This is a genomic window from Paenibacillus phyllosphaerae (assembly GCF_014192105.1).
Lineage (GTDB): Bacteria > Bacillota > Bacilli > Paenibacillales > Paenibacillaceae > Paenibacillus_Z > Paenibacillus_Z phyllosphaerae.
The window spans coordinates 230,687-346,029 of sequence record NZ_JACHXK010000003.1 but is presented as its reverse complement, the minus strand read 5'-3'; the positions used below and the strand labels follow the sequence as shown (position 1 = coordinate 346,029).

General features: G+C 54.8%; 101 protein-coding genes and 2 riboswitches (2 of these 103 running past the window's edge). Of the genes, 31 read left to right on the top strand and 70 right to left on the bottom strand.

The genetic code is table 11. The features are described 5' to 3' along the window. Positions 1–428 carry the 5' portion of an endospore germination permease gene (locus FHS18_RS09215; RefSeq protein WP_183599272.1) on the bottom strand. It extends 694 nt beyond the left edge of the window, so only the first 428 of its 1,122 coding nucleotides appear in the window; its start codon is at positions 426–428; its stop codon lies off the left edge, out of view. 148 nt (positions 429–576) lie between these two features. On the opposite strand from FHS18_RS09215, the gene FHS18_RS09210 reads away from it, so the two are divergent. From FHS18_RS09210 to FHS18_RS09195, 4 genes are read left to right on the top strand one after another with little or no spacing between them, the layout of a single operon-like run. Next, complete coding sequence (locus FHS18_RS09210; protein ID WP_183599270.1) at positions 577–2,064, top strand: spore germination protein; 1,488 nt, start codon at positions 577–579, stop codon at positions 2,062–2,064. A gap of 13 nt (positions 2,065–2,077) precedes the next feature. Beyond that, entirely contained in the window at positions 2,078–3,283 is a 1,206-nt protein-coding gene (locus FHS18_RS09205; RefSeq protein WP_183599268.1) for a Ger(x)C family spore germination protein, read from the top strand. A 31-nt stretch (positions 3,284–3,314) separates the two neighbouring features. Beyond that, on the top strand, positions 3,315–3,560 hold the full coding sequence (locus tag FHS18_RS09200) for a hypothetical protein (RefSeq protein WP_183599258.1): 246 nt from the start codon (positions 3,315–3,317) through the stop codon (positions 3,558–3,560). Between the two features lie 6 nt (positions 3,561–3,566). Further along, positions 3,567–4,682, top strand: coding sequence for a GerAB/ArcD/ProY family transporter (locus FHS18_RS09195; protein WP_183599257.1), 1,116 nt, complete (start codon positions 3,567–3,569; stop codon positions 4,680–4,682). Between the two features lie 27 nt (positions 4,683–4,709). Here the strand turns inward: FHS18_RS09195 and FHS18_RS09190 are convergent, their stop codons facing one another. Next, positions 4,710–5,507: an SDR family NAD(P)-dependent oxidoreductase gene (locus FHS18_RS09190; protein ID WP_183599254.1), complete on the bottom strand. Its 798-nt coding sequence runs from the start codon at positions 5,505–5,507 to the stop codon at positions 4,710–4,712. A 154-nt stretch (positions 5,508–5,661) separates the two neighbouring features. Here FHS18_RS09190 and FHS18_RS09185 point away from each other — a divergent pair, with 154 nt between their 5' ends. After that, positions 5,662–6,675, top strand: coding sequence for a LacI family DNA-binding transcriptional regulator (locus FHS18_RS09185; protein WP_183599252.1), 1,014 nt, complete (start codon positions 5,662–5,664; stop codon positions 6,673–6,675). Between the two features lie 497 nt (positions 6,676–7,172). Here the strand turns inward: FHS18_RS09185 and FHS18_RS09180 are convergent, their stop codons facing one another. The 7 genes from FHS18_RS09180 to FHS18_RS09150 form a co-directional block, all read right to left on the bottom strand. Then, on the bottom strand, positions 7,173–8,207 hold the full coding sequence (locus FHS18_RS09180) for a protein-glutamate methylesterase/protein-glutamine glutaminase (protein ID WP_343060476.1): 1,035 nt from the start codon (positions 8,205–8,207) through the stop codon (positions 7,173–7,175). Between the two features lie 28 nt (positions 8,208–8,235). Continuing rightward, positions 8,236–9,054 carry a CheR family methyltransferase gene (locus tag FHS18_RS09175; protein WP_183599248.1) on the bottom strand — a complete coding sequence of 273 codons (819 nt, stop codon included), beginning with the start codon at positions 9,052–9,054 and terminating at the stop codon, positions 8,236–8,238. A 13-nt stretch (positions 9,055–9,067) separates the two neighbouring features. Beyond that, a complete protein-coding gene (locus FHS18_RS09170) occupies positions 9,068–10,885 on the bottom strand; it encodes a methyl-accepting chemotaxis protein (protein WP_221401253.1) in 1,818 nt (605 codons plus the stop codon). Positions 10,886–10,937: 52 nt separating this feature from the next. Further along, positions 10,938–11,432: a chemotaxis protein CheW gene (locus tag FHS18_RS09165; protein ID WP_183599246.1), complete on the bottom strand. Its 495-nt coding sequence runs from the start codon at positions 11,430–11,432 to the stop codon at positions 10,938–10,940. Positions 11,433–11,470: 38 nt separating this feature from the next. Next, on the bottom strand, positions 11,471–13,915 hold the full coding sequence (locus FHS18_RS09160; RefSeq protein ID WP_183599244.1) for a chemotaxis protein CheA: 2,445 nt from the start codon (positions 13,913–13,915) through the stop codon (positions 11,471–11,473). Positions 13,916–14,522: 607 nt separating this feature from the next. Further along, entirely contained in the window at positions 14,523–16,811 is a 2,289-nt protein-coding gene (locus tag FHS18_RS09155; RefSeq protein WP_183599242.1) for an alpha/beta hydrolase family protein, read from the bottom strand. A gap of 142 nt (positions 16,812–16,953) precedes the next feature. Then, positions 16,954–18,057: a rhamnogalacturonan acetylesterase gene (locus FHS18_RS09150; RefSeq protein ID WP_183599240.1), complete on the bottom strand. Its 1,104-nt coding sequence runs from the start codon at positions 18,055–18,057 to the stop codon at positions 16,954–16,956. A gap of 202 nt (positions 18,058–18,259) precedes the next feature. Here FHS18_RS09150 and FHS18_RS09145 point away from each other — a divergent pair, with 202 nt between their 5' ends. Next, complete coding sequence (locus tag FHS18_RS09145) at positions 18,260–19,132, top strand: AraC family transcriptional regulator (RefSeq protein WP_183599238.1); 873 nt, start codon at positions 18,260–18,262, stop codon at positions 19,130–19,132. A gap of 116 nt (positions 19,133–19,248) precedes the next feature. Next, positions 19,249–20,535 carry a glycoside hydrolase family 27 protein gene (locus tag FHS18_RS09140; protein WP_183599236.1) on the top strand — a complete coding sequence of 429 codons (1,287 nt, stop codon included), beginning with the start codon at positions 19,249–19,251 and terminating at the stop codon, positions 20,533–20,535. 78 nt (positions 20,536–20,613) lie between these two features. Here the strand turns inward: FHS18_RS09140 and FHS18_RS09135 are convergent, their stop codons facing one another. The 4 genes from FHS18_RS09135 to FHS18_RS09120 all read right to left on the bottom strand — a co-directional run bounded on the left by FHS18_RS09135 (position 20,614) and on the right by FHS18_RS09120 (position 26,069). After that, positions 20,614–21,198 carry an HD-GYP domain-containing protein gene (locus FHS18_RS09135; RefSeq protein ID WP_183599234.1) on the bottom strand — a complete coding sequence of 195 codons (585 nt, stop codon included), beginning with the start codon at positions 21,196–21,198 and terminating at the stop codon, positions 20,614–20,616. An 88-nt stretch (positions 21,199–21,286) separates the two neighbouring features. Next, a riboswitch (cyclic di-GMP riboswitch) is annotated at positions 21,287–21,369 on the bottom strand. Between the two features lie 165 nt (positions 21,370–21,534). Next, positions 21,535–23,061 (bottom strand): glucose-6-phosphate dehydrogenase, encoded by a 1,527-nt coding sequence (zwf, locus tag FHS18_RS09130; RefSeq protein ID WP_183599232.1) that lies wholly within the window; start codon positions 23,059–23,061, stop codon positions 21,535–21,537. Positions 23,062–23,404: 343 nt separating this feature from the next. Continuing rightward, a complete protein-coding gene (locus FHS18_RS09125; RefSeq protein ID WP_183599680.1) occupies positions 23,405–24,973 on the bottom strand; it encodes a catalase in 1,569 nt (522 codons plus the stop codon). 100 nt (positions 24,974–25,073) lie between these two features. After that, a complete protein-coding gene (locus FHS18_RS09120) occupies positions 25,074–26,069 on the bottom strand; it encodes a glycosyltransferase family 2 protein (protein WP_183599230.1) in 996 nt (331 codons plus the stop codon). 250 nt (positions 26,070–26,319) lie between these two features. Here FHS18_RS09120 and FHS18_RS09115 point away from each other — a divergent pair, with 250 nt between their 5' ends. Together FHS18_RS09115 and FHS18_RS09110 are read left to right on the top strand one after the other, a co-directional pair. After that, positions 26,320–27,006 (top strand): response regulator transcription factor, encoded by a 687-nt coding sequence (locus tag FHS18_RS09115; RefSeq protein ID WP_183599678.1) that lies wholly within the window; start codon positions 26,320–26,322, stop codon positions 27,004–27,006. Next, positions 27,003–28,601 carry a sensor histidine kinase gene (locus tag FHS18_RS09110; protein ID WP_246427544.1) on the top strand — a complete coding sequence of 533 codons (1,599 nt, stop codon included), beginning with the start codon at positions 27,003–27,005 and terminating at the stop codon, positions 28,599–28,601. Before FHS18_RS09115 ends, FHS18_RS09110 begins: the two co-directional genes overlap by 4 nt. Before the next feature lie 182 nt (positions 28,602–28,783). Here the strand turns inward: FHS18_RS09110 and FHS18_RS09105 are convergent, their stop codons facing one another. From FHS18_RS09105 to FHS18_RS09070, 8 genes are all read right to left on the bottom strand, one after another. Next, positions 28,784–30,259: a methyl-accepting chemotaxis protein gene (locus FHS18_RS09105; RefSeq protein ID WP_183599228.1), complete on the bottom strand. Its 1,476-nt coding sequence runs from the start codon at positions 30,257–30,259 to the stop codon at positions 28,784–28,786. A gap of 212 nt (positions 30,260–30,471) precedes the next feature. Beyond that, positions 30,472–31,545, bottom strand: coding sequence for a polysaccharide pyruvyl transferase family protein (locus FHS18_RS09100; RefSeq protein WP_183599226.1), 1,074 nt, complete (start codon positions 31,543–31,545; stop codon positions 30,472–30,474). Between the two features lie 3 nt (positions 31,546–31,548). After that, entirely contained in the window at positions 31,549–32,712 is a 1,164-nt protein-coding gene (locus FHS18_RS09095) for a glycosyltransferase (protein WP_183599224.1), read from the bottom strand. Beyond that, the gene (locus FHS18_RS09090; RefSeq protein ID WP_183599222.1) at positions 32,702–33,427 is read right to left on the bottom strand and encodes a glycosyltransferase; all 726 of its coding nucleotides are present in this window, start codon (positions 33,425–33,427) and stop codon (positions 32,702–32,704) included. The genes FHS18_RS09095 and FHS18_RS09090 overlap by 11 nt, the downstream gene beginning before the upstream one ends. Positions 33,428–33,448: 21 nt before the next feature. Further along, entirely contained in the window at positions 33,449–33,643 is a 195-nt protein-coding gene (locus tag FHS18_RS09085; protein WP_183599220.1) for a hypothetical protein, read from the bottom strand. Then, on the bottom strand, positions 33,640–34,035 hold the full coding sequence (locus tag FHS18_RS09080; protein WP_183599218.1) for a DUF2642 domain-containing protein: 396 nt from the start codon (positions 34,033–34,035) through the stop codon (positions 33,640–33,642). The genes FHS18_RS09085 and FHS18_RS09080 overlap by 4 nt, the downstream gene beginning before the upstream one ends. 215 nt (positions 34,036–34,250) lie before the next feature. Then, on the bottom strand, positions 34,251–34,634 hold the full coding sequence (gloA2, locus tag FHS18_RS09075) for an SMU1112c/YaeR family gloxylase I-like metalloprotein (protein WP_183599216.1): 384 nt from the start codon (positions 34,632–34,634) through the stop codon (positions 34,251–34,253). A gap of 27 nt (positions 34,635–34,661) precedes the next feature. Further along, positions 34,662–35,525, bottom strand: coding sequence for an AraC family transcriptional regulator (locus FHS18_RS09070; protein WP_183599214.1), 864 nt, complete (start codon positions 35,523–35,525; stop codon positions 34,662–34,664). 207 nt (positions 35,526–35,732) lie between these two features. Here FHS18_RS09070 and FHS18_RS09065 point away from each other — a divergent pair, with 207 nt between their 5' ends. Then, entirely contained in the window at positions 35,733–36,863 is a 1,131-nt protein-coding gene (locus tag FHS18_RS09065) for a glycoside hydrolase family 88 protein (protein ID WP_183599212.1), read from the top strand. A 51-nt stretch (positions 36,864–36,914) separates the two neighbouring features. Here the strand turns inward: FHS18_RS09065 and FHS18_RS09060 are convergent, their stop codons facing one another. Together FHS18_RS09060 and FHS18_RS09055 are read right to left on the bottom strand one after the other, a co-directional pair. Further along, positions 36,915–37,100 carry a hypothetical protein gene (locus FHS18_RS09060; protein WP_183599210.1) on the bottom strand — a complete coding sequence of 62 codons (186 nt, stop codon included), beginning with the start codon at positions 37,098–37,100 and terminating at the stop codon, positions 36,915–36,917. 81 nt (positions 37,101–37,181) lie between these two features. Then, positions 37,182–37,355 (bottom strand): hypothetical protein, encoded by a 174-nt coding sequence (locus FHS18_RS09055; protein WP_183599208.1) that lies wholly within the window; start codon positions 37,353–37,355, stop codon positions 37,182–37,184. 76 nt (positions 37,356–37,431) lie between these two features. Beyond that, positions 37,432–37,526: riboswitch (cyclic di-GMP riboswitch) on the bottom strand. 390 nt (positions 37,527–37,916) lie between these two features. Here FHS18_RS09055 and FHS18_RS09050 point away from each other — a divergent pair. The 4 genes from FHS18_RS09050 to fabV all read left to right on the top strand — a co-directional run bounded on the left by FHS18_RS09050 (position 37,917) and on the right by fabV (position 42,960). Further along, the gene (locus FHS18_RS09050; RefSeq protein ID WP_183599205.1) at positions 37,917–38,642 is read left to right on the top strand and encodes an MBL fold metallo-hydrolase; all 726 of its coding nucleotides are present in this window, start codon (positions 37,917–37,919) and stop codon (positions 38,640–38,642) included. A gap of 3 nt (positions 38,643–38,645) precedes the next feature. Beyond that, on the top strand, positions 38,646–39,755 hold the full coding sequence (locus tag FHS18_RS09045; protein ID WP_183599203.1) for an AbrB family transcriptional regulator: 1,110 nt from the start codon (positions 38,646–38,648) through the stop codon (positions 39,753–39,755). Positions 39,756–40,057: 302 nt separating this feature from the next. Next, positions 40,058–41,578, top strand: coding sequence for a glycosyl hydrolase family 18 protein (locus FHS18_RS09040; RefSeq protein ID WP_183599202.1), 1,521 nt, complete (start codon positions 40,058–40,060; stop codon positions 41,576–41,578). 191 nt (positions 41,579–41,769) lie between these two features. Further along, complete coding sequence (gene fabV / locus FHS18_RS09035; RefSeq protein ID WP_183599200.1) at positions 41,770–42,960, top strand: enoyl-ACP reductase FabV; 1,191 nt, start codon at positions 41,770–41,772, stop codon at positions 42,958–42,960. An 84-nt stretch (positions 42,961–43,044) separates the two neighbouring features. Here the strand turns inward: fabV and FHS18_RS09030 are convergent, their stop codons facing one another. Further along, positions 43,045–43,206, bottom strand: coding sequence for a hypothetical protein (locus tag FHS18_RS09030; RefSeq protein WP_183599198.1), 162 nt, complete (start codon positions 43,204–43,206; stop codon positions 43,045–43,047). A 186-nt stretch (positions 43,207–43,392) separates the two neighbouring features. Here FHS18_RS09030 and FHS18_RS09025 point away from each other — a divergent pair, with 186 nt between their 5' ends. Continuing rightward, positions 43,393–45,078, top strand: coding sequence for a ribonuclease J (locus FHS18_RS09025; protein WP_183599195.1), 1,686 nt, complete (start codon positions 43,393–43,395; stop codon positions 45,076–45,078). A 445-nt stretch (positions 45,079–45,523) separates the two neighbouring features. On the opposite strand, the gene FHS18_RS09020 is transcribed toward FHS18_RS09025, so the two are convergent. Further along, the gene (locus FHS18_RS09020) at positions 45,524–46,201 is read right to left on the bottom strand and encodes a TIGR00266 family protein (RefSeq protein WP_183599193.1); all 678 of its coding nucleotides are present in this window, start codon (positions 46,199–46,201) and stop codon (positions 45,524–45,526) included. 88 nt (positions 46,202–46,289) lie between these two features. After that, a complete protein-coding gene (locus FHS18_RS09015; RefSeq protein ID WP_183599191.1) occupies positions 46,290–49,544 on the bottom strand; it encodes a DEAD/DEAH box helicase in 3,255 nt (1,084 codons plus the stop codon). 222 nt (positions 49,545–49,766) lie between these two features. Between FHS18_RS09015 and FHS18_RS09010 the strand changes: the two genes are divergently transcribed. From FHS18_RS09010 to FHS18_RS09000, 3 genes are read left to right on the top strand one after another with little or no spacing between them, the layout of a single operon-like run. Then, the gene (locus tag FHS18_RS09010) at positions 49,767–50,870 is read left to right on the top strand and encodes a hypothetical protein (RefSeq protein ID WP_183599189.1); all 1,104 of its coding nucleotides are present in this window, start codon (positions 49,767–49,769) and stop codon (positions 50,868–50,870) included. 40 nt (positions 50,871–50,910) lie between these two features. Continuing rightward, on the top strand, positions 50,911–51,903 hold the full coding sequence (locus FHS18_RS09005; protein WP_183599187.1) for an SMI1/KNR4 family protein: 993 nt from the start codon (positions 50,911–50,913) through the stop codon (positions 51,901–51,903). Between the two features lie 4 nt (positions 51,904–51,907). Continuing rightward, a complete protein-coding gene (locus FHS18_RS09000) occupies positions 51,908–52,465 on the top strand; it encodes a DEAD/DEAH box helicase family protein (RefSeq protein WP_183599185.1) in 558 nt (185 codons plus the stop codon). Between the two features lie 115 nt (positions 52,466–52,580). Here the strand turns inward: FHS18_RS09000 and FHS18_RS08995 are convergent, their stop codons facing one another. The 4 genes from FHS18_RS08995 to FHS18_RS08980 all read right to left on the bottom strand — a co-directional run bounded on the left by FHS18_RS08995 (position 52,581) and on the right by FHS18_RS08980 (position 57,513). Then, the gene (locus FHS18_RS08995; RefSeq protein ID WP_183599183.1) at positions 52,581–53,576 is read right to left on the bottom strand and encodes an ABC transporter permease; all 996 of its coding nucleotides are present in this window, start codon (positions 53,574–53,576) and stop codon (positions 52,581–52,583) included. After that, on the bottom strand, positions 53,573–55,063 hold the full coding sequence (locus tag FHS18_RS08990) for a sugar ABC transporter ATP-binding protein (protein ID WP_183599674.1): 1,491 nt from the start codon (positions 55,061–55,063) through the stop codon (positions 53,573–53,575). The genes FHS18_RS08995 and FHS18_RS08990 overlap by 4 nt, the downstream gene beginning before the upstream one ends. 111 nt (positions 55,064–55,174) lie before the next feature. Then, entirely contained in the window at positions 55,175–56,293 is a 1,119-nt protein-coding gene (locus FHS18_RS08985) for a sugar ABC transporter substrate-binding protein (protein WP_183599181.1), read from the bottom strand. A 455-nt stretch (positions 56,294–56,748) separates the two neighbouring features. Then, a complete protein-coding gene (locus FHS18_RS08980) occupies positions 56,749–57,513 on the bottom strand; it encodes a DUF817 domain-containing protein (protein ID WP_183599179.1) in 765 nt (254 codons plus the stop codon). A 214-nt stretch (positions 57,514–57,727) separates the two neighbouring features. Between FHS18_RS08980 and FHS18_RS08975 the strand changes: the two genes are divergently transcribed. Beyond that, positions 57,728–58,642 (top strand): TIM barrel protein, encoded by a 915-nt coding sequence (locus FHS18_RS08975; protein ID WP_183599177.1) that lies wholly within the window; start codon positions 57,728–57,730, stop codon positions 58,640–58,642. Positions 58,643–58,804: 162 nt separating this feature from the next. On the opposite strand, the gene FHS18_RS08970 is transcribed toward FHS18_RS08975, so the two are convergent. The 5 genes from FHS18_RS08970 to FHS18_RS08950 all read right to left on the bottom strand — a co-directional run bounded on the left by FHS18_RS08970 (position 58,805) and on the right by FHS18_RS08950 (position 65,971). Continuing rightward, positions 58,805–60,361 (bottom strand): response regulator, encoded by a 1,557-nt coding sequence (locus FHS18_RS08970; protein WP_183599176.1) that lies wholly within the window; start codon positions 60,359–60,361, stop codon positions 58,805–58,807. Then, the gene (locus FHS18_RS08965) at positions 60,339–62,252 is read right to left on the bottom strand and encodes a sensor histidine kinase (RefSeq protein ID WP_183599174.1); all 1,914 of its coding nucleotides are present in this window, start codon (positions 62,250–62,252) and stop codon (positions 60,339–60,341) included. Before FHS18_RS08965 ends, FHS18_RS08970 begins: the two co-directional genes overlap by 23 nt. Positions 62,253–62,343: 91 nt before the next feature. Further along, on the bottom strand, positions 62,344–64,074 hold the full coding sequence (locus FHS18_RS08960) for a type 2 periplasmic-binding domain-containing protein (protein WP_183599172.1): 1,731 nt from the start codon (positions 64,072–64,074) through the stop codon (positions 62,344–62,346). A gap of 92 nt (positions 64,075–64,166) precedes the next feature. Continuing rightward, positions 64,167–65,054, bottom strand: a complete 888-nt coding sequence (locus FHS18_RS08955; RefSeq protein WP_183599170.1) for a carbohydrate ABC transporter permease — start codon at positions 65,052–65,054, stop codon at positions 64,167–64,169. Positions 65,055–65,074: 20 nt separating this feature from the next. Next, the gene (locus FHS18_RS08950; protein WP_246427566.1) at positions 65,075–65,971 is read right to left on the bottom strand and encodes an ABC transporter permease; all 897 of its coding nucleotides are present in this window, start codon (positions 65,969–65,971) and stop codon (positions 65,075–65,077) included. A 372-nt stretch (positions 65,972–66,343) separates the two neighbouring features. Here FHS18_RS08950 and FHS18_RS08945 point away from each other — a divergent pair, with 372 nt between their 5' ends. Beyond that, positions 66,344–67,336 (top strand): Gfo/Idh/MocA family protein, encoded by a 993-nt coding sequence (locus tag FHS18_RS08945; protein WP_183599166.1) that lies wholly within the window; start codon positions 66,344–66,346, stop codon positions 67,334–67,336. A gap of 43 nt (positions 67,337–67,379) precedes the next feature. Continuing rightward, positions 67,380–68,309 (top strand): AraC family transcriptional regulator, encoded by a 930-nt coding sequence (locus tag FHS18_RS08940; RefSeq protein ID WP_183599164.1) that lies wholly within the window; start codon positions 67,380–67,382, stop codon positions 68,307–68,309. Positions 68,310–68,468: 159 nt separating this feature from the next. Here the strand turns inward: FHS18_RS08940 and FHS18_RS08935 are convergent, their stop codons facing one another. The 5 genes from FHS18_RS08935 to FHS18_RS08915 form a co-directional block, all read right to left on the bottom strand. Next, entirely contained in the window at positions 68,469–69,692 is a 1,224-nt protein-coding gene (locus FHS18_RS08935; RefSeq protein ID WP_281378693.1) for a GTP-binding protein, read from the bottom strand. Positions 69,693–69,796: 104 nt separating this feature from the next. Beyond that, complete coding sequence (locus FHS18_RS08930; RefSeq protein ID WP_343060472.1) at positions 69,797–70,819, bottom strand: metal ABC transporter substrate-binding protein; 1,023 nt, start codon at positions 70,817–70,819, stop codon at positions 69,797–69,799. A 43-nt stretch (positions 70,820–70,862) separates the two neighbouring features. Continuing rightward, positions 70,863–71,756 (bottom strand): metal ABC transporter permease, encoded by an 894-nt coding sequence (locus FHS18_RS08925; RefSeq protein WP_183599162.1) that lies wholly within the window; start codon positions 71,754–71,756, stop codon positions 70,863–70,865. Then, positions 71,702–72,409, bottom strand: coding sequence for a metal ABC transporter ATP-binding protein (locus tag FHS18_RS08920; protein ID WP_183599160.1), 708 nt, complete (start codon positions 72,407–72,409; stop codon positions 71,702–71,704). The genes FHS18_RS08925 and FHS18_RS08920 overlap by 55 nt, the downstream gene beginning before the upstream one ends. A 454-nt stretch (positions 72,410–72,863) precedes the next feature. Next, on the bottom strand, positions 72,864–73,337 hold the full coding sequence (locus tag FHS18_RS08915) for a MerR family transcriptional regulator (protein WP_183599158.1): 474 nt from the start codon (positions 73,335–73,337) through the stop codon (positions 72,864–72,866). 176 nt (positions 73,338–73,513) lie between these two features. On the opposite strand from FHS18_RS08915, the gene FHS18_RS08910 reads away from it, so the two are divergent. After that, positions 73,514–74,371 carry an SDR family NAD(P)-dependent oxidoreductase gene (locus tag FHS18_RS08910; RefSeq protein WP_183599156.1) on the top strand — a complete coding sequence of 286 codons (858 nt, stop codon included), beginning with the start codon at positions 73,514–73,516 and terminating at the stop codon, positions 74,369–74,371. Positions 74,372–74,548: 177 nt separating this feature from the next. On the opposite strand, the gene FHS18_RS08905 is transcribed toward FHS18_RS08910, so the two are convergent. The 5 genes from FHS18_RS08905 to FHS18_RS08885 all read right to left on the bottom strand — a co-directional run bounded on the left by FHS18_RS08905 (position 74,549) and on the right by FHS18_RS08885 (position 79,246). Next, the gene (locus tag FHS18_RS08905; protein ID WP_183599154.1) at positions 74,549–75,295 is read right to left on the bottom strand and encodes an amino acid ABC transporter ATP-binding protein; all 747 of its coding nucleotides are present in this window, start codon (positions 75,293–75,295) and stop codon (positions 74,549–74,551) included. An 11-nt stretch (positions 75,296–75,306) separates the two neighbouring features. Then, positions 75,307–75,984 (bottom strand): amino acid ABC transporter permease, encoded by a 678-nt coding sequence (locus tag FHS18_RS08900; RefSeq protein ID WP_183599152.1) that lies wholly within the window; start codon positions 75,982–75,984, stop codon positions 75,307–75,309. Positions 75,985–75,995: 11 nt separating this feature from the next. Then, positions 75,996–76,838 carry an amino acid ABC transporter substrate-binding protein gene (locus FHS18_RS08895; protein ID WP_183599150.1) on the bottom strand — a complete coding sequence of 281 codons (843 nt, stop codon included), beginning with the start codon at positions 76,836–76,838 and terminating at the stop codon, positions 75,996–75,998. Between the two features lie 439 nt (positions 76,839–77,277). Beyond that, complete coding sequence (locus FHS18_RS08890) at positions 77,278–78,327, bottom strand: Gfo/Idh/MocA family protein (RefSeq protein WP_183599148.1); 1,050 nt, start codon at positions 78,325–78,327, stop codon at positions 77,278–77,280. 28 nt (positions 78,328–78,355) lie between these two features. Then, positions 78,356–79,246, bottom strand: coding sequence for a sugar phosphate isomerase/epimerase family protein (locus FHS18_RS08885; RefSeq protein ID WP_183599146.1), 891 nt, complete (start codon positions 79,244–79,246; stop codon positions 78,356–78,358). 123 nt (positions 79,247–79,369) lie between these two features. Here FHS18_RS08885 and FHS18_RS08880 point away from each other — a divergent pair, with 123 nt between their 5' ends. Continuing rightward, a complete protein-coding gene (locus FHS18_RS08880) occupies positions 79,370–80,254 on the top strand; it encodes a helix-turn-helix transcriptional regulator (protein WP_183599144.1) in 885 nt (294 codons plus the stop codon). A 394-nt stretch (positions 80,255–80,648) separates the two neighbouring features. On the opposite strand, the gene FHS18_RS08875 is transcribed toward FHS18_RS08880, so the two are convergent. The 14 genes from FHS18_RS08875 to FHS18_RS08810 all read right to left on the bottom strand — a co-directional run bounded on the left by FHS18_RS08875 (position 80,649) and on the right by FHS18_RS08810 (position 94,604). After that, the gene (locus tag FHS18_RS08875) at positions 80,649–81,356 is read right to left on the bottom strand and encodes a methyltransferase domain-containing protein (RefSeq protein WP_183599142.1); all 708 of its coding nucleotides are present in this window, start codon (positions 81,354–81,356) and stop codon (positions 80,649–80,651) included. Between the two features lie 269 nt (positions 81,357–81,625). Then, positions 81,626–82,402, bottom strand: coding sequence for an enoyl-ACP reductase FabI (gene fabI / locus FHS18_RS08870; RefSeq protein WP_183599140.1), 777 nt, complete (start codon positions 82,400–82,402; stop codon positions 81,626–81,628). 174 nt (positions 82,403–82,576) lie between these two features. Continuing rightward, positions 82,577–83,092, bottom strand: coding sequence for a GNAT family N-acetyltransferase (locus FHS18_RS08865; protein WP_183599138.1), 516 nt, complete (start codon positions 83,090–83,092; stop codon positions 82,577–82,579). 141 nt (positions 83,093–83,233) lie between these two features. Continuing rightward, the gene (locus tag FHS18_RS08860) at positions 83,234–84,328 is read right to left on the bottom strand and encodes a toxic anion resistance protein (protein WP_183599136.1); all 1,095 of its coding nucleotides are present in this window, start codon (positions 84,326–84,328) and stop codon (positions 83,234–83,236) included. A gap of 25 nt (positions 84,329–84,353) precedes the next feature. Continuing rightward, entirely contained in the window at positions 84,354–85,154 is an 801-nt protein-coding gene (locus tag FHS18_RS08855) for a hypothetical protein (RefSeq protein ID WP_183599134.1), read from the bottom strand. A gap of 300 nt (positions 85,155–85,454) precedes the next feature. Continuing rightward, complete coding sequence (locus FHS18_RS08850; protein WP_183599132.1) at positions 85,455–86,504, bottom strand: ATP-grasp domain-containing protein; 1,050 nt, start codon at positions 86,502–86,504, stop codon at positions 85,455–85,457. 2 nt (positions 86,505–86,506) lie between these two features. Beyond that, the gene (locus FHS18_RS08845) at positions 86,507–87,352 is read right to left on the bottom strand and encodes an HAD family hydrolase (RefSeq protein ID WP_183599130.1); all 846 of its coding nucleotides are present in this window, start codon (positions 87,350–87,352) and stop codon (positions 86,507–86,509) included. Then, complete coding sequence (locus tag FHS18_RS08840; RefSeq protein ID WP_183599128.1) at positions 87,349–88,497, bottom strand: cysteine protease StiP family protein; 1,149 nt, start codon at positions 88,495–88,497, stop codon at positions 87,349–87,351. The genes FHS18_RS08845 and FHS18_RS08840 overlap by 4 nt, the downstream gene beginning before the upstream one ends. After that, the gene (locus FHS18_RS08835; protein ID WP_183599126.1) at positions 88,484–89,920 is read right to left on the bottom strand and encodes a phosphoribosyltransferase family protein; all 1,437 of its coding nucleotides are present in this window, start codon (positions 89,918–89,920) and stop codon (positions 88,484–88,486) included. The genes FHS18_RS08840 and FHS18_RS08835 overlap by 14 nt, the downstream gene beginning before the upstream one ends. Continuing rightward, positions 89,865–91,070 (bottom strand): HpcH/HpaI aldolase/citrate lyase family protein, encoded by a 1,206-nt coding sequence (locus FHS18_RS08830; protein WP_183599124.1) that lies wholly within the window; start codon positions 91,068–91,070, stop codon positions 89,865–89,867. Before FHS18_RS08830 ends, FHS18_RS08835 begins: the two co-directional genes overlap by 56 nt. Before the next feature lie 147 nt (positions 91,071–91,217). After that, a complete protein-coding gene (locus FHS18_RS08825) occupies positions 91,218–91,799 on the bottom strand; it encodes a TerD family protein (RefSeq protein WP_183599122.1) in 582 nt (193 codons plus the stop codon). A gap of 74 nt (positions 91,800–91,873) precedes the next feature. After that, positions 91,874–92,449, bottom strand: coding sequence for a TerD family protein (locus FHS18_RS08820; RefSeq protein WP_183599120.1), 576 nt, complete (start codon positions 92,447–92,449; stop codon positions 91,874–91,876). 45 nt (positions 92,450–92,494) lie between these two features. Then, on the bottom strand, positions 92,495–93,094 hold the full coding sequence (locus FHS18_RS08815) for a TerD family protein (RefSeq protein WP_183599118.1): 600 nt from the start codon (positions 93,092–93,094) through the stop codon (positions 92,495–92,497). Between the two features lie 274 nt (positions 93,095–93,368). Beyond that, a complete protein-coding gene (locus tag FHS18_RS08810; protein ID WP_183599116.1) occupies positions 93,369–94,604 on the bottom strand; it encodes an MFS transporter in 1,236 nt (411 codons plus the stop codon). A gap of 281 nt (positions 94,605–94,885) precedes the next feature. Here FHS18_RS08810 and corA point away from each other — a divergent pair, with 281 nt between their 5' ends. Beyond that, a complete protein-coding gene (gene corA, locus FHS18_RS08805; RefSeq protein ID WP_183599114.1) occupies positions 94,886–95,836 on the top strand; it encodes a magnesium/cobalt transporter CorA in 951 nt (316 codons plus the stop codon). Positions 95,837–95,888: 52 nt separating this feature from the next. Here the strand turns inward: corA and FHS18_RS08800 are convergent, their stop codons facing one another. Continuing rightward, positions 95,889–96,803 (bottom strand): cation diffusion facilitator family transporter, encoded by a 915-nt coding sequence (locus FHS18_RS08800; RefSeq protein WP_246427543.1) that lies wholly within the window; start codon positions 96,801–96,803, stop codon positions 95,889–95,891. Between the two features lie 382 nt (positions 96,804–97,185). On the opposite strand from FHS18_RS08800, the gene FHS18_RS08795 reads away from it, so the two are divergent. Continuing rightward, the gene (locus tag FHS18_RS08795) at positions 97,186–97,980 is read left to right on the top strand and encodes a Cof-type HAD-IIB family hydrolase (protein ID WP_183599112.1); all 795 of its coding nucleotides are present in this window, start codon (positions 97,186–97,188) and stop codon (positions 97,978–97,980) included. 76 nt (positions 97,981–98,056) lie between these two features. On the opposite strand, the gene htpG is transcribed toward FHS18_RS08795, so the two are convergent. After that, positions 98,057–99,943 (bottom strand): molecular chaperone HtpG, encoded by a 1,887-nt coding sequence (gene htpG / locus FHS18_RS08790; RefSeq protein WP_183599110.1) that lies wholly within the window; start codon positions 99,941–99,943, stop codon positions 98,057–98,059. 230 nt (positions 99,944–100,173) lie between these two features. Here htpG and FHS18_RS08785 point away from each other — a divergent pair, with 230 nt between their 5' ends. After that, positions 100,174–100,932 carry a cupin domain-containing protein gene (locus FHS18_RS08785; protein ID WP_183599108.1) on the top strand — a complete coding sequence of 253 codons (759 nt, stop codon included), beginning with the start codon at positions 100,174–100,176 and terminating at the stop codon, positions 100,930–100,932. Positions 100,933–101,056: 124 nt separating this feature from the next. On the opposite strand, the gene FHS18_RS08780 is transcribed toward FHS18_RS08785, so the two are convergent. Continuing rightward, positions 101,057–102,070: a dioxygenase family protein gene (locus FHS18_RS08780; RefSeq protein WP_183599106.1), complete on the bottom strand. Its 1,014-nt coding sequence runs from the start codon at positions 102,068–102,070 to the stop codon at positions 101,057–101,059. 271 nt (positions 102,071–102,341) lie between these two features. Between FHS18_RS08780 and FHS18_RS08775 the strand changes: the two genes are divergently transcribed. Beyond that, on the top strand, positions 102,342–103,241 hold the full coding sequence (locus FHS18_RS08775) for an ATP-binding cassette domain-containing protein (RefSeq protein ID WP_343060467.1): 900 nt from the start codon (positions 102,342–102,344) through the stop codon (positions 103,239–103,241). After that, positions 103,238–104,026, top strand: coding sequence for an ABC transporter permease (locus FHS18_RS08770; RefSeq protein WP_183599104.1), 789 nt, complete (start codon positions 103,238–103,240; stop codon positions 104,024–104,026). Before FHS18_RS08775 ends, FHS18_RS08770 begins: the two co-directional genes overlap by 4 nt. A gap of 6 nt (positions 104,027–104,032) precedes the next feature. Here the strand turns inward: FHS18_RS08770 and FHS18_RS08765 are convergent, their stop codons facing one another. Continuing rightward, positions 104,033–104,830 carry a TetR/AcrR family transcriptional regulator gene (locus FHS18_RS08765; RefSeq protein WP_183599102.1) on the bottom strand — a complete coding sequence of 266 codons (798 nt, stop codon included), beginning with the start codon at positions 104,828–104,830 and terminating at the stop codon, positions 104,033–104,035. A 163-nt stretch (positions 104,831–104,993) separates the two neighbouring features. Here FHS18_RS08765 and FHS18_RS08760 point away from each other — a divergent pair, with 163 nt between their 5' ends. After that, on the top strand, positions 104,994–105,509 hold the full coding sequence (locus FHS18_RS08760) for a hypothetical protein (RefSeq protein ID WP_183599100.1): 516 nt from the start codon (positions 104,994–104,996) through the stop codon (positions 105,507–105,509). A gap of 76 nt (positions 105,510–105,585) precedes the next feature. Here FHS18_RS08760 and FHS18_RS08755 read toward each other — a convergent pair whose 3' ends face one another. The 4 genes from FHS18_RS08755 to FHS18_RS08740 all read right to left on the bottom strand — a co-directional run bounded on the left by FHS18_RS08755 (position 105,586) and on the right by FHS18_RS08740 (position 109,439). After that, a complete protein-coding gene (locus FHS18_RS08755; protein WP_183599098.1) occupies positions 105,586–105,996 on the bottom strand; it encodes a VOC family protein in 411 nt (136 codons plus the stop codon). A 143-nt stretch (positions 105,997–106,139) separates the two neighbouring features. After that, a complete protein-coding gene (locus FHS18_RS08750; RefSeq protein ID WP_183599096.1) occupies positions 106,140–106,973 on the bottom strand; it encodes a carbohydrate ABC transporter permease in 834 nt (277 codons plus the stop codon). 21 nt (positions 106,974–106,994) lie between these two features. Continuing rightward, positions 106,995–107,885 carry a carbohydrate ABC transporter permease gene (locus tag FHS18_RS08745; RefSeq protein WP_183599095.1) on the bottom strand — a complete coding sequence of 297 codons (891 nt, stop codon included), beginning with the start codon at positions 107,883–107,885 and terminating at the stop codon, positions 106,995–106,997. 90 nt (positions 107,886–107,975) lie between these two features. After that, positions 107,976–109,439 carry an ABC transporter substrate-binding protein gene (locus FHS18_RS08740; RefSeq protein ID WP_246427542.1) on the bottom strand — a complete coding sequence of 488 codons (1,464 nt, stop codon included), beginning with the start codon at positions 109,437–109,439 and terminating at the stop codon, positions 107,976–107,978. A 296-nt stretch (positions 109,440–109,735) separates the two neighbouring features. Between FHS18_RS08740 and FHS18_RS08735 the strand changes: the two genes are divergently transcribed. Both FHS18_RS08735 and FHS18_RS08730 read left to right on the top strand, forming a co-directional pair. Next, positions 109,736–110,182, top strand: a complete 447-nt coding sequence (locus tag FHS18_RS08735; RefSeq protein WP_183599093.1) for a MarR family winged helix-turn-helix transcriptional regulator — start codon at positions 109,736–109,738, stop codon at positions 110,180–110,182. Positions 110,183–110,206: 24 nt separating this feature from the next. Further along, positions 110,207–111,292, top strand: coding sequence for an ABC transporter permease (locus FHS18_RS08730; protein WP_246427541.1), 1,086 nt, complete (start codon positions 110,207–110,209; stop codon positions 111,290–111,292). Positions 111,293–111,363: 71 nt separating this feature from the next. Here the strand turns inward: FHS18_RS08730 and FHS18_RS08725 are convergent, their stop codons facing one another. The 3 genes in view from FHS18_RS08725 to FHS18_RS08715 are tightly spaced (at most 35 nt apart) and all read right to left on the bottom strand, a layout consistent with a single transcriptional unit that may run on beyond the window. Next, positions 111,364–112,536 carry a cyclic nucleotide-binding domain-containing protein gene (locus FHS18_RS08725; RefSeq protein WP_183599091.1) on the bottom strand — a complete coding sequence of 391 codons (1,173 nt, stop codon included), beginning with the start codon at positions 112,534–112,536 and terminating at the stop codon, positions 111,364–111,366. Positions 112,537–112,553: 17 nt separating this feature from the next. Next, positions 112,554–113,804 carry a glycosyltransferase family 2 protein gene (locus FHS18_RS08720; RefSeq protein ID WP_183599089.1) on the bottom strand — a complete coding sequence of 417 codons (1,251 nt, stop codon included), beginning with the start codon at positions 113,802–113,804 and terminating at the stop codon, positions 112,554–112,556. Between the two features lie 35 nt (positions 113,805–113,839). Further along, positions 113,840–115,343, bottom strand: partial view of a DUF2334 domain-containing protein gene (locus FHS18_RS08715; protein WP_183599087.1) — the 3' portion only. It continues 416 nt past the right edge of the window; only the last 1,504 of its 1,920 coding nucleotides appear in the window; its start codon lies off the right edge, out of view; it ends in the stop codon at positions 113,840–113,842.

Here is a 115,343-nt window from a genome sequence, read left to right as displayed (position 1 = left end):
AGCACCAGCGCCTGCAGACCGCTCCATGCCCCGTATGCGACCAAACCAATTAAACAGAGCTGCAGCACCAAAGGCGGCGTAGCAGGCAAATACGTGGTCGACGTCCAGTCGACCGTCTCCGTAAAGGTCTGGAAGCTCAGCATGAGGAGCAACAGCAGCATGGGGAGCAATAGTATCCATGCAACCGGCTTGGAGAGCTTGCTGGAGATAAGATCGGTCAGACGACTATATTTCGTCCGTTTCATCGTGCCATGAATGATGAACAGCAGCCACGGCATAATGATGACGAATGATAGCGGCGAGCTCAGCCACGCGTCGCGTCCGGCTTCATCCAGAATGACAGGCAGCAAGATCACGTGATTGGACAGCCCAACCGAGAGCCCCAGCATCATAAATAAGGGCCACTTCCCAACCGCCGCTGATTTCATGCTTGCTCGCCCTCCCCAGATTCATTTCCCAAAGGTTTCCCTCTCACCGTCCAACTCATGCATCTTCTTCCATGCATAAAATTGGCCTCCGCTTGGAACGATGTGAATCAGAGCTTTGATTGACAAATTCCGTAAAGGCAGGCGCGCTATGGCAAATCCGATATCGACCTCCATCGAGGTGAACGCCCGCATCATGCAGCATACGTTCAACGCATGCAGCGATCTGCGCATCGTTCCTTGGCAATTCGGTCCTCGGATGAAATCCAGAGCTTTCTCCATCTACTTCGATACCATCGTTCTGGATAAAAAGGCGAGCTACTTCCGCCAGACCTTGCAGGACTTGCTGCCAACCCAGCTTGGTTCCGGCGAAGAAGTGACGCCGAGCATGATTGCCACTTACTTCAGCAATCACGTCAGCACGGAGCATTCCGCTACTTTAGTCGCCGATCTCGAGCATGCGACCAGCCTGATCCTAAGCGGCAGCCTCGTCATCTTCATCGACGGATGGGACCGGGCGATCAGCTACAAGGCGGGCGATCTTCCGACCAGACAAGTCGGAGAACCGGTGTCCGAACCAGTCGTTCAAGGCCCGCGTGAAGCCACCGTCGAGCAGATGAAGATCAATATCGGCATGATCCGAGGACGCGTGCAAAGCCCCCAGTTCAAAATCCATTACATGCGCGGGGGCGGATTATCGCGGACCATGCTGGCTTACGGGTATGTGGAAGGCACCGTCGATCCGAATGTGTTAAGCGAGTTCCAGACCCGGATGAAGGCCGTCAAGGAAGGTGACGTGTTAGAGACGTCCTATGTCGAGAGCCTCATCGAGGACAGCACTTGGTCGCCCTTTCCGCAATTTCGGTATACCGAACGAACCGACGTGGCCGCTGCCGCAGTTTTAGGCGGTAAAATTGCCGTCTTCGTGGAAGGAACCGGCAGCATTCTCATCTGTCCAGGCTTGTTCTTCGAGCTGCTGCAATCCAGCGAGGATTATTATCAACGCACCTTGGTGGCGAATATGATCCGTTGGATGCGAATGATCGCGTTCTTCCTGGCGCTCGTCCTGCCCAGCCTGTATATTGCGCTCTCGACCTTCCATACCGAACTGATCCCTACGGTACTGCTGCTTGCCGTGCTGGATTCCAGAGAAGGCATTCCATTCCCGGCCTTCGTCGAAGCCGTTATCATGGTGTTCTTCTTCGAGTTGCTCCGGGAAGCCGGGATCCGGCTGCCTAGACCCGTCGGCTCCGCGGTCAGCATCGTCGGAGCGCTCGTCGTGGGCGAAGCGGCGATCAATGCCGGCATCGCTTCCCCGATCATGGTCGTCGTCATTGCACTGACCGGGATTGCCTCCTTCTCGCTGCCGCAATACAACATGGCTATCTCGCTGCGACTTCTTCAACTGCCGCTGATGGGCTTCGCCGCCCTGCTCGGCGGCTTCGGGCTGATGATTGGCTATCTGCTGATCTGGAATCATCTCATCCGGCTCAAATCGCTCGGCGTCCCTTACCTGCAGCCGGTCGCACCGTGGATCGGCAAACAGAATCGAGATACGCTGCTGCGCAAGCCGCTGAAGACCATGTTCAAGCAAACCAAGTATCCATCAGCCAACAATCAATCTTCATCAGACGGATAAGGAAGTGGATGCTATGCCTGCTAGGGGAGCCGGCCAGCATTGTGCCGCGCCTAGAACTTCAGCTCGGATAACCGCGCTTGCACTGGTCTTCGCTGCCTTCTTGTTGATGACCGGATGCGGCGATCAGGCGGAGCTGACGGAACGCGCCTTCGTCGTCGGCGCGGCGCTCGATGCAACCGATGACGGTAAGCTGCTGCTGACGCTGCAGGTGTATAAACCTTCCCAATCCGTCGCGGCCAAAGGCAAGAACGGCAAGCCTTACGTGAATGTGAAGACGAGCGGCCGTACCGTAATCGAAGCGATTCGCGATATCACGATTCACTTGGGACGCAAAGCGCAGTTCAGCCATATGCGGGCGATTCTCGTGAGCGACAAGCTTGCGCGACAGGGCAATCTGGACAAAATTCTGGATGTTTTCTATCGGGATAACGAGCCGCGGCTCACCTGCAGCGTCATTATTACCCGCGGCGAGGCAGGGCGTTATTTGGACGTGGCGCCCTTAATCGAAAGCACGATCAGCCAGCAATATTATTTGACGGAACGGACGACGACGCGCTTCAGCGGCAAGTCGGTCCATATGAGTCTGCTGAAGCTTGCGATTCAATTGCGCAAAGCCGCCGGGACTGCTACCTTGCCCTACCTGAATTTCAGTACCGGCGATCAGACGACGACAAAGCCGAGCATGGCTGGTGTGGCGATTATTCAAGGCGGTAAAATGGTCGACAAGATGCTTGGTTTTGATAGCGAAGGGTTGTTGCTGCTCAAGAATGCTTATCGGGGCGGCATGATCGAGGTGGCCTGCCCATCGGGCGATGGCCAGGAATCGGTGGAAATTCTAGACGTGGATACGTCCAAAAAAATATCGGTGACGGATGAGAACGTGAATGTCGAATATCGAATGCGGGTCGATGTCGCCGCGATGGAACTAACCTGCAGCAGCATCATGGGGAGCTCGGACGAGAAAGCGCTCGGCGAGAGCATTGCCAAGCAGGTGGAGAGCCATGCCATGAGCGCGTTCACTCATCTTCAGCGCTCCAAATCCGATGCGGTCGATATCGGCAATACGATTTACAAGTACCACCCATCGGTTTGGCGCCGTTTGAAGGCCGATTGGCCAGAGCGATTCGCCCAGGCTGACGTCCGTTTTAACGTTGAAGTCGTGTTTGTCTCCCATGGCACTTCGGGCGGCAAGCCATTCTTATCTGGACCGCAGGAATAAGCTTACACGATGCAAGGGGAAGGAGCAGGCTATGCCAATTGCCATTGCGGCCGTCTGGCTTATCGTCATGATCATGCTCGATCTGTGGGATGGCTTGCGGGAAGGACCCCGTCCGACCCGGGTGAAAGCCGTCTACGTCATCTTGCTTACCATGATCCTCTATCAGGCGGTCATCACTTTCGGCCGCTTGCATTGGCCGGGTTTCTATGAACTTGCATATGCCATTTTCGGACCAATAGGAGGCGCCATCGTGCGTGCATTAGGCGGGAAGGGGTGAGGAAAAATGCGCGGATATATGACATCGAATCAGGCTGCATGGCTGCTGTTCGTCTTTTTGACGAGCTCCTCGATCATTAATATTCCCGCGCCGCTGATCAGCTACGCCGGCAACATCGCCTGGCTGTCGCTGCCGATTGCGGCGACCTTCGGTCTGGCGCTGCTGTTGCTCCTTCTAAAGTTAGCCCGGCAGTACGCAGGCAAGAACCTGATTGAATACAGTCAAGCAACCATAGGATTCACGGCAACGATGGTGCTTGGTTTGGCTTTTCTGTACTATCAGGTGCATATGGCCTCGACGATCGTGCTCGATGTCGCGATGTTCATGCGCAGCTCCATGATGCGGAACACGCCCTCGTACTGGTTTATCTTCCTTCTCTTAACCGTGGCTGCGATCACCGTCCGCGCCGGGATCGACAAGTTCGCCGGGATGTTCCCGGTAATCATGGTCAGTGTCGTCGGATTTACGTCCCTCATCGTGTTGATGTCGATCAACAACTATGATGTCGGCAATCTGCTTCCGTTGATGCCGGACGGGGTCAAGCCGCTGCTGCACGGCGTTTATTTCACGATGGGAGTTCCTTACATCGAACTCACGTTATTCGGGATGCTGCTCCCGTTCATCGGCAACCCGGACGGCAAGCTTGGACGGAAGATGACGTTAAGTCTGATCTGCAATATGCTTGTCCTCATGCTCGTCACCATCGTCTCCTTGCTCGTATTCGGTCCTATCGCCGGCGACCGCAAATATTCGATGTTCGAGGTTGCCCGAACGGTCGAGGTTGCCGACGTGTTCCAGCGCATCGAGGCATTGATGGGGTATGCGGTCATCGCCGCAGCGTTCATGAAGACGACCATCGTGCTGTTCTCCGCCCACCAGACGCTGATCCATTTGCTCGTGCGCAAGGAAGATAAAATGCTCATCTATCCGCTTGCCGCACTCATGGCGATCGTCTCTTATTCCTCCCTTAGGGACGGCGAAGCTCATTGGATTCAGCTCATTACATCGGTCCACCCGCTGTGGGGCCTGACAAGCGCCGCGGCACCGCTGCTGCTCGTCGGTCTGATCGCTTGGCTTCGCGGCAAAAAAAAGCCTCCCTCAGCTGATCAGCAGGGAGGCTAAAGCGCTCGCGGCATATGTGCGATTCGGCTAGTTCCGGTCCATATGGTCTTCCGGCTGCGCGGCCTTAACCGTCAAGCCGCCGTCGACCATAAGGAGATGGCCGTTGATCTGCATGGCTTCATCGGAGGCCAGGAACACGACCGCATCGCCGATCTGGCGGGCGGTGCCGAGCCGTTTCATCGGGTTGGCTTCGATCTCCATCGCGCGGATTCGGTCATCGGCAAGGAAGTCGGTGCACATATCCGTGTCCACCGTGCTTGGGCCGACCGCGTTCACGTTGATGCCGAACTTACCTAGCTCAATCGCCATGCCTTTGGTCAGCATATGCGCAGCTGCCTTGGACGACTGATAATGCGGGATGACCGGGCTCGTCACCACTAGACTTGCGGTGGACAACACATTGACGATCTTGCCGGAGCTGCGTTCGATCATCGATGCCGCAGCCCGCTGCGAACACATGAAGACCGACTTGACATTCGTATTATACGTGCGGTCCCACGTCTCTTCCGTCACCTTCATGAACGGCTCGAACGGCGCTATGCCCGCATTGTTCACGAGAATTTCAACGCTTCCCAGCTGCTCCTCTACGGCGGCGAACATCCGCTCTACCTGCTCCTTGTTCCCTACGTCCGCTTGTACGACGATGGCATTCACGCCCGACTGCCGCGCTTGTTGTGCAACCGCTTCCGCTTTATCCCGGCTTGAATTCGAGGTGAAGTTAATCGCGACATGCGCGCCTTCCTCCGCCAACCGAATGACGATCGCCTCGCCAATCCCTCTGCTGCCGCCCGTAACGAGGGCAATCTTCCCTTTCAATCGATCCATTCCGCTCCATCCCTTCTGTTATTCGCACCTATAGTTATTATTTATGAGTTATCGGTAACTCCAAATTAACAGCCCTGTTCCTTGCTGTCAAGCCACAGGCACGTTATAGTGGAATGAGCTATTTCTCTATGGAATCGAGGTTATCGAATCATTCATGGTTACCATTTATGATATTGCACAAAAAGCGGGATGTTCGGCCATGACCGTTTCCCGCGTTATCAATAACACGGGCCGGATCAGTGAAGCGACCCGGCAGCGCATCCTTGCGATCATGAAGGAAATGAATTACGTCCCCAATGCGATGGCGCGCAGTCTCGTGAAACAAGAATCCCGGTTGTTGTCGCTGCTCATCCCCGATCTAACCAATCCTTTCTATACTTCGCTCGCCCGCGGCGCTGAAGATGCGGCCCGGGATCTGGGCTATCGGCTTCTGCTCGGCAATGGTGATGAGGATCTTGCCAAGGAGAAGGAATATATCGAGACCGTGCTGTCGGCACGCGTGGACGGCGTGCTGCTCACCCCAACCGGCGATCAGTCGCTCGCCCACTTGAAGAAGCTGGCGAAGCAGCGCATTCCGTTCGTCCTGCTCGACCGCGAGGTACCCGGCATGGGCAGCGATCAAATTCTAGGGGACAGCAGAGAAGGAACACGGATGTTGACCGATCATCTCGTGACGCTCGGCCACCGCCGCATTGCATTCCTCGGCGGCTCCCGTCTGGTGTCCACCGCACGTCTGCGGCTTGCCAGCTTCGAAGAGACGATGGCTGCGCATGGTCTCGCGCTGCCAGAGGGTTATCTTATCGAAGCAGACTATCGCATGAAGGAAATCGACCGGCAGATTACTGCCTTGCTAGCGATGCCCGAACCTCCTACCGCCTTGCTCGCCGCGAACAATTTCCTCGCGCTGCGCGCAATCCGAGCGCTTCGCTCGCTGGGCAAGCGTGTCCCGGATGATCTGTCGGTCGTCTGCTTCGACGAGTTGGAGGCCGGCTTTGTCGTCGACCCGTTCATGACCGTCGCCGCCCAGCCTTCCTACGATTTCGGCGTAATGGGCATCCGCATGCTCGTGGACCGGATTCAACAGAAGGCGCCGGAGAGCTGGCGCAAGGTCGTGTTGCCGCCAGTGCTGCATGTGCGAAAGTCGAGCGGGCCACCCGCTTCCCTGTGAGTGGACCAAGGGCTGCGCCCTTTGGAATCCCGCCTTGGGGAGGGCTAGGGGCTTCGCCCCTTGAAAACCCCTTGGGGAGAGCATTGGGCTGTGCCCCTTGAAACCCCTTGTTTATCCTCGCCCCTTCCCCCTCCATTGGAGGGGAACCAGAGGGCCCCGTCCCTCTGGACACCCTGAATTGGCGTGGTTTGTTACGCGGCCGTCTTCGATGTGTCCTTTCGCGCGGGGCCCGCTTTGGTCGGCTTGACGGATTGCTTGATGCAAACCGTCAAGCCGACCAAGCTCTGGGTTTGAGCTTCGTTCATTACGTTGTTGCCTTGGGGTGGGGACCTGCCGCTTGGTGCGGCATGATGCTATTGCGAGCTGATCCTCGCTTGACGTCCACTTTGTGGACACGCTTACCTTTTTGCTGCGTGCGGTTGTTTCCCCCTCTCCTTCACCTGATCGATACTTCCATGCGAATAGCCCCGTCCGCCTTATCGGCAGCGGGGCTAGTTTTATAACATTTTGAGGATCGCTTGGGGAATGAACTCCAGCGATGCTTGTTTTTCGACCGCTCCTAATTCGAAGGCGACTTTCGGCATGCCGTATACGACCGACGACTGCTCGTTCTGACCGATTGTTCGAGCGCCTTTGCGTCGCATGTTGAGCAAGCCTTTGGCGCCGTCATAGCCCATTCCCGTCATAATGACGCCCACGCAGTCGTTGCCGGCCGTCTTCGCGGCCGATTCGAAGAGGACATCGACGGACGGGCAATGACCGTTCACCTTTTCGCCCTCGAAGCAATCCACCCGGTAGACGCCGCCGACCTTCTTCACCCGCATATGGCGGTCGCCTGGCGCAATCAGTACCCGTCCTGGCCTGACCTCGTCATTGGTCGCCGCTTCCTTCACTTCGAAGGCCGTCATCTGGTTGAGCCGTTCCGCGAACATACGCGAGAATCCGGGAGGAATATGCTGCACGACCACGATCCCGGGCACCGACGCCGGCAGATGCTTAAGCACGTGATGGATGGCCTCCGTGCCGCCAGTCGACGCGCCGATGGCGATGAGCTGCCGGGTTGCGGCTCCCACTGGAATAGTTGGCGCAGCAGTCTCTATGGGCTCTACTGTCCTGCGCTGCGCCGGGGGAGGCACGACCTTGGCTGCGGCTGCCGCCTTGATCGCCGCGATGAGCGCGTGAATGAATGTCTCTACGCTGCGGGTCGATTGCGGATCCGGCTTCTTGACGAATTCGACCGCGCCGGCCATCATCGCCTCGCTCACTGCTTGATTCGCGCTGCTGACGATGACGACCGGCAGCTGGACTTGCGGCAGCAGCCTGCGGATAAACTCGATGCCGTTCATCCGCGGCATCTCCACATCGCATGTCATGACATCAGGCCTCAGCGCGATCAGCTTGTCCCTGGCTTCGAATGGATCGCCGGCCGTCCCGACAACCTCGATCTGGTCGTCCGCAGCGATCGCGCGCGCAATGACCTCCCGAAAAATCATGGAATCGTCAACGACCAATACTCGGATGGCTCGTTTCACGCTGAATACGGCTCCTTCCTCTTGCGTACTAGAACGGCTTGCGATAAATCGCCGGCCGTACATATTGAAACGGGGATTCGTTCCGGTCGATGGATTCCGAGTGGCCGATGAACAGATAACCGCCGGGTTCCATCATTTCGTAATATTTGTTCACCAAATTATTCTTGGTCGGTCCGTCGAAATAAATCATCACATTCCGGCAAAAGATCGTGTGAAATTTCCGTTTGAACGGGAAAACGGGGTCCATCAGATTAAACTTCCTGAAGACGACTTCCCGCTGCAGCTTCGAATCGACAACCGCCTGCTCCGCATTGAGCTTACGGAAATAGCCGCTCTTCCACCCCGCCGGGATGGTCTGGATCGATTCCAGGCTGTAAATCCCCTTCTGCGCGGTCTCGAGCACGCGGCTGGAGATATCGGTGGCCAGCACCTTCGTATCCCATTGCGGTTTCTGTGCGCCGAAGAACTCGTCGATAATCATCGCCAGCGTATAGGGCTCTTCGCCGGAAGAGCAGCCTGCGCTCCAGATCCGAAGGTCCTTCTCTTTCACCGTCTTCACCAAGTACGGCAGCACCTGGCTTTTGAAAAAATGAAAATGCTCCGTCTCCCGCATGAAGAATGTATGGTTGGTCGTAATTTTATCCACCAAGCCTCTGGCTGCGGCACCGGTCCGATCCGAAGTGACATATTTCATATATTCGGTAAAAGTCGCGAACCCCTTCTCGGTCAGCACATGCTGCAGCCGCCCGAGAACGAGCGGACGCTTCTCATCCTTCAAGTGTATCCCGTAATGCGCCTTCACATAGTCGGCCAGCTGCTTGAATTCTTGATCCGTAATGGCTGCCATCGGCTAATACCTGTTAGTATTTGCCGAATTCGTTATCGCTAAGAGCGATCTTCGACCAAGCCCCTTGGGAATCATGCGAATCGCGGGCCGGCTCCTTCGGCATCTTCTCGCCCATTGTCTCGAGCATGCGAAGTACGGCAGGGCTGAACTCATCGAATTTGCCGAATCCGTTATTGCCTTGCTTGAGCGTAAAGCGGCTGACCATTTCCTTCAGCATGCCTGCTTGGCTCGACAGCTCTTCGCTTGCTGCCGCGCTCTCTTCACTCGTCGCCGAGTTCGTCTGAATAACCTGCGATACCTGCATAATGCCTTGGTTGATCTGGGCAATGCCGGAAGCCTGCTCATTCGAAGCGATCGCGATATTCCCGACCAGCTGCGCAACCTTCTCGATGCCGCTCACCAATTGAGACAGTTCTTCAGCGGTATCGCGGGCAATCTTCGTACCGGATTCCGCCTTCTTGATCGAACCTTCGATCATGTCGGTCGTTTCTTTGGCAGCGCCTGCAGAGCGGGCAGCCAGATTGCGCACTTCCTCGGCAACGACGGCGAATCCTTTGCCATGTTGACCGGCACGCGCTGCTTCAACGGCTGCATTGAGCGCCAGAATATTCGTCTGGAATGCAATCTCGTCGATGACTTTAATGATTTTGGAGATACTCGCCGACGCATCGTTGATCTGCTCCATGGCGCTGAGCATATTCTGCATCTGCTGATTGCCATTGACCGCATTCGCCTTCAGCGTCTCAGCCAGCTCATTAGCATTGCCAGCGTTCTGCGCATTCAGATTCGTCTGCGAGGAGATTTCCTCCAGGGAAGCCGACAACTCCTCTACCGCGCTCGCCTGCTCAGTGGCGCCTTGCGACAGGGCTATGCTAGAAGCGGAGACTTGGCTGGAGCCCGAAGCGACCTGTTCTGCGGAAGAACTAATGCCCGCCATGACATCGTTCATGTTGCGAACCAGTTCTTGTAGCTTGCGGCCAAGCAGGTCCTGCTCGGAACGAACATGAACGTTGACCGTCAGATCTCCTGCCGCGATACGCTCGGCTGTCTGCGCTTGCTCGCGGATATTCGTAATCATGGCCGCGAAGGCCTCCATCAGCATACCGATCTCGTCTTGCGACGTTGCCTTGACGTTGGCGCTCACATCGCCGACTGCCAGACGGTCGGCCGCTTCCGTTAGCGTGCGGAGCGGACGGATAATGCTGTTAATGATGAGCATGCTTACGACCAATGTAATGATGACCGCCAGGACGATCACGACAATCAGGATCGTTCGGGTATTGGCGTACACATCGTCCCCCAGTTTGCTTGCTTCGTCCGCGTGGGATTGATTATAGGTCACAATATTAAGCAGTTCATTGGAGACCTTGTCGAACAAGGCCTTCGAATCACTCTCCATGCGCTCAATTGCAGCCGCGTTCTTCATCTGCGTGCTGAGCCCAAGCACTTCTCCGCTTATTTTCTCGTAGGACAGCCAATCTGTCTTGAACGTATTGAACTTCTCCCTGTCTTCCTCTATTCGGATGGTCGTCTCATATTGATGCATCATATCCTGTATAGCCGCTTTCTGAATGTCCACTTCTTTGAGCAGATTCGCCAGCGTTTGCTGATCGCCCGAAATAATATGGCGGTATTCCAAATTGCGAAAATCGGACGTCATCGTGTTCAACGCATTCGCCGCATTCACCCCTGGCAGCCATTCTTCACTAATCACCGTGGATTGTTCGTTGACTTTGTTTAATGAATAGATTGCATAACTGCCGATCAGCACGAGCAGCAGCAGCACGAAGCCGAAGCTGACTAGCAGCCGATTCTTGACGGTAAGTTTCATGATGAATGTTCCTCCTCGTTGTTGTCCCATGATGTATGTTGTAGTGAACATGCTACGTCAGCGCAGTCAGATTCGTAACATCCTGCTCCTGCAGCAGCTTCGCGCAGTCCAGAATGAGCTTCACCTCATCGCCGGACTTGCCGATCCCCTTAATATATTTGTTGCGGTGACTCTGTCCGAGCTCCGTGGGACTGACGATCTCCGATTCCGGAATGGCCAGCACTTCGGAGACACTATCGACGATCAGCCCGATCGTAATGTCCTCGATCTCGATCACGATAACGCATGTCCGGTCGTTGTATTCGCGGAACGGCTTCTTGAAGCGCAGCCGGACGTCCATGACCGGGATGATTTTTCCCCTCAGGTTGATAATGCCCTGCATATAATCCGGCAGCTCCGGCACGATCGTCACCGGCTGCAAGCCGATGATCTCGATCACGTATTTGATCTCAATGCCGTAAGACTCGTTCACCAGCTTGAAGGTCAGATACTTCCCTCGCTGCGTATCCTCTTCGTACATGTCGTATTGCTCTTCCTCATGCGACATTCTCCACATGCTCCTTCCATCTTAATCTGTCCATGTTGTTATCCGCGTGCAGACAATGCCCCTGGGTCCAAAATCAAGCTGATGCTTCCGTCTCCCAACAGCGTGCAGCCTGCAAGGCCTTGTATGTTGCGCATGCGTTTGATATATTCCGGCAGCGCTTTGACGACGACCTGCTGCTGGCCGATCAGTTCGTCCGCGAACAGGCAGAACGCTTGGTCATCGTGCTGCGTCATGATCAGGATGCCTTCATGGAACTGCGTCGTATCCGACTTCACCCCGTATAACCGGTGGAGCCGCAGGATCGGATAACATTGTCCCCGGACCATAATCATCTCGCGGTCATCCGGATCGCGGATAATGTCCCGCTCCTTCGGTCGGAACGATTCGACGATCGCATTCGTCGGTATCGTATAGCGCGAGGTGCCGACACGCATCGTCATTCCGTCGATGATCGCAAGGGTGAGCTGAATTTTGAGCGTAATCGTCGTGCCGCTTCCTTCCGCACTGTCAACGGAAATACTGCCTCCGATGGCGCTGATATTCTGGGAGACGACATCCATTCCGACTCCCCGTCCGCTATATTCCGAGATCGCTTCCTTAGTGGAGAAGCCCGGCAGGAAGATGAGGCCGAAAATTTCTTTGTCGGTCATCTCCTCTTCCGGTTTGGTCAAGAGGCCGTTCTTCCTCGCCTTCTCGAGCAGCTTCTCCTTCGACAGTCCTTTGCCATCGTCCTTGATGATCACGTAGACGTCGCCGCCCGCATTCTTCGCTTCAAGCGTGACGACGCCGGCTCTTGCCTTGCCTGCCGCATCGCGGTGCTCGGGCAATTCGATCCCGTGGTCGATCGAATTGCGGATAAGATGCATGAGCGGATCCGAGATATGCTGGATCACGTTCTTGTCGACTTCGGTTTCTTCGCCGATCAGCTTCAGCTGCACTTCTTTGCCCAAATTTTTGCACATGTCCCGGACGATGCGGTGCATCTTCTGGAAGGTTGCGGACAGCGGCACCATGCGGATGGACATGACGACATCTTGCAGCTCGCTCGTAATTTTGTGCAGCAGCTGCGCCGCTTTATGGAATCGGTCCAGCTGAAGACCCTGCAGATCCGGATTCTGCGTTACCATCGCTTCGGCGATAACCATCTCCCCGACGAGATCCATCAGCCTGTCCAGCTTCTCGATATTGACGCTGATCAAGCTTTGTCCCGCCGGTGAGCTATGATCGGATGTTTCCTTCTTAGGCGTCTTCGCCTTCGGTTTCTGTGTATCTGGTTTCTGTGTATCTGGCTTCTGCGCTTCGGCTTCTGGCTTGCCGGATGATGGGACCGTTACTTCTGGCGATGGCTTGGTTAGTTGGTCTGAGCCGGCCTCTTGAGTTGCGCATAATGTCTCGTCAAGCTGCTCCGGCTCTTGTTCCAGCTTCAATTCGGATAGGAACAACGTATCTTCGAATAGTTTGGCGATGCGCTCATACGATTCGTTCGTCTTGAACGTGACGGTAAACCCCTGTTCGCGAATGAACGGGATGCTCGCTTCGTTCTCTACGTAATCTTCCGGATCGCATGCGATCCCCCAGGCGATTTGTTTCAAGGCATGCACGACGCCGAATGCCCGGATATTCTCCATCTCGCAACCATCCTCGAACCTCAGGTTGGCTTTATATTCGGTCTGAGGGCGGTTCTCCCGGATGACGCTCAGCGTTAGACTGCGCAGGAAAAGCGTATCGCTAATCCGGTTATGCACCACATCGTACGGCTCCGAAGATTGGAAGCGTATCGCGAAACCTTGCTTCCGAATCGTCTGGATGCTCGCCTCGTTCTCGATATAATCGGGCGGGTCGCAGACCATGTCGCTTGCGAGCTCTTGCAAGCTATGTACGATGCCGTAAGCCCGTACATTCTCCATCTCGCACCCGTCTTCGAAATGAATCGTCGCCTCGTAGCCGAGCCGATGCGCAACCGTCCGCGTTCGGACCGAAACCGACCGATTCAGCTCCCACTCCGCTTCGTGCGCCTGCTCGAGCTTCGTCATCGTCTCTTCCGGCCCAGTGTCTTGTGCCGGAGGTTTCGCATTCGTCCCCTTTACAGCCGCAAGGAACTGATTGATCGTCTCGATCAGTCCGGAAGCGTCGCCGTCGACCGGCTCCTTCGATTTGATTTTGTGCAGCTCGACTTTGATGAAGTCGATGCCCTCCAATACTAGATCGGACAGGGTCGAGTAGTCGACCTCCTCCGGCTTGTTCTCGCGCAGGAAGAAGAAGAGATCTTCCAGCGAATGGGAGAGCGTTGCGATACTCGTATAGAACATCATGGCAGATGAGCCTTTTATCGTATGCATATTGCGCAAAATCTCATTGACGGCCGACGGTACGAACCCGTTGGCTTCGCAGAGCACGATCTCTTGCTCCAACTGCTCGATATTTTGCGTCGTTTCATAGATGAACATTTCTACCATTTGTTCGGTGATGTAATGATTCGACAATACAATCCCCTCACTCTTGTTGATGTTGCTGATAGGCTTAGCATCGGAAAATAATCGACATTGTGTTAGATAACGGGAGGTGGGAATTTTCGCCTTCCCCCTTTGCCCCCCTACTCTACTGATTCCAACCTTTAAGACAAACCTTACTGACAGCAACCTTCTTCACTCGCCTCTTACTTTTTCCCTCGCCCCTTCCTTGAGATCACCTCGCCCCTTCCCCCTCCATTGGAGGGTAACAAGAGGGTCATCACCCAAGCTTATGCTTCCGAAGTGAGTTTTCCATTGGAAAACTCTTAGACTCCGATAATCTGCGTGACTCGTAACGCGGCCGTCTTCGATGAGTCCTTTCGGCGTTGGCCCGCTTTTGTCCATACGGATTGGTATAACGCAATCCGTTGCGGACAAAGCTCTGCGTTCGAACTTCGTTCGCGACTTTTTGCCTCGGGGAGGTGACTGCTGGGCTAGTGGAAAATGCAGCTACCGTGCATCCCTCGCTTGACGTCCACTTTGTGGACACGCTTTACGTTTTTATTGTTGCAGAGCAAAAATAAAAAAATGGAAACAAAAAACGACCGCAGCTTCGCTGCAGTCGTTTTATCAAAAGGTCTTATTCTAGGTTATCGAATCCGATATTATCTAGCATCACTTTACCCGGTCCGCCTTGGAAGCGGAACGTAATGGCCGTAATCTCGGAGGCATCTGTCGGTTGGCCGCCGAAATCGTACACCTTGAGCGGCAAGCGGTACGTCTGGAGCACCGGCTCCGTCGATTCTTTGTACTTGCCGTCCTTGATCCGTTTCTCCATCCAAGAGGCGATGGTGAATTGGGATTGCACCGGCTCTACGACTGGCATGAAGGCTTGCAGCGGCTGCGTGATGCTCGATCCGTCCTGCAGTGTGACATCCACCTGCACATCGAGCGGCGGGATAGTCTGTTCCTTCTCTCTTAAGTCACGTTCGAGATCGGACATGGAGAACTGGAGCACGGTCTCCGGGCTCGCTCCGCTCAACCGGCGGCGGAAGGATTCGGACAGCTCGATAGTATAACTGCCTCCGCGTCCTTCGTTCCACTTGAGCACGACGCCGCGCGTCCCGCGGTTATGCCGTTGGCGGTCTATGGCTTCCTCCTCGGACCATTGCAGCCCATCCACTTCCGCCGTGCTGCCATCCTGCTGAACCGTCTTATCCCTGTCTTCGTCGAAGGTGGCCAGCGGCAGGAAAGCCCCTTTCTCGTATTGGTTAAAATACGTCGCCTCCGGCAGCCAAGAGCCTGCCGTCCGGTAATCCTCGAACAGCGGCTCGTAGTCCGACTTGCCGTGAAGCGCCGTCTCCAGGAAAGCGGCAATATACACCTTCGCGACCTCACGCTGATCGTCCGCCGGCATCATCCCTGCGTGACGCAGGAACAAGCCGCCCGGCAGGCTGTCGTCCATCGTCCCCCAATCGGTATTGAACCGGCTGTGATTGGCTTCGCCAATGTACAAGGACGCTTTGAACCGCTCGTTCCCTGCCGCGGTATTCGAGAAGCTGGTACGGATGTATTGACGTTCACCGTAGAAGTCGTTAACGTCGCCATCCTGCGCGCCTTGCAGGGTCAAATAATAGATATCCTTGAGCCGCGCGGATGTCTTGTCGATCTGCTTGTCCGTCGGCGCAATCGCGACAACCGCTTGAACATGAATATCTTCAAGACCGGCGAGCGTCTGATCGGACTTGAACCAACGCGTCCAATCGGCAGCCATCGGCGCCGCTTGACCGCCGCGCGAGTGCCCCATCAGCGCGACCCGATTCATGTCCAGCTTGCCCGACATCGGATTGCCCGGCAGCTGATTGAAATTCGCGAGCTGTTGAAGATGCTTCAGCAGCATCCATGCGCGTACTTTGAAATCTTGGTTAGGGATATTTCCCCATACCGAGTAATTCAAGAAGTTCTCGTCCACGGACACGGTGACGAACCCCCGGCTAGCCAGCAGCTCACCCAGATAAGCATACCCGCCGTCGGAGAATTGCTCCATCAGATGGTTGCCGTGCACGATAAGGACGACCGGGAACGGACCTTCGCCCTCCGGCATCCACATCCTTCCGTTGACGGGAAGCGCCGTTTCGTCGAAACCCCAGAACCATTCGCGGATCCGCGACCATTTGGTAATATAGGCCGAGGCATCTACAGACGGTGTGATCAGTCCGACCGCTTCACCATACTCGCTCCGATGACGGTCAACACCGCTTCCATAGGTGAATGCACGCACGGGATACGAACCCGCAAGAGCAGGATTACCCGCCTCAATGATCGGCACATCGAGCACTTCGCCTGGTGCTAGCGCCGGTTCGGCCGGCGTGTTCGCCGGCGGCCAAGCAATCGAGGAGACGCCTGCCAACACAAGAACGGTCGCGAACGCAAGCTTTGACTTGCCGCCAATTCGCGGATGAAGCAAGATCGCGAGAATGATGCCCGCAATCGCCCCGGCGACAGCGACAATAACACTGCTCACGACGGAGACATAATTGCCCATATCTGCATGATACAAAATGACATAAACGATAAATCCGGTATACAGCAAACTCCCCGCAAAAAAACGCGGGAGGGGGACGTACATCATCGAGAACAGGAAAGCGATGATCGAGCAGGCAGTTCCCATAACCACGGTGCCGAGGAAAGCCGCGATCAGGCAATCGATTGCGACGCCAAGGCCTGTCGGCGTACCAAGCACCGTCAGCAAGAGCGATATCATATAGACTACCCAGACGCCAATAACGGATAACCGCCAAAAGAGGGTATCACGGGCAAAGGTAGCAATGAACCGATAGATCAGCCAGCGGCCGATTGCGCGCAGCCATTGCTTGGGTCTTGGTGCGGGATCAGGCATAGGCATTGGATTATCCAGCGGTAGTTCCATGACAGTAGCTCGTCACTCCTTAGCGACAAGCAGATTATGAAGATAGCTTGAATACGCTTGTCATCTACGATTATACGCCTAGAAGGAGCACTTTCGCATCTCAAAATGTTGGCCGCGCCCCAAATTTCAGGCATCCTTAAAGCTATCGCAGCGCCACAAGCAGGCCCGGAATGCGCAGCTCCTTCAGTCCCTCTGCGACAAGCTGAGCCAGCGCGATCGCGCCCCGCTCCTGAAAATGCGTATTGTCGGCGACGCCGCCGGGGAAGTTCAGGAATTCGCCAGGGGCTCCCCACATGAAGACGGACTTCGTCCCTTCCGGACCAAGCTGCTCGAACAGCGCTTTGCTTTTGGCCGCCAGATCGACGAGGAGCACGCCTTCTTCTTCCGCCAGCTCTTTCATCGCCACGATGTAATCGCCATGCGTATCGACCAACTGATCTCCGTCATAATAACGGCGATGAACGGGCGTCACCAGAATTGGAAGCGCACCGCGCGATCGAGCTCCATCGATATAAGCCATTAAGTGTTCCTTATACGTTGTGAAAGGCTCAGTTCTGCGCGGCTCGTCAAGCTTCTGGTCATTATGCCCGAATTGGATGAGCAGCATGTCGCTTGCTCTTAGTTCAGCCAGGATGGTTTGCAGCCTGCCCTCGCCGATGAAGCTTTTGGAGCTGCGGCCGGATATCGCATGATTCGAGATCGCCGCGTCGGCCTTGAGCGCAGCGCCGAGCATCTGGCCCCATCCCGCATACGGATAACCGTCGGCAGGCTGGTCGGTCACCGTGGAATCTCCTGCGATATAGATGGTGAATGGCTCCTCGGACCGTCTTAGCTCCAGCGCGTTAATTCGCGGCGCAAGACCGGAGAACGCCAAGCGGAACTGCTGATTCTCGATCCGAACGGCGAATGTTTCCCTGCTATATTGCCCGGCCACCGTGCGGATTCCTTGGCGGACAAGACGCCCTGTCCCAGCCTTGATCGTCGTATGCGTAGCGGCAACCGCATCGCCGATGATCACCGTCGCGATGTACGTGCCATTGTCCACATCAGCGGCAAAGACGGACTCGAACGGAATGCAGAAATCCCGTACAAGAGGAGTCGACTCCTCCTGCCGCTCACATCCGCTCACGACCCCGGCTTCCTCAAATCCGTAACCTGCCGCCAGGCTATACACGGTATCCGGTTTTACTTTCTGCCAGCCTTCTACAGGCGCCGTCACGCCAAAGTCATACCGATAGCTTGTCATTATCGTTCCCTCGCTCCCTTTAATCCCATTCCTTTCGCACATGGCCGATCGCCATGTCACATACGATCAGCGTATCGTCATGCATAACCTGCCGAACAGCGGATAATCCGGCAACAATGATTGAAAAACCGACAACTTCGCGGTACGGTAGGTAGAAGTGAAGATCGATGACTTAGAATCGCAAGAAGGGAGTCGGATCGCCTTGGCCGCTCAACGTTACGGGACGTACGGCTTTCGTTTTACCGGGAAGGAGCATCTGCCCCTTTACTCGCTGTTTGCTCTGGGGTATGACCGGGTGACTGGCCATTACGAATGGGATGGCATGAAACGAATTGACGGACCGTTGTACTTGTTCCAATATACACTTTCCGGTCGCGGACGCCTCCAGACCGCGGACGCCGTATATGATTTGCGCCCGCAGCAAGCTTTTCTCGTCGATATTCCCAGCGTGCATCGCTATGATTTGCCGCCGGATAGCGAGGGTTGGGAGTTCTATTTTATATTGATGCGGCAGCATCCGCTTGGCGGACTAAGAGAGGAGTTGAAGCATCAGCTCGGGACCGTCTTTTCGTTGGCAACGGAAAGTCCGGCGATCCGCGTCTTGCAAGGGGGCGTTCAGGATGCGGCTGCCGGCCGCATTAACGATGCCTATGCCGCCTCGTCGCTCGTCTACCGCTTCATGATGGAGCTGGCCAGGACGGCCAACCGGCCGAAGGAGGAACAATGGCCGCCGGCTATAAGGGAAGCCGCGCAATATTTGACCAACCACTTCGGAGAAGCCATTAGCATCGATGACGCTGCGACTGCTGCCGGATTGTCGAAATTCCATTTTACCCGCTTGTTCACCAGGACGACCGGTTACACGCCAGGCGACTATCTGACCCGGATCCGAATTGTGAAAGGGGCTGAGTATCTGCGGAATTCAACGATTACGATCGATGAAGTCGCCAGACGCTGCGGGTTCGCCGGGGGGAGCTATTTCAGCAAGGTTTTCCGACAATGGGTCGGTTGCACGCCAGGGGATTATCGCTCCGGCAAGGAAGTGCTCGCGGCGAATCACCTCATATTCGACTGAGCAATATTTTACAAACTAAGCACAGGATTGTCGTAGCAGAACCGGCTGTATATCGATTATTGTGTAGATAGAAAGCGCTTGAAATCAATCGATATGCGTAAAAGGAGCTGTCACAAATGAACCATCGCACTTATGCCCCTACGCCCCCAATGGGCTGGAATAGTTGGGACTGTTACGGCGCCGCCGTCCGCGAGGAAGAAATCCGCGGCAATGCCGATTATATGGCCAAGTTTCTGAAGCCTTACGGCTGGGAGTATGTCGTCGTCGACATCCAATGGTCGGAGCCGGGTGCCGTCTCCTCCGCCTACCGTCCATTCGTACCGCTCGAGATGGATGAATATTCGCGTCTGATCCCTGCTGTCAATCGTTTCCCATCCGCTGAAGGCGGCAAAGGGTTCAAGCCGCTCGCCGACTATGTACATAGCCTGGGCTTGAAATTCGGCATCCACATCATGCGCGGCATTCCGCGTCAAGCCGTTCATGCCAATACGCCGATTCTGGGATCCGAAGCCGGGGCGCGCGATATCGCGCATACGAACTCCATCTGTCCATGGAACACGGACATGTATGGTCTCGATCCAGCCAAGGAAGGCGCGCAAGCCTATTACAATTCCTTGTTCCAGCTGTATGCGGAGTGGGAAGTCGATTTCGTCAAGGTCGACGATATCGCAGCCTCCCGCCTCTACCATATCCATGCCGAAGAAATCGCGATGATCCGCCAAGCGATCGACAATTGCGGCCGACCGATGGTGCTAAGCCTATCGCCAGGTCCGGCTCCTTTGGAGTATGTCGAGCAGTTTACGGCTAATGCGAACATGTGGCGGATGACCGATGACTTCTGGGATCTGTGGCCGCTCTTGTACAACATGTTCGAACGCTGCGAGAAGTGGGCGCCTTATGTGGATGCGGGCAGCTGGCCGGACTGCGATATGCTCCCGCTCGGTCACCTTGGCATTCGTTCGGTCGACGGCGGCGGCGCCGACCGTTGGACCCGCTTCACCAAGGACGAGCAGCTGACGATGATGACCCTCTGGTCGATCTTCCGTTCACCGCTCATGATGGGCGGCGAGATGCGGGATAATGACGAGTGGACGCTTGGCCTGCTGACGAACGATGAGGTCTTGCATTTGCTGCGCGATGGCCGCGGGGCAAAACAAGTCTATCGCGAAGAGGATCGTATCGTCTGGTCGAGCACGGATGTGCAGGGAAATCACTATGCAGCCCTGTTCAATTCAAGCGACGAAGAAACCGAAGTGCGCGTCACGCTCGAACAGCTTGGGTTGAACACGCCTGTCCAGGTTCGTGATCTGTGGCAGCATGAGGATCTCGGCACGAAGAACGATTCCATCGCGCTCACGATCCCGCCGCATGGCGCCAAGCTGGTTAAGCTGACGACAGCCTAATCAACCGGATATATACACAGCAAAGCCCCGCAACGTTCCGCCTCCATGGCGCTGTTGCGGGGCTTCTTGGTCTTCTCTTTACTGGTTGGTCAAATAGCGGCAGAACAAATCGACGAGCTCCGGGTCATACAATCGGCCCGCGCAGCGCTGCAGCTCTTCCAATGCCTCTTGCTTGGTCTTCACCCGTCGATAATTGCGGTTGCTGGTCATCGCATCATAGCTGTCGATAATGCGAATCATGCGGACCTCGCGCGGCAATACGTCCACCTTCGATTGCGTCGGATATCCGCTGCCGTCCGTGTTCTCATGATGCAGCATGATGACATCCGGATGGACCAGACCTTGGGTGACCAGCTGCTCCACATATTCCATGCCATAGATCGGATGTTTCTGAATCTCGCTCCATTCCTCGTCGCTGAGCTTCGCATCCTTCCGCAGAATTTCTCCCGGAATACGCAGCTTGCCGATATCGTGCAGCAGCGCGGAAATGACGAATAACTCCCGCTCTTCCTTGGACATCTGCAGCAGATCCGCGAACCATGCGCAATATTCGGCTACCCGCATAGAATGCGTATACGTATCTTCATCATGCTGCTTCAGCTTGACCAGCAATAATTCAATTTGAGGGTCAATGACGGTATTGACTAAAGCGTTGCAATTCATGACCCTTTCCTCCGTTCCAACCTTGATGCAATCATATATGCTGCTCCCCATTTAACATGCTAAAACGACAAAAAACCGACCGGCATTATAGCTACTGGTCGGTTGCACTACTTGCTCCCAATCTCCCAAGTGCCCAAATAAAGGAGAAAGATCGTCGCATCCAAGTCAATTTTTGTTCGTTCTTAGTAGTTCGACAAGGATCCCATGAATCCTCCAAACGAAACATTTAAATTTGTTGCCTTTTAATGTTACTATTTGGGTATTTTCACAAACAGCAAGTTAAGAAAAAAATCAGCAGCACAAGGGGAACTCCGCCTCGTACTGCTGATACGTTCATTAGGCTTGCGTTACAGCCAACTCTGGGCTGGTTGGCGCAGCGGCTTCGGCCTGCTCGGATTCGAGCTCCTCATCCAGCCACCAGTGATATCCGTCTGCCTCGAGCAGCTGCTTCGCCGCGAGCGGACCGTTCGATCCTGCGGGATACGAGTGAATCGGTACTTCATTCGCCTCGAACGCTTGAAGAATCGGCTCAACCCACTGCCACGCCAGCTCCACCTCATCCCAGTGCGCGAAGAAGGTCGAGTCGCCGGCCATCATGTCTCCGATCAGCTTCTCGTATGCTTCCGGTACGTTGCTCTCATCCGAACCGAAGTGAATCGGAACGGCTTCCAGCTTGCCGGTCAGCGGGTTCTTCATATTGATCTGGAAGGTCATGCCCGCCTCAGGCCCGATATCGATAATAAGCAGATTCGGCGTCGTCGTCTCGTTCGTCCGCGTGAACTTATCGGAAGGATCCTTGAACTCGATCACGATCCGCGTCGTCTTACTCTTCATCCGCTTGCCCGTTCGAATATAGAACGGCACTTCGCTCCAGAAGTAATCGTCAATCCATAGTCTTGCCGCAATATAGGTATCTGTCGTCGAATTCGGAGCCACGCCCGGCTCATCCTTATAACCGACGACCTCTTGTCCGCCCATTATGCCGGCTGCGTATTGTCCGCGTACGACGTTCGCCGCGATATCCTCCGGATTAAGCGCACGCAGCGATTCCATCACTTTGCGTTTCTTGAAGCCCACATCATCGGCCGTGCTGTGCTTCGGCAGCTGCATAGCCAACATCATGAGCATCTGCAGCATATGATTCTGGAACATATCTCTTAGCGCGCCCGAATGGTCGTAATAGCCTGCCCGGCTCTCCACGCCCACGGTCTCTGCAGCGGTAATCTGCACGTTCGCCACGTACCGGTTGCGCCACAGCGCCTGCAGGATCGGGTTGGAATACTCGAGAACCTCCAGGTTCTGCACCATCGGCTTGCCCAAGTAATGATCGATTCGGTAAGTTTCGTGTTCGTCGAAGACTCGGCTGAGGCTGGCATTCAGCTCGCGCGCAGTAACCAAGTCATGGCCGAACGGCTTCTCGACGACCAGGCGCTTCCAGCCCGTCACTTCGCTTAGTCCGCTAGCCTTAAGATTCGACACGATCGGTCCGAACAGCTCAGGGCCGACCGACATATAGAATACGCGGTTCTGCGGCAGTCCCAGTTGCTGCTCCCGCTGCGAGATCCGGTCATTCAGTTTCACATAGTCTGCCGGTTCGCCTACGTTAAGCTCCACGTAACGAATCATCGACAGGAATTGGGCAACGGAATCAGGATCCGTGACCGGCCTTCTGCTGAACGAGTGGAGCGATTTCTCCACTTGGGCCTGGAATTCGCTTTCCTGGAATTGTCTTCGGCCAAGACCGACCAGCTCGAAACTGCTCGGCAGCTTCTGATCTACAAAAAGATTGTATAATGCAGGGAATATTTTACGTTTTGCCAAATCGCCTGTAGCGCCAAAAAGCACAAAAGTCATTGCATCCATGGTTATTTCCCTCCGATGGCTCCTACCGTATGTTTTTCTCTATGCCTTTTAGAATACCACCGCACCTATGGCATTTTCATGAAGAAAGGATGAAGGCATAATGAAGGGATTATGAAGGGTTGATGAAGATTTCTAGTACATAACACCTATATGACCGCTATTTTTGTAGAATGCTGCCAACACTTACAGAATTATTGGCCACAAAGTGAACCGGTTTTCGCCGTCTTTAAAGGTGCAGCTCGTTTCATTCCGGAGCAATAGAGGATGATTGATAACCGTGAAACTATACAAATTCCTATATATTAAAAAAACGCCCATGAGTCACCTCATGAACGTCTCCAGCCTAATAACCGTCAGTCTCCTTCGCATCGCTCCGGGCCTGTTTCGCCGCTTGGTCGGCATCGGCCGAGCTGGTATGCGAGCTGGTGGAACCTGCTTGCCTAACGCCCTCGGATACGCGTCTGCCGTAATCCGGATCCGCTTGGGTGAAGTAACCGATCATGCGCTCCTGAATGTCCGGTTTGCAGATCTTGAGCACGCCGACCAGATTCTCGATCAGCTCCTCGCGCTCCCACTCTTCGAACGAACGGTACGTATCGCCGGCCTGGCCGAAATCGTTCGTGCGCTCGATCCGTTCGCGTACGAGATTCGCATTATAATGCGGCTCGTGATCCTTGCCGGCCTTAGGCGCTTCCTTCAGTCCGCCCATGGAAGAAGGCTCGTAGTTGACATGCGGATTCTGGCCCGGAGCCAAATCCACCTTGTATTCCATCTGCCCGTCCCGCTGATTGGTCGCCACATGCGTCTTCGGCGCGTTGATCGGCAGCTGCAGATAGTTCGCGCCTACGCGATGACGCTGCGTATCCGAGTACGACAGCGTGCGGCCCTGGAGCATTTTATCATCCGAGAAATCAAGGCCGTCCACCAGCACGCCGGTGCCGAATGCCGCTTGCTCGACCTCATTGAAATAATTGGCAGGGTTGCGGTCAAGTACCATCTTGCCGACCTTCAGGAACGGGAATTGGTCATGCGGCCACAGCTTCGTCACGTCCAGCGGATCGAAGTCCAGCTCCGGATGCTCGTCATCGCTTAAGATTTGCACACTAAGCTCCCACTCCGGATAATCGCCGCGCTCGATCGCGTCGTATAAGTCCTGGGTCGCATGCTCGGTATGCACGGACTGGATTTGCTCCGCGTCCTTCTGCAGCAGATTTTTGATTCCCTGCTTCGGCTCCCAATGATACTTGACGAGTACGCCTTGGCCCTCGCTGTTCACCCATTTGTAGGTGTTCACGCCCGAGCCCTGCATCTGGCGGTAGTTCGCCGGAATGCCCCAAGGGGAGAACAGGAAGGTAACCATATGCGTAGCTTCCGGCGTCAGCGACAGGAAGTCGAACATCCGCTCCGGATTATTCAGATTGTTGACCGGATCCGGCTTGAAGGCATGCACCATGTCCGGGAATTTGATCGGATCGCGGATGAAGAACACCTTCAAGTTGTTGCCGACCAGATCCCAGTTGCCATCCTCGGTATAAAATTTCACGGCGAAGCCGCGCGGATCGCGAAGCGTCTCGGGGGAATGCCCGCCATGAACGACCGTCGAGAAACGGACGAAGACCGGCGTCTGCTTGCCCGGCTCTTGGAAGAGCTTCGCCCGCGTGTATTTGGAGATCGGCTCGTCGCCTACCTTGCCATAGGCTTCGAAGTAGCCATGCGCGCCGGCGCCGCGCGCGTGCACGACGCGCTCAGGGACGCGTTCGCGGTCGAAATGCGTGATTTTCTCGATGAATTGATAGTTCTCGAGCGTCGTAGGTCCTCGGCTGCCGACCGTCCGCACGTTCTGATTATCCGACACCGGATGTCCTTGGCGGGTCGTCAGCGTATTGTTCGATACTTTGTTATCATCCGTCATGGTCTCCACCGTTGCCCTTCTTCATAGTTCAAACGTTGGTTATGTTATCCATGAGCGGATATCTGTATGCAAAAAAATGGATATTCGTGAGAGGAGTGACCTACCTTCGCGACTCGTAACCAACCGCTTGGCTTACTGCCGGACGATGCGACAGATCGTGCGGATCCATTCCGAGGGTATTGCTGACAATATAGAGAGGCCTGCCTTTCGTCTCATCGTAGATCCGGCCGACATATTCGCCTAATACACCCAGCATAAGTAAGACAAATCCGTTGAATAGCAGCATAATACTGATGAGCGACGCCCAACCCTTGATCGTCTCCGTCGTGAAGATCGCGAGGAAGAGAACGTACAACAGGAACACGAATCCTAAGCCGGACAGCAGCATCCCTGCATAACCTGACAGCTTAAGCAGTTTGTAAGAGAAGGAAGCGATGCCGTCCATGCTAAGTTTGAGCATCCGCTTCAGCGGGTATTGGGTCTCTCCGGCGAAGCGCTCCTCCCGTTCATATTCGATCGCATATTGGCGGAAGCCCACCCAACTGACCAAGCCATGGACGAATCGGTTGTTCTCCGGCAACTTGCGCAGTTCGTTCACGACCTTGCGGTCCATCAGGCGAAAATCTCCCGTATCGACCATCGAGATGTCCGTCGACGCCCGGAGAATGCGGTAAAACAAGCTTGCGGACCCCTTTTTGAACCAAGTCTCGCCGCTGCGCTTCACCCGCTTCGCATAGACCACCTCGAACCCTTCCTGCCATTTGGCAATCATCTCGAGGATGAGTTCAGGCGGATCTTGCAGGTCGGCGTCAATGATAATGACCGCGTTGCCTTGCGCATAATCCATGCCCGCCGTGATCGCGATCTGATGGCCGAAGTTGCGGGAAAGTTCGACCAACTTCACCGTATCGTCCCAATAGCCGTAGTCCATGATGATCTCCGCGCTGCGATCCGTACTCCCGTCGTTGACGAAGATCAGCTCGTACGATAGGTCGGCTATGCCCATGACCTTCTTCAGCCGACGATACGTCTCTTCAATCACCGGCTCCTCATTGTGCATCGGGATAATGATCGAAAACGCCGCCTTCGCCGTCATTCGTATCCCCTCCTTTATATGTTCACTTCGTACAACGACGAGAATGCCGCTGATTGCAACAGATGTAAGCCATCATAATTGTTGTATAAGGTGATTTACTTCTTACGCCAAAAACGCTACCATCTAAACATTATCCTGCCTTATTCATTCTCACCGTTCGATCTGAAGGGCGAATGAAACGAAGCTGAATGTTTCCTGAATGTCCTCACAAGAGGGTCGACAATCGAACGAACAACCGGAGGAGAACATGATGACTGCCAACAAACGAATTCGTATTTTGCTCGCTGACGATGAGCCGAACATCTTGCAATTTCTCGAGCTAGGCTTGCTTAGCGAAGGTTATGAGGTACAGACCGCACAGAACGGACGGGAGGCGCTGGAAAAGGTCGAGGCGTTCAAGCCCCATGTGGCGATTCTGGACGTGATGATGCCGGAGATGAATGGCTTCGAGGTGTGCCATACGCTGAAGGAATCGAGCGAGAAGATCGCCGTGATTATGCTGACGGCAAAGGATGAAGTAGGCGACCGGGTCAAAGGACTGTCGCTCGGGGCGGACGACTATATGGCCAAGCCGTTCGAGTTCGAGGAACTGCTCGCCCGCATCCAGGCACGGCTGCGCAATCAATTCCCCGACTTGCTCGGTTCGGTCGTATACGGACCGTTCCGGATCGATGACCGGAAGAACGAGATTCTCTATCAAGAACGGGTGCTCGAGCTGTCGCCGACCGAATACGAGCTGCTAAAATATTTGGTGATGAACCATGGGGCTGTGCTGAGCAAGTCACTCATTCTGGATCGGGTATGGGGCTATGATTTCGGGGGAGAGAACAACATCGTGGAAGTGTATATCCGCTCCTTGCGCGAGAAACTCAATGACAAGGAGCATCGGCTGATCCGTACGCTCCGCGGTGCGGGTTACCGCGTCGATCTGCCATGAAACGGCTGCTGACCGGCCCCCGTTCCTTACGCTACCAGCTGCTGTTCCGGTCGATCCTGCTGATCGCGGGCATTCTGCTGCTGATCGGACTGATGCAATATTGGCTGATGAAAGGATTCCTCTATCGCAACAAGGCCGAAGCGCTCTCATCGCAGCTGATGTCCACCCCGGTCGAGATGTTCTCGAACAACAACGATAGCGGACTATCCGGTCCGCCTACCCGGGAACGCGGTAATGCCGCCGGTCCGGAGAAACAGGCTCCAGCTACTGACGGATCTTTTGCAGCAGATGACAGTAACGAGGACGTTAAGGATACGGACGCGGCACAACCTGCCGATAGCACGACGCCTCACCGGCCCGGGCGCCCATCCTTCTTCTTGTCGGATACGTCGCTTGCTTATTTCGACGCGGATGGCAATTTCGTCGACTTGTCCGCCGAGGACGGCCTATTATCTCCTCAGCTGCCAGCGTCCGAATATGAAGCGATGCGCGACAAGCCGCAGCCGGAGCGGTCGCAGACGAATTACCGTCTGCTTGAGGATGCCGAGGGCAATGAACAGCTGGTCGTATTCCGCACTGTAGGTCCGCCTAATCGTAAAAGCAACGCGATTATGCAGATGGGCGTCTACACGACAGAGCTGCAGGACGTCATCATGCAGCAGTTGCTCATCTTCAGCGGCTTGTCGGCGCTTGCGCTGTCGGCTGGCGCCGCGCTGCTCCTGCCGCTGCTTCGGCGCACGCTGGTGCCGCTCTCGCGCGTGGTAACGGCCGTCGAGCAGACCGATGCCGGGAATTTGACCGAGAAGCTCCCCACTAGCCAAGGACAGGAGGAGATTGACCGGCTCTCCATCTCCTTCAACCATATGCTGGACAGGCTCGATGCTTCCTTCGAGGCGGAACGGGCCGCCAAGGAACGGATGCGGCAGTTCATAGCCGACGCCTCGCATGAGCTGCGGACGCCGCTTACTTCCATACACGGCTTCCTTGAGATTCTGCTGCGCGGCGCGGTGACCAATCCCGATCAGCTCCGTTCGGCTATCAAGAGCATGCATAACGAATCCCGGCGCATTAACAAATTGGTCGAGGACTTGCTGCTCCTGGCCAAGCTGGACCGCGAGCCGCAGCTGACCTTCAAGGAAGTAAAGCTCGCGGCGCTCCTGCAGGAGATGGAGCCGCAACTGCAAGTGCTTGCCGGAGAACGCACCGTACGGCTGCTGCTCGACGAGCCCGTACAACTGCAACTGGACCCGGATAAAATCAAGCAGGTCATCCTCAACCTGTTCCACAATGCCGTCCAGCATACCGAACCGGACAAAGGCCTTATCGAGATTCAGCTTACGGCCGATGATACGGAGGCGATGCTCGCCGTGCGGGACAATGGATCCGGGATCGGCCAGGAGCATCTGCCCCGCCTGTTCGAGCGATTCTACCGGAGCGATTCTTCCCGCACGCGCAAATATGGCGGCGCCGGGCTCGGCCTATCCATCAGCCGGTCCATTATCGAAGCCCATCTAGGCGCGATCGAGGCCAAAAGTCCGCCGGGTGAAGGCGCCGTGTTCCTGATCCGGCTTCCGCTCGATTCGAACCGGATTTAAGTAACGTTGCATTTTTAAGCCATTCATCAGGCTGTTTTCATCTTGTTTTAAGGTTACGGCGCTATGATGAACGTACGCCAATCACTCTCCCCAGTGCTTTAGCGGATATAAGAAGAGACGATCCCCGGGCAGAATGCAGACTGCCCGGATGATCGTCTCTTTGCTTTTTCCTATTCGAATCTCTAAGCCGTGGCGGCTACCAGATCCTCCAGCGCCCGTTCATTGTGCTGGATGCGTTCGAGCACATTGGCATTCTGGTTCACCAGCACATTCAATGTAGCAGCCAGCTGCTGCAGCGTTGCCGTCGTCTCTTCGCTGACCGAAGCCAGATAGGTCGAAGACTTCTCGATCGTCTCCGAGGAAGCGGCGACCGACTGAATGGAACCGTCATAGTTGCTCGCTTGCCGGTTCAACTCGATAACGGATTCGTTAATCTGCATGAAAATTTCTTTGGTCTCGACCGCCATCCGCAAACATTGCTGCATCTGTAAGGCGATGGATCGCATGTTGCTCTGCGTGCTGTTCGAGGTGGAAGCAACGTTGTTCAGATTGCCGGAGATCTGCTCGGCTGCTTGCGCCGACATGTCGGCCAGCTTGCGGATCTCGGAGGCGACAACGGCAAACCCTTTGCCCGCTTCGCCTGCTCTGGCTGCTTCAATACTGGCATTCAGCGAGAGCAAATTGGTCTGAGAGGCAATCTCTTGGATCGTCGAGATGAGCTGGGCAGACGAGTGAACCTGCGCAGCCAGCTTGTCCACTTCAGTGGCAGCATGCTGTACTTGGCCTTCGAACTCGGTGATGAGGGAATAGAGATCACCGACGATGCCTTCTCCTTTACCCGAAGAATCCGCCGCGTGCTCGGTCATGGAGCGCAGTTGGTGAAGCGATTGGAACATGACCTGCAGCTGCTCGTTGCTCGTGCGCACGGATTCGGATACCTCGAGCAGCACTTCCGTTTGCGACACGGCCCCGTCGGAAATATCCTGGACCGCTTTGTTCATCTCCTTGAAAGACACCGCATTCTCGCTGCTGCCGGCAGAGACCGTTCGCATATTATCCGAGATCACCATAACGCTGTCACGCAGCATGGCGCTTTGCCCTTCGATTTTGTGGAGCAATTCTTGCGTCTCCGTTTGCGTAGCGCCGAGCTGACCGAGCATGCGGTCGGCAATCTTCTGGAAGCTGAGCAGCGTAATGCTGATCACCAGGTAGAAGAAAACATGCGCAATGATATGATCGGGCTTCAATCCGAACTGGTCGCCGTTATAGAAATAAGCGCCGAGCAAGACCGCGCCTGCAACAAAGCCGGTGGAGAGCACTTTGCGATTCATATATACGAGCGAGACCGCCAGAATAAAGTAAACTTGCAGAACATTCACCACGCTGGGGATAACGAATGAGGTGACCAGGAAAATAACGGTCAGCATACCGACTGCCACGTACGGGACAGCCCTCTCCTTCACGCTACGAAAATGCATAAAACCGACTACGACAATCGACGTCACGTCAACGGCAATGAGCGTCAGCTTGCGGGTCATGTCCAGCGAAATCGAAAAATACATCAGTGCGGCAAGTACAACCGTAATCGTTAAAGCGATAAACACGAGACGGTTCTTCAAGCGTAAATCTTCTTGCAATATTGCGGTCATTCTGTCCATAGACCCACATCCCCAATTGTATTGACCACTTGCTGTTTCTAAAGCACTAGTTCGCAGTGTATCATCGTAATATTACTTCGCTAAAACGGTCATGACAAGATGATAAAAGTAGAAATTCGTCAATTTTTGTCGCCTTATTATCCGAACAAAAAAAGAAAAGGAAATTCCCGCATAACCTCCGGAAATCCCCTCTTCCTAAACGTTAGGTTGGACTATAAAATCCCTTCCCGGAACGGCCGGGTAAGCGAATCCTGAGCCGCGGTTCGAGCAACCTCGAGTTTCTCGGCAAATAAACGGAATTGCGTGCTTGCAGAAACAGACCGTTCCACAAGCCGATCAGCCAACCGAGGGTCATTGGCTGCGACGATATAGTCCGCCAGACCGAGCGCTGTCATAAGGTCGAAGCTCTTGAACCGGTAACCGATGCAGACGAACGGCACATTCGCGGCTGCCGAGAGGAGATTGGCATGCAGCTTGAAGTTGATCGTTGCCGTGAACTCGGATAACAGCTGCACATACTCGGAAGCCTTGTACACCTTCGTGTCGAGCGTCGCATGTTCCGGATCGCCGATCTTGCGATAGAGTCGCGTCAGCGCTTCACCGTCCGGTCCCCATACCCCGTATAGATACAGTCGGTACCCTTGATTGATTAAGGCCTTGCCGGCTAAGGCGAGCGCTTCCTCTACCTCGGTTTCATTGCCGCCATAGATCTTGTTGTACGAGGTCCCCCAATTGATCCCGATAACAGGCGAGGCACCGCGCCCGCGCTTCTGGCGCGAAACTTCGGCTGCTCCCAGGCTCGAAGTCATCAAGAGCGCCGGATCGCCGCTGATCGCGACACGCTCCACCGGAGCGCCGAGCGATTCCAAGTAATCGATCGTCCAAGGTCCTCTCACGCCGCTGTATGCCGAATGCTTCAGCAGCTCAGCCAGCTTCTTGCGATACGGCTCGCTTTCGACAGCTCGATCGGGCATGGCTCCGCCGTCAGGTCCGGTCAGCAGCCGATGCAGCCGATCATGTCCGCTTCCCCAGATGACCGCTTGCTTGCCCCTCTCCAACGCTTCGTGCATGAGCTCCACATAACCGGGGATGAGAAGCGAGCCGCCGCCCAGAACGACCGTATCGTACAAGCCGACATTCTTCCAATCTACGCCCGGAACGGACGGAATAACGCGAGCTTGCCCGTCATCCACATAGTCCGCTGCCAGATCGCGGAAAACTTCCCACATCCACTCGTCCCCTAAGTTATGGAAGCCGATCCATCCCAAATATAAAATGCTGCGCATTCGTCAGCTCACTCCCCCTTCATTGTGTCTGCCGGCGGATGCAGGGCCTAGAAGCGAGACGTAGAGCTCTTTCATCGCAGTAGCCTTGTCATGGATATTGAATTGCGACATCGCCCATCCCCGCGCATCCCGCCCCAACTCGGCCAGCCGTTCCGGCGAGGCGAAAGCATGGCGCAAAGCGCTTGCGATCAACTGCTCATCCGGGCGCTGCTTGGACGCATGATCGCCGAAATAATAGCCCCATGCCTCCTCGTAAGATTCCTTCTCCACGAGGCCGAAGTAGCCGTGGTTGCCGATCGCCAGCACCGGCTTGCCGCATGCCATCGCTTCGAGCGCCACGCGCCCCGTCCCGACAACCAGGTCGCCTAAACCGTAATAGCCGCGCATATGCGTCTGACTGCCGACCATATGGACGAAAGTTGTGCCGTAATCGTTGTTGGCTGTGCCCGCAAGCTCCGCAATCGCCCCATATTGATTCCCGCTCCCGGCGACGACAACATGCAACGGGAGCCGGTCTTCCATCCGGACCGACCGCGCCGCTCGGATGAGCATGGCGCATACGGCCGCTTTATCCCAGGCCAGCCTTGAGGCATAGACGATAACCGGTTCATGAGACGGAATACCGAGCGATTCGCGCAGCTCCACCGAGGGCGCAAAGTGAAATTGTTCAAAATCGACGCCGTTGGCAATCAGTGCCGACGGAATGCCTTGGCGCGCCAAGTAAGTTTGCACCGGCACGCTTACGCTTACAAATGCGCAGCCGTAGTCCGACATGAACCGCAGCTGATCCGGAGCATAATAGGCCCCATGCACGGTGAATACAACCGGAATTCCGAGCCGGCGGGCAGCGGCTGCCGCATACAGTCCGGACGGGGTCTGATGGACATGCACAAGATCGATTCGGCGATGACGCATGACTTGCAGCAGCGCAAGCTCGGTATCTTCCTTCCACTGCGGCGCGAGCAGCTGCTCGGCCGTCAGGTCGACGTAGTGGATCGGGCAACCGGCTCTTGCGAACGCCTCGTAGAGGACGCCGCCCGCTCCGGCATAGGAGGGCTGTATGCCTAGGGCAGGGAATGTTTTGATCAAGCTCAGCACATAGGTTTCCGTTCCGCCTACAGCCAGGCTGTCCATGACCTGCAGCACCCTAAGGCGGCTACTCATCATCGCGCTCCGCCGCGGATTGGCCGAAGTATTGGCGTGAGCGTTGCTTGAGATGCCTGCGATAGAAGTAGAGCACATCCGTCAAATTCTCGACATTGCGTGCCCCAGGCCGGATCGACTTGGCAATGAATTCATAATCCTCTGCTCCTTCAATGCGGCGCGTATGCCCTCCGATCCGATCGAACAGTTCGCCGCGGAACATCGTCGTGCCGTGACAGATGCAGTGCCCTCCAGCCGCATAGGTTCTGCCGATCTGCTCTCCATACCGAAGCCACCTTGCCGGTGACCGCCGATCAGGCGAGCCGTCCTCGAATACCTCGTAGTTCGTGCCGAGCAGCTCGATGTGCGGATGCTCTTGGAGATAGCGGACCTGCTTGGCCAGCCGATCCGGATGGGAGAGGTCATCCGCATCCTGAATGGCGATGAATTCTCCTTTGGCCAGGAACATGCCTGCCGTAACTGCGCCTGCATATCCCGTATTGCGGGGCAGCCGCATCGTGTAAATCCCTTGACTGCCGGACAGCTCCGCTTCGTGCTGATTCAGCCAATGCGTGACAAGCTCATACGATCCGTCTGTCGAAGCGTCGTCAATGACGATCAGCTCCCAGCTCGGATAAGTCTGATTGAGGATGCTGTCCAAGCATTCCTTGACGTAAGGAAGCTTGTTATAGACGGTGGTCACTATGCTGACCAGGCCTGGCACCCGTGGATATGACACCTTCATCTCCCCTTTCAACGCCTAAGATAAGTTGCGGACGTAGGCAATAAAACGAATTTGCACTATGGCATAGCTGCCGTTCTCATAGCCGTATACTTCGGACGTCCGCAGCGTGACCGCAGCAGCGTCCACCGAAACCAGTACGCCGCTGATGGTCTCAAGCGCGCTTGCCAACTGAACCTGCTTGCCGATTAGCCCCTGCAGCTCCTCGATCATCGTTCCACCTGCTTTCCGCTCAGTTGGAACGACACGACCTGCGAGAGCGGTACAAGCACGCTCGTCCCACCGGTCTCCCGCAGCCGCACATGATCGCCTCCGACGCTCTCGATTGCCCCTTCTACGGTACCTGCCGGCGTCATCAGCTCCGTGACTTTGCCGGAGTGACGGTCCAGCGTCTGCTGCATGCGCTGCAGATCTCCTGATGTTCCTCTATCGATGGCCCCGAATGCAGCCTTCAGCTCTTCCCGAATGATCCGGCGTAATTCGTCCTGATCCTGCTCGGCCGGTACAGCCGTAAACGTCTCTTTCCCCGCGAACGCAGGGTAAACGATGCGCGCCAAACCTTCCATATACTCCTTCAGCTCTCTCTCATTCACAATAATTTTCATGGTTCACTCCCATCCTGATCGCTAATCTATGAAAATCGCATTCTAAGTCGTTACATTGTATACAACTAAGATAGGGAACGTTCGTCGCAGCCGCCTTATTTTGCTGGAAATGTTCGGTTATCACTGCAAAAAAGGCACCGCCCTTATCGGGCAGTGCCATTGCAACGTGCTCTTGCATATTCTGGCTGCTTGCTTGTTCGTCCGCCGCTAGTCGATTACTTCTCGTACAATTCGATCGGCAGCTCATCCGGATCGCTGAAGAAGGTGAATCGCTTCCCGGTCGTCTCGTCAACGCGGACAGGCTCGACGTTAATGCCATGCGTCGTCAGCTCCTGTATCGTCTCGTCCATATCGTCCACCTCGAAGGCCAGATGTCGCAAGCCTCTCGCTTCGGGGTAGCTCGGGCGCTTCGGGCTGTTCGGGAAAGAGAAGAGCTCGATCTGGCTTTGTCCGATGTGCAGATCCAATTTGTAGGAATCCCGCTCGGCACGGTATGTCTCCTGAATGATGGGCAGACCGAGAATCTCGACATAGAACCTTTTGGATACCTCATAATCGGAACAAATAATAGCGACATGATGCAGATGATTCAGCTTCATAGACAGAGTAATCCTCCTCGTATGCGGTTAGTCCCCGCTGCGGTACTTCAGCGGTGTCGTGCCGACGATTTTTTTGAACACTGCGATGAAATACGAAACGTTCGGCAAGCCGACCTCAATGCCGATCCGCTCGACGGGCAGCGTGGTTGTCCGAAGCAGACGGCAGGCCTGCTTCATCCTTCTGGCCGTGACGTAATCCGTAATGCTGCTACCGGTCTCCAGGCGGAACACGCGCGAGACATAGAATTTGGACAGGTGCATCTCGTCTGCCAGGCGGTCCAACGAGAAGTCTTCGGCATAATGCTGCTCGATCCATTGCATGATGGCCTCCGCATAACGCAGCGGCCTATGCGTATTGACTGATAGCGCTTCTGCGGCTGCAGTCGAATCTGCTGCACGTTCCAGATGCTGAACGAGCTGAAGCATGAACATCGTCCAATCTTCGGCGGAATCTGCTTTTTGCATCCGTTCATAAGCATGGTCGTACAGCCATTCCACCTGCTGCATCAGGGCCTCCAGATCGTAAGCGACTTGGGCTGACTGCTCCTGCCACATCCTGCGAAACCGTTCGCTTCGCCTCGGGAAGCCCGTCAGCAGCGAAGCCGTCATGATCGGGTCCAGATAGATGACCGTCCTGACGTAAGGGTGATTCATGCTGACGTCCGCATGTACGTTGTGCAGCTGATAGGGCTGGAAGAAGAACATCATGCCGCGTCGGATCTCGTGCGCCACCTGATTGACGATGACGGTGCCGCGTCCTTCATGGACGAGCAGAATCTCGCAGCATTGATGCCAGTGATAGAATCCGCGGAATTGCTGGTCGGCGCGGCCTTTGTAATACCAGATCGGGTCCCCCCGATCGAAGAAGACGGGATCGAACGGCTGCTTCAAACGGAAACCTCCATTGCCGACAATTAAACAACATTTTCTCATATCGCAGCACAACTTTTCCAGATGCTAGGGAGCTACAATTCAAGGTGAAACGGCTTGCGCCGTCCTCTTGCGGCGTATTAAGTTTCATTCCGGAGACATAGAGGCTGAAGTATAAATGTGAAACTTATACTATCCTATATGTAAAAAAAGCCAAGGAGGCACTTTATGAAAAAGCTAGAGGCTGCAGCAATAGTAAAGAAACTCGAAACGAAAGTCGACCGGATGATCGGGCAGATCGGGAGCAAGTCACCTCATTTTGCAGGCGCTGACGGTATCTACGATGACAGCAGCACCGATTGGTGGACGAGCGGCTTCTGGCCGGGAATCTTGTGGGTCATGTACGATATGACCGGGCGATCGCATTACAAAGAGGCCGCTTGGCTGTGGGATGAACGGCTCGCGCAATGGTTCGACGCGCCGTCCGAGGGGCTGCACCACGATGTCGGATTCCAATTCTTGTCGACGGCCGTGATCAAACATACGATAACCGGCGATCCGGATGGTCTTCGGCGCGGGCTGCAGGCAGCGAATTATTTGGCAGGACGATTCAATCCCGCAGGCAGCTTCATCCGCGCTTGGAACGGGGATGCATTCGGCTGGGCGATCGTCGATTGCATGATGAATATCTCGTTGCTGTTCTGGGCGAGCCGCGTAACCGGCGATCCGCGATATCGGAATATTGCGATTCGCCATGCCGAGACGACAATGACCTACGGCGTTCGCGAAGATGGTTCGGTGAAGCATATTCTCTCTTTCGATCCTACAACCGGCGATTATCTGGAGAATCTTGGCGGTCAAGGAGCAGCGGCTGATTCCGCGTGGAGTCGAGGAACCGCGTGGGCGCTGAACGGCTTCACGAATACCTATCTGAACAGCGGAGATGAGCGTTTCTTGATCACGGCCAAACGTATCGCCCATTTCTTCATCGCTTCGTTGCCCGACGATTATGTGCCGCACTGGGACTTCCGGCTGGAGCGCTTCGAGAATGAGCCGCGCGATTCCTCGGCATCCGCTATTGCGGCCTCGGGCTTGCTCACGCTGGCGGACGCCGTTCCGGCCAAGGAAGCGCATCTTTATCGGAACGCCGCGCTGAACATCCTCCATTCGCTTAGCGAACATTACGCCACCTGGGAATCGCCTGGCCAGGAGGGCATTCTACTGCATGGCACCGGCCACCGTCCGCAGCAGCATTTCGTCGACGGGTCTCTAATCTACGGCGATTATTACTACGTCGAAGCAATTGCTAAGCTGAACGGTGCGAAGCATAGTCTGTATGTGTTCGGGAGCGGCGAGTAGATTAATCTAGGAGAATGCAAATAAGGAGGGGCGCTCGATGTCGCGCTCCTCCTATTCCTGCTGTTGCCTCCACATTTGACCATTCCACGATAATGGATCGCCAACCTGCGCCTCCGCAGCTACTTTTCCTAAGGGCACGAGAACCACTCTTCCTTCGACCAGCAGTTCGGCGTGCTCCGTATGTCTCGCATGCAAGATCGCAATCCGCCGAATCCGGCACTTCGCTTCGTTCTCCAAGCTTCTTGCTCCCTTCGCCATGCGGCCTGTATAAAAAAAACAGCCGGCTGCCCGGCTGTTCGTTGGTATCTTCATTATATCTTAATAGGTATGTAACGCCATAATCTCAAGCGAATCTCTCAGTTCCTCCAGCTCTTGCTTGGACAACAGCTTCATCCCTTGGAACAAATCCCGAATTTGCGCGTCTCCTACCAGCTGGCTTAGTTCGATGATCGGTGCTTCGGCTTCCGGATGAAAATTGGATTGTACGGACATAACATTCATTCCTCCTTGATCGATGTACTGAAACGCCTTCATGGTGAACCAAAGGAGGACAAGCTTGATGCTATCCTTCGGCAGCTGGCTGACACTCGTAAACGTAGTACGTTTACCTTAGTCCCTGTAGCTTTGCGTCGCTGGCTTTCGCCAGGTTTGCCATTTCGAGCAGTCTCAATACCTATATTTTACTTGAAGCCCATCCATTTGACCAGACTTTGGAACCAGTACTTCGTGAAAATTTTGTACCTATAGGCTGAATTTTGGCTGAACGTTAGGTCACAGTTCGATAGGGGGATTGGCTTACGTACGCAGCCGTGAGATTGGCCATGCAGCAATGAAGCTGCTTGCCATGCAGCAATGAAGCTGCTTGCTATGCATGCGATTGACTTCCCGCTGCCAAGAGGAACATAATGAAAGAGGAATTTCAGCAAGAAACTTACATAAGGTTAGTTGTTTAAGGATGGAGCCGTATTCCAGATTAAGGAGGTGTGCCATTCTGATTGGTTTGCATCCATGGTCCCTATACCAGGAGTGCAGCATTCAGTTAGGCGAATCACAATGAAAATTGCAGATGGACTTACGATCCTGGAGCTTCATATTAACAACGGCGTCTATAACCTCGTACTCCTATCGGATGCGAATTGCGCCGTGCTCGTCGATACGGGCCTGCCTGGCAGCGGCGATGCGCTGAAATCGCTATTGACGCAAGCCAATGTGGATGCAGCCGCATTGAGCGGCATTATACTCACCCATCAGGATATCGATCATATTGGCGGCTTACCGGCATTCCTTGACCAGAAGCTGAAGGTTTATGCTCATCCGAGCGAACAACCTTACATTAACGGCGAGCAGCAGCTCATTAAGGTGAAGCCGGAGCGAATGGACGCCATCTTGTCTCAGCTGCCGGAGCCGCAACGCGAACAGTTCGAAACCGCGTTCTTAAGCGGCAGCCGGAACAATGTGACGGATTCCTTGGAAGACGGGCAGGTTCTTCCCCTTGCAGGCGGCGTGACGGTCATTCATACGCCGGGGCATGCACCGGGTCATATTAGCCTTTATCATGAACTGAGCCGAACGCTGATCGCTGGGGACGCGATGGTCGTCGCAGGCGGCGAGCTGCACGGACCGGTACCGAACTTTACCCCGGATATGACGACAGCGCTTGCTTCGCTGGGCAAGTTCGCCGCTTACCCGATCGATACGGTCATCTGCTACCATGGCGGCGTGTATCGCGGTAATGCGAATCAACGGATTGCTGAATTGGCAGCGCAGTCGGATAAGTAAAGAATGACGGATTCTACGCCGGCCAGCGCCGGCACTCCTGCCGTTCGTTTCCTATGGACGATGGCCGTCGCCTTGATCGGCGGCATACTTTTCTCGCTGCTGTCCATCCCCATCCCCTGGCTGCTAGGACCGATGCTAGCGATATTCCTGTTCTCCCGCACCAAGGTCGCGATCCGGCCCTACTGGCCGCAGTCGGTGCGCAATACCGGAATGATTATCGTCGGCTATTCAATCGGACTAGCATTTACCGCGTCGACGGTCGCGCAGATCGGCGAACAGCTGCCAACGATGGTGCTGATGACGACGCTTCTGCTTGTGTTCTGCGCAGGGATCGCGTGGACGATCGCGAAGCTTGCCGGCCTGCCGTTCCCGACTGCAATTACGGGCAGCATTCCGGGCGGACTTACCCAGATGGTTACGCTCGCGGACGAGACCGAACACATCGACGTGACGGTCGTGACGTTCCTGCAGGTATCCCGGCTGATGATGATTATATTCATCGTGCCGATGCTGATCTTCAGTCCCTTGTTCGGCGGCCAGCATGATGCGGCAGAAGCGATAGCGTCCCATTCGGGAAGCTGGTCGGCCTTGTTCCCCGGCATCTTGAGTTACGCTGTCATCTGCACTGCGGCTGCCTTGATTGGCAGACGGATTCATTTTCCGACCGCCTTCATGCTATGTCCGCTGCTCGCGACTGCTGCGCTCAATTTGATTGGCCTGGAAGGACCGCCGCTGCCTGACGACATTCTGTCGGCTTCGCAGTTCATGATCGGCGGCTATATCGGCATGCTGCTGAAGCCCGAGCAGCTGCAACAGAAGCTGAGAATCATCACGCTAGCGCTCGTCAGCGGCGCCGTGCTGATCTCCGGCTCGATCGGTCTTAGCCTGCTGCTCATGCAATTGCATCCGGAGCTATCGGCAGCGACCGCGTTTCTAAGCCTCGCCCCCGGTGGGATGGATCAGATGGGCATAATCGCGCATGAAGTAGGCGCGAACCTCGCTGTCGTCACCTGCTATCAGCTGTTCCGCACCTTGTTCATATTCCTCGCTGTGCCGCCCTTGTTGCGCATCCTGTTCATCGGGCTGCAGCGGCGGGCTAGGCAGCAGGCTTAACCTGTCTGAAGGAAGCCCTGTATCGTGCAGATGCAGGGCTCTGCTGGCTGCCGTCCAATAGGTTTCACATATGTGACTAGTAAATAATGGTGAATCCTCTAACGGTAAATTATGGTCCCTCCCGCATTTCGCCGATCTGCTTGCACTCCCCTGCTAACGAACTAGACACGAAGACTCTTGCCGAGCATTGTGGACGCTAATCGCTGTCATTCTAGCAGGTCTTTGCGTCTATCCCTAGTAAGATACCTGGTTGCTATAATAGCGGTATCATCACGATTATAGCTATCTACCGGGGGGACATCATGACCGCACGACCAAAGAGAAACCTAGTTAAACGCTATGCCGCCTTCTACTTGTGGCTGCTAGCCGCACTCCTCTTATTCTTGTCCAGTACGAGCGTATTAGCGGCTCCGAAAGACCGCCAAGCGCCTACGGCTCCGAGCCTTCTCACAGCTGCACAAGTCACGGAGACAACCGTGGATCTTACCTGGAAGGCTTCTACCGATCAAGTCGGAGTCGCCAAATATTTGATTTACCAAGGCACAGGTCAGATCGGAACCGCTGTCTCTACCGCATACAAAGTGACCGGATTGAAGCCTGGAACGGCATACAGCTTTACGGTGATAGCTGCCGACGCTGCAGGCAATATCTCCGCGGCCAGCACGGTGTTACGCGTTACGACGCTTGCGGCAACGACGACTACGACGCCGCCTACTGTCGTAACAGCATCGAAAACCGTCATCGGCTACTACACCGGCTGGTCCACCTACAACGGACTACAAGTCGCCTCCATTGACGGCAGCAAGTTGACGCATATTAACTACGCGTTCGCCAATGTGGGTACGGATCTTCGAATCGCGCTGAGCGATCCGTATGCCGACGTTGAAAAACGGTTCCCGGATGATCTCGCCACCGATCCGTTCTTCGGTAACTTCAACCAGTTACTGAAACTGAAGAAGAAGTACCCGCATCTGAAGACGCTGATCTCCGTCGGCGGCTGGGGCGGTTCCGCGCAATTCTCCAATGCTGCGCTGACAGATACCTCCCGTACGACATTCGCAGACAGCGCGGTCGCCTTCATCGTGAAATACGGATTCGACGGCGTCGATATCGATTGGGAATATCCGGTTGCCGGAGGCGATGCAGGGAATGTGAATCGTCCTGAGGATAAAACGAACTTCACGCTGCTGATGCAGAAACTCCGCGAGAAGCTGGACGCTCAAGGCGCGAAAGACGGCAAGACGTACTTGCTCACCTTCGCCGGCGCCGCAAGCAGCGGCTATCTGAACAACATTGAACTTGGCAAGTTGCAGGCTGTCGTCAACTACGTCAATGTGATGAGTTATGACCTGCATGGCACTTGGGAGACCAAGACGGGGCTCAATGCTCCGCTGTACAAGGATCCGGCAAGCGGCTTTACGTGGGAGACGAGCGTGAACGACGCGATTGCGCTGTACCGTAATGCCGGCGTCCCTGCTGCCAAGCTGGTGATGGGTCTGGCCTTCTACGGCAGCAAGTACGATAACGTGACGAATGCGAATAACGGTCTGTATCAAAGTTTCTCGGGCGGCTCTTCCGTCACCTATGCCTCGCTCAAAACCAACTATATCGGCCAAGGCTATACACGCTATTTCCATACGGAAGCCAAAGTGCCGTATTTGTTCAACGGTTCAAGCTTTATTACGTATGACGATCCGGAATCGCTGGGTTACAAAACCGCCTATATTAAGCAGCAGCAGCTGGCCGGCGCCATGATCTGGTCGCTCGGCTATGATACCGCGAATAGCGAGCTGCTAACGGCAGTCTATCAAGGCCTGCAATAATAACTCTCTTATACGTTTTAACTTGCCTCTCTTGCGTGCTTGCGCAGGAGAGGTTTTTTGTATAGCAATCGCTTGCAACCGGCTTATGGAACACTCTTCCATTCCCGCTTCCGAATCGGTACAATGTTAGTGAACGACGTTTCTATGCTTCACGACTTAACGAGTATCCAATAGAGAGGAATATGCCGGATATGATCATTCAACCGAAAACGCGCGGATTTATTTGTACGACAGCTCATCCTGAGGGCTGCGCAGCACAAGTTAAACGGCAAATTGACTATGTGAATGGACAACCTGCAATCGAAGGGCCTCGCAGCGTGCTCGTAATCGGCGCGTCGACCGGATACGGGCTTGCCTCGCGTATCGTTTCTGCTTTCGCGGCCGGAGCCAATACAATCGGCGTCTACTTCGACAAAGCCGCGGAAGGGTCGCGGACCGCTTCGGCTGGCTGGTATAATTCGGCTGCATTCGAAGAGGCTGCGCAGCAAGCCGGACGCAAATCGTACAGCATTGTCGGCGATGCCTTCTCAAGCGAGATCAAAGCGCAGACGATCGATCTGATCCGCGCCGAGTTAGGAGCCGTCGATCTGGTCATCTACAGCGTCGCTTCGCCTCGCCGCACCCATCCGGTGACGGGCGAGACCTTCACCTCCGTCATTAAGCCGATTGGCGATACGTATACGAATAAGACCGTGAATTTCCATTCCGGCGAAGTGTCTCTTGCCACGATCGAACCTGCCTCGGAGGAAGAAGTCCAGCAGACGGTAGCCGTTATGGGCGGCGAAGATTGGCAAATGTGGATCGACCAGCTTCAAGCAGCCGGCGTGTTGGCCGAAGGCGCAACAACCGTTGCCTACTCGTACATCGGACCTGAGATTACGCACGCCGTTTACCGCGAGGGTACGATCGGACGAGCCAAGGATGACCTCGAAGCGACGGCATTGCGATTGAACGAGCAGCTGCGCCCAGGCAGCGGACGAGCCTTCGTGTCGGTGAATAAAGCGCTGGTGACCCAGTCCAGCTCCGCGATCCCTGTCGTTCCGCTCTATATATCCGCACTCTATAAGGTAATGAAGGAGCAGGGCTTGCACGAGGGCTGCATTGAACAAATGTACCGGTTGTTCGCCGAGCGCCTCTATGGCACGGAATCCGCGGCTGTAGACGAGCGCGGACGCATTCGGATCGATGATTGGGAAATGCGGGAGGAAATTCAAGCCAAGGTGGCGAAGCTGTGGTCGGCGCTTACGACAGAGAATGTATATGAACTGTCGGATCTCGCGGGATACCGGCGCGAATTCTTCCAGCTGTTCGGCTTCGAGACGGACGGCATTGATTATGAGACGGATACGAATCCGGACGTTGCGATTCCGAATCTGCGCTAAGTTCGTATAAGCAATAGCGAGGCCCCCGGACATTGTCTTCATGACGTGTGCCGGGGGCCTTCTTTTTCTTTTTGAGGTGTCTCATTAAAAGCTAGGATTTGCCGACTCCACCCATGTATCGTCCGGCACTTGATCGCTGCTAAGCTCATCATCTACAAAGAAGCCCGTCCGATCGTGTCTGTCCGTATCCTCATAACGCGTTCTTTCGTCGCCGTCGGTTTCGATATCCAACTTGCGGTCCGTCATGCGCTCGTTCCTCCTCTTCCTTCCATACTCGTGTAAACAACCTTAATTACCATGCACAAGCTCGGGATGAAATATGCCACTGCCGACGATGATTGGCGTGAATATGCAACTTCCCCTGCTTGCGTTAATAATTCCGGTCCAAAGCGTACATGTTAGGGATAAGATCTTTACCGGGAGGCGCCTGATTTGAATAATGCGACAACGGAAACGAAACTCTCTATCTTCGCCCTTGGCGGCGTGCAGGAAATCGGGAAGAACATGTATGTGGTCCAATACGGTAAAGATATCGTGGTCGTCGACTGCGGTTCGAAATTCCCGGATGAAAGCCTGCTAGGCATTGACTTGATCGTCCCGGATATCACCTATCTGATCGAGAATAAGGACAAGGTGCGGGGCCTTGTCATCACGCATGGCCACGAGGACCATATTGGCGGTATCCCTTATATTCTGAAGCAGTTGAATATGCCGATCTATGCCACTCGGCTGACGCTCGGTCTCATTGAAGGCAAGCTGAAGGAGCACGGCCTGCTCGGGAATACGCGGCGGATTCAGATCGATTCGAATTCGATCCTTTCCCTAGGCGCGATGACGCTCAGTTTCTACAAGACCAATCACAGCATTCCAGATTGTCTCGGCATCGTATTCGATACGCCGGAAGGCACCGTCGTCCATACGGGCGACTTCAAATTCGATCTTACGCCGGTTAATGGACAATATGCGGATATGCATAAAATGGCCGAAATTGGCAGCCGCGGCGTGCTCGCGCTATTGTCCGAGAGCACGAACGCCGAGCGTCCCGGATTCACGCCTTCCGAGCGGATTGTCGGCGAGAGCATCGAGGAAGCTTTCGTCAAAGCGCAGCAGAAGGTATTCATCGCCACGTTCGCCTCGAACGTCCACCGGCTTCAGCAAGTGATCGACGCCGCGCACAAAACGAGGCGTAAGCTTGCGCTGCTCGGCCGAAGCATGCTGAACGTCATTACCATCGCCAGCGAGCTCGGCTACTTGAACGTGCCGGACGGCATTATTATCGAGCCTGGCGATATTAATCGTCTTCAGCCGCATCAGGTCGCCATTCTATGCACGGGAAGCCAAGGCGAACCGATGGCAGCGCTCTCGAGACTAGCCCGCTCCAATTACCGTCAAGTCACGATTGATGCCGGGGACACGGTCATTCTCTCGGCAACCCCGATCCCTGGCAACGAGCGGAATGTCGCCCGGACGGTAGACAATCTGTACCAACTAGGCGCCAAAGTCATTTATGGTTCAGGCTCGACGACCGGCATGCATGTCTCGGGCCACGGCAGCCAGGAAGAGCTCAAGCTGATGTTGACGCTGATGAAACCCAAATATTTCATTCCGATTCACGGGGAATACCGGATGTTGTATCAGCATGGGCTGCTCGCTCAGTCGGTCGGTGTGGAAGCGGACGATATCTTCATCGTGAATAACGGTGAGGTCGTCGATATTGTCGACGGCGCGGCGCGCAAAGGCCGCCGGGTTGCGGCTGGCAGCACGCTGGTGGACGGGCTCGGCATCGGCGATGTCGGCAATATCGTACTGCGGGACCGCAAATTGTTGTCTGAAGACGGCCTGCTTATCGTCGTACTGACCTTGAGCAAAATCGACGGCAAAGTGCTGTCCGGCCCGGATCTGATCTCGCGCGGATTCGTCTATGTGCGGGAGTCGGAAGGGCTGCTTGAGGAAGCGAATCGGATTGCGCTCAATACGATCAGCAACTTCAAAACGGAGAATGTAAACGCCAATCAGTGGAATGTGTTGAAGACCGCCATGAAGGAAGCGATCGGACAGTTTCTGTATACGCAGACGAAGCGTAGGCCTATGATTCTGCCGATAATAATGGAGGTGTAGGCTACCTCCCCCTTTACCCCACCGGCGGGAGATAAAAGGGCTGCGCCCTTATTGAACCCGTTTATTTCACCTCGCCCCTTCCTACCTTGTCACCTCGCCCCTTCCCCCTCCATTGAGGGGAACCAGAGGGCAACCGCCCTCTGGACACCCGTAATTGGCGAGATACGGGACGCGGCCGTCTTCGATGTGTCCTATTGGCGTTGGACCGCTTTTGTCCCAGCGGATTGGTTTGCAAGTCAATTAGACTTGCAGCATTCCGCTAAGTGAGACAAAGCTCTGGTGCGAGCTTCGTACGTTACTTTGGTGCCTTGGGGAGCAGACTCGGCGAGTTCGAGCGTGAATACATTTCAGCGTGCTGACACTCGCTTGACGTCCACTTTGTGGACACGCTTGCCTTTCGAAGAGAAAACCGCCTTGGAGCTGCGCTCCTAGGCGGTTTTTGATATTACCCTTTGGGTAAATACTGGCGGATCCAGTTGCCGAACCCTTTGGGGCTGCGGCTTTGGACTAACACGACGCCTTCGCCGCGGAATCGGCATACGATCGCTTCGCCGCTCGTGATGCTGCTGATCCAACCTTTGGACGCTTTTTCGATGCGATAATCCATGTAATCCGGCCATGCGACGAGATGCCCGTTATCGATGACCATCTCTTCGCCCGCCGCCAGATTAATAGCATGGATGGCTCCGTAGGACGAGATGAACACGGTGCCGCGGCCGCTGATCTCCACGATGAAGAAACCTTCGCCGGACAGGAAGCCGCGCGCGAGATTCTGCATCTGCGTCTTGACCTGAATGCCGCTCGTACAAGCAAGGAAGCCGTCCTTCTGCACGAGCAGCCGGTACGAACCGTCAAGCTCGACCGATTGAATATCGCCGATCGCCGAAGGCGCCAGCAGCACTTCGCCCCCGCGACGTTCTGCGACAAGCTCCTGGAAGAAGAAGGACTCCCCGCTGAGCATGCGCCCGAGGCCGCGCATAATGCCGCCGTCCATCGTCCCCTTCAGCTCCAGACCAGGCGACATCGATACCATCGCGCCTGATTCCGCTTTAATGCTTTCCCCTGGAGCAAGCTCTACTTTCAGCATGGCAAATGCCCCTTGGTATAAAATTTCATGTCTCATCGTTCTATTCCCCTCCCACGATTTTTCGCTAAAGACTCAACCTTATTATACCAATGTCTAAGGCGTCGAAGACAGCCGGGACAACTGGTTATACATGCTCCAGAGCGAGAATTTCGCGAATATCCGATTCCGTCAATGCCGCCGTCACGTCATCGCCGGACGGAATGACTTCATCGATCAGATTCTTTTTCCGCTCCTGCATATCGAACATCTTGTCCTCGACGGTTCCTTGGCTCACTAGCCGAATGACCTGTACGACCTTCTTCTGGCCGATCCTATATGCGCGGTCCATCGCCTGCTGCTCGACCGCCGGATTCCACCACAGATCGTAGAGAATGACCGTGTCCGCACCGGTCAGATTGAGGCCTGTACCTCCCGCTTTAAGCGAGATGAGGAAAAATTCCTTCTCTCCTTCATTAAATCGGCTGCACAGTTCCACCCGCTCCGAAGCCTTCGTCTGGCCGTCCAAATAAAAGAACGGAATCCCCTGCGACGCCAGCTCTCGGCTGATCATGCCCAGCATCTCGGTGAATTGGGAGAAAATAAGCGCTCTCCGGCCGGCGCTCCGGCATTCGGCCACCAGCTCCAGCAGCTGCTCCAGCTTCGCCGAGCCTCCCTCGTAATCATCCACGAATAGCGAAGGATGACAGCAGATTTGGCGCAGTCGCGTAATGCCGGCCAATATGCGGATCCGATTGTGCTGAAACCCGGATTCGTGCAGATGCTTGACCGTCTCGGCCCGCAGCTTCGCTAAGTACGAGACATAGGCTTTCTTCTGTTCAGGCAACAGCTCGGTAGCGACGACGGACTCGATTTTCTCCGGCAGCTCGGTCAGCACGTCCGCCTTCAAGCGCCGCAGCATGAACGGGCGCGCACGCCTAGCCACAACGGCGCGGGACAGCTCGCTGAACGCTTTGCGGCTTGCGAACAGCTCCGGGAATACCGTGTTCATGATCGACCACAGTTCCTCGATCGAGTTCTCGATCGGCGTCCCCGTCAAAGCGAACCGGTGCCGCGCCTGGAGCGTCCTGACCGCTTGAGCGGTCTGCGTCGTATAATTCTTGAACGCCTGCGCCTCATCAAGCAGCAGCGTATGGAATTGATGGGTGGCATAGGTCGCCAAGTCTCTGCGCAGCAGAGGATAAGACGTGATCACCGCATCCACATTCGTCAGATTGCGCAGTGCCCGCACGCGTTCTTCCCTTGATCCATCCACAATGACAGTACGGATCTCCGGCGCGAATCGCTTCAACTCATTATTCCAGTTATAGACGAGCGACGCGGGGGCGACTATGATTGCGGGTTGCCCTTGCTCCCGGATCTCCGGCAGGACGGAGACGAGGAATGTAATGCTCTGGATCGTTTTGCCCAATCCCATATCGTCGGCCAGTATGCCTCCGAACCGGTAATGCGCCAGCGTCTTCAGCCATTGGTAGCCGTAGGCCTGGTAATCCCGCAGTATCGGTACCAGCTGCTCCGGAACAGCAAAATCCATATGGTCCGGATTGCGCATATGCTCGAGCATCCGCCGGAACGACTTGCCCAGTTGGATGGCTTTGCCGTTCTCCTGTTCGTCGATCAGATGCAAGCCGCGGACAACCGGTACCTTGAAGCGCGGCCCGCTCAGCTCTTCGCGGCCCATCCCCATCGTGTTGATGAAACGGGCGATCTGCTGCATCTCTTCGCTCTCGAGCGGCAGGAAAGAGCCATCGGCCATCCGGTGGAACCGCCTTTTCTCCCCGATCGACTTCAGCACCAGCCGAATCTCTTGATCCGAGATGCCGGTCAGCTCGAATTTGAATTCCAGCCAATCGGTCCGCTCATCCACGTCGACCTTCACTTTAGGCGGCGTGTTCGGAATATAGATACGCCTTCTTACGGCAGAAGTGGCATAGACGCTCAGCAGCTTCTCCAGCTTCGAGACGGTATGATACAGGAATTCGTATTCCGCGTCTTCGTCGGTCAGGAAGAATCCGCCTTCGGTCTGGATGAAATCGCATTGCGCCATAATCGCGAGTATCTGCTGTTCGCGCTCGCCGTCCCGCACCAGAATCCGATCCGCCGCACGCGGCTCATACCGGTCCTCGAGCGGGTTAATGACAATCTCCCCGTACTGGAATTCCAGTCCGGCGAGCAGCCGATCCCGAATACGGTCCAAGTACAGCTTGGCCTTCAACGGGGTCTGGACAATACGGTCCGATACGGCTTGGTCAATATGGACGATGCCGAATTTGGTCAGCCCCGGCACGACCTTCTCCATGAATGGCTCCATCTGCTCCGGCGCCAGAAGAAGCTGTTGCTTGCCGGAAGCATCGAGCATATTTTTGAGCTCGGCCAATCTTTTGCATGCCGCGGGCGCGAGCTTCACCAGATGGCCCTCCGCAATGACGGTGTCGTAGGCTTCCATGACGGTGATATCGTTTAATCCTTGGACATCCAGCTCATAATGCGCATCGGCCGTAGGGTGAAAGTTGAAATGGACCGGCAGCGTTTCTTCGGATAACGCAAGAGTCGCAGCTTCCCGACCGGGCGGAATGAGCCTCACCATCCGTGCTTCGAGCAGCAGCGGCAGCAGCTTCTCCCAATCTGACGGCGGGATCAGCAGCATCCGGTCGCCGCTCTTGCTGTACGCTTGGCTGAACGGGTACTGCGACGTTTCCCGGTACAGCTGCTCATTCCGATAAATCTGGATAAGCTGGGTTAGCACGGCGTCGTCTTGCGGGTCAAAGCTGTGCTGCCGCGGATTATAGGTGAAGCTCTTGGCGAAAGGCTGCTCCATCCTCCGCTCCAGTCGGTCGAGGAAACCTCGAATCTGCTGCACGATGTAGGTCCGCTTCGGCCCGACTTTCAGCTCGATGCCGAACATATATTTGCGATAGCCGTATGCGAAGGTCGAGCACATGAACTCGACATCGATCCGTTCTCTCGAATCGAGCAGCACCCGATTGCTGCTCGTAATGGGCCTGGCTTGCTCGCTGAACAGCCCGAGGATGCTGCTGACGAGCGCTTGGTCTTGAGCGGAGGTGCCGCCGAACGATTCCGGCTCTTCCTCAAGGTTCGGTTCATCGAGCAGCTGGAGGAGCGCGGCCGCGACGTGACCGCAATATTTGTCATCCGGGTCGAAATCCGGGCAAGTGCATGCCGCGACCACTTCTTCCCGTCCGATTCGCGCATGAATGCGGTGATCTCTGCCGTTGTCATGAACGATCGCCTCGTATTCCCGCGATGCGGCATCGAATCGGAGGATTCGGGCATGCCCTGCCGAATAAAGCGCCTCCCCTTCTTCGAAGGCAAATCGGCCGCACAGCACGCGTATATCGTCATCGTTATATGGTAAGCGCATGGCTTGAATCCTTCCTGCACAAGTGTTTGTTCCATCATAGCAGAAAATAAGCAGCGATGAAGGACTTACGCCAAGTATAGCAAAATAGCATTGACAGGAGAACGTATGTTTTATAAATTGGTTGTAAGTTCCATAATAGATTCCAATTGGTAGAATTATCGTCTTGCCGCTAGTATGGCAAGGGACGAATAATCGTTGCAGTCATGAGGGAGATACGTATAGATGAGATTCGATTTATGGGTGAATGACAATATAGCGGAAGGCGCCTGCACAGTCCAGCTCAACGGCAAGCTGCTCATTCCCTTCTTGCCGCTGCTGGCCGCCGCCGGGATCATGGCCGAATTCAATCTACTATCGGGGAAGATCCATATGGAGAGTGAAGATGGCGAAAGCGTGCTTATCGGCCGCGTGGGGCGTAAAGCGGTGGATTTCGGCGATCGGGATTTCGAGTTGGATTATCCGGTCAGGCTTGTGGAGGGACAGCCTTATGTTACGCTGCCGAAGTCAGGACAGCTGGCCGATTTTGACTTCCGCGTCCAACCTGAGGAAGGGCTCGTCCACCTGACGCGACTCGGATTCGGGCAGATGGAAGAGATCCAATCCCTGTTAGAGGACTATTATCGCACGAACGATCCCAAGTTGTTCACCTCCGATAATCCTGCCCTTTCCTATGTGCCGCTCCCTTACGAGACTAGTATGCCTCTCACGCGATTTTCGGTGACGATTCTGCATATCCGTTTCGAATCCCAGGAGGAAGCGCAAGCGCAAGTCAGCTGCGTGCGGGATCGTCCTTTTGTCCACGTCCGCAGAACTTGCTTCGTCAACATTCGGAAAGAATTAGGCAAATGGAAGGTCGCCCACGAATTCCCCAGGGAAGTCACTCAGGAATTACCGGATAATCTGCAGGATACGGCCGATCGGCTGTCTTCGGAACATCCCGATCAAGTAACGCAGCTGTTCGAATCGCTCTCGATTTATTTCAAGGCCATGGAAGATCAGGACTTCGATCAGGCCATTCGTTATACGGCTCCAAGCAAGATTCGTTTGTATGCGCACCGCAATTCTTCCGAAACGTTGGAGGCTCATCTGCAACGGACAGCAACCCGCAAGGTCGAACGTCTGCTGCAAGGACGCCTCGTCTATCTGGAGCACGGCGAAGCGGTTATCCTGGGTACCGTCGAGCGGTACGTCTTAAGGGACGCAGAGCGCAGAGGCCCGTATACAGACGAGCAATTCATTTATATGGAGCTAGACAGAGAACGTTGGACCTTCTGCGAAATGCATCGCTTCGCGCCTACCAACATCATTCAACCCGTGAGTCGCTAATCGGGCAGCCCCGATGACATCTAACAGGAGGAATACCGACATGAATGACCGCACCTTGGCTTATTCGAATCAAGAGCTGCAAGTTCTGGGACTCTCTTACGCAGAAGGATTTACGTGCGCCCCTTTCACAGCGGAAGAGCTGATTCGGGAGGAACGCCTGCTTGGCGTTACATTACCGCCTTTGCTTGTTCAACTTCTCCAGCAATCCAATGGCTTCTGGATCGAATTCAATCAATTTCATTATGTGGACCGATATGGACGGGCCTCGTACGAGACGATTGATGGCTTTCGGCCGATCAGCAAGGATAACCATCACGCCATTGGTTGGCACACCCACGATATGCGCGGGCAAATCATTTCCGCTTATGACGTCCCCTATTATCCGCCTCTTGAGGTGGTTCAGCATTATTCCGATGAAGCGATCGACCCGGACGAGCTAGAGTTCGGCTATGGCGATGAAAAAGAAGATCACTTGTCGGACGAAGATTGGATGACGATCAAGCATCTGAAGCATATGGTATTATTCGCCTTCGGCAATCATGTGAGCTTCGGATTGAACTATTACGACCTGGATGCAACCGGACAGCCGAGCGTCTACTTCGTCTATGATGACGGTGAAATGTTCGTGCATAAATTAGCTGATCATTTCGAGGATTTCATTAGCGGATTGTCGTTCCCCAGCGAGGATTACTTGTCCTATGGTTTCAAGGATGTACCGGAGCTTGCGCGATTGGCAAGCGAGTTAGGTTCCGCGTTAGGGCTTACGTTCGTAACGGAGACGAATGAATACAAAGCCGATCTCATTAATAGGGAGGGGCATCTGGCAACGCTCTATCTGTCCGAGCGGAATAAGCCGCATTTGCTGCCTGCCTACACGACTCAGCTCTACGTGGATTCGGATGATGCTACAGCCGCCGAGCTAGTCCGGCATGCCGTAGAAACCGTCTCATACGAGCATATTCGCATCAATGATCCTGCGAGAACCCGATTCCAGGATTACGTCGCCTATATGAGACAACAGAGCGAGGAGTGAACCTATGAAATTCGTCCTGCTATTCGGTCCACAGGCGGTCGGCAAAATGACGGTCGGCCACGAGCTGGAGCGGATCACTTCACTGAAGCTCTTCCACAACCATCAGACCATTGAACTGCTTCAGCCTTACTTCGGCTTCAGTCCGGAGATGTGGCGGCTATCGACGCTGTTCCGGAAAGAAATCTTTGAAGCGATGGCGCGCAGCGACCAGCCTGGCTTCATGTTCACGTTCGTGTGGGGCTTCGACTTGCCGAGCGACTGGGAATTCGTCGAAGAGACTTGCCGGATTTTCGAATCGCAGGGGCATGAGGTATGCCTGGTCGAGCTCGAAGCTGACTTGGAAGAACGGCTCAAGCGTAACAAGACCCCGCACCGCCTGGAGCATAAGCCGACGAAACGGAATATCGAACGATCCGAGCAGGATCTGCTAATGACGATGGAGAACCATCGGCTGAACTCGCTGCCGGGCGAGATCGCGAGGGACAACTACATGCGTATCCAGACGTCGGATCGAACGGCTGCCGAGACGGCGCAGCTGATCCGGGATCGGTTTCAGCTGTAATAGCGCAAACCATTCGAATTCCGTGTTCATCTCGATCACCGCTGGACGCATGCCAAAAAGGCTCCCCTTCTCCATAAGAGAACGGGAGCCTTCGCTCATTCTAGCAATGCTATGCTTATGCGTGCTTACGCTTATAGTACGTAATCGCCAGCGCCAAGGCCAACACCGATCCTTTGACGATATCCATCGCGTAATACGGCACGGACAGCATGACGAGGCCATTCGAGAGAATACCGATCAGGACGGCGCCCACGAATGTTCCGAAGGCGTTCGGCTTGCCCGCACCAAACACGGAGAAGCCGATAAAAGCTGCGGCGACCGCGTCCATCAAATAAGGAGCGCCGGCATTCACTTCCGCATTCATGACGCGCGCGCCGAGGATGACTCCGCCGATACCGGCGAACAAGGCGGATAGCAAGTAGGCGATCAGCCGGTATTTTTTGACCGCGATGCCTGACAGCTTGGCCGCCTCCGGGTTGCCTCCGATCATGTACATGTAACGGCCGTGCTTCGTATAGTTGAGGAACACATGCACCGCGATGACGACCAGCAGCATGAGGATAATAATCCACGGCACTTGACCGAGCTTCGAGAATGCGTCCGGAATAAGGCCTGTCGCGAAATCGCCGTTTGGCATGATCATATTCTCGGAGATCGTCGCCCCCTTCGTGTACGTGAGCGCCACCCCTTGGAAGACGAACATCGTCGCCAGCGTCATCAACATGTCTTGAATGTTGAAACTCGTCACGAGGAAGGCATTAATCAGGCCGATCACGATACAGAAGGCGAGCGCAACCGCAATGCCGACGAACATATTCTGCCCGTGCCAGACGAACATCGAGATGACGATCGCATTGGCCAGCGAAGCCGCCGAACCGACCGACAGGTCGAACCCGCCGACGGAAAGCGATACGGTCAACCCCGTTGCGATAATCGTCACGATCGAGATCGAACGCAGAATGTTAATGATATTCGAGCCGCTCAAGAAGCTGTCCGTCATCGTGCCGAATACGGCCACCAGGATAAAGATCGTGATTAGCGTCCCATATCTGTACAAAAATTCGACGATATTGCCCGCTCCCCTGCCGCGAGCCGTGCTTGCTGTCTTCATTCCACCATGCCTCCCGTGCTGTAGAGCAATATCTCTTCTTCGTTCGTCTGCGACGTCGTCAGCTCCTTACGGATTTCGCCGTCATACATGACATACATCCGATCGGTGATGCCCAGAATCTCGGACAATTCGCTCGAAGCGTATAGCACGCATTTGCCTTGCGCAGCCAGCCCCGCGACGAGCTCGTAGATGTCCCGCTTAGCGCCAACGTCGACACCTTTGGTCGGTTCGTCGAAAATATAAACGTCGGCGTCCGCCAGCAACCACTTGCCGATCGCGACCTTCTGCTGATTGCCCCCGGATAGATTGCGCACCTTCGCCCCTTCGCTTGGCGTCTTGATGCCGAGGCTGGCAATCATTTGCGCGGAAGCTTGTTTCTCCTTCGAGCGGCTCAACCACGTCCCCCAAGAGGTGAACCGGGAGAGTACGGCTGCCGTCAGATTGCTGGCTACCGATTCGTCCACGAATACCCCTTCGCGACGGCGCTCCTCCGGCACGAGCGCCAGTCCGCTGCGAACGGCAACATGCGGCGATCCAAGACGCAGCTTACGCCCGCGCAAGTAAACCTCGCCCTTCGCCGAATTCGAAGCGCCGAATAAAGCCCGGCACAGCTCCGTCTTGCCTGCGCCGACAAGGCCGGCCAGCCCGACGATCTCGCCAGCCCTAATGTTCAGGCTAACGTCGTTCACTTTGCCGCTGTCCACGATCCCTCTCGCTTCGAAACAGATTTCGCCGGGCGATGACGTTCGCTCCGGGAATTGGCCATCCAACTTCGCTCCGAGCATGTGCTCGACGACGCGCTGCTGCGGGACGCTTGCGATCGCCTCGCGAATGACGAGTTGTCCATCCCGCATGATTGTAATATCCTCGCAAATCTCGTACAACTCCGGCAGCCGGTGAGAAATGAAAATGACGCCGACTCCCTCGGACTTCAACAGCCGGACCAGCCGGAACAGCTGCTCAGTCTCCATCTGGCTGAGCGGCGCCGTCGGTTCATCAAGCACAAGAAAACGGCACTTCGTCGCCATCGAACGGGCGATCAGCACCATTTGCTTCTCCGCGAGGCTAAGCTCCGAGACGAGCTTGCGCGTCGGAATATAAATATTCATTCGCTCAAGTACAGCCTTGGCCGATCGATGAACGTCTGCCCAGTTCATCCATTGGCGGCCTTTCATCTCATGAACGGTCCGCTCCAGCATAATATTCTCGGCTACGGTCAGATTCGGAATGAGCGCCGTGTCCACCTCTTGATAGACGATCTGAATGCCGTACTGCTTCGCTTCTTTCGGCGTTCGAATCGCGGCCTCGGCCCCGTCAATGTGGATCGACCCCGTATAATGGTCGTAAGCGCCGGCCAATACCTTCATCAACGTCGATTTCCCCGCGCCATTCGCCCCGATCAAGGCGTGCGCGCGTCCGCCTTCCGCCATGAAGTCGACCTCGGAGAGCGCCTGGACACCGGGAAAGGCGATGGATATCTTCTTCATCTCAAGTCGTGATGTCTGCTGATTCAACTTAACTCCCCTTCTCCGCTAGATAGGATAGAGCGCCCCTATCCATTGGATAGGAGCGCTGCTAGTTTCCGATTGGCCTATCGATTATTTGGCATTGGCTTCCTTGAGCGCCTTCATCCAGTCCTCTTCGAAAGCGGTAGTCTGGCCCCAGCCTGGAATGATCTCGGCCAATGTCACCATGTTGACCGGTTCTGCCGATTTTTTCAGATCTTCTTGGACGATGTTGGCTGCTTCAAGATCGTAAGTGGCCGGCGTCTCTTCGCCTGCAATCTTCTTCGCGAGCAGACGCACATCGACCGCGCCGATCATCTTCGGATCTACTGCCGCAGTGGAGATCCATGGGCTGTTCTCCTCTTGCATCAGCTGCAGGTCGGCATTCGACACGTCGATACCGTAGATCTTGATCTCCGTACGGCCCGCTTCGATCAGCGCGCGCGCTGCCCCTTGAGCGAAAGCGTCCCATGTCGCGAAGATCGCGTCGATCTCGCCCTTCGGATGCTTCGCAAGCATCGCCGTAACCGCGTTCTGCGTCTCAACCGTCGTATTCTCCGTCGCAACGCCGAAACGTTCAACCTCTTTAATGCCCGGGTTCTTCGCCAGTACGTCCTGGTACACCGTATTGCGGCGAACCATTGCCGGGAAACCGTCTACCCACAGATACACGATATTCGCCTCGGCGCCTTGTTCTTTCACCAGTTGATCGAGCGCGAACTGCGCCAGCGCCTCATCCTTCTGGCTCGTCAGCGTTACGCCTTCAACATTCGCCAGTTCGGCATTGGAGTCGAACGCCACGACCTGCTTGCCCTTCTCGCGCAGCTTCTTCACCGCTTCGACTGTTGCCGGATCATCCCCGTGGGACACAACCACGCCGTCGTAGTCGCTGTCTACCGTCTGTTCAAGCGCATCGAGGAACTTCGCCGTGTCGCCGTTCGCGGTGAACGTATCAACCTTGAAGCCAAGCGCTTCGCCCTCTTGCTTCGCGCCGGCAAGGAATTGCGCCGTATGATCGTCGCCGCCAATCTTACGGATGACTTTCAGCTTAACTTGCTTATCCTTAAGGGCTGCCGGCAAATTCGCGATCTCCGCCGTGGCGCTGCCACCGGACTCTCCGTTATTGCCATTGTTGCCTTGCGTGCCGCAGCCAGTCACAACGATAACAGCTGCCAGCATGATCCCCATTAATGCACGAAATCTCTTACTCATAGAATTACCCTCCCACACCTTTTTGTCTCTAGTAATACAAGTAATCCTATAGGATATAAAAAGATCCGTCAATAACCTATTTCCCTTTATCGGCAGATTCTGTCATTAATCGACGAAAATAATTATATATTTCGAAACAATTCGACTTCCTTCACTTCTTTATTCGATGAAAGTCCCTATAAATTCCTTCTTCGTTGCGAAAAAAGAATGAAACGGATTAAAAAAAGGTATCCCGCCGCTATCGATGATGGGAGCAGGATACCTTTTTAACTATAGAATTGCTGTCGACTGCGCCTCCTATCGTTGGCGCAAACCAATCACTCCTAAGTGAATGCTGCGCTTCCTACCGTCGGCGCAAACCAATCACCCCTAAGTGAATGCTGCGCCTCCTACCGTAAGCGCAAACCAATCACTCCTAAGTGAATGCTGCGCTTCCTACCGTCGGCGCAAACCAATCACTTGGTTCGTAACTTGATCATCTTCAAAGTCGCTACGATGAGGAAGCTGACAATGACGAGCAGCAGCCAGGAGCTGATTTTGCTGATGTGCACGATCTGCCAGGCGTCCGACTGGTTCGGGTACTCCCAGCCCCCGAAGAACGTCGCTACATTTTCCGCGATCCAAATGAAGAATCCAATCAGGACGAAAGAGAGCGACAGCGGCATCCTGTACCGGACCCTGCCGACCTGATACGTCACCCATGTCCGCCAGAATACGATGATGACCAGCAGGGTGAGCCACCAGCGCACGTCGATCCAATAATGATGCGTGAAGAAATTCAGATAAATCGCTGCCGCGAGTGGCATGACGAGCCGAAGCGGCGGCCACTGGATCAACTCCACCTGCATTCTGCGCCACGCCTGGCATAGGAAGCTCGCTACGCTGGCGTACATAAATCCGCTGTACAGCGGCACGCCGAACAGCTTCGTGAACCCCTCTTCGGGATAGGACCACGAACCCATATGTACCTTGAACAATTCGAGCATAAGCCCGATTAAGTGAAAGACCGTAATGACCTTCAGTTCATCCACCGTCTCCAGTCCGCTGCGGACCATGAACCACTGCATGAGCAGACACAGCACGAGCAGCCAATCATAGCGGGGAAGCCATGGCAGCGAGATCCACTGCGTTATCGCAAGCGAGGCAAAAATCGCCACCGGAAATACGCAAGATAATGCCTGCCCCCAGCCGAATCGGATGAGCTGACGAATCGCGAACAAATCCGCATCACTCCTTTGTCATACGCAATAAAGCGAGTGTACCTGACAGCCTCTCGGGCAAAAAGAGAAAGTTGCGCCAAGGTTTGTTCTTATTTTTACTCGGACGATCAGGCCGCTTCCTAATGACAGGCTCCACTTGTTCCAATATGTTCCTAATTAGTAGAATAGCGATAGGCAATAGATTGAACAGGCACTATCATTGGAGGGTACGAGGATGAAAATGATGATCGGCCAGTACGGCGGCTTCGACGAGGCCAAATATCGTCGGGACTTTCAGGACGGATTCTACGGCATTGAAGCCTGTCTATTCGCATCGCAGGAAGATACGGACCAATTGCTGCGTGAAGCGAAGCTGCGCGAGTTTCGGTTGGGCGTCCATTTCCCATTCCATGCCGGGAGATCGAAGCTGAGGGACGCGCTACTGCTATCGCCGGATCAAACAACGAGGGAGCAGGCTTATGCGTTAGTCGAGGCCGAGCTGCGGGATCTTGCCGCCATAGCTCCCGAATACGTGCTCTTCCATTATCCGAAGCCGGTCATTCTGGACGAACAGGCCGATTGGGACCTATGGAACTTCAGCGGACCGGACGAGTATCTGCACGCGAGCGAATATTCGCAAGAAGAACTCATTCATTGGACCCGGCAATTGTTCGAATGGTTGAGCGCAGCGAGCGCGAAGTACGACTTCATCCCGGTCCTCGAATTCGATGCGATCAGCCGATACATCCATCAGTCCGAATTCCTGCCGGCAATGTTGGACGCCTATCCAGCCATCCGGCTCTGTCTTGATACGGCCAGACTTCACCTGCAAGCCTGCACCGATCCGAACTTTGACGCCATGGCCGTCATTCGAAGATATGCCAAATATGCGCATGTCATCCATCTGTCTTCGCTGCAAGTGAAAGACAAGACGTCGCATCGCCATCAGCCCGTCCTCCCTGAGCTGAAACCAGAAGACGGCTGGGCGCCGATCGAAGACTACCTCTCGATTCTGGCAGCGGAGAACTCCGGCGCGCGCATCTTGTTCGAGCATCGGTCGGATCGCATTACGGACGAGCAGCTGGAACAATGCTACGCCTGGGTACGCGAGTTATGGAGCAAGGCAACCCCGGCCCCAAGCGGAGCGTGAAGCTTCCCGATCAACTGGCAAGCGCGGCCATCTTAACTGTGACTTCATCCACAGAATCCAACGCAAGCACAAAGAGGAGGCAATCGTTGCCTCTCTCCCCCACATTGCCACTACGATGTCGGTTAGCCGGCATCACCACCGAACTTTTCTCGTCTTGGCCCACTACGTTTGTTTCAATGCGCTATGGACCGTACGGTACTCGAGCGGCGACACGCCCTCCGTCTCCCGGAACACGCGGGTAAAGTGCTTCACGTTCTCGAAGCCGGCGCTCGCGCTGATCTCGTATACCTTCAGGTCGGTAGCGGTCAGCAGCTCCTTCGCCTTCTGAAGGCGCAGCTTGCGAAGATAGCTGACGAATGTTTCGCCGGTATAATCCTTGAACGCCTGGCTGAAGTACGAATAGTTGAGCGATACATGATTCGATACCATCGCCATATTGAGATCGTGCTGGTAATTCGCTTGCATGTAGGTGATCGCCCGTTGGATCTCGCCCCGGTCGTTATGAGCTAGGCGAACCTGTTTGACGTAGTCGCTGAGCAGCTCGAGCAGATTCTCGACGGCATGGTAATAGTCGTGAAAATGATCGAAGTTATACAGATTGCCGACGGTCTTATGCAGCTTGAGCAGGTGGATCGATTCCTCGCCGTACAGCTGGAACACTTTATCGAAGACCAGCTCGTTGAGCGAACGGCTGATCCCTTCAAGGTAACCGATATCATAGCGCATAATCGCTCGAATATCGAGCACATGCTGCAGCACCCGCTTGAGCTCCTGGTCACGGTCGCACCCGAGCATGTTGGCGATCTTCTGAATCGACTCGAGGGGCAGCTTGTGGTTCGTATTCCGATCATGAATGTCGGCATAGTTGATCACATCCGGCGAAGTCTGGAGCAGACTGTAGCTAAGCGCCCGGATCGCTTCCGCATAGCCCTCCTTAATGGCCATGGCACCGGACCGCCGGCTGCTCAGCCCGGCCCGGAATCTGATGGCGCGTTCGCCTTGCATATAGGCCGACAACCGTTCGAACGGCGCATAGGAAGGACTTAGCACGACAAGCCGGCCATCCTTATCATAGAAGCGCAGCCGTACGTTACCCGCATGCAGCATGAGACTATCGATCTGCTGGACAAAATCGCGCCGGTCGCCGGATGTGCTCATTTCTGCCGGCTTGAGCAAGCTTAGATAATAGCCGTCTTCCAGCCATTCCAACCCGGCATGTACCAGCTGGTCCGTCAAGCCATCGGCCGCGGTCCCTTCGCTGGCGAGCAAATTATTAAGCAGGCTGGCCGCATAATCCTCGCGAAGCGCCTGCGTGCTTGCCAGCTGTCCGGATACCTCATCCTTGCGCTGCCGGTCGGAAGCCAACCGACGGAGCACGCCGAACAATTCCTCGCGGACGATCGGTTTCAGCAAATATTCCTTCACTTCGCACCGAATCGCAGCCTTCGCGTAGTGAAAATCGTCATAGCCGCTCAAGATGATGATGCCCGGCTTCTGCTCCCGCCCGTGCAGCTCGTTGATGAGCGCAATGCCGTCCATGACCGGCATCCGGATATCGGTAATGATCACGTCTACCTGTACCTCTGCCAGACATGCCAGCGCTTCTTCTCCGTCTGCCGCAAAATAAAACGTATACTCGCCGGCAAACTCCCTCTCAATCATCGATCTTAGGCCCATCCGAATGTTCTTCTCGTCATCAACGATGAGCAGGCTGTGCATGGTTGGATCCCCCTCCGGCTAAGATTAGGTACGGCAAGGTCATCGTTACCTTGGTGTAACTGCCTTGGACGCTCTCGACTCGAATCCCGTGCGATTTGCCGTAATACATGACGATCCGCTGATCCACGTTGCGAAGCCCGATTCCGCTGCCTTCCCGCTCGCTGCGGGCAGTCTGGCTGCGCATCAACTGGTACTCCGCATCCTCCAGACGGATCATCAGGTTCACCTCCCGAAGCTTGCTCTCCTCGATCCCGTCACCGTTGTCATGGACCTCGATGACGATGTTGTCGTTCATTTCGTACGCTTTGATCGTAATGACGAGTTTCTCCGCGGCTTTATGCTGCGACCGCATGCCGTGCTTCACCGCATTCTCCACGAGCGGCTGCAGCGACATCTTCAGCATCTCCTGCTCCATATAACCGGGAGGCACCTCACTGACAAGCGTCAGACTGTGGTCATATCGAATGTTCATGATGGCGATATAGTTGTGGATATGGGCAAGCTCATCCTTCAGGCGGACATGGTTGCTCGTCCACTGCAGATTGTAACGCATCATGCCGCCAAGCGACGTCAGCGCATCGGATATCGTATATTGTCCTTCGATCTCGGCCAGCATCTTCAGGTTCTCGAGCGTGTTGTACAGAAAATGCGCGTCGATCTGGTTCTTGAGCGACTTGAGCTCCGCTTCCTTCGTGGCGGCCTGCCGGTTCACGGCCTCGACGATCAGTTCATTAATCTTCTTGAGCATCTGGCGAAAATGAAAGGCCAGCTCGCCGACCTCATCCATGCTCGTAATCGCAATATCGACATTGAAGTCGCCTTTGCGTACCTTTTTCATCGACTCGCGGAGTATTTGCAGTTTCTTCAGAATGAGCGAATGCAAGAAATACGAGATGAAGGACAGCAGCGCGATCAGAATGATCATCGCAATGATAATGGTGTTGCGCGTCTGACTGACGTCGGATAGCGTGCTTGCGAGCGATACGACATTGAGAAGGTGAACATCGAGCTGGTCGATATAACTCGGAATAATCAGATACGGCGTCCCGTTATAGCGGAAGGAATAGCTGTCCCCGGTCTCATGCTCATGAAGCTGGAACTGCCGCATCACCTCTTCGACGCTTAGCTTGTCGAAGACCGGCGCGGCTTCATTCGTGAAGGCCTTGCCGCTGCGGTCAATGACGAGCATCTGCGACTCGCTGTCCTGCACGCTGCTGAAAGTTTTCTGGAAGAAGTTGCTCACCTCCATCGTCACCTCCAGCACGCCGAGATGGCGATCGTCCGGGAACTTGAACTCCCGGAGCAAAGAGACATACAATCCGGTCGCATTGTCCGTGCTCGTGCTGTTCTGAATGATGTCGCTGCTGCTCTCGCTAATATCCCACCACACAACGCCGTTCTGCTTAATAACGGTCGGGTACCAAGGCTTATCGACAATGCGCTCCTCGTTGAATATAATCGGCCAGAACTCATGCACGTACGGATTCGACGTATAGAGACGAATATTCGCGATGTTCGGATTGTTGAACAAGAAGTATTGGAAGCTCGCGAACGTCTTCGTCTTGAAGTCGATGAGAGCTGCCGTATCCAGCTCCTCGAGCGTCTCCAGATACTCCTTGACCCCGTTGTTCGAGACGGCCAGCTGCGCCGTCCGTTCCATCACCGCCGTATTGTTAGCCACATTCGTCTTCTCAATATCGAGAATGTACTGGTTCTTCTTCTCCAGATCCTTGATCGTCTTCAGATAGACGTCGTTGAACAAATACCAGGAGACCAGGATGATCGGAATCAAAATAATGCAAATGAACGAGAGGATCAGCTTCAGCTGGATCGACATGCGGCCGATCGTAATGGACATCTTCGTTACCCAGTTCCGGGCAAGCTTGATCATCTTGTCTGCACGCTCCTGCCCGTGATGGTAATAAGCCTGGAAGCCGCAAGCGATCTGCGGACTCCAGGCTATCGGCATTCCTGTATCGGCGTTACTTATTAAGCGCCTCCAACTTCTTCACGTTCTCCTCGTACGCCTTCTGGCGGTACGCGTCGATTTTGTCCTGCTTGTTACCGGTGCGGTCCTTGATGTATTTGTTCCACAGCTCATCGAATTCCGCGTCGGACTTCGCCAGCAGAAGTTTCGGCAGCGTCTTGCCCCAGCTGCGCGCGTTCTTGCTGCCCGCAATGCCTTCTTCCGAAGAGCTTGGCGCGTCGAGGTTATCGAACTCGGACATGCTGATCGATTTGCCCAACGTCCAGTCCGACAGCTGTTTGGACGGATCCACGCCTTGCGGCGCCCACTGCAGGTTCATGTTCGTGTCCATCAGCATCCAGTACGTGTACGATGCGCCGTACTTCTGGTCGAACGCCGTGCGGTCCTTCTGGAGCAGCTCGACGACTTCCGGCTTGAATTGATCCTTGCCGTCAATCGTATCGTACGTCACGCCTTTCTCTCCGAGGAACATATCCTTATTGCCTTCCTCGCTGATCAGGTAACTGAGGAATTCGATCGCCCGCTTCTTATCCTTCACGTCTTTGGAAATCAACGTCAGCGTCCAGCCGGAGATGCCGGGACCGGATAGTGTCGGCGCTTCCTTCTTCGAATTCGTCGGACCGTTAACCGCGATGTACGCCGTGTTCGGATCCTTCTGATAGAGCGAGATGTTCTGCGCCTCGAAGTCGGAGCGCTGGTACAGCATGGCGAAGTAACGGCCTTGCGCGATCTTCTCTTCCATCTGCGGACGTTTATCGATGAAGATGTCTTTGGACAATAGCCCCATCTCGTTCGCCTTGCGGAACGTCTTCAGCCAGCCGATATATTCGGGATCCAGCCTGCGGTCATAGAGCTTACCGTCCACCTGCTGCGGAATAGCCAGGAAGTTCTGCAGGTAGCCCTCGAGCGAGTAGTTGCCCGTCTCGGTGAACTCGTGGAGGCCAAGCGGAATGAGCGGCTGTCCGTTCACCTCAGGGAATTTCTCCTTGGCCAGCTTAAGCGCATTCAAGAATCCTTCCTGCGTGCTCATATCCGGGCTGCCGATCGCCTCGTACATATCCTTGCGTACCGCGAACGTCTGGTTGGACGTGAAGTTCGAACCGTACTTCTTATAATCTTCCGGCGATGACGATGCGTTCGGGTAACCGTATACATTGCCGTCCGGCTGCGTGTACCATCCTAGTTTAGCAGGATCTCCCACTTTGAAGAAGTAAGGATCGTATTGTTCCGCCAGCTCGTTAAGCGGCAGTACCAGCTTGCCGTTGATCATCTTCTTCACGTTCTCTTCATACCAGCCAAGGGTGATAAAATCCGGCAGCTTCCCGGAAGCGATCATCGTGTTCAACTTCTCGTTCTCGTTGCCGGCCGGCACGATGAAGTTGACGCTTACGCCCGTTTTCTTCGTGATGTATTCGCTGGTGGCATCGCCGCCCCACTTCTTGTTGAACCACGAGAAGTTCATGTACCAGTCGAACGTAATCGGGTCGGTATCGGATTTCCAGCCCGGCTCATCCGGATTCGGCTTGGCTTCGTCGCCTGTAGACGTGTTCGCAGCCTTGTTCGCCTGGTTCGTGGCGTTGGCCCCGTTCGCCGCATTACCGGAATTGCTCGCATCCCCGTTGCCATTGCCGCCGCCGTTCCCGTTGTTGCCGCCGGAACAAGCCGCGAGCGAGAAGGTCATCGCAAGTGCGATAACCGATGTTACGACTTTGCGCGCTTTGCCCATCGTCTAACCCCTTTTCGCTTTTGTTTAGAAACCCATCTATTAGCAATCCATCGCCTCGTGGGCTGCCGGACCGGTAACCGCATATCGAATGGTTAACCTTTGATCGAACCGATCATGAAGCCTTTGACGAAATACTTCTGCAAGAACGGATACACCAGCACGATCGGCGCCGTCGTGACGACCATCGTGGCCAGCTTCAACGATTGGCTGGTTACGGTAACCGCAACGCCGCTTGGCATCGCCGCCAGCATCTGATTCGAGCTCGATTGCGCGATCACGCGGAACAGATAGGTCTGAATCGGCTGCAGATCCATGTTGTTCATGTAGATCATGCCGGTAAAATAATCGTTCCATTGGTAGACACCGTGGAACAGCGCGATCGTCGCAATGACCGGCATCGAGCACGGGATGATAACCTGGTAGAAAATTTTCAGATCGTTCGCCCCGTCGATCTTCGCCGCTTCCTCCAGCCCTGCCGGAATCTCCCGGAAGAATGAAAGGAAGATGATCAGGTCGAAGAAACTGAATGCCGCCGGAACGATATACACGAGGAAATTATCGATCAAGTGCAGATCGCGAATGAGCAAATAGTAAGGGATCAAGCCACCGCTGAAGAACATCGTGAACGTCCCGATCAGCATATACAGCTTGCCGCCTATCAGCTCCTTACGGGAGAAGGCATAGGCGACCATTGCCGTGAACAACACATGCACCGGAACGCCGATGATCGTCTTCGCGACCGTAATGCCCATTGCCGTCATAATGCCTTCGCTGCGGAATACCGCGTCGAAGCTGCTTAGGCTGAACTCCCTCGGCCACCAATAGATGCCTCCGCGCATCGCATCCGTCCCGTCGTTGAATGCGTTGACGAGCGTATACCAGATCGGATACAGCGTCAGAAAACAGATGCATAACATCAGCAGGCCGTTGCACAGATCGAAGATCGCTTCAGAAACGGTCCGCCGTTTAAGCAAAAACATACGCGTCACCACCGCCTCTATCAGAATAAGGAAGTATTGCTGAGCCGCTTCGTCACGCTGTTGGCCCCTAGGAGCAGGAACAGCGCAAGGACCCCTTTGATCAAGTTGACGGCCGCAGCGTAGGAATATCGCCCGGATGCAAGGCCGACCTGATAGACGTAGATGTCGATTACGTTACTAGCTGTCTCATTGAGCGAGTTCCGCAGCACGAGGATCTGGTCGAAGTTCGAGTTCAGAATACCGCTGATCGCCAGGATGAACAGAATCGAGATCGTCCCTTTGATCGAAGGCAGCGTAATGTTCCACATTTTCTGGAAGCGTCCCGCGCCGTCGATCGTCGCCGCTTCGTACAATTCGGGCGATACGCTCGATATGGCCGCTAGGTAGATGATAGCCGACCAGCCAAGCTCCTTCCAGATGTCTGAGGTAATTACGATCGTCCAGAAATATTTGGGCTCGGCCAAATAGGTAATCGGGGTATCGATCAAATGCAGCGCCATAAGCAGCTTGTTAATGATGCCGACGTCCGCAAGCCATGTTGCCATAATGCCGCCAAGGATAACCCAGGACAGGAAGTGCGGCAGATAAGATATCGTCTGAATCGATTTTTTGAATAGCACCGACCGCACTTCATTGAGCAGCAGCGCGAACACGATCGGCAGCGGGAACCCGATGAACAGCTTCAGCAGGCTGATCCCCAGCGTATTCTTGATCACGTAGCCGAGATTCTCGTCCGTCAGGAATTCCTTGAAATGATCGAGCCCCACCCATGGCGCGGCCGAGATCGGCGCAATGATGTCATACTCCTTGAAGGCAATGATGACGCTGTACATCGGGATGTAGTTGAAGATGAGCATCCAGGCGACACCGAGCAGCGCCATCACTTGAATATACCGCTGGGCGTATAATTTGCGCATGAGCAGCCCTGCTCGTACCGGGCCGGTTGCCTGCTTGACTGCTTTCTCTCGAGCGCTTATTCTCCTACTCATATCGGATGTGCACCTCCATTTCCCCATTCAACTTTGTAAGCCCTTTCTATCCCATATATTAGGGGGTGTGACCAAGCAAGGCTAGGGCTTAAATTTTGGGTAGGGTTACTTTATTTCAGGTGGCGCTGTCCACACGGATGGATAAGGCGTTACGTTCGATCGTCTATTGAAAATGGATGCAGCAGCTCGTCGCATTATTAGACGTCATCTGTCCGCTTTCTGGATTCATGCAAACGCTCTATTGTGTTAGCTTTAGGTTGTGTCGCATAATTAGAGTCGTAATGAGGGAGCGTGCAAAGCATGATTCGAGTCGCAATGCTTAGCTATTGGCATGTGCATGCATGGGATTATACGAAGCAAGTGCAAGAGAATGAGGGTACTGTCGTTGCTGCGGTGTGGGATGAACAACCCGCTCGCGGACAAGAAGCGGCAGAGAAACTTGGCGTGCCGTTTGTCGCCGATTTGGATGAATTGCTGGCCCGTACGGATATCGACGCGGTCGTCGTGGACACGCCGACTTCGATGCATCACGAGGTGTTGATCAAGGTAGCGCGTGCCGGCAAGCATATCTTCACGGAGAAAGTCGTCGCGCCGACCATTCACGAAGTGAATGCGATTCTGGCTGCGGTCTCGGAAGCTCAAGTGAAGCTGACTGTATCGCTTCCGCGCCTCTACCATGGCTACACGTTGGCGATCCAGCAAGTCATTGCAAGCGGCGCCCTTGGCGAGCTCACGCAAGCTCGCGTGCGCCTGTCGCATAATGGAGCGACGGCGAACTGGCTGCCGGAACACTTTTACAATAAAGCGCAATGCGGCGGCGGCGCCTTGATCGACCTTGGCTGCCATCCGATGTACCTGGCACGTCTGTTCCTCGGACTGCCGGAGCGTGTAAGCGCTGTATACGGTTACGTCACGGGCAAGGAAGTCGAAGATAACGCCGTAGCTCTCCTCCACTATGAGAACGGCGCGGTCGGCATCGTCGAAGCGGGCTTCGTCAACGACCATTCCCCGTTCTGTATCGAACTTCACGGGACTAAGGGCTCCTTGCTGTACGGCTTGCCGGATAATGCGATCCGCGTACGCAGCAGTCAACAAGAGGCTGGCGAATGGACGGCAGTAGACAGCTTGCCGAATGCGATCACCGCTTTCGATCAATGGGTTAACCATATTCAAGCGAACACGACAGCCGACGAGAACCTGGAGCTGGCTGCGGATTTGACGAAGCTGATGGAAGCGGCTAATCTGTCGGCTGCGGAAGGCCGTGCTGTCCGCTTGAGCGACCTTACTCAGTAGGACGCGGCAGTCGTTACTGCACCAATAAGGGAGGGAACGCGGTATGGCCAAATTATTCGCCTTTGAACCGATGACCGAGAAGCCTGACGCCATCGATCTGCTCGGCATTCGGTTTCGGTGGGGCGGCTTTGGATTTCGGGTGCTTAGGTGTCATTTGACCTCCTTCCCTCCTGGGAAGGTCATCCGTTTCCACAAGCATTCGGAATACGAATTTCATTTTATCCCGCGCGGCAAGGGATCGGTTATCTTGGACGGCACGACCCATCAACTGCAGGAAGGGTCGTTCTATCTGACGGGTCCTGGCGTGCTGCACCAACAGGAAGCCGACGTGAACGAAGCGATGGATGAACTATGCCTGCATGTGGAGATCGTTCCGCTCTTGGAATCGGCTGACAGCGAGTGGGGCGCCGACTGGGAGCATCAAGAAGCCTTGGCCTGCGTCAATGGGCTGAATGCGCTGCCGCTTAAACCGCTAATCGATCAATATAATGCGATGAACTGGTTTCTTGTCGCCTATCGGGCGCTTCGGGACAACCAGCCGGGCGCTTATACGACGATCAAGCAGGCGATCATCCAAATCATGCAGCGTGCCGCAAGAACCGCGGATATGCCGAGCACGCCATATCCGATGCCGACAAGTTCGCTTAATGAACACCGCTTCAAACTGGCGATCCAGTTCATCCATGACAATTACTGCTCCGCCTTGTCGTTGCCCGAAGTAGCTGAGCGTATCCCGATCAGCAGCAGGCAGCTGCAGCGGATCTTCCGCGAACAAGGTGCTGGTTCCTTCACTACATACCTGGAGAGTTACCGGCTAACCCAGATTTGCCATGCCATGATGCAAGGACAGGGTCCGTTAGAGCAGCTCGCCTTGGAGCACGGATTCGCCAGCGCCAGCTACTTCTACGCGGTCTTCAAGAAGCGGTTCGGCATGACGCCGACGCAGTTCAAATCGCTTCAGATGGTGCAGTAAAAAACTTTTTTAGACCTGCTGTTTCATGGCTTGTTAAGGTGGTTAATAGTAATCAACGACCCCCCATTCATATAGAATGACTTAGACCCGCTGCTTGCAGCGGGTCCTTTTTTTATGAAATATAAGCGTTACAAGTATCCCTCTTCTAAGTTATCTGATCTAGACGGCCGCATTCGGCAGCCTGTCTTCGAAATCGCGCCAGTCCATGCGCATCTCTTCTTCGGTCAGCAGGCAGGTATCCAATCCACGAACCAGCTCATCGCGGTTCATCCCGATTCCGATCAATACGATTTTGTTGATCCGATCCCCATAGTCCGGATGCCATTGCTTGGCAAGATCCGGCTCCTCGCTCAGCAAGGCGTCCTGCTCATGCTTGGGCAAGGAAGCGACCCAGTACCCGGAAGGTCCGAATTGTATAGACGGTCCTGCCTGGCTAAGGTTTTGCCCGATCTGGTTCCGGGACGCGAGCCACACGATCCCTTTAGCACGGACAATCTGCTCCGGCCAATCGGCCAGCCAGCGGTACAGCCGCTCCGGATGGAACGGTCTGACGCGTTCATAGACGAACGAGGCAATGCCGTATTCCTCCGTCTCCGGCGTATGCGCCGGCAACTCCAGCTCGCGGAGCCAGCCGGCGGACGTGCTTGCGGCTTCGAAATCGAAGCGGCCGGTATTCAGGATTTCCGCAGGGTCGACTTGTCCGTTATTCGTGCGAATCAGCTTAGCCCGCGGCTGCAGCTTGCGAAGCACCTGTTCGAGCTCGGCCAAATCGTCTTCTTGGACTAAGTCGCACTTGTTCAGCAGCAATACGTCGCAGAATTCAATCTGGTCGATAAGCAGGTCGACGACTTCGCGGTGATCGTCCTCCCCGGTCGCCTGCTGCCGATCGAGCAGCGATTCGCCGGAAGAATAATCGTGCCAGAACCGGTAAGCATCGACGACGGTTACCATCGTATCGAGGCGGCACCAGCGAGTAAGATCAATCCCCTGCTCCTCATCAATATAAGTGAATGTCTGGGCAACCGGCACCGGCTCGCCTACCCCGGTCGATTCGATCAGAATGTAATCGAAGCGGCCATCCTGTGCCAGGCGCTCTACCTCGCGCAGCAGATCCTCCCGCAGCGTGCAGCAAATGCAGCCATTGGACATCTCGACCAAGGTTTCATTCGTGCGCGATAACCCGCCGCCTCCGCGTATGAGATCCGCATCGATATTGACTTCGCTCAAGTCATTGACGATGACAGCGACACGCATGCCATTGCGATTGTTCAAGACGTGATTCAAGATTGTTGTTTTGCCGGCCCCTAGATAACCGCTGAGGACGGTCACCGGAATTAATGCGGTAGGCTGAGTTTCGTTCGAATTTGTCATAGTCATGGTCATAGTCGTAATTGCTCCTTTTATGTAATTTTTACGATTTAAGTTGAATGGAAAAGCCGGCATAACGCCGACTCCCCATCGCGATTGTACGTTCTTTCACCTATACTCTATTGCAGCGCTTGAACCAAAGCATCTAGATTGTTCTTCATGACGCCGATGTAATCGAGATCGCTCTTCTTCTCTTCCTCGGTCAGCCCTTCCAGCGGATTCAGCACGGCCGTCGCTGCGCCGATCTCGTCCGCGACAGCCTTCGCTACCTTCGGATCGACCAGCGTCTCGAAGAATATCGTCGATACCTCGTGCTCCTTCGCGAATTCCACGATCTCCGCCATCTCGTCAGGCGAAGGCTCCTGCTCCGGCGTCAGTCCGGAGATCGGCAGCTGCGTCAACCCATACCGCTCGGCGAGATAGCCGAATGCCGCATGCTGCGTCACAAACTCGCGGTGCGAGACGTTCGCAAGCCCATCCTTAAAGGCTTGGTCCAACTCCTTCAGCTTGGCGATATACGCATCGGCATTCGCCTTATACGTATCCTTATTCGCAGGATCCGCCTGCTCAAAGCCGCTCAAGATGGCAAGCACCTGCTCCTGTGCCAACACTGGGTCCAACCATACATGCGGATCCAAGCCTCCATGGTTATGGCCGTGCTCTTCTGATTCCGCCGCATGTTCTTCCTCATGCCCGGCTTCGGCTTCAGTTGCTTCACCCTCTGCTTCATGGTCATGATCGTGAGCTGCTTCTTCCGCCTCTTCCATGAGCGTAATGTCATGGCTGGCTTCTACTACCGTACGTTCCGCATTCGAGGTGCTCTCAAGCGCAGACTCTACCCAGCCTTCCACAATCCCGTTATAGACGAACAAATCCGCATCCTGCACCTTGGCCATATCCTTCGCGCTCGGCTCCCAATCATGCGGCTCCACGCCGGTAGGTACGAGCAGTTCCACCTCAGCCAGATCGCCGGCAACCTGCCTGCTGAATTCGTACATGGGGTAGAAGGTCGTCACAACCTTCAGTTTCTCCCCCTGGCCTTGATCGGCCGTTGCTGGTTCGTTCTCCGCGCTGCTGCCGCAGCCTGTCAGCAATACAGCCAAGCCGGCCGTGATTGCGATTGATGTTCCCCATACTTTCACGATTATTGTCCTCCTATATTGTGTGATCCATGGTTCGGAATTGTTATTGCAACGAGTCCGTGCTCACAGCGCCGGATTGCGGCGGCTGCGTGTAAGCCGCCTCTCTTCTGTTCTCCCGCTGCCTCCGTTTGCTCAGCTGGACCGCTACTCGCTTGATCGTAATTCCCGCGATGAACAGGAACAGCAGCGTTAGCGCGATCGTACCGCCCGGCGGCGTGCTAAACATATAAGAAGCGGTCAGTCCGGTGAACGTCCCCGTTAATCCGGTCGCGATCGCGATTCCGATCGCCGCGGCGAAGCTGCTGGCGATCCGAATGGCCAGCGACGCCGGCAGCACGATCAGCGAGGAGACGAGCAATACGCCAACGATCGGCATGGCCGAAGCGACGATCATCCCGGTCAGAATACTGAAAGCCATCGACAGCCCATTCACAGGCAGTCCGCTCGTCTTCGCCGTCTCCTCGTCGAAAGCCATCTGATAGAGCGGTCTGCGCAGCAGGATGAAGAACAGGCCGCCGATGACAGCCGTGACGAGCATAAGCCATAGCTCCTGGCTCGTCACCGCAACGACAGAGCCGAACAGGTACGACGAGAAGCTTTTGCTAAGGCCGGTATCCAGACTCATCAGCACGACTGCGGACGATAAGCCTCCGACCATTATGATCGCGATCGAGATCTCGCTGTACGTCTTATAGGAACGGCGGACGTACTCCACTGCGATCGCGCCTACGATGGCCGAGGCAAACCCGGTCAGCGTCGGGTTCATATGCAGATAAGCGCCCCCGGCGACGCCGGCAAGCGATACGTGCGACAGCATATCCGCCATGAGAGCCTGCCTGCGAAGCAGGAGATAGACGCCTAGCACCGAAGCCATTACGGCGATCAACCCACCGGCATAAAATGCCCGCTGCATGAAGTCGTAGTGCAGCATCTCCATCGTCCATCCTCCTTTCGCTCCAAGCTGATCATCCGGTCGAGGTAGGGCTGGACCTCAGACAACTCATGCGTGACCATCACGACCGTTTTGCCATGCTCCTTCACCAACCGGTTCAAGAAAGCATAGAAGCTGCTCCGGCTCTGTTGATCCATGCCGGTCGCCGGTTCGTCCAGCATGAGCAAGTCGGGCTGCTGCACGAGCGCCCGCGCAATACAGGCACGCTGCTTCTGGCCACCGGACAGTTCGCCGATCCGGCGATGTCTCAGATCCCACATGCCGACCTGCTTCAGCGCCTGCTCGGTCAACGCATGATCTTCTGGCTTCAACCTTCTCAGCCAGGAACCGATCGCATGCCTTCCGGAACGGACGAATTCCAACACCGTGCTCGGGAACCCGCCGTTGAAGGAGGCGATCTGCTGAGGTACGTAGCCGACGACCAGCTTGCTGCCGCCCGTCGACTTCCTGGACAGGTACACCTCGCCGCTCCAAGGGCGGAGCAGGCCCAGCGTCAGCTTCAACAACGTTGACTTGGCCGCGCCATTGGGTCCCGTGACGGCGACGAATTCGCCGGTATGAATTTCGATATTTGCTTCTTCCAGATGAGGAACATCGCCATATCCGAATACGACTTGCTTCATAGATGCTAATAACATACGGATGACGCCTCCTAACGCAATGGTTTGTAATTTTTACGATAACATCAGATTGGTTTGCACGTCGTCTTGAACGTGCAGCATTCTGATAACATCAGATTGGTTTGCACGTCGTCTTGAACGTGCAGCATTCTGATAACATCGGATTGGTTTGCATGTGTTCTTGGACATGCAGCATTCTGATAACATCAGATTGGTTTGCATAACCAAGCATTACATTTGTATCGCTTGCCATCTTGAACAATGCGCTCACTCTTAATATGTAATCTTTACACTTTAAGCAGTCTACCAGTTTTACTGGGCGGCGTCAATGTAAAAATTACAAATTAGAAATAAGTATCGTTGCGTGATGGCCAGATCGATGATTCCCGTTACGAGAATCTAGAACTAACTCCACGCCGCGCAAAAAAAGCCGCTGTTAAGCGACTTTTAAGCATATCCGTCATTGTCTCCTTTATCGATTCGGAAAATAACTCATCTCCGAAGGCGATACTTGCTTTGACGACGGTTCCTCCACGCTATTCGCTGGCGCATTACCCGAACTTTCATCGGAGCAGTCCCGCCGGTATTTCCCCTCCTCCAGCTTCATATCGATGAAATCGACGATTTGTTGAAGCGAGGCAATCTGACTGACGATGTTCGCGCGTTGACTTCTGATCTGCTCTACCAGTTCCGGATAATCCCCGGGGTCTGCATCGGCAGAGACGGCCAGGAAAGGCCGCATGTCCTCTAGCGGCAGCCCCGTCTTCTTCAAGCAAGATAGCAGCCGAATCGTATTGATGTCCTCCAACCGGTAGACGCGGTGCCCGTTATCCTTCCGCTCCGCACGGGGCAGCAAGGCGATCTTCTCGTAATAACGGATCGTGTCCTCCGAAATTCCGGTCTGCGCGGCCGTTTGTTTTATCGTAAACGTTTGCTCAGGATTCATTCTAACCTCCGGCAGATTCCTTTTAAGAGCATTATAGAACTTGGAGTCAGCTCCAAGTCAACTCCTTATTTTCTTGACCAAAATATTCGTTACTCGCCTTGACTTGGAGTCGACTCCAAATTGTACATTTACGCAATCAAAGGGAATATCCCGCTATCACAAGGAGTCGACGTATAATGAATAACGACCAAAAGGAAAATATCGCATTGATTACAGGCGCTAACGCCGGGATCGGGCTGGAATTGACCCGTAGATTGCTAACGCAGGGTTGGCAGGTGGTTGCGATGAACCGTTCCGACTTTCCCGCGGATGATAAGCGAATCCAAGACGCCGTGAAGGAAGGACGGCTTCGCGTCTATCCAACGGTCGATCTCGCTGATTATGCCAGCTTGAGACGGACTTTGGAAACGATCAAAAGCAAGGAGCAGCGACTCGATATTCTGTTCAACAACGCCGGCGGTTCCTTCCCCGAGCTGAGCTATTCGCAGCAAGGGCGCGAACGGCACTATGAGCTGATGACGGTCGTTCCATTTATCATTCTGATGGAATTAATAGACCTCCTTCGGAACGGCCGCTTAAAAACGGTGATCAACACCTCGTCATCTGCGCTGAAATTTACGAGAGAGCTCTCGATTGAAACGTTAGAGCAACCGAAAACTTTCCGTAAACTGCTCGGTCCTTACGCCGCCTCCAAGCTAGCCCTCTCGCTTTGGACGCAGGCCATCGCGCCGCAGCTTGCCATGGACGGCATCAAGATTCGCAGCGTTGACCCGGGCGGCAACAATACGCTTCGGAAAGGCAAACCATCAGGACTGCCTCTATTCGTTGAACCTTTGATGAAACTGTTCTTCCCTCCGCCTTCCCACGGTGCCGATAAACTGTATGATGGTGCGCTAGGGATACACAGTAAGAAGACCGGCGTTTTCGTGCAGAAAGGTCAGATTGCGGCAATAAAATTCGAGAATCAGGCGCAGCCTATCCTGGCGAGAATAAATGAAATTTATAAGCACGAATTCCTGCTGCGCGACTTCTAACTCTACCGTTACCAACAAAAGTGAAACGGCTGTCGCCGTTCTCTGGCAGCGTAATAGGTTTCATTCCGGAGAAATACAATATGCTTTATAAACGCGAAACTCATAAACGCTTGTATGTAAATAAAGGCCGGCCCTATGGCATCATTCAGATGCCTAGGCCAGCCTTTTGCACATGCACTATTGTTCTTCTATCCGCGATAAAAATGCCTTCGTGCGCTCGTTGGTCGGGTTCTGCAACACTTGCTGCGGCGTCCCCTCTTCGACCACGACGCCGTTATCCATGAATATGACTTTGTCCGCTACCTCATAGGCGAATTTCATCTCATGGGTGACGACCGCCATCGTCATGCCTTCCGAAGCCAGCTCACGCATAACCTTCAGCACTTCGCCGACAAGCTCCGGATCGAGCGCCGACGTCGGTTCATCGAACAGGAGCAGCTTCGGCTCCATGGCAACCGCCCGCGCGATCCCGACGCGCTGCTGCTGACCGCCGGATAGCTGATGCGGATAAGCATCCGCCTTATCGGCAAGACCGACCTTCGCTAGCAGCTGCTGCGCTCTTGCCTTCGCTTCTGCCACCCGCTTCTTCTGGACGATGACCGGGCCTTCCATAATGTTCTCGAGCACCGTACGATGCGGGAACAGATTATAGCTTTGGAACACCATGCCGGTATTCTTGCGGATGTCGAGCACCGTCTGCTTATCGGGCTTCTTATTCCCCGTGAAGTCAAGCGTGTAATGAAGCAGCTGAAGCGTGCCTTCCGTCGGCTGCTCAAGCAGATTCATGCAGCGCAAGAGCGTCGTCTTGCCAGAGCCGGAAGGTCCGATAATGACCAGCACGCTGCCCGCTTCTATCTTAAGATTAACGCCTTTAAGAACCTCGTTATTGCCGAAGCTCTTTTTCAATTTCGTCATTTGCAGCATCGTATCACCTTCTATCTGGCGGTGAACCGGTCGAACCGCCGTTCCAGCTTCGCTTGCAGTTGCGAGAGCACCGTACTGAAGATCAAGTAAATCAAGGCCGCCTCCGAATACAGCAGCAGCGGTTCATAGTAATAAGCCGTTAGCTGGTTGGCCTTCTGGAACATCTCCGTCACCGTGATTGCGAAAGCAAGCGAGGTGTCTTTGACCAGACTTATGAACGAGTTGGACAGCGGAGGCACGGCTACGCGCGTCGCTTGCGGCAGCACAATGCGCCTTAGCGTCTGCAGCTTGGTCATGCCCAGCGAGAAACCCGCTTCCCACTGTCCTTTAGATATCGATAGGATTGCAGCGCGGACGATCTCCGAATTATACGCGCCGACATTAAGCGTGAAGCCGATGATTGCCGCCGGGAACGGATCGATAATGAGGCCAACCCTTGGCAATCCATAAAAAATAATATACAACTGGACGAGCAGCGGCGTGCCCCGAATGAGCCAGACGTAGAATCTTGCCACGCTCGACAAGATCTTGTTCTCCGACAATCTTGCAAGCGCCGTCAGCAAGGCGACGATACAGCCCAGTACGAAGGAAATCAATGAAAGCGGAATCGTGTAAAGTACCCCTGCCTTAAGCAGGGGTAGAAACGAATCAATGAAGATGTCCCATAATCGGATCGTTTGGTCGCTCATCGTCTAAACCGTTACTTCGACACATCTTCGCCGAAGTATTTCTCCGAGATCGTCAGGTAAGTACCGTCGTCCTTCATCGCTTGCAGCACGTCATTCACGGCATTGACCAATTCTTCATCGCCTTTGTTGAACAGGAATGCACTCTCCGATGCATCGTCCGTCTCAGCGACAACTTTGATCGCGGCATCCGGCTTCTGTTTCTTGAAGTCCAGGAAGGACAGGCTGTCGTTGATCGTCGCGTCGATGCGCTTGGACAGCAGCAGCTCAATAGCTTGGTTGAAGCCTTCGATCTCGACGATCTCGGCGCCGTTCGCCTTTGCGATCTCACCAAGGTTGCTCGTCAGCGATTGACCGGATTTCTTACCCTTCAGGTCTGCCAGCGAGTTGATATCCGTCGTAGCTTCGTTAACGATCAACACCGCTTTGGATACGATATACGAATTCGAGAAATCGTACTTCGCCTTGCGCTCGTCGTTAATCGATACTTCGTTCGCTACCATATCGAAACGCTTGGCGTCCAGGCCAGCGAACATGCCATCCCACTTCGTCTCGATGAACTCCGCTTCCACGCCCAGACGCTTCGCGACTTCACGTGCCAGTTCCACGTCGAAGCCTGTCAATTCGCCCGATTGGTCATGGTATGTGAATGGCGCGTAAGTGCCTTCCGTACCGATCCGGATCTTACCGTTCTTCTTAATCGTATCCAGCAGCGATGCGGAAGCAGTCTCCTCCGTCGTACCTGCACCTGTGTTCGTACCGTTATTCGCATTCTCATCCTTCGATCCGCAAGCGGACACGATCAAGGTGAGCACCAACATAGCCAGCACCAATACGTAATGACGTTTGTTCTTCATCTGTCTCTCTCCTTCACTCTCTGTCAACCCGTCAATACCATTGTATCCCAAGTTGTATAGTAAGAATATCGAAAATACTACCATCTATCAGTATATTTCGTCAATCCCATAGATTCAACTCAAGAAGTTAACAGTTTCTTGAAGATAGTATCCTGAATGCATCCATTAATTATTCAACTTTGTTATTTTTATCCTTTACTTCCTGTTGTCGAGATAACAAGTGAGCAGCGACAACGTAATGGCAGCCCCCAAGAAGGAGGGCCATGTCATGCCTCCTTTTTGCCGGTCATAGGCTTGAATTTGCTGCTTATTATATCCTTGGTCGCGGATGAAAGAACCACTTTTGCCCACGAACAAAAGGACCGGTATCCGAAGATACCCGTCCTTGATCGTATTACTATGGTCGTTACATGCATAAATCGGATCTTGATTAGTCCGCTTAGACCTGCTCGATGAAGCTCGCCAAGCTCACCTTCCGGCCCGTCTTCGCGCTCTCTAGCGCCGCTAGCACCATGGCCATGCTGTATCGGTTGTCGCGGCTGTCCGTCTCCGCCGGCCGTTGCTCCGCCAGAGAATCGAACATCTCGTCCAGACATCCGTTATGGCCTGCCCGCGCCTGCGCGAACTCCGCCGATGAAGCCTCTACGCGCTGATACTCCTTCATGAACTTGCCGCTCTGATCCCCTTCGGCCACAACCTCCGCGTACGGATCGCCATGTCCGTCCCAGATGGCCGTTCCCTTCTCGCCGGTGATGCGCCACTGGGCTTCCCAAGAAGTCGGAGCTCCTTCCGCGCACCAAGAGCCGCGATAATTGAAGATCGACCCGTCGGACATCTCATAGATACAGACGGCGGCTGCATGTCCTGCGTACCATGATCCCGGCGGATTAAATTCTTGGCAATAGACCGAGACCGGATCTGCGCCAAGAATGAGCCGCGCTTGATCGAAGGTGTGGATCGCCATGTCGAGCAGCAGGGGACTTGCCATCGCATCGCGGAAGCCGCCGAAGTGCGCTCCGATGAAGAAATCTGCGCCTGCGAAGCCCGGCTTGCCGATCGTGCCGGATTCGATCATTGCGCGCAATGCCCGGATGCGGGAGTCATACCGGCGATTCTGCATAATCGCATGGGTTCGGCCTGTCTGCTCCGCGATGCGCACGAGCTCATTGCAGTCAGCCATCGTCTCGGCCAGCGGTTTCTCGCCAAAGACATGACAGCCCAATTGCATCGCCGTGCTGCCAATCTCGTAATGGCTCGCCGGAATCGTGACGTCGAAGACGATCGTAGCGCCTGACTCGCGAATGGCCGTGGCCAGGTCGGTGTATATGCCGCAGCTCAACCCTTTGCGGTCCCGCATCGCCGCCGCGGATTGCTCCTGAATATCGATTAGCGCGACGATCTCCGTATCGGGCCTTGCGATCGCATAATCGATCCAGATATTCGACATGCCGCCGCAGCCTGCAACCGCAACTTTATAAGTGGCACTCATCTTGACATTCCCTCCCTTAAGGTCGGTGTTAGACCGGATTTGGCACGAAACTCCCGCCTCTGCACTGTTTCAAATAGTTCAAGGCATGCACCTGCCCCGTCATCTCCAGCTCCCCGCGATAGACCGGGTCATGCCAGCCCTCGATATCGATCGTGCCCGCATAGTTGGCCTGCCGAAGAATCGTGATGATATCCGTCCAATTCGTGTCGCCGAATCCCGGCGTACGGTGCCAGACGAACGGCTTCGGTCCGTGAATGCCGTATTCCTTGACGATATCCCAGGCGATGGTCGCATCTTTGCCATGCACATGGAACACTTTATCGATCCATTTGCGCAGCTGCGGGATCGGATCGATGAGCGATACCATTTGATGGCAAGGCTCCCACTGCAGGCCGATGTTATCGGAAGGGATGGCGTTGAACATCATTTCCCACGCTGTCGGGTTGTGAGCGATATTCCAGTCGCCGCTCTCCCATGTACCGCCCATATCGCAGTTCTCGAAGGCGATCCGGACGCCTTTGTCTTGGGCTCTGCGCTGAAGTTCGCCGAACACTTTGGCATATTGCGGAATGGACGCTGCGATCGATTCGCCGGTCAGCCTGCCCGTGAACCCCGATACGATATCGGTGCCGAACAGATGCGCATGGTCGATGAGCCGCTCCCAACTCGCTAATGTATCGGCGTTATCGCCCGCTCCTGTCAGCGGATTGCCGAATATCCCCAACGTCGAGATAATGAAACCGTATTCATCTTGAAGCTCGCGAACCCGCTTGGCCGTCTCGACCAGATCGGTGCTTCCCGTCGTCTGCCAGAAAGTTAAGCTGAAGGACTCGAAGCCGTGCTTCACGATCTGCGGGATGACCCGAACCGCATCTCCCCCGCCCACCAATGTTCCGATACGTAATAATTGATTCGTCATCTTGCTACCACTCCTATTTTGGCATATGGTAATTACAAGCACCTTCAGTATAGCTTGATCCCCATGGCTTTTCTCGCCTTATCTTGTGCAATACTAGTTCAATCTTGTGGGAGTGGCGCTTACATGACTTATCCGAAGGAATTGCGGGAGATGACGCGGCTCGCGGAGAAAAGCTACCCGTTCATGGTCTTCCATAACCGCTGCGACGGCGCCAAGCAGGGTCAATCCATCTTGTATCTGCATTGGCATGAGCATTTCGAGATTATCGTGATGCAGCAGGGCAGCGGGATTTTCCACATCGACAGCCAGCCTTATGAAGTCCACCCCGGCGATGTCCTGTTCGTCCCTGCCGGCGGCTTGCATGTCGGCTATAGCACGTGCGAAGGCGACGTCGCTTATGTGTCCATCGTATTCAACGGCTCTTTGTTCAACGATTATGTCCATGATGGGCTTCATGCCAAATATGTGCAGCCTTATCTCGAAGGACGGATTCAGCTGCCCGTGAATCCCCTGCTGCACGATTCCGGCTGTGCCGCCCATTACAGGCTGTTGCAGGAGGCCATCGCCGAGTTCAAAGCCAAGCAGCCCGCTTATCAGCTCATCGTGAAGTCCCAGCTGCATCTGCTCTTCACGCTTCTCGCGCGCACCTTCCTGCCGCTTCAGCTGCCAGAACGGGCAGGCAGCCGGTTCATGGAGAACCGGGAGCGCTTCAAAACGTTGATCGCCCATATCGAGAAGAACTTCGCCGACAAGCTGACCGTCGACGAGGCAGCCGGCCTGCTCAATCTGAACCCGTACCACTTCTGCAAACAGTTCAAGAAGCAGACCGGCCGCACCTTCGTCGAATACGTCAATGTGTGCCGGATGAACGAAGCCGAGCGGCTGCTGCTCGAGGGGGAGCTGTCAGTCACCGAGGTTGCGGGCAAGGTCGGCTGCGACAATCCGAACTACTTTACGAAAGTGTTCAAACAGTATAAAGGGGTGACACCATCGCAGGTGCGGCGATAAGGTTGTTGCTACCTCCCCTAAATCCCCTCCTGAGGAGGGGACCCCGAGGGCCACGGCCCTCTGGACACCCGTAAGCGGCGTGACTCGGTACGCGGCCGTCTTCGATGTGTCCTTTCGTGGTTGGCCCGCTTTTGTCCTGGCGAATTGATATGCGGGCATACTCGGCCTGCATCAATTCGCTAGGACAAAGCTCCGGCTTCGAGCTTCGTTCGCAACGTTGGTGCCTGAGGGTGGTGACCCCTACGTTAGAGCGTGATGCAGCTGATCTGCTGATCCTTGCTTGACGTCCGCTTCGCGGACACGCTGATGTTTTTGGGGTACGTGCTGATCCTCGCTTGACATCCGCTTTGCGGACACGCTTACGTTCGTTAACCCCCTACGTGCGAACGTACATTTACTTCCTTGCCACGAACGTAATGACTTCCAAACGCAGCGTCACTTGCTTGTCCGCACGCTGTATTGGGAAAGCTGCTGGCTTGATGGTTTCTTGCAGTATCTCCCAGCCGGCGTATTGTTTGTGTAACAGTTCCAGCATCTGCGCTGTGGGCAGATTGATCTCGAACATGGGATCGAGATGTTCGTCTGTCGCTGTGATGAGCTCTTGAATGCTGGCGTTGATGAGAATACAGTTGATGCCTTCTGCCTTAGTACCGTTCGCCATTTCTTGCAGCTTGGCGGCCAGATTCTGCGGCGTGCTTATATGCTCCAAGGAAGAGATCGCGACGAGGAGATCATATTGCTCGCTTGCAATTGGGAAATCTTCCAGATCGGCTTGTACCGCCTCGATGGAACCGGCTACGCCATAGCTGTCGCTATAAGCTTTCAACTTCTCGATTGCTGAAGCTAGCAAGTCCACGCAGATGACTTTGCCGGATCGTCCAGTCAGCTGCTGCGCAATCGGTATGCTGTGACGACCGACGCCGCATCCCAGATCGAGAACATTCCGTATTCCCCGGTCGCGAAGCAGCTCCAGACTGTCCAGCACCGCCTGAACGGGTTTGTGCATCCACGTGCCAGGGTCGAATAACCGATGCTGCTCGAATAGCTCGTCATGATAGATCTTCTCCTCTTGACGAATGTAAGCCAAACGTTCCCTATCCACATCATTTGCCTCCTCTATAAGCCACCCGTCTGCTAGAGCGTCGCGATCAACTTCAGCCACAGCCAGAACAACACGAACGGCATGGCACAAGCTAATCCGATGAAGATGACGAATGCCTGGTCCGTTACCTTTTTGCCCATTGCGCTTCCCGTCCTTTCCGCTGCGTCACTTTGATACATAGACGAGTCCGGCCGGCAGAAAGCTCCTATTCAACAAAAAAAGCAAGAGCAATACGATAAATTCGCATTGCTCTTGCTGTGTAGTGAAGCTTAAATGCCAAGAATATGGTAGCCTGCGTCGACGTGGAGCACTTCGCCCGTGATGCCGCGCGACAGGTGGCTGAGCAGGAACAACGTAGCATCGCCAACCTCGCTCTGATCGACATTCCGGCGCAGCGGCGCTTTCTCTTCGATCGTGCCCATAATATCGTTGAAGCCGGATACGCCCTTCGCGGACAAGGTGCGGATCGCGCCTGCCGATACCGCGTTGACGCGGATGTTGTACTTGCCCAAGTCTTCGGCCAAGTAACGAACGCTTGCTTCCAGCGCCGCCTTCGCGACACCCATCATGTTGTAGTTCTTCACGACGCGCTCCGCGCCGAGGTACGATTGCGTGACGATGCTGCCGCCCTCGGTCATCAGCTTCTTCGCTTCTTTCGCCACCGCGACGAGCGAATACGCGCTGCTGTCTTGCGCCTGATGATAGCTGGCACGGGACGTGTTCATGAACTCGCCCTGAAGCCCTTCCTTGTCGGCAAAAGCGATCGAGTGCACGAGGCCGTGAATCACGCCTGCCTTCTCTTGAATCCGCGCGAATGCCGCTTCGATGCTAGCGTCTTCCGCAACGTCGCACGGTACGCAGTCCAGCGCCTGCACGCCTTCCTTTTGCAGCAGATCGGTCAGCTTCTGAAGGGAACGCTCTTTTCTGTATGTAAAGATCAGGTTTGCTCCTGCTTCATGCAGCGACTTCGCGATGCCCCAAGCGATGCTACGCTCGTTCGCGACGCCCATAATTACGATATTCTTTCCTACCATTAAGCCACTCATTGTGATCCTCCCTAATGACGCCCGCTCGATGATTACTGCATCCCGCATATACGGGACACAAGCCAAATGCGCGTGGTGAATGCTTGTGTTCTCCATCTTTCGACAAGACACGCAAACTCCCCTTATTTTAGTCTTTTTGCCGAGCGACAACAAGCAATTCATGGGAGAATATGATTAATTCGCTTTCAACGTCTTCGTAAAATAGAGAATTAGTTCATCGTCAACAGCAACCGAGGCACCTGGCGCTACCTTTTCATTGCGATAGTAGACCCCTTTGCCGTCCGGTACATACCCACGTTTGCAATAGAGACGCTGCGCCGCGCCGTAGTCCTCGTAGAGCCCAACGCCAAGTCCGATGACATCTCCGTTCTGGTACGCCAACTGCTCCATATGATCAAGCAGCGCAGACGCTACGCCATTCCGGCGGTATGCGGGCAGGACGTTCAGATCGTTGATTTCCGGTATGGCTTGCTCGGCAAAATGCGGATAACTTGAATGTTGCAGCAGATGAACGCACCCGGCAATCTCCCTGTCCACCTCCGCGAATATCGTCGTCCTTATGCCGCTTCGATTCTCTTCCAGACATTGCGCGTAATATTCGATATGTCTGTTAATTCCATGTTTATTGAAGACTTCACGCCAGATCGCCGTTTGCGGCAGCGTCTGAAGCGGTATGATCTTAATCTCCATACGCCGAACCTCCCTACCTCTAATATGCGAACGCTCATCGTCATCGATAAGTTGAACTTGCTTGCTCCTCTTATCTATATGAACAAAGGGCTAGCCGATACATCCTTTGATGTCAGCTAGCCCTTGTAAATCTGTTCGGTGTTATTTCAGCAGGCTGCTAAATTCGCTCTCTGCTTCTTTCAACTGCTGCGACTGGCTGCTGCCCTCGATTCCCAGACGCTTGGTCATCTGCTGGTTGATCGCCGTCAGCTTCGTCGTATAATCCTGGCACGACGCGATAATGTCGCGGTTGGATTTCTCCGAAGTATCCAGCGCGCTAACCAGATCGTTAATGGCTTGATTCACGGATTCCAGCGACATCGCCGGCTTCTTCAAGAGCTCGGCCGATTTCTCCGTCGTCTGCTTCAGCATCGCGGCATTGCGCTTGAATTGCTCTTCGATCGTGCTGTTGACGCTCTCGACCGCATTGGCAACCTTCATCTGATCCTCGATCGCCATCGTGATCATCGCGGATACCGTAATAAGGTTGGAAGCCTTGTAGATGGAGTTATTGACGCTGTCAATCAGCTTATCGTTCGTGTCGTTCACGATATCCGTCGCCGCTATCGCCTGATTGAAGAGAAGAATATCTTCGCTCATCGATTGAATACGGGTCATGACTTTGCGAAGGCCGCGCTCCAGATAAGGTTTGCGCGGTTCGTTCTCAGGCTTGGCGATCTCAGCCTCGAACAGCTCTTTCAACTGGTTGCCCATCGAAATTTTATACTGCAGCTGATAGATTTCTTCGAGCGAATTGCGTTTCAGCGTACGCATGTTCACGATGTTCTCTTCCAGCGTATCCTTGCCGTCGCGCAGGCCGGAGACGATCGCATCGATATTGGTGCGGACCGATTGGTACTTGTAGACATAGTTCTTGAGCGGCGACTTGCGGACCAGCTTGCCGATAAAGCCGACATTCTTGCTTTGCTGGAGCGATTCGCACTCGTTGCGCAGCGACAAGATCAGATTCGAGACTTGGCTGGATTTGCCTGTCATGAGATCATTCACCGGACGCTCGAGCAAACGCAGCGTTTGACCGGCCTTCTCCTGGGTGCGCGCGCCGAGCTTGCCGACTTCATCCATCAGTACGTCGAGCGTTAACGTATCGGCGTCCGATACTTTGCGAATAATCGCAGATGCTTCTTCGACGACCTTATGCTCGTCTTCCTTCTTCAGTTGAACGATCGGGGTAGACATGATGATAACCTCCCTGCAGTAGTAGTTATGAGTTCGCGTAACGCTGATGAATCAGTTCCGCCTTCGTCTGGAGCTCGAGCAGATCCTTATGTTCGATCGTGCGGACGATATCCGAGATTTTGCTGTCTACGTCCTTCAGCCCGTTAAGGAGCACACGGCGATTCTTCGATTTCGCTTCGCCGCTCAGGCGCAGGAACGGACTAATGACGCCGTTCAAGTCTTTTAGGACCAGACGCTTCACCGTGTGATTGACTTCATCGTTATGCAGCTCGCTGATTAACGGAATGACGCGCTGCAAGCGCAGGAAGAGCGAACAGGACTTCTCGACGATTTCGTTGTCCAGATTGTTCTTCTGCCCTTCGGAAATAATCATATCCTCCAGAACATCCAGGTATTGGAGGACGGGCTCGAACAACGGATTGACTTGCACGGCTTGCGGTGCGCTGGCTTGCGATCCGCTTGCTTGCGCAGTTGCCTGCCTTTGCGGCTGCGATTGATGCAGCTGCTGTTGCGGCTGCGATGGCGGGGCCATCGAGATGCTTGGACCCGAGCTTGCGAACGAACGCGACTGGGACTCGGGTTGGGACTGCTGCGCCGGCCGCATATCGATGCTGGGACGCGGCTGTTGGGATTGCGCGTGCGCATAGGGATCAGTCGTGTTCGGCGGCGTCAAAGGCGGCACCGTCGGTCTCTTGCCTGACAATAACGACCCGACGGCTATGCCTAGAACGGGCAGTAACAACGAGGCGAATTCCGGCATGAATGAACTGCTTAATAGGGCAACAATGTAACCAATTCCGGCGCCAATAATCGATTTAGGTAGCATGTATGTTCACCGCCAATTTCAATTCTATAGCAAGATGAGCGAAGCTTGCCGACACTTCTGGCTGCCTAGCCGCAAGCCATTTCATCTTATATAGTCAAGTTTTACGTGCCTCATACGCGGATGGTAACGTACTTCCATAAATTCTATGTGAGTAAAAGTAGGTTGTCAAACCTGTTAAACCCGTCCATTCCCTCCTGTTGCCGCGGAAACGCAATTCTGTCCCGGAAAATTCAAAAGAAACCACTGATAACAGTGGCTTCTTTCGCTTGACTCCGTAAGGATCGGCGCGGCGTTCATGACTTAACGCACCGTCTCGGCCTGTATGACATCCTTCATGATCATCGGCTGCTCGATATGGCTGGCCGTAATGCCAAGCTTCGTCTCGAGCGGCTCCACATGCCCGCCGAGCGCCAGCTTCACCGCCAAATACGGATAATTCGTGCCGTTCAGGCAGCTTACATGCAATCCGCCCGACATGCGCGGGTTGATCTCTAGCAGTTTCGGCACGCCGTTCTTATAGCGCATCTGGATGTTGTAATTAAACGGAATGCGGTAAGCTTCCGCAACTTTGTGCGCAATCTCGATCAGCTCTTGGTTATCTTCGAGATAACGCATCCGACCGTTCCCTTTTCGTCTAGGTACGGCGGCGATCAGCTTGCCGTTCGGATCGGCCAAGCAATCGATGCTGTATTCACTGCCTTCGAGCAGCTCCATCACCATCATATTCGGGAATTGGTCGACGCCGGACAAAATGTCGTATACCCGATCGAACGTCACGTAGGGGTTAATCGTTCCGAACAGATCCATCACCTGGTCGCGGTCGTTATTGATGATCCGGAATCCTTGGCCGCCCTCCGAATTCGTCGGCTTGAAGCAGACCCGATGGCCGAGGCTTGCCAGCTCCTCATACGCAGCCTTGAATTGCTCGGCTGTATTCACGACGCGGTACTCGGGGACAACCATGACGTCCGACTCCCGGACGAGCTCATAGAACTTGTCCTTATCGATCATACTCTCCAGCAATTCGATATCGCGGCAGACGGTAACCTTCGTGCCCACTTCGTCGAACAGATGGATATGCCTTGCGATATCGAGCATTTTGAGCCGGGGAATGAACACGTCGATCTGATGGCGGCGGCAGAAGTCTACGCAGTATTCGACATACTCCAGCCCTTCCAGCACGGGCTCGACCTCCGCGTAGTCGCAGTTCTGCAGCGCCATGCTGTTACGGTCCGGATGCGTGCCGTAGAATTCGAACTCCACGCCATCGGGGTTATTGCGAATATGATTCATGTATAAGTACGCGACCGAGAACCAACGATTAAACCAAACCCGAACCTTCTTCGCCATAATTAGATGCTTCCCTTCGCAATAAGTTTGCCGCTGTGTAATGCCTCGGCTTGTACGGACGCCGCATAAGCTACGATCTGCTCGGCTGCCAGCGCTCCGGATACCGCCGTGAACGGATAGGGGAATGTACCGGGATTGCTTTCCTGTACCCGATACAGCTCGCCATGCCGTGGCGCGATCGGATGCGTGGCGTAATCGAGCAGGCAGCGATCCAGCAGCGAATCGCCAGAGGCAATGACCGTCTCTACCCCAGCCAATTCCTTGATATGCGCCAAAGCGTCGCTCTTCTTCACCGTGCACGGCACCATATAAATTTTGCGGCCTTGAATGGACGTCTCCCATCCCAACTGCTGCAGGACGTCAGCCAACTGCATCACATCTTCGAGCGGCATGCGTTCACGCTCGATCAGAATCGAGTAGAACAAATCGTCGCACAAATCTTCCCTGAGCACCCAGTCCCCGTGCACGACTTTCCTGTAAATCCGCTGCACTTCCTCTGACGAAGCAGCCTGATGGAGCATCGTCCGTCTAATGCGGGCATTCCATTCCGGATCCGGCTCGCCGTGAATCAATACATTGCCTCCATTGCTGGTCACTGCGTATTGAGGGCGAATCCGTTCTTGAAACAACTCGATTCTGCGATACTGTTCCACCGTCCGGGTCGTGACGGGGACGAACATCATTTCCTGGGCAATGATTTTGAGTTGCTCGTAAGCTTGGATCGAAATATACGATCTTACCTTGCCTTCGATCGTCTCGGCCGGCATGACGAGCGGCGAATCGAGCGGAAGACCGATCGAACGAATGGAATAGATCAAGGTCTGATCCAGATCGCTTGCAAAAATCATTCCGTCTCCCCCTTCAGCGGCTGTATGATACCGCAGCACGAATAACTTAATTCCGGGTACGCCTCGACAGGAACGCCGCGTTCCTGCGTAAGCTGAACGATATGTCGAACATTCGGGTTATCGATCCGGTCGACCAGGATCCGCCATGGAATACGACGCAGCAGCACGCGAGTCGTCTCACCGACGCCTGGCTTCACGAGATTGATCGTGGACAAGCCGTACTCCGCCTGAATTGCCGCCATATCGGCATGGCCCTGCCACGTCAGCGCAGGAGGATTCGACAGCAGCCGGCGCGCTTCCTCGTCTGCCGCTTCTTGAATTCTCGGGAAATAGGAGCAGACCGTATCCACGAAATATTGCGAATAATCGTAAGCAGCAAGTTCCCTGTAATATTTGGCGCCATGAAAATCATCCGGTCCGATCAAATCTTCGCGCAGCACGGTACGGCTGACCAGTCCCGATACGGTCGCATTGAGGCAAGCGCTCGGGATCAGGAAATCTTCGCGCGTGCCGAAGGTAGCCGAGCAGCTGCCCGGATCGGCCAGGACGGCCAGGTCGTCGTTCAGCCGAACGCCGTATTGCGCTTCGAAGGCTTGGCAGGCCTGGATCAATTCCTTGCGGATCGCGCCCTTGCCTGTCCATCCGTCGACGAATTGCAGCTCGTGGTCTGCCCCATGTTGTTGGAGAATGTAGACGAGCGCATTCTGGTCGATGCCTTTGCCGCGAATGATCGAGATGCTGTAATGCGGAACGTCCAACTGATGCCGGTGTGCCAAATACCGTTTGATCAGAATGCCAACTGGCGTGCCGGCGCGCGCCAGCGAGACGAGCGAGAGATTCCGTCCGCGCTTGGCGAGGATAAGTTCAGCCGTCACGGCAGCCGCTTTCGCGACCCTTTCAGCAGAGTCGAGCAGCGCTTCATGGAACAGCTTCGTGTACGCTTCGGACGGCTCATATTCGATCGGCAGCATCTCGGAATAGTGTACGCCCGATTGAATCGCTTGCTCTCTGGCCGTTGTCGACAGTTCCAGTTCCACTTCGCTTAAGTCTTTCAGCAGGAAGGTAACATCCTCTGGCCGGTAACTGCCGATCGTGGCAGGCGTCTGAAGGATCCGTTCCGACAGCCGGCGTTTAACGGTCGTCATCGCTCGTCACCCCTTCATGGATGTTCGGTCCACCGATCACTAGATGAACGTGACGGAAGCCACGGGCCAAGAATACTTTTTTCAGTTCAGCCAGCCTCTCGGCCGGAATGTCCCTTTCGAGGAAAAGGAATAGCTCCTCGTATTGCGATGGAGCAATATTGTAGATGTAATTCGTCACCGACGTATCGTCAGGCGACGGGAACGCAACGCCCCAATCGACCGCATACGTCTCATGTGACGCCGAATGAATGGGGCTGCGCGTCGTGGAGTGAAACCTGACGCCTTCTCCCATGTGGGAAGCGATCAGCATCGGCATATACATGTACTCGCCTGTACCTAGGCACAACGTGCGGCTGCTGGTTCGCAATCCGGCAAGACGTTCGCCTACGGCCGCAATCCGGCCGCCAATCTGTACGTTCTCCGCCGCCGTAATCCCGAATCGGCCTGTACCTAACAAGTAAGGCGCTTCGTTCCGATATCCATCCATACTGACCGATGCGTGGCGGACAAGGTCCAAGGCTTCGTCCAAATAAATAACATGCAAGTTCGCAACACCATCGGCTGCAGGCAGGTCCATGCGTGCCGCGACCGTATCGATCGGTCCGCCTTCAACGGTGAAGGTGCCTTTCATAAGCGACAGCGGCGTAATGGTAATGCCCAACTCCTGCTCTAACGCGGCGAATCTGGCTTCGTCCTCGGCACCGCGCCAATCCAGCAGGGAAGCTACGAAATACCGGCTGCGAGGATAATTGCGCTGAAGATCCCGAATGATGTTCACCGTCGTCTTGCCCGTCGTCAGCTCGTCGTCGACCAGTACGATCGGTTCGGTACCGCCCAGAAACTGCTCCGATCTGGCATAGCAACGATGGGAGGTCGCATGGGAATGTTCTTCCTCGAAGCTGATCAGCGGATCAAGCTCCGGAATAAGCTCCCGCGTCGTATGCAGATAGCTGCAGCCGTCTTCGAACGCCGCGAACATGCTATGCCCAAGCGCCGTCGCCGTCTCGGCGAATCCGATGACTTTCACCGGTTCGGGCAAGGCGAGCTTGCTATCTACGATTGCGGAATAGACCTGGCTTACCTTCGTCTCGTCCGGATCCGCGAGCGCAGCGCAAGCTTCCGCGAATAGCTTGTCCACTAGCGCCGCCTGCGAAGTGCCGAGCGCCTGCAGCAGCTTCAGCGAAAGAATCGCCCCGCTTAGCAGGGAGCGGTGAGGCGAGACCGGAAGATGCTTGCCTAACACTTTGCTGACGAAGAGGAATGAACGTTTCTTATTGATACGCGCCGCCATGCCGAACAACGCTTCGGGCTGCAGTCCCGACTGCTCTTCTTGCAGCGTAATCGTAACGCTAAGGTCGTGCAAAATGTTAAACGTATGCGTGCTCTTGCTCTGGGAGCAAGCTGATATAATGTTGTTGTTCATGCAGCACCCCGTATATTTTCGCTCTGGCAACAATCCGTTTCGCCCAATTCAAATGCGGTTTGATCTCGTTCATTTTGTTGGAATATTCACTCTTCATGACGCCCAGCTCCCCATGGCTGTTCGCGATTATGCTCGTGGCATCCATATATTCCTCATGCGTAACCGTATAGAGCGCCTGAACCGGCTTAATATGGGAAGGATGAATGATCGTCTTGCCGATGAGCCCGTTCTCCTTATCCATGATCACTTCGCGGATTAGTCCATCGACGTAGCTGTTGATATATTCCGCTCGCAGCTTGCGTCCATAGCGCCCAAGCGTCTGCTCGAACGGCGTCTCCCGCAGCTGCGGCTTAAGTACCCGCTCCTTGTTGGAGAAATATTCCCACACCGGACCGGAGATGACATTCGGCGCGTGCATGCGGCCGAATACGTTAATGATGTCGGAGATGCAATCCCGAATCGGCGCGATATCGTAGATCGTCATATCCGGGCTGCGGCGTAGGCCGAACAGGCTGGAGAAATCCGTTGCCCCGATTCGTACGTTCAATATATAGCGCTGATATGTATTGACGATGTCGCTTAGCTCCAGCAACGTCTGTATTCGCGTTTCTTTGAAGAGGATCGAAGCCGTCTCCAGAATCGGCATGCCGTACAACGTTGGCGCGGATGGAAACTTATGCCGGTTGTACGCGGCAAGAATATCTAAGAACGCAGGTCCGTTAAGCGGGGTGAATTTCGGAAATACGAAGCCGGTAATAAGGGTGATTCTCTCTTCTAACCTAGCAATCATTCGCTCTAGCTGCTGCGGGGTTCTGATCCTCACGAACAGCAGCGGAAGCCGCTCAAGATCGAGCATCCCGCTCTCCAAATAACTGCGCACTCGACTTAACTGGTCAAGCAGTGAATTCTCCGCAAGCTCGATCTGGTTATCACCTACCGCATCCTCCAGATCGATGACCATCGTCGTCAAACCTTCGTGCTTTTGCGTGAGGATATCCTCCGCAATAGACTGCCGGGTTGCAGGGCAATAGAGGGCAGCGCCGATCGCATGTGACAATAGCTCTGGATCTGAGGCGTTACTGTAAGAAACCGGTGGCGAGAAGAATAACGATTGCTCTTCTTCCCTGCTCAAATATTGAAAATACCTCACTCTAGCCCCTCCTTAACAGGTGATTCGACAGTATTCCTTCCTACCTTCTATTAAATCACAAATCTAGCGTTTTTGGGTGAAATTTCATGACAAGTAAAAATATGAAATAACCCTCCTTGCAAGAAGGAGGGTTCTAAAGAAACACGTTTAGCCCGCATCCAATCCATAATTGTGACAAAGCGCTGCAAGACCTCCGGTGAAGCCGTTGCCGATCGCCTGGAACTTCCAGTCCTTGTCATGCCGGTAAAACTCGCAGAAGACGATCGCCGTCTCGGTCGAGAACTCCTCGCCCAGGTCGAATCGCAGCAATTCGTTGTTGGTCGCCTCGTTCACGACGCGGACGAAGGAGCTGCTTACCTGCCCGAAGTTCTGGCCTTTGGCCGCCGCATCATGAATCGTGACCGTAATGCCGATGCGCGTAATATGTGCGGGCACCTTGGCGAAATCGACGACCAGCTGTTCATCGTCTCCATCCCCGGCGCCTGTCCGGTTATCGCCCGTGTGGGCGACCGCGCCATCATAGACGGACAGGTTGTTGTAGAAGACGAAGTCCTCCACTCCCTTGGCCTTCCCGTCGCCGTGCAGCAAGAAGGCGCAGGTATCCAGGTCATATTCTCCGCCGCCGGAGTACCGGTTAATATCCCAACCAAGACCGACGATTACCTTCGTAAGTCCCGGATTCGTCTTCGTTAGGTCGATGCGCTGCCCCTTAGCCAATGAAATTGCCATTACCGCTACCTCCCGCCATCTAAAATGAAAGAAGGCCGCCAATCTAGGATGGCGGCCGTAAGGATCAGTCGAACTTATTGAAGACCGTAATCGCGTGTCAGGCCTTCCAGTCCATTCCGATACCCGTTGCCGATTGCGTTAAATTTCCATTCGCCGCCGTGACGGTACAGTTCGCCGACAACGACACCTGTCTCAACGGAGAAATCTTCGCCGAGATCGAAACGGATCAGTTCCGCGCCCGTTGCTTCATTCAGAATGCGAACGTAGGAGTTCGCGACTTGTCCGAAGTTTTGCTTGCGTTGATCCGCTTCATAGATTGTAATGGCGAAAGCGATCTTCTCGATGCCTGCCGGTACGTTCGTCAGCTCAACGCGGATTTGCTCGTCATCTCCGTCGCCTACACCAGTGCGGTTGTCGCCCGTATGAGCAACGGAAGCATTCTCGTTCTGCGGGTTGTTGAAGTAAACGAAGTTTTTCGGATTGTCGACTTTGCCTGCGCCGTTCGCGCAGAAGACCGATACGTCAAGGTCGAAGTCGCCGCCGCCGTCATATTTGTTCGTATCCCAGCCAAGACCGACCAGAACGGTCGACAGACCTGGGTTTGTTTTCGTCAAGTCTACCTTTTGACCTTTGGACAAGTTGATTGCCATTGTGAATGACCTCGCTTTTATGGTTTATTTGGAGTGATGATTAGGTTATTGGTATCGAGCCGCCAGCACGCTGATATGGGAGGCATGAGCGCCTTCGCCGATCGCATTGAACTTCCATTCGCCGCCGTGACGGTAGATCTCGCCAGTGATGAGAGCTGTCATGCCCGCGTAGTTGTCCGTCAGGTTGAACTTCACCAGCTCTTGGTTCGTGGTGCCGTTCATGACGCGGATATAAGCGGAGCGGATCATGCCGAAGTCTTGCTTGCGCTGATCGGCTTGATAGATGTTCACCGCCATCAGGATGCGATGCACGTTCCCAGGCACTTTCGCCAGATCGATGAAGATCTGCTCGTCATCGCCCGCTCCCTCGCCGGTCAGGTTGTCCCCGGAGTGTCTAACCGAACCGTCTGGGCTCGTCAGATTATGGAAGGCAACGATATTGGCCGGATTCGTCAATTTGCCGTTCTCGTCTAGCAGCAACGCCGATGCGTCGCAGTCAATATTGACGGCCTCGCGCTTGGTGCCGAACAGGCCTTTCTTCTCAATGAAGCCAGGATCCCAGCCAAGACCGACGGTCAGCTTCGTCAGACCGGAGGACCCCTTCGTTAAATCGATTTTTTGACCTTTGACCAGATTGATGCTCATCTTCGCAAGGTCACCTCCTTTACCAATGTCCACTTCTATTGTCGTCCATAAACTTCCACTTGTCACAAGTTTCTTGTTCGCGATGTTATACGGGATTTCCTTGCGGGATGTTTCATTTTCGCATTAAAAAATTTCCGGACTTGCACAAAACAGCCACAACTATCATGCCCAACTGCCCTGATCTATACCACTTTCTCCTTCGTGCAAGCGCGTTGAGGCAAAAAAAAGGAAGCCTCCGCATGCTGCGAGGAACTCCCCTGTCATTCGATCTATGTTACGAGTGCAATGTCTGTCCCGTCTTGTGTGAAGCGCTCTTGTTGCCCATTATGAATAGCGATGTTCCGATAATGCCGCAGATCGATGCGGCGACCAGCAGGGTCGACAAGGACAAGCTGTCAGCAAGCGATGAGCTGAGAATCGGTCCGATCGTGCCGCGCACGCCGAACAGCATTAGATGGATGCCGAATACGGCGGCTTCGCGACCCGGGGCTAACCGGAATACGAAGGCCAGAATGCCGATATCCCAGATCGCTTCGCCGATTCCTTGAATGCCATTGCCGACGATGACGGCCGCGTAGCTGCCCCACAGCCCGTACAAGGCGGGGACAACCGCATAGGCGCCGATGCCGAACATCAGCGTATATTTGATATCGAAGCGGTCGATCATCCATCCCGCGATGAGGAAGGTCGTGAGCAATCCGCAATAGTAAGCAATCCGAGCAAATGCGATCTGCACGTTCGACAAGTCGAGCACATCGACCTGAATGATCTGATAGAGCGGGTTCGCGAGCATGTTGCCGAAGCCCGCGAGCGTCGTCGCGCCGAGGAATACGGCAAGCGGACGATTGCCTTTCACCAACTGCCATTGCTCCTGGAAGGAGAAGCGCTTGACCGAACCTGCTGGCTTCGGCTTCTGCTTCTGTACCTTCAAGCCTCGGAACAGCAGGATCGAGGACGTGCCTGCGATCGAAGCGGCTATAAGCGGCCCCATCGGACCGGATTGGTCAGCCCAATGGCCGACGGTATAGGCGAGCGGAATCATGAGAATCCCCATCGCCACGCGCACATATCCCATCAGTCTGCCGCGGATATCGCCAGGGTACATGCGGGACACCAATGACGCATAGGCCGGGGCTTGAATGCCCATCAGCAGCTGGAACAGGAGCGCCACCATCACGTACACTTCCGGTGACGGGAATAAGGCCGGGAAGAAGAGCAGCATCCGGCCGATCAAATTGGGGATAACGACGAACGGCAGCGGGTGGTTCGTTTTCTCGATCCAATTGGCCCATAGCGGCGAGAAGATAAGTCCGATGGCCGGCGCGGCGGACAGCAAGCCGACCTGTAAGTTGCTTGCCCCCTGCTGAATCGCGAAAGGGACGTAGAATTGGTTGAGCACGACGTTGAACAGACTGAATAAGCATGTCGCGCCGAGGTCGATTCTGGCGTTCAGCCATACCCGCGGAGTCATCGTCATGCCGAATTTTACGAACTGCGTTTTGGGCTTCATTTGCCGGTTGCACCACGATTCTTCGATATTGCTTTCACTTAGTATAATCACAGAAAGTACGCCCCTGCGCAATACGTTCGAATAGAATATAAAGGCCAAAAGATATGGGAATTTGACCATGAAAAAGCACCGGGTATTCACGTCGTTTATTGACAGCACTTACATTTCCAATTAACGAATTCGAGCTTCACCAGCAGCGTATTTCCAGCCTTTCGCCAAGCGGCAAGCCTAATCTTCCCTGTGTTATAATGGGTCCAAATGGATAGGGAAGAAGGACCGGAATGATTCGAACGTTAGCCATCACACCAACGCATGAAATTGTGCAGGACTTGCCGCTTAGCGCCATCGCGGAACACGATGCCAAATGGTACTGGGTCGACTTTGCCGAACCTACGGAAGCGGAAGCCCGGCTGCTGGATACGCATTTTCGATTTCATCCGCTTGCGATCGAGGATTGCCTGCATCTGCTGCAGCGGCCGAAGATGGATCACTACGAGGACGTGCATTTCCTTGTCCTTCACGCGATCAGAGCGGACAAGATGGCCGCCGAGGAGGTCGACCTGTTCGTCGGACCGAACTTTCTCGTTACGTTCCACCACCATCCGTCTCCCGAGATCGATGAAGCTTGGAACCGCATTACCATCCGGCGCAAGGGGATCGATAAAGGCCCGCTCTACGCCGCTTATGTCGTCATCGACAAGCTGGTGGACGAGTACTTCCCGACGCTCTATCAGCTCGAGGATCAGCTCAGCGAAATTGAAAGCAACCACAATCATGACAGCACCGAGAAGCTGATGGGCCAGCTGTTCGAGATCCGCGCCAATCTGCTTAAGCTGCGCCGGACCATCGTGCCGATGCGCGACTTGCTCTATCGGATCATTAATTCCGAGCGGATCGAGAACATGAAGAAGCATCTGCTCTACTTCAAGGACGTCCATGACCATCTGCTGAAGCTGACCGATATGCTCGAAGCCACCCGCGACATGACTTCCGATATGCGCGACAATTATATCTCCGTGAATGCCCACCGGATGAATACGATCATGAAGACGCTGACGGTCATTACGACGATCTTCATGCCGCTTACGTTCATCGCGGGTTTGTACGGCATGAACTTCGCGAATATGCCGGAGCTCCAGTGGAGATGGGGCTATTACGCCGTGCTGTTCGTCATGATCGCTCTTGGCGTCGGCATGTATGCGTGGTTCCGCCGCAAAGGCTGGTTTAAGTAACAACAATAGGCAGCGTTCCTGTCCACTACAGGTTCCGCTGCCTATTTGTCATTTACCCCCGATGCTCCCGTTGATCCTCCGCATACCACGGATTCAGATGCACCAATACCTCTTCGACCCGATCCACGTGATGCGAGATCGTGTGCTTGATAAGCCGCGAGATGTCATGCCCTTCCTGAATGCTCAGCTCGCCTGGAATGCCGACCCGTACATCGACGATGATGTAGTGGCCATGTTCCCGGGCGCGAATGCGGTCAATCCGCTTCACCTGCTCGACAGATTGAACGAGCTGCGTAATCTCGGCCATCGTCCCGTCATCGATATTCTTCTCCATGAGCACGTCCACCGACGTCCTGCCCATATGATAGGCAAGCTTCAGGACAAAGAACGCGACGATGATCCCTGCTGCGGGGTCGCCATACTTCAGCCAGCCGATGCCCATATGGTCGCCGATCATCGCCACGCCTACCCCGATCACTGCTGCAAGCGAGGCATAGACATCGGCCAAATGATCGTATGCCGTTGCGATGAGGCCGCTGCTGTTGGTGCGTTTGCCGATTCTGATCGTGTATACGTATAGCCACTGCTTCCATACCAGCGAGATCGCCGCGGCGATGAGAACCATAAGGCTCGCGTCATGCGCAGGGCTTGTCAAGGCTTGAAGCGAATGATAGCCCATGAACAACCCCGCCAAGAGAAGAACGACCGCGACGATCAAAGCGCCGATGACTTCCGCTTTGCCGTGTCCGTACGGATGATCTTCATCCGGCGGCCTTTTGGAGATGGTCATCGATATTAACGCGGCCCCCGTCGCGAATACATCGCCCGCGTTATGAATTCCGTCGGCCAGGAGCACCTGACTGCCGAACGCGAATCCGACGACCAGTTTAATGGCTGTAAGTGCGATATTGCTGACTAGACTAATCCATATGGCGAATGCCGATTGTGATTGAGATGAATCCTTCAACGTGCTGCTGCCCCCCGCGCTAATGTTAACGGCACTCGATCGCATGCGCGACAAAACGTTAGACCGCTTCGAGTAAAACCTTAATGTGCTAAACCACCTGTCACATTATACAAAGCCAATTCAAGTGGGTCTAGAGAAACAGTGTTGACTCGCGTAAGGAGTCTTAGCGGGGCGAAATACATTTTGCGCGGGCTAACAGAGTTGCCTCCGCCCAACAAGCATACGGCTTGCACCCCCGGCCGCGAATGCAGGTGTGACGGCGCTGCGCGAAGCCTCATGCGCTTTAAGAATGCGTAACTTTGCGTGGCGGCGCGCTCACCGCCCGCAATTCATGCTATACTGATTGAAAAATAAGAGACTATAGGGATAGGAGATCATGCGTATGTCTTACAAAATCGTATTTTTTGATATCGACGGCACGCTAGTCAATGAAGAGAAGGTCATTCCTGCCGACACGATCGCCGCGATCCATGAACTGAAAGCAACCGGCGTGGAACCGGTCATCGCAACCGGCCGCGCGCCGTATTTTATTAAGCCGCTTGCCGAGAGCCTCGGCATCGATTCCTTCGTCTGCCTGAACGGCGCCTATGCCGTGTACCGCGGCGAGGTTGTATATAAGCGCGTCATTGACAAAGAGAGCCTCGAAGCGCTCGTCCAGCTGGCCGGCACGCACAAGCATTCCCTCGTGTTCGAAGGCGAGCACAGCTTCTTCAGCGATACGGCGGAATGCCCGATGGTCACCGACTCCGTGCTCTCGCTGAAAGTAGAACTCCCTGGCCATGATCCGGAGTTCTGGAAATCGAATGATATTTATCAAGTGTTCCTTCATTGCGAGACTCCTGACGAGGAGAAGTATGCGGAGCTCACGGATCGCTTCACGTTGATCCGTTGGCACAAGCAAGCGATCGACGTGCTGCCGGCTGGCGGCTCCAAAGCGCAAGGCATTGAAGCGATGCTGAAGCAGCTGAACATTCCGGTCGAAGAGTCGGTGGCATTCGGCGACGGGCTGAACGATAAGGAAATGTTGAAATTCGCCGGGCTCGGCATAGCAATGGGCAACTCGAATCCGGAGCTGCTCCCGTTCGCCGACTACGTGACGACGCACGTGGATGAGCGCGGCATTCGTAATGGCCTGATCTATGCGGGTCTGCTGCCGCAAGAGGCTGCAGTCAAGTAGCATGACTGAGCATGATACGCGAAAAAGCCGTACAGGCAGGAGTTTTCTCCGCTTGTACGGCTTTTTTGCCGCTAGCTTACACCATAATTTTGCAAATATCGCTCGTGAATGCAGCCGGATCTTGAATTGGCAAGCCTTCAATGAGCAGCGCCTGATGATAGAGCAGATTCGTATACAGGCCAAGCTTCTCCCGGTCGCTCGCAAGCGCGTTCTTCAGCGACTGGAACACCTCGTGGTTCACGTTCAGCTCGAGCACCTTGTCCGCCTGAACCTCCTGGCTGTTCGGCATCGCGCGCAGCACCTTCTCCATCTCGATGGACAGTTCGCCTTCCGTGGAGAGACAGACCGGGTACGTTTTCAGGCGCTTGGACGCCTTCACTTTCGTGACTTTGCCGGACAACAGTTCCTGCATCGCGTCGAACAGCTCTTTGTTCGCCGCTTCATCCTCTTCCGACGACGCCTGGTCGTTCTCGGAATCGATGCCCAGATCGCCGCTGGATACGGATTTGAACTCCTTCTCCTTGTAGCTCTGAATCATCTTGATCGCGAACTCGTCGATATCGTCGGTGAAATACAGGATCTCGTAGCCCTTCTCGGACACCGCTTCGATCTGCGGCAGCTTCTCGATCCGATCGACCGATTCGCCGGAAGCGTAATAGATGAACTTCTGGTCTTCCGGCATGCGGGAGACGTATTCGTCCAGCGAGACCAGCTTTCTCTCATTCGAAGAAGTGAACAACAGCAGGTCGGCGAGCAGATCCTTGTTCATGCCGTAATCGTTGTAGACCCCGAATTTCAGCTGGCGGCCGAACGACTTGAAGAATGTCTCGTATTTCTCGCGCTCATCCTTCATCATGCTGGCAAGGCCGCTCTTGATCTTGCTCTTAATATTCTTCGCGATCAAGCTGAGCTGTCTGTCATGCTGCAGCATCTCGCGGGAGATGTTGAGCGACAGGTCCTCGGAATCGACCATCCCTTTGACGAAGCTGAAGTAGTCCGGCAGCAGATCCGCGCATTTGCTCATGATCAGCACGCCGTTCGAATACAGCTCCAGCCCTTTCTCGTATTCCTTCGTGTAATAATCGAACGGGGTGCTCTCCGGAATGAACAGGATCGCTTGGTAGACGACCGCGCCGTCCGCGCTGACATGGATATGCTTGAGCGGCTTATCGAAACCGTAGCGTTTCTCCTGGTAGAAGTTCTCGTAGTCCTCCGGCTTCAGGTCGCTCTTGTTCTTGCGCCAGATCGGCACCATGCTGTTGACCGTCTGCTCTTCGACATACTCCTCGAACTCGTTCTCGGCGCCTTCCTTCGGACGCGAACCCTTGACGTCCATCTTGATCGGATAACGAATGAAGTCCGAATATTTCTTGATGATCGACTTCAGACGGTATTCCTCGAGGAACTCGTCATAGTTATCCTCTTCCGTATTGTCCTTGATGCGCAGCACGATCTCGGTACCCGGCGCCGCTTTGTCGGCAGGTTCGAGCGTATAGCCGTCAGCTCCCTCGGATTCCCACTTGAACGCGCCGCCGGCGCCGAATGCCTTCGACGTGACGGTCACGACGTCCGCTACCATGAACGCCGAATAGAAGCCTACGCCGAACTGGCCGATAATGTTATGGCCGTCCTTCTGCTCGTTCTCCTTCTTGAAGGCGAGCGAACCGCTCTTGGCGATCGTGCCGAGATTGTTCTCCATCTCTTCTTCGGTCATGCCGATGCCGGTATCGGTAATCGTAAGCGTGCGCTTCTCTTTGTCTACCGTTACCTTGACGTAGTAATCCTCTTTATTGAACGTGAGCTGATCGTCGGTCAGCGCTTTGTAGTACAGTTTGTCGATTGCATCGCTGGCATTCGAGATGAGCTCCCGCAGGAAAATCTCGCGCTGGGTGTAAATGGAATTAATCATCATGTCGAGCAGCCGCTTGGACTCGGCTTGGAACTGTTTCTTCGTTTTCTCCATGAATCATGCTTCTCCCTTCGAGCGTGTATTCATCTATTAGCACTCCGTTGTGCTGAGTGCTAAACCTACTTGTTATATACCATACCTCATTTTTGGAAGTCAACATGAAAACGGCAATTGTCTGCAATCTTCGCATAACTAGCATGGAAATTAGCTTCACCACCATTCCATTAGGCGCATATGGTATGGCAACAGACAAATGCCTACTACCACAGGAAAGCAGGGACAAAATGGCCGTTTCATACATGGATTACGCGTCGCCCGACGCCGTCTTCGCCTATGATGTCAACAAGAATCGATTTTTCACCAAGAACAACCAGAACTTCATCAACATGCTGTCCATCAAGCAGCTGAATACACTCGGTAACGTATCTCTGCTCGATATTCACTTAAGCACAGGGAACGTAGTCGAGCCTCACATTCACCAGAACGCATCCGAGCTGGTCTATTGTATCGCCGGCGCAGCCGTCGTCTCGCTGTTGAACCCGTTCACGAAGGAGATCTTGAACTTCCCGATCACGCCGGGCCAGGTGGCCAACGTACCGCAAGGCTGGTGGCATTACGAGATTGCCACGGTCGACAATACACATCTGCTCGCCATCTTCGACGCGCCGACTCCGGAATTCATCGGCGGATCCGACTTGTTCCGTCTGACGCCGGCAAGCGTGCTTGCGCATACGTATTGCCTTGATGAGAAGCTGGTCAAAGAAACGTTCGCGCCGATCAAGGACACGGTATTCATCGGCCCGCCAACCGACTGCAAAAAAGAGCTGCCTCACCATAAGCCTGCCGAGCATCATCATCACCACGGCTATGCCCAGCCGGCTCAAACGTCACAATCGGCGCAAGGCCATTATCACCCGCAGGCGCCCGCACAAGTCCATATCCACCCCTACCGCCAACATTACTACTATCAAGGGCAGCAGTCTGCGATCGGCAACGGCGGTTATGTTCATCCACACCAGAACGGTTTCGGTACAGACGTATAATCTCGTCTAATAGTATCGGCCTTCCGAGACACTATGCCAAAAAGTCCACAACCTTTACGGTCGTGGACTTTTGCTATTCGTAGCCCTTTAAGATTGCTCATGCGCCATGCGTTCTGAACGATCGCTACTTCGCTGCCAGACGGTAATTATACGTAGCCGTCGGAACGCCGTCGACGTCCGTGAATACGACCTTATTATAAGCCGGGAGGCTTTGCGCGATATTATCCTCTGAAGCCGCCATCTTATCATCCGCAAGGCTCGGGATGATCAGCTGCGTAATGACGCCGGTATAACCCGTTGCCGTCGTATTCGTATGAATATGGCGTGTGCGTCCCTCATATTCGCCCGGATAGATCGTCGTGTACTCGTAATAGCCGTTCGCGTCGGTGAGCACATAACCGCGCAGCGAGATTTCATCCGTCTCGTAGTTGCTCGCCGCTCCGTTCGAATTCGGATGGTAGTTGCCGCTGCTATCCGCATGCCAGATCTCGACCTTCGCGCCCGCTACCGGCTTCGTACCGGTGGCACCCGCGTAGACATACCCTTTGACTTTGATCTTGGTTCCTTCCAGGTTGTCATAGTTCAGCACGCCATTCGTCAACGGATTCGTACCCGTCACGTAGTAAGGACCTTGCGTGACCTGCACGGTCAAGCCGGTATCATCGACCGCGGTTTGGTCGGAGCTCGCTGCCGAGGTACCCGTCGTATTCGTCGTACCGCCCGTGCTTCCACCTGTACCCGGCGTCCCTGAAGGCAGATTGCCTGTCGGTGGACTGCCTGTCGGAGGCGTACCGGTTGGCGGCGTTCCGCCAGCTCCACCTGTGCCGCTAGTCGTGCTGTTCGTCAACGCGACCGTCTGCGTCGAATTCGTGTACGTTACGTCCATGCCGAGCGTCTCCGCCAGCGTGCGCAGCGGCAGATAGACCGAACCGTTGTAAGCGAACGGCTCAACCGTGTTTCCGTTCGCGTCCTTCAAGCTGACGGCTTGTCCATTCATCGTCACTTTAATGTTGTTGTAGGTAACCGTGATCTTCTTCTGCACGGCATCCGCGAACGAGGTGAACGGCACGGTCAGCACCGCCGTCAATACGACGCCCGTGACGAAACCTTTGTACCCCGTCGTCCATTTCTTCAGCATTCAATGGCCCCCTTTGTCTCACCCAAGCTAACACCAGCATCCTGCGTGCCTATTCATACATAAGCCCATTCGTCAGGTTCCATCTTATATCGTCGGCTCACGCTTTGTCCTGAAGGCTAGCTGAAAGTATGCTAGGGTTAAAAGTCTGCCAACGGTTCCCGATCTGACTGAAGCTGAGGCTTAACTCTTAAGGGAGCAGAAAAATGTATATGGCATATACTGTTTACATCCGAAATAGTATATGGCATATACAGTAAGGGAGAGATGGCTGATGGGGCTCGCGATTGAAGTGAAAGGGCTGTACAAACGGTATGGCAGCCATGAGGTGTTAAAGGGGATGGATCTGTCCGTTGCGGAAGGCGGCGTATTCGCGCTGCTCGGGCCTAACGGTGCCGGCAAAACGACATTCATCCATATTCTCGCAGGCCTCTTGCGGGCGGATCGCGGAATCGTACGTGTCGCGGGATATGATGTGACTATGGAGAAGCTGCGGGTCAAAATGTCGATCAGCCTGACCGGCCAATTCGCCGCCGTCGACGACATGCTGACCGGCACGGAGAACTTGCGTATGCTCGGCAGATTGAATGGCCTGAGCGCAGCGCAAGCTGCTGCGCGGGCAACGGAGCTCATCTCGCAATTCGACCTTGAAGCCGCCGGCGGCAAAAGGGTCGGTACTTACTCCGGCGGGATGCGCCGGCGTCTCGATCTGGCGAGCAGCTTGATCGTGCCTCGGCCGATCGTTTTTCTCGATGAACCGACGACCGGACTCGATACCCGGAGCAGACGCTCCCTGTGGGACAGCATTCAAGCGCTCGCTTCGCAGGGCATCACGGTCATCCTGACCACGCAGTATCTCGAGGAGGCCGATCAACTGGCGGATCGGATCGCGGTTATACACGAAGGACGTATCGTCGCCTCGGGTACTCCTGCAGAGCTGAAGGCAAGAATCGGCGAGGAAGTGATCGAGCTTCTTAATGAAGAAGGTGAAGTCAGCCACACCCTCACGACGGACGGAACGATCACGTCGATTCAGGATCAGCTGCTGATGCTGGCGCAGCAGGCGCCTCCCAATGCGCGCGTAAGACTTCGCAGCCCTAGCATGGACGATGTGTTCCTCGCTTTAACGGAGTCTGCAGATTCGAATTCGAACAAGGAGGCCAAGCGCGCATGACAAAACCGGCTTACGAGGGCAAGCAGCCCTCCTTCTTCACGACGAATGCGGAATTCATCGTCCGCAGCATCCGCCACAGCCTGCGCAATGTCGAAACGATGATTATGGCGATCGTCCTTCCCGTCATGCTCATGCTGCTGTTCACGTATGTATTCGGTGGTGCGATCGATACGAGCGGCAATTACGTCAATTACGTCGTTCCCGGCATTATTCTCCTCTGCGCCGGCTTCGGTTCCTCCAGCACGGCCGTCGATGTGGCAAGCGATATGAAGAACGGCATCATTGACCGGTTCCGCACGCTCCCCATCCACAGTTGGTGCCTGATGACCGGCCATGTGACAGCCAGCCTGCTGCGCAACCTGCTCGCCACGGGGATCGTCATCCTTGCCGCTCTGCTCGTCGGGTTCACGCCCCATGCCGACGTCTGGGAGTGGCTCGCCGCGCTTGGTATCATCAGCCTCTTCATCCTGGCCATCACGTGGCTTTATGCCGCGATCGGCCTTGTGGCAGGAAGTCCTGCCGCCGCCAGCGGATATGGTTTTGCGCTGCTGTTCCTCCCCTATCTCTCCAGCGCTTTCGTCGCGACCGATACGATGCCGAGCTGGCTGCAGGGCGTCGCTGAACATCAGCCGATCACGCCGGTCATCGAGACGATTCGCAGCCTGCTGCTCGGAGGTGCCGCTGATGAACATGCCTGGTTCGCAATCGGATGGTGTCTGCTGATCCTGATCGGCGCGGTCATCTGGTGCACGTGGCTATATAACCGGAGGGCTGGGCGACGGTAAGCATAGCTATGAAGATTGGCCGCCCTTACGCTTCGTATCAAGGTAATGCTCGATACCGTCAAGAATACGCTCAATCCCGAATTCGAAATCGTCGTCCAATATATCGTCCTGATGGCCTTCACCCGTGTAAACGCCTGACATGATGAGCGGGTATAAATGCGGATAACGCTCTGCGGTCACCAACTGCTGGAGCGCGGCTGTAAAGCCTTGGCCCGTGAACTGGTCGGGGCTTGCGCCAGCTTGCATCGCCCGATCGAAATCCCGCTCCAGAATGCCGAATGACCGGGCATAGCTGCTGAGCAGCAGGATGATCGAGATTTGCTCCGCTTCATTCAGTCCGGAATGCTGCAACGCGCTCAATCCCCAATCGACGAATCTAAGATTGTTCGGCGTGATCGGTACGCCTGAAATCGGAACGTCGCAGAACCAGGGGTGATCGCGGAAAACCTGCTTGTTCGCTTTGGCGAAGTCGCGCAGCAGGGCGCGCCAATCCGCATAAGAAGCCTTCTCCGGCAGCGGAATATCGCAGATCGCATCCTGCATCAGAATGAGCAGGTCTTCCTTGCTCGGGATATACCGGTAGAGCGACATCGCCGTGAATCCGAGCGAGGCGGCCACCCGGCTCATCGAGACTGCGGCCAGTCCATCCCGGTCCGCGATCGCCACCGCTGCCGCTACAATCTGAGGAATCGTAAGCTCCCGCTTCGGCCCCCGCTGCGATTCCTTTCCCAACCCCCAACTAAGCGCAATGCCCGGCGGCAGGCTGCTGAACGGATCATGCTCATTGTTGTCCTTCTTCGACATAGGAATCTCCTCATCTACTGTGTATCTGATACACAGTATAGCATAGAGGGTGGAAGGAAGAACCATAATCGTCAATATTGTCCTTAGCTAGTTAGGAGGAGATTGAAGTGTGGGAGCCGAATTATTGATCCCAGACTGTTAATTGGAAGAGGGACGTGCACACATGAGTTATGATGTTCATATTACGAAAGCCGAACATTGGGTATATAGTGAACAAAATCCGATAACCGATGAGGATTACGAGAAGATTGCGGATTTGCTAGACATGTATAAAGGCCTCCCTTACATATCTTCGCATGGCAAAATAACCGTTTACCGCGCAGATGAGCGTGTATTCGGGCTATTGATTCAGATAGCCGAACGCATTGGAGCTCGCGTCCAGGGAGATGATGGCGAGTATTACGACAACAACGGCATCGAATATCCTGATCCGCCGGATTACTTACGCGAGGATCCGCGGGCGGACGATGCCAAGAAGGACGAATTCGCCCCAGAATCGTCAACATCAGCGCTATTCCAAGTGGACGATGAAGTGATGCATCCCAAATACGGACGCGGCGTCATTTTTCATGTCAAAGGCACCGGCATGGACACGGAAGTTCATGTCGCCTTCGAAAATGGCAGAATGCAAAAGAAGCTTCTCGCTGCATTTGCCCCGCTAACGCCGATTAAACGATAATTCTCTCTCTTCTTACCGCCACGCCAAAAAGCCGGGCAGCATCAGCTGCCCGGCCTTTTCGTGCCCCGCCACGCTTTTACTTCGACGGAATCTTGCTCGTATCCATGAACAGCACGTTCCAACGGTGTCCGTCCAGATCCGTGAACCCCGCGCCGTACATCCAGCCGCTGCCTTCGGGTCTCGTGAAGACGGTGCCTCCGGCCTTCTCCGCCTTGGCGATCAGCTGATCGACCTCTTCCCGGCTCTGCGCATCGACCGAGATGAGCACCTCGGTGCCTTTGCTCGTGTCGGCAATGTCGTGGTTCGTGAATTTGCGGAAGCTCTCCTCCGGGAACAGCATGACGGCGATCTGAGAATCGCCTATGATCAGACCGGCGGCTTCGTCCGTATCCTTAAATCTCGGATTGAGCGTAAAGCCGAGCTCGGCGAAAAAGGCTTTCGATTTCTTGACGTCCTTTACCGGGAGATTGATCCATAATTCTTTCATCTTATCCCATCCTTTATCGGGTTTATATAGTGTGGAGACGAGCATCTACCTCCACTATAGCCCAAATCAGGGGGATTTGTTTCTTGTCGATTGCGGGTTTCACAAACTTTTTAGAAAATAGCGCCTTCGCCTGCCACCGTCCCCTACCCTTTGGTCCCGCCCTGCATGCCGAAACCCTTAGACATGAAGCGCTGGGATAGAATGTACAGCACGACGGAAGGAATGGCATACATGACCGAGAACGCCGCAAGCTTGCCGTAGTCCGCCATCCCGTATTGGCCGAAGAACTGATAAATCTTCAGCGACGCCGGGAAATTCTCGGGCGATTGCAGCAAGATGTACGGCACGAAGAAGTTGCCCCAGCTGCCGGAGAACGTGAAGATGGCCACCGTGCAGATGCCCGGCACCATGAGCGGCGCAACGACGCGGCGAATGCCTTCGAATACGGAAGCCCCGTCGATCCAGGCCGCTTCCTCCAGCTCGATCGGCACCGAATCCATGAAGTTCTTCAGCATCCAGATGCCGTACGGCATGGCTGAAGCGACGAAGAACAGGATGACGCCGAATATATTGTTGTACAGCTTGAGGCTCAGGAACAGTTGATAGACCGGTACCATCACCGCCGTAATCGGCAGCGAAGTCATGAACAGGATCGTCAGCATGAACGGTTTTTTGAATTTGAGCTGATACCGGGACAGCGGGTAGGCGGCCAGCAGGGCGAGCAGCACGACGATAAAGGCTTGGCCGCCCGACATAAGCAAGCCGATCAGGTAAGCACGCTGATTCTCGGCATTCGTCAGCACATCGACGTAATTGTCAGCCGTAATTCGTGTCGGCGCTTGCAGCGTCTGCGAGGCATTCGTGTCCACCGACGCGACCAGCACCCAGAGCAGCGGCAGAATAAAACATACGCCGATAAAGGTGAGGATCGTATACGGCAGAATTTGATACACCCATTTGCGATGCTTCGTATTCATCCGATTATCTCCTTGTACGTTCTACTCTTTCATCGAGCGGATATAGAACAAGCTCAAGATGATGCCAATGAACAACAGCAAGAGCGAGATCGCGGTTCCATAGCCCAGCTGATAGTTGACGAACGCCTGATTGTACATAAAGATCGGCAGCGTCGTCGTCGACGTGCCAGGGCCGCCGCCGGTCATCGCATAGATCAGCCCGAAGACGCCGAGCGTCTGCAGCGTAACGAGCATCATATTCGTCGTAATCGTTTCTTTGATATAAGGAATCGTAATCCGGGTCAGAATCTGCCATTTGGTTGCGCCGTCCACGACGGCCGCTTCTTCAATCTCGCTTGGCACATCGTCCAGCGCAGCTTGGAAGACAAGCATCGAGAAAGCCGTCCCGTGCCAAATATTGGCCAGAATGACGGTCAGCATCGGAACGGTGAACAGCCACGTCACCTCCGTGAAGCCAAGCGAAGTGATAATGGCGTTTAGGGTGCCTTCGTCGCTGAAAAAACTGTACAAGCAGAGCGCGCATACGATCTCCGGCGTCACCCAGCCGGCCAGCACGATCGTTCCGATTACCCGTCTGAACCAGCGGTTCTTGTGCTTCATCAATAAGGCGATGAGGAATCCGAGCACCTGCTGGCCGATAACGGCCGAGCCGATCAGGAATATCAGCGTATTCCAGATGCTGACCCTAACGGTCGGGTCCTCGAACATCCGCGTATAGTTGTCGATGCCGACGAACTTCAGTTCCTTGGCCGCCTCGCCGGTCAAGGCCAGATTCGTAAAGGAATAGAAGACGGTCAGCAAAATCGGATAGATGAAGAAGACGAGCATTATTGCAATGGACGGTAGCAGAAAATACAGCCACGTCCAGGATTTTCGCTTCTTATGGATACTCCCAGCGGTCAAACTGCTCATGTAAACTTTCTCCTCCCGCTATTAAGGATAAAAAAGCTTGCTCAGGCGGGTGCGTCGGATCGGTGGATGGCCTGAGCAAGCTGGGTAACGTTATTTCTCGACGATGTTCCCCTCGCCGACGATGCGCGTGACGTCTTGCGCGTATTTATTCATCGCGGCTTCCGGCGAAGTGCCGGTCGCCACCGATTCCACCATCGTCTGGATTTGCGTCGACACTTCCGGATATTTGTCCTGAGCTGGGCGGAACTCCGCGTTCTGCAAGTATTCGGTCGCGATTCCGTTGAACGGCATTTCCGTGTAGCCCGGATCCTTCGCCACGTCGGAGCGAACGGTAATGTTGCCAGCCGCAATGACAAGCTTCTGCGTATTCTCTTTGTTCAGCGCGTACTTAATGAATTCCCATGCTTCTTCCTTGTGCTGCGCATTGCTAGGAATCGACAACGCCCAACCGCCTGCCAGCGTGATCGAACCCGGTGCCTGCCCTTTGCTCGTCGGCATTGGCGCGAAGCCGAGCACATCCTTATATTCCGGCCACGGCGCTGCGCCGGACTCCAGATAGTTCCCCGTAATCCAGGAACCGTCCAACTGGATCGCGAGTTTGCCCTGCGGCAAATATTCGCGGGAGGCCGTGTTGCCCGCCTGACCGTTCAGCACTTTGGAGAGCGGAGGTCCCAGCTTCTCCTTGTTCACCGTCTCCACGAACGTCAGCGCGTCCAGAATGCCTTGGCTCTTCGTAATCCACTTGCCACTGGCATCTTCATAGAGGCGCTCGCCCGTGCCGTAGAGCAGCATTTCGTATGTTTGCATCGAGGTCGCTTCGCCCGTCGCCTTGCCCATGTTCATCCAGATCGGCACCACGTCCGGCAGCTTCTCCTTGATCGTCCGCGCGGCGCTCAATACGTCATCCCATGTCTTCGGCTGCCAGTCTTCAGGCAGACCCGCCTGCTTGAAGAGATTCTTGTTGTACCACAGTCCGCGCGAATCCGTGTTGTACGGGACGCCGTACACTTTGCCGTCGCTGGCCGTAACGCCCTTCTTCATCGCTTCGATGAAGGAACCGTTCGTCCAGTCCTCCCATGCATTCACCTTGTCATCGAGCGGTTCGAGATAGCCCGCGCTCGCATCCGAATTCAAGATGAACGTATCCTCGGTCACGATATCCGGCGCGGTATCCTTCGACTTCAGCGCCAGCGCGATCTTGGCGAAGTAATCGCCTTCCGAGGCTTGGATCGGCGTCGGCTTAATCTCCACGCTTTTGTCCGGGTAGTTCTTGGACAGCTCCATGATCCACTTGTACATGACGCCCTGCTCGCCGATGCCGTCATCCCGGTAGGTGATCGTGATCGTCTTCTTCTCTGTCGGCGTTTCCGTTCCCCCGGAATCGGTCCCGCCTGCATTCCCGGCGTTCACCGCATTGCCCTTGTTGCCTGTATTGCCGGTGTCTCCGCTATTGCCCGCGTTGCCGGAATTGCCGCCATTGTTAGAGCAAGCGAATAGCAGGGTTGTACATAAGACGAGCGAGGCGGACATGGAAAAGAGTTTTTTGCCTTTCATCGGTCATAACCTCCCTTTTTGTGTGTAATTCCACAAACTGTCATTCATTCATGGGGTTAAGCGCTTTCATCGGTGTTTGTTTAAAAGATATTGGCCGACCTTTCGCTTTATTCGCTGAAATTCATTTGCAGCAGGCTATAGAATTACGACAACGTTGGAAGGGAAATATAGCCTTGGCGTGCAATCGGACGTCCAATAAGATCCAATTTCATCCGGTTGACGATAAAAGATGTGTATGCATATAATAAGTATACATATTATATGTTGACTTACTTATTACGAAGGGAGGAACAATAATGAGTTTTGCAATCGACCCGCATTCGCTCGGCTATTTGCTCCACCACACGACCTCCGTCCATCGGCGGGTTATGGCCCAGCATACGAAGGCATTCGATATAACGCCTGAACAATACGGCGTTCTGCTCCAGCTGCGAACGGCGGAAGGCATCAGCCAGAAGCGGTTGTCCGAGAAGATGCACAAGGATCAGGCAACGGTCGGCAAGATGATCGACAAGCTGGAGGCGAAGGCCTTGGTTCAACGCGAAGCCGATCCGGCAGACCGCCGGGCTTTTCTCGTTCATTTGACCGATACGGGCAGTCAGGTCGTCGACGGCCTTATGCAAGATTCCACGCAGGTGCATGAGCAGGCGGTTGCTGGGATCGCACCCGAGGAATTCGATATTTTTATTAAAGTCATGCAACAGCTCTACAACAATCTGTCGCAGGATGCTTTGCACGACTAATTCATAAACAGAGGATGGATCATTTTGAAAGCAGCAGCAGCATTATTGAAGATTATACAGACCAAGATCGGGATCGTATTCGCCTTCTTCCTCCCGCTTGTGTTCTTCCTATTCTGGATGACGGGCTATAACGATGCGACGACGCGGATCGATCAGCTCCATGTCGGCCTTGTCTATGAAGCTTCGGAATCGGCTATCGCCGAGCAGATGACAGGCAGCTTGCCATTCCAGATCGAGCAGGAGTCTACCCTAGAGGAAGCGTTGGACCGAATGGATAACGGCAAGACAGACATGGTCATCGCTCTGCCGGCGGGTCTTGCGGATAGCGCGCATACCGATAATGGCGCCAAACTAACGTATTATGTGAACGACCGCAATTCGGAACTGGTCAAATCCGTCATGGAGAAAATGGCCAGCCAAATTACATTAATGGCCAACCAGCGTGTCGTGCCGGAGGCTCAAGCGCTCCCGATCCAGGCTGAAATCATCAAGACGAACGTGATCGAGAACTTCTCGACCTCCATGCTGCCGATGATTCTGGGCTTTATTCCTTACATTGCGATGATGACGATGAACATTCAGTTCAACCTGTCGTCCATGTTCCTGAAGCGCGATCATAGCAAATGGAGCATTTTCTTCGGCAGACAGCTGATCATGCTCGCCGTTGCGATCGTCGCTTCGCTGGTTGTCTCGATCATTGCCAAGTCGGTCGCACCGGTTGACGCCTCCTTCTTCGGGGTGTGGGGCTTCGAGTTGCTCGTCTTCCTTGCCTGCATCTGCTTCACGCAGCTCGGCTTCGCCCTGCTCGGCAGCGCCGGCCCGCTGTTCAACATCTTCTTCATTCCGATTCAGCTGATGACCGCAGGCAACATTATCTCCCCGGAAATGCTAGCTCCTTTCTACCGGCATATCGGTTCGTTCCTGCCGGTCCCGAACGGCGTAGAAGGCGCGATGCATCTGGTGTACGGCGGCGGCTCGGCCTCCACGTATGCGCTGCATCTGGTCCTCATCGTGATCGTCACCTGGGGCCTTACCGTGCTTCGTACGTTCTTAGCCAAAGAAAAAGCAGCTGCTCCCGCCGCGCGTCCCGCGGCATCTGCGGCCCACTAATAGTGATAAATCGAAGAAACCCGGATCTCGCATGAGATCCGGGTTTCTTTATGCCGCAACGTGACCGTCCGTTAGAACAGCGCATTCCATATTTGGTCGATACCGATGACGAAGAAGATCCATACGCCGACAAGGATGTGCGAGAAAGAAGCGCCGAGCAGCGACTTCTGGCGGGCGTACATCCACCCCCAGTAAAGGCCGGGGAAGAGCGTGAGCAGCGCGAAGGTGACGTTCAGATGCGTGTGCGCCATCGCGAACAGCAAGTTCGACAGCAGAATCGCCGCCCACACCCGCGTCTTCGACGGCGGCAGGAAGTTCATCAAGGCCGATTGGATGCCGCTGCGCGAGATGAATTCCTGAATCGGGCAGAACAGTGCGTAAGCGATGCCGTAGATGAGCATCGTGTGGTCCATCTTGCCTTCGAGCAGCATAGGAACGATGCTGAAGACCGAATCGTCAATCTGCGGATTGAGCAGCAAGACTACCCACTTGGCCAGCGTGATACCGACTAGCAGCGGAAGCGTCAGGACGAACGACTCAGTCAGCACCTTCCGCCAATTGTTCAACGTCAAGCCGAACATATGGAGCGGATAGCCGCTCCTGCGAATCATAACATACATCGCGGTCGCCATGATGGCCAGAATACCGACCGAGATCCAGTTGGATCCCCACTCGATCACGAGGCTCATGAGCAGCCGGAAGGAGAGCGTGTAGATCCCGAGCATGAACAGAATATTGACCGTGAACATGCCCATCGCGATTTGCGCCTTGCTCGTCTCCAGCTCCTTTTTCATCGAGGCGACCGTGATTTGGTTCGTCGTGTTCAACTTCCCGGACAAGTCTCTGGCTATGTTGCTCAGCAGCTTGACATGAAGTGCGCCATGTTCTTCCTTCTGCAGGACAGCGTCAAAATCGATCCGGATCAGCACGGATGATTCCCTTGTCCGAATCGTTGCGGAGCGCCTTCCTTCCGCACCTGACAGGAGCGCCATCTCGCCTGCGCTCGCCCCTTCCTCCAAGACGACGATCGTGTAGGTATCGCCTGTCTCTGGATTGCGCTTGATGACCTCGGCGCTGCCCTCGACCAGAATATAGACGGAGCGGTCCAGCTCGCCCTCGCGAATCAGCACCGTCCCCGCCTTCGCCTCTTCAATATTGGACACTTCGGCAAGGATGGCGATTTCGTCTGGCGTCAAAGGGGCAAGCAGCGGATGCTCGCTTAACAGCTCGTGTATCGGACGCACGGTTCCACCTCCATAAGTTAAGATTTCGGCAAGCTAATATCTTCGATACGCAGCGCGCGCGTATGTACCGTATGATTCCAGGACTTATTGCGGCTGGTGAAGAAGGCGATGAAGGTTAGCGGGAACCACGTCAATTGGAAGATCGGATAGACGATGATGCCCAAGTAAGCGCGCCATGGCTTGCGTTCGATGGCAAGCACGAGCGGCGTCTGCAAGAAGATGGCAATATGAATGCTCCACCAGACCCAGACCGGCACTAGCTGATTGATCCCTAGCTGATCGAGCAGCGGCGTTCCCGCCTGCAGATAGAGCATGACGCTGATCGAAGCCAGGAAGAGGAAGCGGAACGGCTGGAACAAATAGAGCAGCGCGTCGAACTTGGCGAAGCTCCGGTGCACGACCGCGCTCTTGAGCAGCGGCCACGAGAACCGTTTCGCGCAGTCGAAGTGCCCCCGCAGCCAACGAAGCCGCTGCCGGCATGAGCTCATCATCGTGATCGGCTTCTCGTCATAGACGATGGCCTCGTGCGCCCAGGTTGGCGTAATCCCCCTCTCCACGCAGCGCGCGGTGAACTCCACGTCCTCGGTTAAGGAATGGGCATGCCAGCCCATCTCCTTCAGCAGTTTCGCATCGAAACACATGCCTGTGCCGGCCAGCGTGTTGGCCATCCCCAGATTGAATCTCGCCAGCTGCCACATCCGGTTGATGTACCAATACGTAATCGCATAGGAGATGGAGACCCAGGAATCATAAGGATTCTTCGTCTCGAGATAACCTTGGATAACCTGCTTGCCATCTAACAGCTTCTCGTTCATCTCCGCGAGATAATTAAGGCTGATAAGATTGTCCGCATCGAAAATGACGACGGCATCGTACTGCCGCTCGCGCTTCCACAGCTGTCCGAGCAGCCACTCGATCGCGTGCCCCTTGCCCTTGTTCACTGTATCGAACCGTTCCATCGGTTCTAGCCCGTGCTCGCGAACGATCGCGGCCGTCTTATCGGTGCAATTGTCGCAGATGACGAAAATATCGTACAGCTCGCGCGGATATTCCAGCCGCAGCAGATTATCCAAGAGCGGCGCGATCACCTGCTCTTCGTTGTGAGCGGCGACAACGACCGCGAACGATTTCGCCGGTGCATGGACGCGCGGCCGTTTCTTATAGCGGAAGCCCGCGAAGCTAAGCAGCGCCTGGTAAACCCCGATACAGGCAATCACCGCTTGAACGGTAAAAAAGAGGATGTTGAACCCATCATGTAGGATATTCATGCTCGCGTTCCCTTCAAAGGTTGTTGGTTCTATGCTTAAGGCTGGAAGGACAACGATAGATCGACGACCTGTTCCTTCGGATCGTACGACGCGATATCCCCTTTGCCATTCCCGTCAAAATCAGCCGTGAGCGCGATGCGGTTAACTCCGCTCGCCCAAGGGCCATAAGGGTTGTCCATCGGCGTCCATGCGCCATTGCCTTGATTAAGCGTTACCTGCCAGACGCCGCTGGACGGAAGATAAGCAATAAGGTCATCGCGTCCGTCGCCATTCGTATCCTGGACGAGGAGTTGGGACTTCTTCATGTCATCGGGTATCGGTATCGTTCCCGCTGCCACCCAAACGCCGTTCGCCTGACGCGAGTAAGTCATGATGCTGCCATTCCCGGTAGGCGGGATGACCAGCAACTCCTCGGATCCTTCGCCGTCTAATTGGCCGAGCTGCAATTGATCCTCGTCCGGTAACGCAATCGCCGTCTCTTCCCAGCTAAGCGTGCCATCTGCAAAAGAAATATCGATCAGCTTCCCTTGCTGCCGTGCCAACCATTCGACGCTTGCGGTTCCGGGCTGTTCCGTCTTCAGGGGCTGGAGGCTCTCCAGCTGTGCCGGCAGTTCGCCGATCGCAGCCAATGCCGACCCGTTAGTTCCGTTCCAGGTCGAGTATTGGAGGAGACCGCTCGCCTTGTTATAGACGATTAGTTCTGCCCTGCCGTCCATGTCCGCATCCGCCAGCAACAACGCTTCATCCGGCGAAGCCGAACGCGCTAGCCAGGTCTGCATCGGTTGCTGCGCTTGATTGCGCGGCCAGCCGAATGCGCCTTCGATGAGCGCGATGCGATCCTCCTGCTGAATGACGGCATCGGCCTGACCGTCGCCGGTCACGTCGCCGAACATCGGAGCAAGGCCGGCAGGTGAGGCTTCGATCGTCAATCGGTTCGCCGGCGAGAACGGAACCGCTTCATGCAGGCTAATGAACCGGTAACCCTCCTGCTCTAAGCCGCCGACCAGTTTCTGCAGAAGGGATTCCGATCCTTGTGGATAGCGGTACTCCGGAAGCCCGTCGCGCACCACCGGCTTCCCGGCTTCATCGAGCACCGGCTCAAGCGCCTTGAACTCGAGGAACGGGTGAAAGTATACCGCCCCGAGCCCGTTGTAACCGGAAGCCCGGTCCACCACGCGGTCGACGGAAGCATCGTCATGAATATATTTCAGAGGGGCAGGCACATAAACGGATCCGAGCGTGGTACTCCCGTAGGTATTCTCCTGCTCCTTCATGTTCAGATCCTTGAACGACCGGAGCGAGTAGAGATCCGGCTCGTACAGAATGCCCATATACGATCGGAACACCTCCTCCTGATCCCGGGTATCCTTATAATGCGGGGATTCCCAGAAGGCCGGCGTGAGACCGATCTGATCGAAAGCTTGCAAGCTGCGTTCGATCCGGTCAGCTGCGTAGGACGGTTCGAACGTCTCCTCCGCTCCCGGCACTTTGAATTCCCTCGCGATGCCGCTGATATGATTCTGATCTTCGCGCACCTCT

Excerpts from the sequence above, each read along its gene's own strand:
- FHS18_RS09185 (WP_183599252.1), top strand. The coding sequence starts at position 5,662 with ATGGTTACCATTTATGATATTGCACAAAAAGCGGGATGTTCGGCCATG.
- FHS18_RS08795 (WP_183599112.1), top strand. The coding sequence starts at position 97,186 with ATGTCTTACAAAATCGTATTTTTTGATATCGACGGCACGCTAGTCAAT.
- FHS18_RS08935 (WP_281378693.1), bottom strand. The coding sequence starts at position 69,692 with ATGACCATGACTATGACAAATTCGAACGAAACTCAGCCTACCGCATTA.
- FHS18_RS09125 (WP_183599680.1), bottom strand. The coding sequence starts at position 24,973 with ATGACGGATGATAACAAAGTATCGAACAATACGCTGACGACCCGCCAA.
- FHS18_RS09110 (WP_246427544.1), top strand. The coding sequence starts at position 27,003 with ATGAAACGGCTGCTGACCGGCCCCCGTTCCTTACGCTACCAGCTGCTG.
- FHS18_RS09105 (WP_183599228.1), bottom strand. The coding sequence starts at position 30,259 with ATGGACAGAATGACCGCAATATTGCAAGAAGATTTACGCTTGAAGAAC.
- FHS18_RS09020 (WP_183599193.1), bottom strand. The coding sequence starts at position 46,201 with ATGAGACATGAAATTTTATACCAAGGGGCATTTGCCATGCTGAAAGTA.
- FHS18_RS09030 (WP_183599198.1), bottom strand. The coding sequence starts at position 43,206 with ATGACGGACCGCAAGTTGGATATCGAAACCGACGGCGACGAAAGAACG.
- FHS18_RS08960 (WP_183599172.1), bottom strand. The coding sequence starts at position 64,074 with ATGGGCAAAGCGCGCAAAGTCGTAACATCGGTTATCGCACTTGCGATG.
- FHS18_RS09175 (WP_183599248.1), bottom strand. The coding sequence starts at position 9,054 with ATGGCAGCCATTACGGATCAAGAATTCAAGCAGCTGGCCGACTATGTG.
- FHS18_RS08905 (WP_183599154.1), bottom strand. The coding sequence starts at position 75,295 with ATGCTGCAAATGACGAAATTGAAAAAGAGCTTCGGCAATAACGAGGTT.
- FHS18_RS08750 (WP_183599096.1), bottom strand. The coding sequence starts at position 106,973 with ATGAATACGAAGCATCGCAAATGGGTGTATCAAATTCTGCCGTATACG.
- FHS18_RS09195 (WP_183599257.1), top strand. The coding sequence starts at position 3,567 with ATGCGCGGATATATGACATCGAATCAGGCTGCATGGCTGCTGTTCGTC.
- FHS18_RS08740 (WP_246427542.1), bottom strand. The coding sequence starts at position 109,439 with ATGAAAGGCAAAAAACTCTTTTCCATGTCCGCCTCGCTCGTCTTATGT.
- FHS18_RS08985 (WP_183599181.1), bottom strand. The coding sequence starts at position 56,293 with ATGAGTAAGAGATTTCGTGCATTAATGGGGATCATGCTGGCAGCTGTT.
- gloA2 (WP_183599216.1), bottom strand. The coding sequence starts at position 34,634 with ATGAAGCTGAATCATCTGCATCATGTCGCTATTATTTGTTCCGATTAT.
- FHS18_RS08885 (WP_183599146.1), bottom strand. The coding sequence starts at position 79,246 with ATGACGAATCAATTATTACGTATCGGAACATTGGTGGGCGGGGGAGAT.
- FHS18_RS09005 (WP_183599187.1), top strand. The coding sequence starts at position 50,911 with ATGAATGACCGCACCTTGGCTTATTCGAATCAAGAGCTGCAAGTTCTG.
- FHS18_RS08775 (WP_343060467.1), top strand. The coding sequence starts at position 102,342 with ATGGGGCTCGCGATTGAAGTGAAAGGGCTGTACAAACGGTATGGCAGC.
- FHS18_RS08760 (WP_183599100.1), top strand. The coding sequence starts at position 104,994 with ATGAGTTATGATGTTCATATTACGAAAGCCGAACATTGGGTATATAGT.
- FHS18_RS09095 (WP_183599224.1), bottom strand. The coding sequence starts at position 32,712 with ATGATGAGTAGCCGCCTTAGGGTGCTGCAGGTCATGGACAGCCTGGCT.
- FHS18_RS09085 (WP_183599220.1), bottom strand. The coding sequence starts at position 33,643 with ATGATCGAGGAGCTGCAGGGGCTAATCGGCAAGCAGGTTCAGTTGGCA.
- FHS18_RS09150 (WP_183599240.1), bottom strand. The coding sequence starts at position 18,057 with ATGACAAGCTATCGGTATGACTTTGGCGTGACGGCGCCTGTAGAAGGC.
- FHS18_RS09000 (WP_183599185.1), top strand. The coding sequence starts at position 51,908 with ATGAAATTCGTCCTGCTATTCGGTCCACAGGCGGTCGGCAAAATGACG.
- FHS18_RS08810 (WP_183599116.1), bottom strand. The coding sequence starts at position 94,604 with ATGAAGCCCAAAACGCAGTTCGTAAAATTCGGCATGACGATGACTCCG.
- FHS18_RS09115 (WP_183599678.1), top strand. The coding sequence starts at position 26,320 with ATGACTGCCAACAAACGAATTCGTATTTTGCTCGCTGACGATGAGCCG.
- FHS18_RS08950 (WP_246427566.1), bottom strand. The coding sequence starts at position 65,971 with ATGCGCAAATTATACGCCCAGCGGTATATTCAAGTGATGGCGCTGCTC.
- FHS18_RS09165 (WP_183599246.1), bottom strand. The coding sequence starts at position 11,432 with ATGTCGCATGAGGAAGAGCAATACGACATGTACGAAGAGGATACGCAG.
- FHS18_RS09135 (WP_183599234.1), bottom strand. The coding sequence starts at position 21,198 with ATGAATTGCAACGCTTTAGTCAATACCGTCATTGACCCTCAAATTGAA.
- corA (WP_183599114.1), top strand. The coding sequence starts at position 94,886 with ATGATTCGAACGTTAGCCATCACACCAACGCATGAAATTGTGCAGGAC.
- zwf (WP_183599232.1), bottom strand. The coding sequence starts at position 23,061 with ATGGATGCAATGACTTTTGTGCTTTTTGGCGCTACAGGCGATTTGGCA.
- FHS18_RS09120 (WP_183599230.1), bottom strand. The coding sequence starts at position 26,069 with ATGACGGCGAAGGCGGCGTTTTCGATCATTATCCCGATGCACAATGAG.
- FHS18_RS08850 (WP_183599132.1), bottom strand. The coding sequence starts at position 86,504 with ATGGCGAAGAAGGTTCGGGTTTGGTTTAATCGTTGGTTCTCGGTCGCG.
- FHS18_RS08880 (WP_183599144.1), top strand. The coding sequence starts at position 79,370 with ATGACTTATCCGAAGGAATTGCGGGAGATGACGCGGCTCGCGGAGAAA.
- FHS18_RS09080 (WP_183599218.1), bottom strand. The coding sequence starts at position 34,035 with ATGAAAATTATTGTGAATGAGAGAGAGCTGAAGGAGTATATGGAAGGT.
- FHS18_RS08720 (WP_183599089.1), bottom strand. The coding sequence starts at position 113,804 with ATGAATATCCTACATGATGGGTTCAACATCCTCTTTTTTACCGTTCAA.
- FHS18_RS08755 (WP_183599098.1), bottom strand. The coding sequence starts at position 105,996 with ATGAAAGAATTATGGATCAATCTCCCGGTAAAGGACGTCAAGAAATCG.
- FHS18_RS08785 (WP_183599108.1), top strand. The coding sequence starts at position 100,174 with ATGGCCGTTTCATACATGGATTACGCGTCGCCCGACGCCGTCTTCGCC.
- FHS18_RS09170 (WP_221401253.1), bottom strand. The coding sequence starts at position 10,885 with ATGAAACTTACCGTCAAGAATCGGCTGCTAGTCAGCTTCGGCTTCGTG.
- FHS18_RS09015 (WP_183599191.1), bottom strand. The coding sequence starts at position 49,544 with ATGCGCTTACCATATAACGATGACGATATACGCGTGCTGTGCGGCCGA.
- FHS18_RS09210 (WP_183599270.1), top strand. The coding sequence starts at position 577 with ATGGCAAATCCGATATCGACCTCCATCGAGGTGAACGCCCGCATCATG.
- FHS18_RS09155 (WP_183599242.1), bottom strand. The coding sequence starts at position 16,811 with ATGGAACTACCGCTGGATAATCCAATGCCTATGCCTGATCCCGCACCA.
- FHS18_RS09010 (WP_183599189.1), top strand. The coding sequence starts at position 49,767 with ATGAGATTCGATTTATGGGTGAATGACAATATAGCGGAAGGCGCCTGC.
- FHS18_RS09100 (WP_183599226.1), bottom strand. The coding sequence starts at position 31,545 with ATGCGCAGCATTTTATATTTGGGATGGATCGGCTTCCATAACTTAGGG.
- FHS18_RS09065 (WP_183599212.1), top strand. The coding sequence starts at position 35,733 with ATGAAAAAGCTAGAGGCTGCAGCAATAGTAAAGAAACTCGAAACGAAA.
- FHS18_RS09050 (WP_183599205.1), top strand. The coding sequence starts at position 37,917 with ATGAAAATTGCAGATGGACTTACGATCCTGGAGCTTCATATTAACAAC.
- FHS18_RS09140 (WP_183599236.1), top strand. The coding sequence starts at position 19,249 with ATGAACCATCGCACTTATGCCCCTACGCCCCCAATGGGCTGGAATAGT.
- FHS18_RS08920 (WP_183599160.1), bottom strand. The coding sequence starts at position 72,409 with ATGTTATTAGCATCTATGAAGCAAGTCGTATTCGGATATGGCGATGTT.
- FHS18_RS08965 (WP_183599174.1), bottom strand. The coding sequence starts at position 62,252 with ATGATCAAGCTTGCCCGGAACTGGGTAACGAAGATGTCCATTACGATC.
- htpG (WP_183599110.1), bottom strand. The coding sequence starts at position 99,943 with ATGGAGAAAACGAAGAAACAGTTCCAAGCCGAGTCCAAGCGGCTGCTC.
- FHS18_RS08865 (WP_183599138.1), bottom strand. The coding sequence starts at position 83,092 with ATGGAGATTAAGATCATACCGCTTCAGACGCTGCCGCAAACGGCGATC.
- FHS18_RS09190 (WP_183599254.1), bottom strand. The coding sequence starts at position 5,507 with ATGGATCGATTGAAAGGGAAGATTGCCCTCGTTACGGGCGGCAGCAGA.
- fabV (WP_183599200.1), top strand. The coding sequence starts at position 41,770 with ATGATCATTCAACCGAAAACGCGCGGATTTATTTGTACGACAGCTCAT.
- FHS18_RS08890 (WP_183599148.1), bottom strand. The coding sequence starts at position 78,327 with ATGAGTGCCACTTATAAAGTTGCGGTTGCAGGCTGCGGCGGCATGTCG.
- FHS18_RS08765 (WP_183599102.1), bottom strand. The coding sequence starts at position 104,830 with ATGTCGAAGAAGGACAACAATGAGCATGATCCGTTCAGCAGCCTGCCG.
- fabI (WP_183599140.1), bottom strand. The coding sequence starts at position 82,402 with ATGAGTGGCTTAATGGTAGGAAAGAATATCGTAATTATGGGCGTCGCG.
- FHS18_RS08735 (WP_183599093.1), top strand. The coding sequence starts at position 109,736 with ATGAGTTTTGCAATCGACCCGCATTCGCTCGGCTATTTGCTCCACCAC.
- FHS18_RS08970 (WP_183599176.1), bottom strand. The coding sequence starts at position 60,361 with ATGCACAGCCTGCTCATCGTTGATGACGAGAAGAACATTCGGATGGGC.
- FHS18_RS09205 (WP_183599268.1), top strand. The coding sequence starts at position 2,078 with ATGCCTGCTAGGGGAGCCGGCCAGCATTGTGCCGCGCCTAGAACTTCA.
- FHS18_RS08855 (WP_183599134.1), bottom strand. The coding sequence starts at position 85,154 with ATGCTACCTAAATCGATTATTGGCGCCGGAATTGGTTACATTGTTGCC.
- FHS18_RS08820 (WP_183599120.1), bottom strand. The coding sequence starts at position 92,449 with ATGGCAATCAACTTGTCCAAAGGTCAAAAGGTAGACTTGACGAAAACA.
- FHS18_RS08845 (WP_183599130.1), bottom strand. The coding sequence starts at position 87,352 with ATGATTTTTGCAAGCGATCTGGATCAGACCTTGATCTATTCCATTCGT.
- FHS18_RS08815 (WP_183599118.1), bottom strand. The coding sequence starts at position 93,094 with ATGAGCATCAATCTGGTCAAAGGTCAAAAAATCGATTTAACGAAGGGG.
- FHS18_RS08900 (WP_183599152.1), bottom strand. The coding sequence starts at position 75,984 with ATGAGCGACCAAACGATCCGATTATGGGACATCTTCATTGATTCGTTT.
- FHS18_RS09055 (WP_183599208.1), bottom strand. The coding sequence starts at position 37,355 with ATGTCCGTACAATCCAATTTTCATCCGGAAGCCGAAGCACCGATCATC.
- FHS18_RS08990 (WP_183599674.1), bottom strand. The coding sequence starts at position 55,063 with ATGAAGAAGATATCCATCGCCTTTCCCGGTGTCCAGGCGCTCTCCGAG.
- FHS18_RS09045 (WP_183599203.1), top strand. The coding sequence starts at position 38,646 with ATGACGGATTCTACGCCGGCCAGCGCCGGCACTCCTGCCGTTCGTTTC.
- FHS18_RS09040 (WP_183599202.1), top strand. The coding sequence starts at position 40,058 with ATGACCGCACGACCAAAGAGAAACCTAGTTAAACGCTATGCCGCCTTC.
- FHS18_RS08915 (WP_183599158.1), bottom strand. The coding sequence starts at position 73,337 with ATGAATCCTGAGCAAACGTTTACGATAAAACAAACGGCCGCGCAGACC.
- FHS18_RS08860 (WP_183599136.1), bottom strand. The coding sequence starts at position 84,328 with ATGTCTACCCCGATCGTTCAACTGAAGAAGGAAGACGAGCATAAGGTC.
- FHS18_RS08840 (WP_183599128.1), bottom strand. The coding sequence starts at position 88,497 with ATGACGACCGTTAAACGCCGGCTGTCGGAACGGATCCTTCAGACGCCT.
- FHS18_RS08895 (WP_183599150.1), bottom strand. The coding sequence starts at position 76,838 with ATGAAGAACAAACGTCATTACGTATTGGTGCTGGCTATGTTGGTGCTC.
- FHS18_RS08955 (WP_183599170.1), bottom strand. The coding sequence starts at position 65,054 with ATGTTTTTGCTTAAACGGCGGACCGTTTCTGAAGCGATCTTCGATCTG.
- FHS18_RS08825 (WP_183599122.1), bottom strand. The coding sequence starts at position 91,799 with ATGGCAATTTCATTGGCTAAGGGGCAGCGCATCGACCTAACGAAGACG.
- FHS18_RS08925 (WP_183599162.1), bottom strand. The coding sequence starts at position 71,756 with ATGGAGATGCTGCACTACGACTTCATGCAGCGGGCATTTTATGCCGGT.
- FHS18_RS08940 (WP_183599164.1), top strand. The coding sequence starts at position 67,380 with ATGGCCAAATTATTCGCCTTTGAACCGATGACCGAGAAGCCTGACGCC.
- FHS18_RS08975 (WP_183599177.1), top strand. The coding sequence starts at position 57,728 with ATGAAAATGATGATCGGCCAGTACGGCGGCTTCGACGAGGCCAAATAT.
- FHS18_RS08835 (WP_183599126.1), bottom strand. The coding sequence starts at position 89,920 with ATGAACAACAACATTATATCAGCTTGCTCCCAGAGCAAGAGCACGCAT.
- FHS18_RS08910 (WP_183599156.1), top strand. The coding sequence starts at position 73,514 with ATGAATAACGACCAAAAGGAAAATATCGCATTGATTACAGGCGCTAAC.
- FHS18_RS08780 (WP_183599106.1), bottom strand. The coding sequence starts at position 102,070 with ATGCTGAAGAAATGGACGACGGGGTACAAAGGTTTCGTCACGGGCGTC.
- FHS18_RS08770 (WP_183599104.1), top strand. The coding sequence starts at position 103,238 with ATGACAAAACCGGCTTACGAGGGCAAGCAGCCCTCCTTCTTCACGACG.
- FHS18_RS08945 (WP_183599166.1), top strand. The coding sequence starts at position 66,344 with ATGATTCGAGTCGCAATGCTTAGCTATTGGCATGTGCATGCATGGGAT.
- FHS18_RS08995 (WP_183599183.1), bottom strand. The coding sequence starts at position 53,576 with ATGAAGACAGCAAGCACGGCTCGCGGCAGGGGAGCGGGCAATATCGTC.
- FHS18_RS09200 (WP_183599258.1), top strand. The coding sequence starts at position 3,315 with ATGCCAATTGCCATTGCGGCCGTCTGGCTTATCGTCATGATCATGCTC.
- FHS18_RS08745 (WP_183599095.1), bottom strand. The coding sequence starts at position 107,885 with ATGAGCAGTTTGACCGCTGGGAGTATCCATAAGAAGCGAAAATCCTGG.